General features: G+C 38.9%; 107 protein-coding genes and 1 tRNA gene (1 of these 108 running past the window's edge). 44 read left to right on the forward strand and 64 right to left on the reverse strand.

The genetic code is table 11. The features are described 5' to 3' along the window. Positions 1-2: 2 nt before the first annotated feature. The 8 genes from tuf to AACV00_RS16060 form a co-directional block, all read right to left on the reverse strand. Positions 3-1187: an elongation factor Tu gene (gene tuf, locus AACV00_RS16025; RefSeq protein WP_004249692.1), complete on the reverse strand. Its 1185-nt coding sequence runs from the start codon at positions 1185-1187 to the stop codon at positions 3-5. 67 nt (positions 1188-1254) lie between these two features. Next, positions 1255-3369, reverse strand: a complete 2115-nt coding sequence (fusA, locus tag AACV00_RS16030; protein WP_012368509.1) for an elongation factor G — start codon at positions 3367-3369, stop codon at positions 1255-1257. 79 nt (positions 3370-3448) lie between these two features. Beyond that, positions 3449-3919: a 30S ribosomal protein S7 gene (gene rpsG, locus AACV00_RS16035; RefSeq protein WP_004246897.1), complete on the reverse strand. Its 471-nt coding sequence runs from the start codon at positions 3917-3919 to the stop codon at positions 3449-3451. 99 nt (positions 3920-4018) lie between these two features. Further along, the gene (gene rpsL / locus AACV00_RS16040; RefSeq protein WP_004246896.1) at positions 4019-4393 is read right to left on the reverse strand and encodes a 30S ribosomal protein S12; all 375 of its coding nucleotides are present in this window, start codon (positions 4391-4393) and stop codon (positions 4019-4021) included. 127 nt (positions 4394-4520) lie between these two features. Then, positions 4521-4814, reverse strand: coding sequence for a sulfurtransferase complex subunit TusB (tusB, locus tag AACV00_RS16045; RefSeq protein ID WP_004246894.1), 294 nt, complete (start codon positions 4812-4814; stop codon positions 4521-4523). A gap of 30 nt (positions 4815-4844) precedes the next feature. Beyond that, positions 4845-5213 carry a sulfurtransferase complex subunit TusC gene (gene tusC, locus AACV00_RS16050; protein ID WP_004249124.1) on the reverse strand — a complete coding sequence of 123 codons (369 nt, stop codon included), beginning with the start codon at positions 5211-5213 and terminating at the stop codon, positions 4845-4847. Next, positions 5213-5605: a sulfurtransferase complex subunit TusD gene (gene tusD, locus AACV00_RS16055; RefSeq protein WP_004246892.1), complete on the reverse strand. Its 393-nt coding sequence runs from the start codon at positions 5603-5605 to the stop codon at positions 5213-5215. The genes tusC and tusD overlap by 1 nt, the downstream gene beginning before the upstream one ends. A 9-nt stretch (positions 5606-5614) precedes the next feature. Continuing rightward, a complete protein-coding gene (locus AACV00_RS16060; RefSeq protein ID WP_004246891.1) occupies positions 5615-6319 on the reverse strand; it encodes a helix-turn-helix transcriptional regulator in 705 nt (234 codons plus the stop codon). A 618-nt stretch (positions 6320-6937) separates the two neighbouring features. On the opposite strand from AACV00_RS16060, the gene AACV00_RS16065 reads away from it, so the two are divergent. Next, positions 6938-7819 carry a DMT family transporter gene (locus AACV00_RS16065; RefSeq protein WP_004246890.1) on the forward strand — a complete coding sequence of 294 codons (882 nt, stop codon included), beginning with the start codon at positions 6938-6940 and terminating at the stop codon, positions 7817-7819. A 52-nt stretch (positions 7820-7871) separates the two neighbouring features. On the opposite strand, the gene fkpA is transcribed toward AACV00_RS16065, so the two are convergent. Next, positions 7872-8621: an FKBP-type peptidyl-prolyl cis-trans isomerase gene (fkpA, locus tag AACV00_RS16070; protein WP_004246889.1), complete on the reverse strand. Its 750-nt coding sequence runs from the start codon at positions 8619-8621 to the stop codon at positions 7872-7874. A 336-nt stretch (positions 8622-8957) separates the two neighbouring features. On the opposite strand from fkpA, the gene AACV00_RS16075 reads away from it, so the two are divergent. Continuing rightward, positions 8958-9176 carry a SlyX family protein gene (locus tag AACV00_RS16075; protein WP_004246888.1) on the forward strand — a complete coding sequence of 73 codons (219 nt, stop codon included), beginning with the start codon at positions 8958-8960 and terminating at the stop codon, positions 9174-9176. A 71-nt stretch (positions 9177-9247) separates the two neighbouring features. On the opposite strand, the gene slyD is transcribed toward AACV00_RS16075, so the two are convergent. From slyD to kefG, 4 genes are all read right to left on the reverse strand, one after another. Beyond that, positions 9248-9883, reverse strand: coding sequence for a peptidylprolyl isomerase (gene slyD, locus AACV00_RS16080; RefSeq protein ID WP_004246887.1), 636 nt, complete (start codon positions 9881-9883; stop codon positions 9248-9250). An 89-nt stretch (positions 9884-9972) separates the two neighbouring features. Further along, entirely contained in the window at positions 9973-10176 is a 204-nt protein-coding gene (locus AACV00_RS16085) for a YheV family putative zinc ribbon protein (protein WP_004246886.1), read from the reverse strand. A 4-nt stretch (positions 10177-10180) separates the two neighbouring features. Then, positions 10181-12043, reverse strand: a complete 1863-nt coding sequence (gene kefB, locus AACV00_RS16090; RefSeq protein ID WP_104459607.1) for a glutathione-regulated potassium-efflux system protein KefB — start codon at positions 12041-12043, stop codon at positions 10181-10183. After that, complete coding sequence (gene kefG, locus AACV00_RS16095; protein WP_004246884.1) at positions 12033-12593, reverse strand: glutathione-regulated potassium-efflux system ancillary protein KefG; 561 nt, start codon at positions 12591-12593, stop codon at positions 12033-12035. The genes kefB and kefG overlap by 11 nt, the downstream gene beginning before the upstream one ends. 121 nt (positions 12594-12714) lie before the next feature. On the opposite strand from kefG, the gene AACV00_RS16100 reads away from it, so the two are divergent. The 3 genes from AACV00_RS16100 (at position 12715) to AACV00_RS16110 (ending at position 18847) form a co-directional block, all read left to right on the forward strand. Next, positions 12715-14646: an ABC transporter ATP-binding protein gene (locus AACV00_RS16100; protein WP_049219533.1), complete on the forward strand. Its 1932-nt coding sequence runs from the start codon at positions 12715-12717 to the stop codon at positions 14644-14646. 326 nt (positions 14647-14972) lie between these two features. Beyond that, positions 14973-16664: a methyl-accepting chemotaxis protein gene (locus tag AACV00_RS16105; RefSeq protein ID WP_004249116.1), complete on the forward strand. Its 1692-nt coding sequence runs from the start codon at positions 14973-14975 to the stop codon at positions 16662-16664. Positions 16665-17119: 455 nt separating this feature from the next. Further along, complete coding sequence (locus tag AACV00_RS16110) at positions 17120-18847, forward strand: methyl-accepting chemotaxis protein (RefSeq protein ID WP_004250079.1); 1728 nt, start codon at positions 17120-17122, stop codon at positions 18845-18847. Between the two features lie 106 nt (positions 18848-18953). On the opposite strand, the gene AACV00_RS16115 is transcribed toward AACV00_RS16110, so the two are convergent. From AACV00_RS16115 to AACV00_RS16125, 3 genes are all read right to left on the reverse strand, one after another. Beyond that, entirely contained in the window at positions 18954-20498 is a 1545-nt protein-coding gene (locus AACV00_RS16115; RefSeq protein WP_049210065.1) for a methyl-accepting chemotaxis protein, read from the reverse strand. Between the two features lie 148 nt (positions 20499-20646). Continuing rightward, a complete protein-coding gene (locus AACV00_RS16120) occupies positions 20647-21507 on the reverse strand; it encodes an SIS domain-containing protein (RefSeq protein ID WP_004246879.1) in 861 nt (286 codons plus the stop codon). Between the two features lie 712 nt (positions 21508-22219). Beyond that, the gene (locus AACV00_RS16125; RefSeq protein ID WP_004249109.1) at positions 22220-22825 is read right to left on the reverse strand and encodes a LysE family translocator; all 606 of its coding nucleotides are present in this window, start codon (positions 22823-22825) and stop codon (positions 22220-22222) included. A 99-nt stretch (positions 22826-22924) separates the two neighbouring features. On the opposite strand from AACV00_RS16125, the gene AACV00_RS16130 reads away from it, so the two are divergent. The 3 genes from AACV00_RS16130 (at position 22925) to AACV00_RS16140 (ending at position 25066) form a co-directional block, all read left to right on the forward strand. After that, positions 22925-23905, forward strand: a complete 981-nt coding sequence (locus AACV00_RS16130; protein ID WP_004246877.1) for a hydrolase — start codon at positions 22925-22927, stop codon at positions 23903-23905. Then, the gene (locus AACV00_RS16135) at positions 23902-24123 is read left to right on the forward strand and encodes a YheU family protein (protein ID WP_004246876.1); all 222 of its coding nucleotides are present in this window, start codon (positions 23902-23904) and stop codon (positions 24121-24123) included. Before AACV00_RS16130 ends, AACV00_RS16135 begins: the two co-directional genes overlap by 4 nt. Positions 24124-24196: 73 nt before the next feature. Beyond that, positions 24197-25066: a phosphoribulokinase gene (locus AACV00_RS16140; protein ID WP_004246875.1), complete on the forward strand. Its 870-nt coding sequence runs from the start codon at positions 24197-24199 to the stop codon at positions 25064-25066. An 88-nt stretch (positions 25067-25154) separates the two neighbouring features. Here AACV00_RS16140 and AACV00_RS16145 read toward each other — a convergent pair whose 3' ends face one another. Then, a complete protein-coding gene (locus AACV00_RS16145) occupies positions 25155-25562 on the reverse strand; it encodes an OsmC family protein (protein WP_004246873.1) in 408 nt (135 codons plus the stop codon). A 312-nt stretch (positions 25563-25874) separates the two neighbouring features. Here AACV00_RS16145 and crp point away from each other — a divergent pair, with 312 nt between their 5' ends. After that, the gene (gene crp / locus AACV00_RS16150) at positions 25875-26507 is read left to right on the forward strand and encodes a cAMP-activated global transcriptional regulator CRP (protein ID WP_004246872.1); all 633 of its coding nucleotides are present in this window, start codon (positions 25875-25877) and stop codon (positions 26505-26507) included. Positions 26508-26594: 87 nt separating this feature from the next. On the opposite strand, the gene AACV00_RS16155 is transcribed toward crp, so the two are convergent. The 3 genes from AACV00_RS16155 to ppiA form a co-directional block, all read right to left on the reverse strand. Next, positions 26595-27812, reverse strand: a complete 1218-nt coding sequence (locus tag AACV00_RS16155) for an aspartate aminotransferase family protein (protein WP_161680229.1) — start codon at positions 27810-27812, stop codon at positions 26595-26597. A 117-nt stretch (positions 27813-27929) separates the two neighbouring features. Then, positions 27930-28505, reverse strand: coding sequence for an aminodeoxychorismate synthase component II (locus tag AACV00_RS16160; protein ID WP_004246870.1), 576 nt, complete (start codon positions 28503-28505; stop codon positions 27930-27932). A gap of 372 nt (positions 28506-28877) precedes the next feature. Beyond that, complete coding sequence (gene ppiA / locus AACV00_RS16165) at positions 28878-29450, reverse strand: peptidylprolyl isomerase A (protein ID WP_004246869.1); 573 nt, start codon at positions 29448-29450, stop codon at positions 28878-28880. Between the two features lie 274 nt (positions 29451-29724). Between ppiA and yihA the strand changes: the two genes are divergently transcribed. Then, positions 29725-30348, forward strand: a complete 624-nt coding sequence (gene yihA, locus AACV00_RS16170; RefSeq protein ID WP_004249106.1) for a ribosome biogenesis GTP-binding protein YihA/YsxC — start codon at positions 29725-29727, stop codon at positions 30346-30348. Positions 30349-30472: 124 nt separating this feature from the next. On the opposite strand, the gene AACV00_RS17680 is transcribed toward yihA, so the two are convergent. Further along, positions 30473-30520, reverse strand: a complete 48-nt coding sequence (locus tag AACV00_RS17680; protein ID WP_438361642.1) for a hypothetical protein — start codon at positions 30518-30520, stop codon at positions 30473-30475. A 286-nt stretch (positions 30521-30806) separates the two neighbouring features. Here AACV00_RS17680 and def point away from each other — a divergent pair, with 286 nt between their 5' ends. Then, positions 30807-31325 (forward strand): peptide deformylase, encoded by a 519-nt coding sequence (gene def / locus AACV00_RS16175; RefSeq protein WP_004246867.1) that lies wholly within the window; start codon positions 30807-30809, stop codon positions 31323-31325. Between the two features lie 223 nt (positions 31326-31548). Here def and polA read toward each other — a convergent pair whose 3' ends face one another. From polA to AACV00_RS16200, 5 genes are all read right to left on the reverse strand, one after another. Then, positions 31549-34347: a DNA polymerase I gene (gene polA, locus AACV00_RS16180; protein ID WP_104459608.1), complete on the reverse strand. Its 2799-nt coding sequence runs from the start codon at positions 34345-34347 to the stop codon at positions 31549-31551. Positions 34348-34670: 323 nt separating this feature from the next. Beyond that, the gene (locus AACV00_RS16185) at positions 34671-35069 is read right to left on the reverse strand and encodes a SemiSWEET family transporter (RefSeq protein ID WP_004246864.1); all 399 of its coding nucleotides are present in this window, start codon (positions 35067-35069) and stop codon (positions 34671-34673) included. A 681-nt stretch (positions 35070-35750) separates the two neighbouring features. Then, on the reverse strand, positions 35751-36374 hold the full coding sequence (gene dsbA, locus AACV00_RS16190) for a thiol:disulfide interchange protein DsbA (RefSeq protein WP_004246863.1): 624 nt from the start codon (positions 36372-36374) through the stop codon (positions 35751-35753). A 20-nt stretch (positions 36375-36394) separates the two neighbouring features. Continuing rightward, the gene (locus AACV00_RS16195) at positions 36395-37390 is read right to left on the reverse strand and encodes a serine/threonine protein kinase (RefSeq protein WP_004246862.1); all 996 of its coding nucleotides are present in this window, start codon (positions 37388-37390) and stop codon (positions 36395-36397) included. 14 nt (positions 37391-37404) lie between these two features. Beyond that, the gene (locus AACV00_RS16200) at positions 37405-37674 is read right to left on the reverse strand and encodes a YihD family protein (RefSeq protein WP_004246861.1); all 270 of its coding nucleotides are present in this window, start codon (positions 37672-37674) and stop codon (positions 37405-37407) included. A 218-nt stretch (positions 37675-37892) separates the two neighbouring features. Between AACV00_RS16200 and mobA the strand changes: the two genes are divergently transcribed. Next, positions 37893-38477: a molybdenum cofactor guanylyltransferase MobA gene (gene mobA, locus AACV00_RS16205; protein WP_004246859.1), complete on the forward strand. Its 585-nt coding sequence runs from the start codon at positions 37893-37895 to the stop codon at positions 38475-38477. Positions 38478-38488: 11 nt separating this feature from the next. After that, the gene (gene mobB / locus AACV00_RS16210) at positions 38489-39007 is read left to right on the forward strand and encodes a molybdopterin-guanine dinucleotide biosynthesis protein MobB (protein ID WP_004246857.1); all 519 of its coding nucleotides are present in this window, start codon (positions 38489-38491) and stop codon (positions 39005-39007) included. 86 nt (positions 39008-39093) lie between these two features. Here mobB and AACV00_RS16215 read toward each other — a convergent pair whose 3' ends face one another. From AACV00_RS16215 to AACV00_RS16230, 4 genes are all read right to left on the reverse strand, one after another. Further along, on the reverse strand, positions 39094-39591 hold the full coding sequence (locus AACV00_RS16215) for a RidA family protein (protein WP_004246856.1): 498 nt from the start codon (positions 39589-39591) through the stop codon (positions 39094-39096). A gap of 40 nt (positions 39592-39631) precedes the next feature. Then, on the reverse strand, positions 39632-41053 hold the full coding sequence (locus AACV00_RS16220) for an NAD(P)/FAD-dependent oxidoreductase (protein WP_004246855.1): 1422 nt from the start codon (positions 41051-41053) through the stop codon (positions 39632-39634). Positions 41054-41466: 413 nt separating this feature from the next. Further along, positions 41467-42819, reverse strand: coding sequence for a glutathione-disulfide reductase (gene gorA / locus AACV00_RS16225; protein ID WP_104459606.1), 1353 nt, complete (start codon positions 42817-42819; stop codon positions 41467-41469). Positions 42820-42964: 145 nt separating this feature from the next. Next, a complete protein-coding gene (locus AACV00_RS16230) occupies positions 42965-43807 on the reverse strand; it encodes a 23S rRNA (adenine(2030)-N(6))-methyltransferase RlmJ (RefSeq protein WP_004246852.1) in 843 nt (280 codons plus the stop codon). A gap of 180 nt (positions 43808-43987) precedes the next feature. On the opposite strand from AACV00_RS16230, the gene AACV00_RS16235 reads away from it, so the two are divergent. The 3 genes from AACV00_RS16235 (at position 43988) to AACV00_RS16245 (ending at position 45965) form a co-directional block, all read left to right on the forward strand. Beyond that, on the forward strand, positions 43988-44380 hold the full coding sequence (locus AACV00_RS16235) for a DUF1090 domain-containing protein (RefSeq protein ID WP_004246851.1): 393 nt from the start codon (positions 43988-43990) through the stop codon (positions 44378-44380). A 276-nt stretch (positions 44381-44656) separates the two neighbouring features. After that, entirely contained in the window at positions 44657-45679 is a 1023-nt protein-coding gene (gene yhjD, locus AACV00_RS16240) for an inner membrane protein YhjD (RefSeq protein WP_004246850.1), read from the forward strand. A 79-nt stretch (positions 45680-45758) separates the two neighbouring features. Then, positions 45759-45965 carry a 2-hydroxymuconate tautomerase family protein gene (locus AACV00_RS16245; protein ID WP_060554927.1) on the forward strand — a complete coding sequence of 69 codons (207 nt, stop codon included), beginning with the start codon at positions 45759-45761 and terminating at the stop codon, positions 45963-45965. 92 nt (positions 45966-46057) lie between these two features. On the opposite strand, the gene AACV00_RS16250 is transcribed toward AACV00_RS16245, so the two are convergent. The 10 genes from AACV00_RS16250 to AACV00_RS16295 form a co-directional block, all read right to left on the reverse strand. After that, the gene (locus AACV00_RS16250) at positions 46058-47530 is read right to left on the reverse strand and encodes a M16 family metallopeptidase (RefSeq protein WP_234370081.1); all 1473 of its coding nucleotides are present in this window, start codon (positions 47528-47530) and stop codon (positions 46058-46060) included. Between the two features lie 212 nt (positions 47531-47742). Further along, the gene (locus AACV00_RS16255) at positions 47743-48453 is read right to left on the reverse strand and encodes a HAMP domain-containing protein (RefSeq protein WP_004246847.1); all 711 of its coding nucleotides are present in this window, start codon (positions 48451-48453) and stop codon (positions 47743-47745) included. A gap of 232 nt (positions 48454-48685) precedes the next feature. Beyond that, positions 48686-50380 carry a two-partner secretion domain-containing protein gene (locus AACV00_RS16260; RefSeq protein WP_104459604.1) on the reverse strand — a complete coding sequence of 565 codons (1695 nt, stop codon included), beginning with the start codon at positions 50378-50380 and terminating at the stop codon, positions 48686-48688. Between the two features lie 126 nt (positions 50381-50506). Beyond that, positions 50507-51508 carry a dipeptide ABC transporter ATP-binding subunit DppF gene (gene dppF, locus AACV00_RS16265; protein ID WP_036919249.1) on the reverse strand — a complete coding sequence of 334 codons (1002 nt, stop codon included), beginning with the start codon at positions 51506-51508 and terminating at the stop codon, positions 50507-50509. Beyond that, positions 51501-52484, reverse strand: a complete 984-nt coding sequence (gene dppD, locus AACV00_RS16270; RefSeq protein ID WP_004250066.1) for a dipeptide ABC transporter ATP-binding protein — start codon at positions 52482-52484, stop codon at positions 51501-51503. Before dppD ends, dppF begins: the two co-directional genes overlap by 8 nt. Positions 52485-52496: 12 nt before the next feature. Further along, positions 52497-53399, reverse strand: a complete 903-nt coding sequence (gene dppC / locus AACV00_RS16275; RefSeq protein ID WP_004249100.1) for a dipeptide ABC transporter permease DppC — start codon at positions 53397-53399, stop codon at positions 52497-52499. A gap of 10 nt (positions 53400-53409) precedes the next feature. Beyond that, entirely contained in the window at positions 53410-54429 is a 1020-nt protein-coding gene (dppB, locus tag AACV00_RS16280) for a dipeptide ABC transporter permease DppB (protein WP_004246841.1), read from the reverse strand. A gap of 169 nt (positions 54430-54598) precedes the next feature. Next, positions 54599-56206: a dipeptide ABC transporter periplasmic-binding protein DppA gene (dppA, locus tag AACV00_RS16285; protein WP_004249098.1), complete on the reverse strand. Its 1608-nt coding sequence runs from the start codon at positions 56204-56206 to the stop codon at positions 54599-54601. Between the two features lie 522 nt (positions 56207-56728). Continuing rightward, a complete protein-coding gene (locus AACV00_RS16290) occupies positions 56729-58411 on the reverse strand; it encodes a ShlB/FhaC/HecB family hemolysin secretion/activation protein (protein WP_104459603.1) in 1683 nt (560 codons plus the stop codon). Between the two features lie 226 nt (positions 58412-58637). Continuing rightward, positions 58638-58714, reverse strand: a tRNA-Pro gene (locus AACV00_RS16295). Positions 58715-59013: 299 nt separating this feature from the next. On the opposite strand from AACV00_RS16295, the gene AACV00_RS16300 reads away from it, so the two are divergent. Continuing rightward, positions 59014-59316, forward strand: a complete 303-nt coding sequence (locus AACV00_RS16300) for a DUF5339 family protein (protein ID WP_004250065.1) — start codon at positions 59014-59016, stop codon at positions 59314-59316. A gap of 57 nt (positions 59317-59373) precedes the next feature. Here AACV00_RS16300 and AACV00_RS16305 read toward each other — a convergent pair whose 3' ends face one another. Beyond that, positions 59374-59703, reverse strand: a complete 330-nt coding sequence (locus AACV00_RS16305) for a YceK/YidQ family lipoprotein (protein WP_004246836.1) — start codon at positions 59701-59703, stop codon at positions 59374-59376. A gap of 378 nt (positions 59704-60081) precedes the next feature. Here AACV00_RS16305 and AACV00_RS16310 point away from each other — a divergent pair, with 378 nt between their 5' ends. Further along, positions 60082-61740 (forward strand): putative transporter, encoded by a 1659-nt coding sequence (locus AACV00_RS16310; protein WP_036972160.1) that lies wholly within the window; start codon positions 60082-60084, stop codon positions 61738-61740. A 268-nt stretch (positions 61741-62008) separates the two neighbouring features. Here AACV00_RS16310 and AACV00_RS16315 read toward each other — a convergent pair whose 3' ends face one another. Next, entirely contained in the window at positions 62009-63295 is a 1287-nt protein-coding gene (locus tag AACV00_RS16315; RefSeq protein WP_369744262.1) for a valine--pyruvate transaminase, read from the reverse strand. Between the two features lie 142 nt (positions 63296-63437). Further along, on the reverse strand, positions 63438-64019 hold the full coding sequence (locus tag AACV00_RS16320; RefSeq protein WP_004246833.1) for a DNA-3-methyladenine glycosylase I: 582 nt from the start codon (positions 64017-64019) through the stop codon (positions 63438-63440). Positions 64020-64269: 250 nt separating this feature from the next. Here AACV00_RS16320 and glyQ point away from each other — a divergent pair, with 250 nt between their 5' ends. Together glyQ and glyS are read left to right on the forward strand one after the other, a co-directional pair. Beyond that, the gene (gene glyQ / locus AACV00_RS16325; protein ID WP_004246832.1) at positions 64270-65175 is read left to right on the forward strand and encodes a glycine--tRNA ligase subunit alpha; all 906 of its coding nucleotides are present in this window, start codon (positions 64270-64272) and stop codon (positions 65173-65175) included. Positions 65176-65184: 9 nt separating this feature from the next. Next, positions 65185-67257 carry a glycine--tRNA ligase subunit beta gene (glyS, locus tag AACV00_RS16330; protein ID WP_049203260.1) on the forward strand — a complete coding sequence of 691 codons (2073 nt, stop codon included), beginning with the start codon at positions 65185-65187 and terminating at the stop codon, positions 67255-67257. Positions 67258-67317: 60 nt separating this feature from the next. On the opposite strand, the gene AACV00_RS16335 is transcribed toward glyS, so the two are convergent. The 3 genes from AACV00_RS16335 to AACV00_RS16345 all read right to left on the reverse strand — a co-directional run bounded on the left by AACV00_RS16335 (position 67318) and on the right by AACV00_RS16345 (position 70132). Next, positions 67318-67752, reverse strand: coding sequence for a hypothetical protein (locus tag AACV00_RS16335; RefSeq protein WP_036972158.1), 435 nt, complete (start codon positions 67750-67752; stop codon positions 67318-67320). Beyond that, positions 67745-68629 carry an endonuclease/exonuclease/phosphatase family protein gene (locus AACV00_RS16340; protein ID WP_049196834.1) on the reverse strand — a complete coding sequence of 295 codons (885 nt, stop codon included), beginning with the start codon at positions 68627-68629 and terminating at the stop codon, positions 67745-67747. Before AACV00_RS16340 ends, AACV00_RS16335 begins: the two co-directional genes overlap by 8 nt. 216 nt (positions 68630-68845) lie before the next feature. After that, entirely contained in the window at positions 68846-70132 is a 1287-nt protein-coding gene (locus tag AACV00_RS16345; protein ID WP_049196833.1) for a DUF3748 domain-containing protein, read from the reverse strand. Between the two features lie 136 nt (positions 70133-70268). On the opposite strand from AACV00_RS16345, the gene AACV00_RS16350 reads away from it, so the two are divergent. From AACV00_RS16350 to recG, 6 genes are all read left to right on the forward strand, one after another. Further along, complete coding sequence (locus AACV00_RS16350) at positions 70269-70886, forward strand: trimeric intracellular cation channel family protein (RefSeq protein WP_004246822.1); 618 nt, start codon at positions 70269-70271, stop codon at positions 70884-70886. Positions 70887-71187: 301 nt separating this feature from the next. Beyond that, a complete protein-coding gene (gmk, locus tag AACV00_RS16355) occupies positions 71188-71811 on the forward strand; it encodes a guanylate kinase (protein WP_004246821.1) in 624 nt (207 codons plus the stop codon). Between the two features lie 54 nt (positions 71812-71865). Next, positions 71866-72141 carry a DNA-directed RNA polymerase subunit omega gene (rpoZ, locus tag AACV00_RS16360; RefSeq protein ID WP_004246820.1) on the forward strand — a complete coding sequence of 92 codons (276 nt, stop codon included), beginning with the start codon at positions 71866-71868 and terminating at the stop codon, positions 72139-72141. Positions 72142-72170: 29 nt separating this feature from the next. Further along, a complete protein-coding gene (gene spoT / locus AACV00_RS16365; RefSeq protein WP_004246819.1) occupies positions 72171-74297 on the forward strand; it encodes a bifunctional GTP diphosphokinase/guanosine-3',5'-bis pyrophosphate 3'-pyrophosphohydrolase in 2127 nt (708 codons plus the stop codon). 2 nt (positions 74298-74299) lie between these two features. Then, entirely contained in the window at positions 74300-75019 is a 720-nt protein-coding gene (trmH, locus tag AACV00_RS16370) for a tRNA (guanosine(18)-2'-O)-methyltransferase TrmH (protein WP_004246818.1), read from the forward strand. A 7-nt stretch (positions 75020-75026) separates the two neighbouring features. Continuing rightward, entirely contained in the window at positions 75027-77114 is a 2088-nt protein-coding gene (gene recG, locus AACV00_RS16375; RefSeq protein WP_104459601.1) for an ATP-dependent DNA helicase RecG, read from the forward strand. Positions 77115-77222: 108 nt separating this feature from the next. Here recG and gltS read toward each other — a convergent pair whose 3' ends face one another. After that, positions 77223-78437 carry a sodium/glutamate symporter gene (gene gltS, locus AACV00_RS16380; protein ID WP_004246816.1) on the reverse strand — a complete coding sequence of 405 codons (1215 nt, stop codon included), beginning with the start codon at positions 78435-78437 and terminating at the stop codon, positions 77223-77225. A 242-nt stretch (positions 78438-78679) separates the two neighbouring features. Between gltS and AACV00_RS16385 the strand changes: the two genes are divergently transcribed. The 3 genes from AACV00_RS16385 to AACV00_RS16395 all read left to right on the forward strand — a co-directional run bounded on the left by AACV00_RS16385 (position 78680) and on the right by AACV00_RS16395 (position 82328). Next, entirely contained in the window at positions 78680-80071 is a 1392-nt protein-coding gene (locus AACV00_RS16385) for a uracil-xanthine permease family protein (RefSeq protein WP_004246815.1), read from the forward strand. 245 nt (positions 80072-80316) lie between these two features. Further along, positions 80317-82005 carry an AsmA family protein gene (locus AACV00_RS16390; RefSeq protein WP_161680227.1) on the forward strand — a complete coding sequence of 563 codons (1689 nt, stop codon included), beginning with the start codon at positions 80317-80319 and terminating at the stop codon, positions 82003-82005. Between the two features lie 83 nt (positions 82006-82088). Further along, complete coding sequence (locus AACV00_RS16395) at positions 82089-82328, forward strand: hypothetical protein (RefSeq protein ID WP_004246813.1); 240 nt, start codon at positions 82089-82091, stop codon at positions 82326-82328. An 87-nt stretch (positions 82329-82415) separates the two neighbouring features. Here AACV00_RS16395 and rluF read toward each other — a convergent pair whose 3' ends face one another. From rluF to AACV00_RS16430, 7 genes are all read right to left on the reverse strand, one after another. Beyond that, positions 82416-83294: a 23S rRNA pseudouridine(2604) synthase RluF gene (rluF, locus tag AACV00_RS16400; protein WP_049203255.1), complete on the reverse strand. Its 879-nt coding sequence runs from the start codon at positions 83292-83294 to the stop codon at positions 82416-82418. 175 nt (positions 83295-83469) lie between these two features. Further along, positions 83470-84384: a fatty acid biosynthesis protein FabY gene (fabY, locus tag AACV00_RS16405; protein ID WP_004249085.1), complete on the reverse strand. Its 915-nt coding sequence runs from the start codon at positions 84382-84384 to the stop codon at positions 83470-83472. Between the two features lie 23 nt (positions 84385-84407). Next, positions 84408-84845 carry a D-aminoacyl-tRNA deacylase gene (gene dtd / locus AACV00_RS16410; protein ID WP_004246810.1) on the reverse strand — a complete coding sequence of 146 codons (438 nt, stop codon included), beginning with the start codon at positions 84843-84845 and terminating at the stop codon, positions 84408-84410. Between the two features lie 80 nt (positions 84846-84925). Further along, positions 84926-85543, reverse strand: coding sequence for a glucose-1-phosphatase (gene yihX / locus AACV00_RS16415; RefSeq protein ID WP_004246809.1), 618 nt, complete (start codon positions 85541-85543; stop codon positions 84926-84928). 341 nt (positions 85544-85884) lie between these two features. After that, positions 85885-86193, reverse strand: a complete 309-nt coding sequence (locus tag AACV00_RS16420) for a helix-turn-helix domain-containing protein (protein WP_004246808.1) — start codon at positions 86191-86193, stop codon at positions 85885-85887. A 328-nt stretch (positions 86194-86521) separates the two neighbouring features. Then, positions 86522-86938, reverse strand: coding sequence for a hypothetical protein (locus AACV00_RS16425; protein ID WP_004246806.1), 417 nt, complete (start codon positions 86936-86938; stop codon positions 86522-86524). Continuing rightward, positions 86916-87407, reverse strand: a complete 492-nt coding sequence (locus AACV00_RS16430) for a hypothetical protein (RefSeq protein ID WP_237584918.1) — start codon at positions 87405-87407, stop codon at positions 86916-86918. Before AACV00_RS16430 ends, AACV00_RS16425 begins: the two co-directional genes overlap by 23 nt. A gap of 496 nt (positions 87408-87903) precedes the next feature. On the opposite strand from AACV00_RS16430, the gene AACV00_RS16435 reads away from it, so the two are divergent. Next, entirely contained in the window at positions 87904-88056 is a 153-nt protein-coding gene (locus AACV00_RS16435; protein WP_165329570.1) for a hypothetical protein, read from the forward strand. Positions 88057-88385: 329 nt separating this feature from the next. Here AACV00_RS16435 and typA read toward each other — a convergent pair whose 3' ends face one another. Continuing rightward, positions 88386-90221, reverse strand: a complete 1836-nt coding sequence (gene typA, locus AACV00_RS16440; RefSeq protein WP_004246802.1) for a ribosome-dependent GTPase TypA — start codon at positions 90219-90221, stop codon at positions 88386-88388. Positions 90222-90580: 359 nt separating this feature from the next. On the opposite strand from typA, the gene glnA reads away from it, so the two are divergent. The 3 genes from glnA to glnG all read left to right on the forward strand — a co-directional run bounded on the left by glnA (position 90581) and on the right by glnG (position 94619). Next, entirely contained in the window at positions 90581-91990 is a 1410-nt protein-coding gene (gene glnA / locus AACV00_RS16445) for a glutamate--ammonia ligase (RefSeq protein ID WP_004246801.1), read from the forward strand. A gap of 150 nt (positions 91991-92140) precedes the next feature. Next, positions 92141-93187, forward strand: coding sequence for a nitrogen regulation protein NR(II) (glnL, locus tag AACV00_RS16450; RefSeq protein ID WP_004249083.1), 1047 nt, complete (start codon positions 92141-92143; stop codon positions 93185-93187). 10 nt (positions 93188-93197) lie between these two features. Then, positions 93198-94619, forward strand: coding sequence for a nitrogen regulation protein NR(I) (gene glnG / locus AACV00_RS16455; protein WP_004246799.1), 1422 nt, complete (start codon positions 93198-93200; stop codon positions 94617-94619). A gap of 29 nt (positions 94620-94648) precedes the next feature. Here the strand turns inward: glnG and hemN are convergent, their stop codons facing one another. From hemN to AACV00_RS16480, 5 genes are all read right to left on the reverse strand, one after another. After that, a complete protein-coding gene (hemN, locus tag AACV00_RS16460; protein WP_004246798.1) occupies positions 94649-96022 on the reverse strand; it encodes an oxygen-independent coproporphyrinogen III oxidase in 1374 nt (457 codons plus the stop codon). An 862-nt stretch (positions 96023-96884) separates the two neighbouring features. Further along, a complete protein-coding gene (locus tag AACV00_RS16465; RefSeq protein WP_004246797.1) occupies positions 96885-97541 on the reverse strand; it encodes a DUF799 domain-containing protein in 657 nt (218 codons plus the stop codon). Further along, a complete protein-coding gene (locus tag AACV00_RS16470; protein WP_004246796.1) occupies positions 97538-97888 on the reverse strand; it encodes a DUF4810 domain-containing protein in 351 nt (116 codons plus the stop codon). The genes AACV00_RS16465 and AACV00_RS16470 overlap by 4 nt, the downstream gene beginning before the upstream one ends. A gap of 24 nt (positions 97889-97912) precedes the next feature. Next, positions 97913-98593, reverse strand: a complete 681-nt coding sequence (locus AACV00_RS16475) for a CsgG/HfaB family protein (RefSeq protein ID WP_012368537.1) — start codon at positions 98591-98593, stop codon at positions 97913-97915. 453 nt (positions 98594-99046) lie between these two features. Then, positions 99047-101380: a Tex family protein gene (locus tag AACV00_RS16480; protein WP_161680225.1), complete on the reverse strand. Its 2334-nt coding sequence runs from the start codon at positions 101378-101380 to the stop codon at positions 99047-99049. 181 nt (positions 101381-101561) lie between these two features. On the opposite strand from AACV00_RS16480, the gene greB reads away from it, so the two are divergent. The 11 genes from greB (at position 101562) to AACV00_RS16535 (ending at position 111619) form a co-directional block, all read left to right on the forward strand. Further along, positions 101562-102041 (forward strand): transcription elongation factor GreB, encoded by a 480-nt coding sequence (gene greB, locus AACV00_RS16485; protein ID WP_004246793.1) that lies wholly within the window; start codon positions 101562-101564, stop codon positions 102039-102041. A gap of 148 nt (positions 102042-102189) precedes the next feature. After that, entirely contained in the window at positions 102190-102912 is a 723-nt protein-coding gene (ompR, locus tag AACV00_RS16490; RefSeq protein ID WP_004246792.1) for an osmolarity response regulator transcription factor OmpR, read from the forward strand. Next, positions 102912-104252, forward strand: coding sequence for a two-component system sensor histidine kinase EnvZ (gene envZ / locus AACV00_RS16495; protein ID WP_004246791.1), 1341 nt, complete (start codon positions 102912-102914; stop codon positions 104250-104252). Before ompR ends, envZ begins: the two co-directional genes overlap by 1 nt. 202 nt (positions 104253-104454) lie before the next feature. Then, the gene (gene pstS / locus AACV00_RS16500) at positions 104455-105495 is read left to right on the forward strand and encodes a phosphate ABC transporter substrate-binding protein PstS (RefSeq protein WP_004246790.1); all 1041 of its coding nucleotides are present in this window, start codon (positions 104455-104457) and stop codon (positions 105493-105495) included. Between the two features lie 75 nt (positions 105496-105570). After that, the gene (pstC, locus tag AACV00_RS16505; RefSeq protein ID WP_004246789.1) at positions 105571-106530 is read left to right on the forward strand and encodes a phosphate ABC transporter permease PstC; all 960 of its coding nucleotides are present in this window, start codon (positions 105571-105573) and stop codon (positions 106528-106530) included. Position 106531: 1 nt separating this feature from the next. After that, complete coding sequence (gene pstA / locus AACV00_RS16510; RefSeq protein ID WP_004249075.1) at positions 106532-107434, forward strand: phosphate ABC transporter permease PstA; 903 nt, start codon at positions 106532-106534, stop codon at positions 107432-107434. A 30-nt stretch (positions 107435-107464) separates the two neighbouring features. Further along, complete coding sequence (gene pstB, locus AACV00_RS16515) at positions 107465-108241, forward strand: phosphate ABC transporter ATP-binding protein PstB (protein WP_004246787.1); 777 nt, start codon at positions 107465-107467, stop codon at positions 108239-108241. Positions 108242-108255: 14 nt separating this feature from the next. Next, positions 108256-108990 (forward strand): phosphate signaling complex protein PhoU, encoded by a 735-nt coding sequence (gene phoU / locus AACV00_RS16520; protein WP_017628646.1) that lies wholly within the window; start codon positions 108256-108258, stop codon positions 108988-108990. 203 nt (positions 108991-109193) lie between these two features. Further along, positions 109194-110033: an ABC transporter substrate-binding protein gene (locus AACV00_RS16525; protein ID WP_004249074.1), complete on the forward strand. Its 840-nt coding sequence runs from the start codon at positions 109194-109196 to the stop codon at positions 110031-110033. Positions 110034-110130: 97 nt separating this feature from the next. Then, positions 110131-110868 (forward strand): amino acid ABC transporter permease, encoded by a 738-nt coding sequence (locus AACV00_RS16530; RefSeq protein WP_004246784.1) that lies wholly within the window; start codon positions 110131-110133, stop codon positions 110866-110868. Between the two features lies 1 nt (position 110869). Next, positions 110870-111619 carry an amino acid ABC transporter permease gene (locus AACV00_RS16535; RefSeq protein ID WP_004249073.1) on the forward strand — a complete coding sequence of 250 codons (750 nt, stop codon included), beginning with the start codon at positions 110870-110872 and terminating at the stop codon, positions 111617-111619. A 57-nt stretch (positions 111620-111676) separates the two neighbouring features. Here the strand turns inward: AACV00_RS16535 and AACV00_RS16540 are convergent, their stop codons facing one another. The 4 genes in view from AACV00_RS16540 to AACV00_RS16555 are tightly spaced (at most 21 nt apart) and all read right to left on the reverse strand, a layout consistent with a single transcriptional unit that may run on beyond the window. Continuing rightward, positions 111677-112687 carry a hypothetical protein gene (locus tag AACV00_RS16540; protein ID WP_104731874.1) on the reverse strand — a complete coding sequence of 337 codons (1011 nt, stop codon included), beginning with the start codon at positions 112685-112687 and terminating at the stop codon, positions 111677-111679. 21 nt (positions 112688-112708) lie between these two features. Continuing rightward, positions 112709-113647, reverse strand: coding sequence for an ACP S-malonyltransferase (locus AACV00_RS16545; RefSeq protein ID WP_004249071.1), 939 nt, complete (start codon positions 113645-113647; stop codon positions 112709-112711). A gap of 11 nt (positions 113648-113658) precedes the next feature. After that, positions 113659-114966, reverse strand: a complete 1308-nt coding sequence (locus AACV00_RS16550; protein WP_004250046.1) for a hypothetical protein — start codon at positions 114964-114966, stop codon at positions 113659-113661. Then, positions 114966-115343: the 3' portion of a hypothetical protein gene (locus tag AACV00_RS16555; RefSeq protein WP_036895759.1), read on the reverse strand. The gene runs 291 nt beyond the window's last position; the window shows 378 of its 669 coding nt (coding positions 292-669); its start codon lies off the right edge, out of view; its stop codon occupies positions 114966-114968. Before AACV00_RS16555 ends, AACV00_RS16550 begins: the two co-directional genes overlap by 1 nt.

The raw sequence follows: 115343 nt of genomic DNA on the forward strand, positions 1-115343 counted from the left end.
AATTAACCTAATACTTTAGCAACAACACCCGCACCTACTGTACGGCCACCTTCACGGATTGCGAAGCGTAAACCTTCGTCCATTGCGATTGGGTGGATCAGTTCAACGATCATGTTCACGTTGTCGCCTGGCATTACCATTTCTACGCCTTCTGGTAATTCGATAGTACCAGTTACGTCAGTTGTACGGAAGTAGAACTGTGGACGGTAGCCTTTGAAGAATGGAGTGTGACGACCACCTTCATCTTTGCTCAGAATATAAACTTCTGATTCAAATTTGTTGTGTGGGTTGATTGAACCTGGTTTCGCCAGTACTTGTCCACGTTCGATTTCTTCACGTTTTGTACCACGCAGCAGAACACCTACGTTCTCACCTGCACGACCTTCGTCAAGTAATTTACGGAACATTTCAACGCCAGTACAAGTTGTTTTTGCGGTTTCTTTGATACCAACAATCTCAACTTCATCACCTACTTTGATGATACCACGCTCTACACGACCAGTAACTACTGTACCACGGCCTGAGATTGAGAATACATCTTCGATTGGTAACAGGAATGGTTTGTCAATTGCACGCTCTGGCTCTGGGATATAAGAATCCAGTGCTTCTGCTAATTCAACAATTTTTGCTTCCCACTCTGCTTCGCCTTCCAGTGCTTTCAGCGCTGAACCACGGATTACTGGAGTGTCATCACCTGGGAAATCGTATTGAGACAGAAGTTCACGAACTTCCATTTCAACTAATTCTAACAGCTCTTCATCATCTACCATGTCACATTTGTTCAGGAATACGATGATGTAAGGAACACCAACCTGACGACCTAACAGGATGTGCTCACGAGTTTGTGGCATTGGACCATCAGTTGCTGCTACTACCAGAATAGCTCCGTCCATTTGCGCAGCACCAGTGATCATGTTTTTAACATAGTCGGCGTGACCTGGGCAGTCTACGTGTGCGTAGTGGCGAGTTGGAGTATCGTATTCTACGTGTGAAGTAGAGATGGTGATACCACGCGCTTTTTCTTCTGGCGCATTATCGATTTGGTCGAATGCACGAGCAGCACCACCGTAAGTTTTAGCTAAAACTGTAGTGATTGCAGCAGTCAGAGTTGTTTTACCATGGTCAACGTGGCCGATAGTACCAACGTTAACGTGCGGTTTTGAACGTTCAAATTTTTCTTTAGACACGACTATATTCCTTAATATCGCTCCCTCTCACAGAGGGAGCGTAAACTAAATTGAACTCGAAAGGATCTTATTTCGCTTTACGAGCTTCGATAATAGCCTGAGCGACGTTGCTAGGCGCTTCGTTGTACTTCAAGAACTCCATTGAGTATGAAGCACGACCCTGAGTTTGTGAACGCAGGTCAGTTGCATAACCGAACATTTCAGCCAGTGGTACTTGTGCACGAATGATCTTACCAGTAGGTAGATCGTCCATACCTTCAACCATACCACGACGACGGTTTAAGTCACCGATAACGTCGCCCATGTAATCTTCTGGCGTTTCAATCTCAACTTTCATGATTGGCTCTAACAGAATCGGTTTTGCTTTCATGAAACCTTCTTTAAAGGCCATAGATGCAGCAATTTTAAACGCGATCTCTGAGGAGTCAACATCATGGTAAGAACCGAAGTGCAGACGAGCTTTGATATCAACAACAGGGTAACCGGCTAAAGGACCTGATTTCAGCTGTTCTTGGATACCTTTGTCAACAGCTGGGATGAATTCTTTAGGAATTACACCACCAACGATATCGTTGACAAACACATAGTTCTCTTCACCACCTGATGGTAATGGGCTAAGGTCAATAACAACATGACCATACTGACCACGACCACCAGATTGTTTAGCGTGTTTACCTTCAACGTCAGTAATTTCTTCGCGAATTGTTTCACGGTAAGCAACTTGTGGTTTACCTACGTTCGCTTCAACTTTAAACTCACGACGCATACGGTCAACTAACACGTCTAAGTGTAGCTCACCCATACCTGCGATGATAGTCTGTCCAGACTCTTCATCACTAGATACACGGAAAGATGGATCTTCTTGAGCCAGACGGTTCAGAGCGATACCCATTTTTTCTTGGTCAGCTTTAGTCTTAGGTTCGATAGCAACAGAGATTACTGGCTCTGGGAATTCCATACGTTCTAAGATGATTGGTGCATCAATTGCACACAGTGTATCACCTGTAGTAACGTCTTTCAGACCGATAGCAGCAGCGATGTCACCTGCACGAACTTCTTTAATTTCTTCACGTTTGTTAGCATGCATCTGAACGATACGGCCAAAACGTTCTTTTTTGTCTTTAACTGGGTTCAGAACTGTGTCACCAGAGTTTACAACACCGGAATAAACACGGAAGAACGTTAAGTTACCAACAAATGGGTCAGTTGCGATTTTAAATGCCAGTGCAGAGAATGGCTCTTCATCGCTTGAATGACGTTCTGCTGGAGTATCTTTACCATCTGGTAAAATACCTTTAATTGCAGGTACATCTGTTGGTGCTGGCAGATATTCAATAACTGCATCCAGCATCGCCTGAACACCTTTGTTCTTAAATGCAGAACCACAGGTAACCAGGATAATTTCGTTATCTAGAACGCGTTTACGCAGCGCAGATTTAATTTCTGCTTCTGACAGTTCTTCACCGCCCAGATATTTGTCCATCAGATCTTCTGATGCTTCAGCTGCAGATTCGATCAGGTTGTTGTGCCACTCTTCTGCTAGATCTTGTAAATCAGCAGGAATGTCTTCGTATTCGAAGGTGACGCCTTGATCTTCTTCATTCCAGCGAATCGCTTTCATTTTGATCAGGTCAACAACACCAGTGAAATCTTCTTCAGCGCCTACTGGGATTTGCAGTGGAACTGGGTTTGCAGCTAAACGTGTTTTGATTTGTTCAACTACACGTAAGAAGTTTGCACCCATACGGTCCATTTTGTTAACGAACGCGATACGTGGTACATGATATTTGTTAGCCTGGCGCCATACTGTTTCTGACTGAGGCTGAACACCACCAACTGCACAGTAAACCATAACCGCGCCATCAAGAACACGCATAGAACGTTCTACTTCGATAGTGAAGTCAACGTGTCCCGGGGTGTCGATGATGTTTACACGGTGAGGCTCAAACTGTTTAGCCATACCAGACCAGAATGCAGTAGTTGCAGCGGATGTGATAGTGATACCACGTTCCTGCTCTTGCTCCATCCAGTCCATTGTTGCTGAACCTTCGTGAGTTTCACCAATTTTATGGTTTACACCGGTATAAAACAGAATACGTTCACTTGTAGTGGTTTTACCGGCGTCGATGTGCGCACTAATACCGATATTACGATAGCGTGCTATGGGGGTTTGACGAGCCATTTTTTCCTCTCTCGTGGGCGTTCAATTCAGGTAAAGGACAGCATAGCTGTCCTGAAAAGAGTTGCGACTACTTCGCGGATTACCAGCGGTAGTGTGCGAACGCCTTGTTTGCATCTGCCATACGGTGAACGTCTTCACGTTTCTTAACAGCAGCGCCTTTGTTTTCAGCCGCATCAGATAATTCATTTGCCAGGCGAAGAGCCATGGATTTATCACCGCGTTTACGAGCAGCTTCAACAATCCAACGCATTGCTAATGCATTACGACGAACTGGGCGTACTTCAACTGGAACTTGGTAAGTTGAACCACCAACACGGCGGGATTTAACTTCCACAGTAGGACGTACGTTATCTAATGCGATTTCGAACGCTTCCAGTTCAGTTTTGCCTGAACGCTGAGCCAGGGTCTCTAGCGCATTATAAACAATAGATTCTGCAGTAGATTTTTTACCGTCTACCATCAGAATGTTAACAAATTTGGCCAGTAGTTCTGATCCGAACTTAGGATCTGGCAGAATTTTACGTTGACCAATTACACGACGACGTGGCATGGAAATACTCCGTTTAAAATTCAGGGTTGTCCAAAACTCGATGAGTTTATTTTGACATTAATTGTGAAAAAATGTTTGGCCTTACTTAACGGAGAACCATTAAGCCTTTGGCTTCTTCACACCGTACTTAGAGCGACCTTGTTTACGGTCTTTAACACCGGAACAGTCCAGCGCGCCGCGAACAGTGTGGTAACGCACACCTGGTAAGTCTTTAACACGACCACCACGGATAAGGATTACGGAGTGCTCCTGCAAGTTGTGGCCTTCACCACCGATGTAGGAAGAAACTTCGAAACCGTTAGTCAAACGAACACGGCATACTTTACGCAGTGCTGAGTTTGGTTTTTTAGGAGTGGTAGTATATACACGAGTACATACGCCACGTTTTTGCGGGCAAGCTTCCAGAGCTGGAACGTTGCTTTTAACAACTTTCGAGCTACGAGATTTGCGCACCAGCTGATTAATAGTTGCCATTTAAAAAAAGCTCCTGGTTTTTGCTTCGTAAACACGGATTTGAACTCTGTCTTGTCGACAAGACAAAACATGAGGACGCAGAATTTTATTGCTGACGAGCTCATGTGTCAAGAATTATACAGCAATTCTACGCGCCCCAGTGAATTTGTTGGGGGTGTTTTACCGTTAAATCGACAAAATCACCATAATTGATAAGTTTAATCTGATGAGAAACCTGATCTTTTAGGCCTCGCGCGAGAACATCATCAATTAATGCATAAACAGAAATTTGCTGAGCCAGACAATAAATTAATAAAGGATTATCTTCAAGAACGGCTAGTACACCATCTTGGATTAATAAAACTTCATCATGCTTTGTCAATAAAGACAAAAATGCGTCCAAATCACTTTGGTAAATAGAGACGGAGTAAGTATACAACATAACCGTTCATCCTTCTTGACTAACTCATCATTAAAAACGTAATACCACGTCATAGTGACTCAGTTTCTGAGCAATCTCTTGAGCTGTTATAACCTTGGCGTCAAGAATAAACATTGTTTGTGACGATAAACCACGATGAGCTAGATCTTCTTGTGATATATAGACGTTTGTCACATCATACAAGGGGAGGACTTTAAATGTAGCTGCATGATGACGAGAAAGAACGCCTTCAGGCTGTTGATTTTCCAGTAATTGGAACACGCCATCAGAAAGAAAAAAAACACCTATATTTTCGGTTAAGGCGGAAGTTGCTAATAGCGCATCTAAACCTTCACGCCCAGCACTATTACCATGAGGTGCCTGAGTAAAGATAAACGCCACAGAATTCATTTTCTTCATTAAAACTGCACCACACGATCACAAGTTAACATCGCTTGAGCGAGGGCTCCTAAGCCACTTAGCTCAAACTTTGTTGCCATATTGCTGCTCAGTAACCCCTGCTCTTTAGCTTGTTGCTCATCAACAACACCACGCCGTAATGCTGCAGCAACACAAACCTGCAAAGGGATATTGTAGCGTGAAGCTAATGCTATCCAGGCTTTTGGCAAGTCAAATTCATCACTTGCGGGTGAGACCAATTGATTAGCATTGGACACACCTTCACGATAAAAAAATACTTGTGCGATGTGATGACCTTTTTCAAGTAACGCTTTAGCAAATAAATAAGCGCTAGAAGCTTGTTCCGTGCCATAATGTGGCCCAGTCACCAGCAAGCAATATGTCAGATTCATCGTATTACTCTACTCTCCATTTTTAAATTGGCGGATATAGAGATACACAGTATGTTTAGAAATATTCAGTCTATCAGCAACTTGATTTATCGCGTCTTTGATATCAAAGATCCCTTTCTCATAAAGATTTAACACCACTTGTTTATTTTTCGCATTATTAGCCACTTCACGATCGTTATTCACTTCTTCAATCGTAAATTCAAGTGTTTGTGCCACGAGATCATCGACAGAAGAAGCAAAATTCACATCAGAAGCCACTTCATGAGTTTCTTCAGGAATAAAGGTTTTAATAATCTCAGAGAATGGGACATCAAGGTTCATATTAATACATAATAAACCAATAACACGGCGCTCACGATTACGAATAGCGATCGTAATTGATTTCATCAAAGCGCCACTTTTTGCACGGGTAAAATAAGCTTTTGAAAAACTTGAATCTTCATCTGTAATATCATGCAACATTTGTAATGCTAAATCGGTAATAGGTGAACCAATCTTACGGCCTGTATGTTCCCCATTCGCAATTTTAACCGCTGAACATTTCAAATCTTCCAGAGAGTGCAATACGATTTCGCAGTGATGACCAATTAACATGGCTAAACCATCTACTGCAGCCTCATATGACTTTAAAATTTCGTGATCAGTTTGAGTAAAAGGTCGGCTATCTAATTTTTCAAACTCGTTGCTGTCACCATAGAATAACGGGCTAGACATTTGATTATATAATCCTTAAAGGCTTTAATTATGATAATGACTTGAGGTCTTATTATTTATAATGATTCATCTTCATGAATCAATTCAATATTAAAATTTAAATATAAAGTCCTGTACAATCTTGACGTTAAATCGTCAAGGGATCTACGTCAAGAGTCTTAGAATAAGAGCTTTGTCATAGGTCACAGCTTTGCTTTATTTTCTTTCTATTTTTACATTACTCACGCATTTCTCTTGAGAGAATTACCCTATTTCGGGGATCAAGAAAAAGATCAATGAAGCTAAGCACACCAGTTATATTTAAATATTATGCTATTTTAAGAAGTTGTTAACCCTATTAATATGCTAATTATCTAAAAATTTTAACAAATATCATAAAATATCGATCCGCTGGTGAAACCGACTATATCTACATTTTCTCTCGCTTATTTTATGCAAAAGTTGCTAGAGAAACAGTTTACCTTTAGCACTGTTATGCACTTCTATAATTTATCTGGCTAGAATATATTCATTACTATATGTATGTAGAGAGATTATTACTATTGATTCTCCTATCAGAATGACATAACCGTTATCTCGATATTACTGCTGTTTCTACACACTTTTACAGGTTTACTTATGTTTTTAGGTCAATATTGGGCAAAGTTTGCCCCTACTACGCTTTTTGTTCTACTTTGGAGTAGTGGTGCTATTTTTTCTCGTTGGGGTTTAGATAATGGCAGTTCATTTGCCATTTTGACTTGGCGTTTTGTTATTGCATTACTGTTTCTTACCCTACTTTGTCTCCAACGTCGCCAATTTCTTCCCCCTAAAGGAAGCCGTTTAAAAACAGCATGGGTTGGATTGCTCATTATCGGTGGTTACTCTATTTGTTACTTGTTAGCGCTCGCTAACAGTATTACACCAGGGATGCTCGCCACTATTATGGGTATTCAGCCGATCCTCACTTTATGGATCATTGAACGACACTTTACTGCGAGTCGGTTATTAGGACTATTTATTGCTTTGATAGGATTAGTATTAGTGGTTGCGCAGAGTTTATTTAATACTTCACTCTCATTAACAGGAATGATTTATGCACTCATTGCACTCCTCTGTATGAGCTTTGGCGCAATTTCCCAAAAGAAATTACAATTAGCGCCTATGGAGGCATTGCCGATACAATATGTGGTTAGTTTAACGCTATGCTTATTATTTATTCCATTTCAACCTATGCAGCAATCTTGGGATATTGGTTTTATTGTTCCCGTACTTTGGCTAGCAATTATTATTTCTGTCGTGGCACAATTACTACTCTACCGACTGTTAACTGCAGGTAATCTGGTTAATGTGACTAGCTTATTCTATTTAGTACCGGGAGTAACTGCGTTAATGGATTATATCTTCTTAGGCAATAAAATGTCTTGGCTTAGCTTAGCGGGGATGGGCGCCATTATTATTGGTCTTATTTTTGTATTTAAAAAGTCTAACTCGATGATTGTTGAAGAAAAAATAAAATAAACAAACAAAAATGCTGGAATAGTACTCCAGCATTTTTTCATTAAGCAACTGATTATTTGTCGCTTTCAACACTCAGCAATTCAACTTCAAAGACTAATGTTGAGTTAGCTGGAATGCCACTCGTTGCACGTTGACCGTAACCTAATTCAGGTGGAATAACTAACTTAATTTTTCCGCCTTCTTTAATGTATTTCATACCTTCAGTCCAACCTGGGATAACACTTTTCAGGCTAATAGTTAAAGGCTCTTTACGATCATAAGAACTATCAAATTGTTTACCGTCAATCAGCATACCTTTATAGTTCACAGTAACGCGATCGGCATCTGTTGGTGTTTTACCTTTACCTGGATTTTCAACTAAATACAGTAGGCCTGATTTAGTTTTAACAACACCTTTTTCAGCCGCAAATTCTGTACGGAATTTATCACCAGCAGCTTTATTCTCTGCAGCTTCTTTTTCCATTTTCGCCGTTGCAACCGTACGTACTTGATCTTCAAAAGCTGCCAGCGTTAATTCAATTTCTGCATCTGATAATTTAGATTTATTATTAAAGGCATCTTGAACACCGGCTAATAATTGTTTTGAATCTAAATTAATACCGATATTTTTTTGTTCTGTTAATGCAGCTTCCATATAGCGACCCATTGACGCGCCTAAAGCATATGCATTCTGCTCATCCTGAGTTTTAAACGCGCTATTTAATGTTGGTACTTTAGCTGTCTCTTCTGCCAGTGCATGAGGTGCACTAAATGCAAATGCTAAACTTGTTGCCAACAACGTCGTTTTTAATAAAGATTTCATCCCGTTCTCCAGTTTATGTTAGTGAGTCACTACGCGTTGCAAACGATCATCTTAAATCTTAGCAAATACGTTTTGCATCACTTCTTTCTGTCGTTGCGGAGTAGATCTCATCCGCGGGTAACAATTTTATATGAATTAAAAATATTTGCCGACACCCACAACCGTTAATGTTAGGATTTTCGTCAGCACAGCGTGTTACCACATTAACAAAATAGTCTTTTAACTCAAACCAGATTTATGTCTTACTGTGTATATATCAGTAAATAATATTAAATTTTACTCAGTAATTCACTATATTAGTCATTATATGACATCACATAACAAGGAGAAAAAACCATGGACATTAAGGAAATAGAAGAGTTACTTATTCAATTAGAGAGTAAAATTGCTTTCCAAGATGCCACCATCGAAGAGTTAAATCAGGTGGTCACACAACAACAAATTGAAATTAGTCGTTTTAAAGAGGCCTTAAAAATCGTCACCGAACGATTGAAGTCATCCCAATCGTCAATGCTCGCTCGCCCTGAAGATGAGACCCCACCACCTCATTATTAACTTCAAGTGAGACTGTAGGCAAGAACAAAAAAGGAGCGTTATCACGCTCCTTTTTCAATGGTTTCACAAGATTAATGTTGGCAACCACAACCGCCATGACCGTGGCCGTGACCACCTTTTCCATGACCGCCACCACAACATCCACCTTCTTCACCGTGATCGTGATCATGACCATGACCACCACCACAGCATCCGCCTTCTTCACCGTGGCCATGTCCGCCACAACACTCATGACCTTCATCTTCACCATGAACATGACCATGAGCTAATTCTTCTTCCGTGGCTTCACGGATAGCAACGATTTCTACATGAAACTTCAGGTTTTGACCCGCTAACATGTGGTTACCATCAACGATAACTTCGTCACCCTCAATACCGGTAATTTCTACTGGTACTGGGCCTTGATCTGTATCAGCTAAGAAGCGCATACCCACTTCTAACTCATCAACACCAACAAAAACATCTTTCGGTACACGTTGAACTAAGTTTTCATCGTATTGGCCATATGCGTCATCAGAAGCGACTTCAACGTCGAACTTCTCACCAACTTCACGACCCGTTAATGCATTTTCTAAACCACTGATTAAAGAACCACGGCCATGTAGATAGTCTAGCGGTGCACTCACCGGGGACTCATCAACTAAAACACCGTCTTCTGTTCTTACTTGATAAGCCAGACTAACTACCAAGTCGTTTGCTACTTTCATGACATCTCCTACATACCCGTGGGCAAAATTTTCCCGATTGTAACGAAAAATAAATCGTCTGTATCGGGTTATATCAAAAAAACCTACAATTATTGTGGTGTAAAGATCCCGATGACCTGTTCATTTTCACGCACAAGTGCACTAACCTCACCGTCTGTTTGCCTTTGCTGATGACCACATTGAGCGCATTCCACAATATCCACTTTATCTTCTCGCCACATTTTGAGTGTATCTTGGGCTTGACAGTGGGGACATACTGCGCCAGCAATAAAACGCTTACGGGTTGCAGACATGGGGTCAGTTCTCCTGTTTATCAATGGGTCTTTTTTCTCTATTTACTTGAGGGATAGCATCAGTTAACGATTCGTCCCAAATATCAGGCTGGTGGTGCTCTTGTCTCATCTCTTCATTAAACAGCTCTTCTAATTCACGACGAGCCTCTTTAACACGTGAAACATTCGAGACTTCTTCAGGTGATTCGTCCACCAACTTTCTTAATAACTGCATATCTAGACGACGAAAATGCTGTTGTGCACGATAGGCCTGATGTGGGTGCATACCAAGTTCAATTAAAGTTTTACGTCCTAGCTCTAAAGCACTCGAGAAGGTTTCTCGACTAAACTCTGTCACCCCTGCTTTTAACAGCTCATGTGCTTCAACACGTCCTCTTGCTCTGGCAATAATTTGTAATTGAGGAAAATGGCGCTGACATAAATGGACAATTTCCATTGTCGCCTCAGGCTCATTACTGGTGATCACAATGGCTTTCGCGTGTTCAGCCCCCGCAGCACGTAATAAATTCAAGTCTGTCGCATCGCCATAATAAACTTTATAACCATATTTACGCATGGTACTTAAACTACCAACGTCATGCTCTAATACGGTCACATTGACTTTATTTGCCATAAGTAGGCGCCCGACTACCTGCCCCATACGACCAAAGCCCACCAGGATCACTTCTGGATGGTTATTTTCAACAAAAGGCTCTTCGTCTATCTTTGCATCATTATAACGGCGCGATAACACGGCGTCTGTCATTTGCATCACAAGTGGCGTAGTCATCATTGAAAGCGTTACGACAGCCAAAAGCAATGCCATCTGTTCACTATTTAATACCCCCATCGCCATAGAGGTAGAAAAGACGACAAAAGCAAATTCACCGCCTTGGCTTAATACGGCTGAAAATTGTAAACGTGTCGAAAAACGTAATCTCGCTAACCAAGCGATACCATAAAGTACCAACCCTTTAATCAAGACTAAAATAACAACGCCCAGTAACACTTGTGGTAAATAACGCCACAATATACCTATATCGAGGGACATACCGACGGAGATAAAAAACAACCCTAGCAATAAGCCTTTAAAAGGTTCAATCGAGATTTCTAATTCATGACGATATTCAGAGTCAGCTAATAATACCCCTGCAATAAAAGTTCCCATCGCCATGGAAAAGCCAATCATTTCCATAAAGAGTGCTGACCCTAATACCACTAATAGCGCACCGGCGGTAAAAACTTCTCTCACACCCGATTTAACAATTAAGCGAAATAGTGGGCGCAATAAATAGCGGCCACAAATTAATAATGCAGCGAATGAGACTATTTTTAGGCCAATACGATACCAATCACTACTGGCTGTTTCGCCAGCAAGTAAAGGGATCACCGCAAGAATAGGAATAACGGCCATATCTTGAAAGAGTAAAACCGCAAAACCCAACTGCCCTCCTTCGTTATGATTCATTCCTTTTTCATTCATCAATTGTAAAGCCATCGCAGTTGATGACATGGCGATACCTAGGCCACCAATCAATGCCGCTTGCCACGAAAAAGAAGTTAAGAGTAAAAGTAGCCCTGTGATAATAGATGCAGTAAAGACAACCTGCATGGCGCCGACACCAAATATTGCTCGCCGTAACTCCCAAAGCTTAGCTGGATTTAACTCCAGCCCAATCAGGAACATTAAAAAAACAACCCCTAGTTCAGAAAAGTGTAAGATGTAATCAACATCTTTAAATAACCCTAATCCCCAAGGGCCAATCGCAATACCAGCAATTAAATAGCCTAATACCGCACCAATTTTTAAGCGTTGTGCAATGGGGACCATAATCACGGCAGCACATAAGAAAAACAGCACGGCTTTTATCATCCAATTACCTTCCATCCGCGTGTTCCCCCTCTAACGGTGCTTGTAACCATTGGCGATAAGCATCACTAATATGCCCTAGTGTTGTTTTGGACTGTTGCCTTGCGGAGTAAATAATCATCGGCGATAACCAGCGCATACCACACATTTCCGCCATTAACTCGATAGGACGCAATAATTCAGATAGTGTGTAGTGATTTTTACCATTATGTTGATAAGCATGTTCAGGCTCACCAGTAGTCACCACACAACGGAATGTTTTTCCTTTAAGTTGAGCTCGTCCAACTTTATTAGCAAAAGGACGCGTGAGCACTCTATCTTGCCACTCTTTTAATAGCGCAGGACAACTATAAGTTTGTAATGGAAACTGAAATACAATGACTTGATGTTGACACAATAGTGCTTGCTCACGGTGAATATCGATAAAAAAATCAGGGTAAGTGGCATATAAATCATGAATTGTTATATTTTCCAGATCCCTCACCGCACGCAACAACGCTTTATTGGCGATAGATTGACGCGGCTCGGGATGGACATACACCAGTAAAACATTTGATGCGTTTGACATCATTCCTCCTTACAAAACGTGTCAGAAACCTTTTTTTCCGTTACCATGCACGCATTGTGACCAACTGTTACGAACAACTTACTCTATATATTAATTTACATACTCTTAATAGACGACATTTATGATTGTTTTTTCTTCTTTGCAAATTCGCCGCGGTGTCAGGGTATTACTTGATAATGCCAGCGCAACGATTAATCCAGGACAAAAGATTGGTCTTGTGGGTAAAAATGGCTGTGGCAAAACCACACTGCTCTCTTTATTAAAAGGAGATCTACAAGCTGAAGCGGGTAATGTGACGTTTCCTAGCACTTGGTCAATGGCATGGGTAAATCAAGAGACACCCGCTTTAGACGTTCCTGCCATTGATTATGTTATTGATGGTGATAGAGAATACCGCGAATTGGAGCGTCGTCTACAACAGGCGAACGACAATAACGATGGTCATGCTATTGCCCTGATCCACGGCCAACTCGATGCTATTAATGCGTGGACTATCCAATCACGTGCAGCCACATTACTTAATGGTTTGGGATTCAGCCAACAACAACTCACTGAGCCCGTAAAATCATTTTCTGGTGGTTGGCGAATGCGCTTAAACTTAGCACAGGCACTAATTTGTCGTTCTGATCTATTACTACTTGATGAACCGACTAACCACTTAGATTTAGATGCGGTAATTTGGCTAGAAAAATGGCTAAAAAGTTATAATGGTACGTTGATTTTAATTTCCCACGACCGAGATTTTCTTGATCCGATTGTGGATAAAATCTTACATATTGAACAAGAGAAAATATTTGAATATTCAGGTAACTACTCTTCGTTTGAAATGCAACGTGCAACAAAATTGGCACAACAACAAGCACTCTTTGAAAATCAGCAAGCAAAAATTGCCCATTTACAAAGTTTTATTGACCGCTTTAAGGCGAAAGCGACTAAAGCCAAACAGGCACAAAGCCGTGTCAAAATGCTTGAACGTATGGAGCGAGTGGCACCCGCGCACTCAGATAACCCGTTCCAGTTTAGTTTTCGCCAACCAGAAAGCTTACCAAACCCGCTTCTGTCTATGGAAAAAGTCAGTGCCGGTTACGGTGATAAGATTATCCTTAATAACATCAAACTTAACTTAATTCCCGGCTCACGGATTGGTCTCTTAGGTCGTAATGGTGCAGGTAAATCTACATTAATTAAGCTGTTAGCTGGAGAATTAGCACCACTACAAGGAAAGGTTGCCCTTTCCAAAGGGATCAAATTAGGTTATTTCGCACAGCATCAGCTGGAATATTTACGTGCCGATGAATCTGCATTACAACATTTAACCCGTTTAGCGCCACAAGAGACTGAGCAAAAATTACGTGATTATCTAGGGGGGTTTGGTTTCCATGGTGATAAAGTCACTGATGCATGTGGACAATTTTCTGGTGGTGAAAAAGCACGTTTAGTTTTATCGCTACTGGTTTGGCAACGCCCAAATTTACTACTAATGGATGAACCAACCAACCACCTTGATTTAGATATGCGACAAGCATTAACACAAGCGCTAATTAGCTTTGAAGGTGCTATTGTTGTGGTATCCCATGATAGGCATTTATTACGCTCAACCACAGACGATTTATATCTCGTCCATGATGGTCAAGTAGAGCCATTCGAAGGCGATCTTGATGATTATCAGCAGTGGTTAGTTGATCAAAATCGCCAAGAGACTCAAGCTAATAAAACGCAACCCGATCAAGAAACAACAAACGCCTCGAACTTAACGGCTCAAGATAAAAAAGAGCAAAAGCGTAAAGAGGCGGAGTTTAGACAACAAACTCAACCTTTGCGCAAAAAACTCACCACATTAGAAAGTAAAATGGATAAGCTTAGCCAAGAGCTGACCGCCATCGAAACTGAGCTTTCTGATAGTCAAATTTATGAAGCGAAGAACAAGGCGACACTTACCGATTGCTTAAACCGTCAAAGTATTGCCAAATCGGCTTTAGAAGAAGTTGAGATGGCGTGGATGGAATTACAAGAAAAACTAGAAGAGATGACCAACGCTTTTGAGTCTCAATAACTATTTTTCATTAATGTCTAAAAAGGAACTATTAAAATAATATAGTTCCTTTTCATTAAAATACATTTAAAAAATTTATATAACTCATTTAACTTAATGCCTTTATTTCCTGTCACAGTAGCACGTTTTACACAAAATTATATCCTCACCTTGTACGCAATTATCCAATTTAAATAGTTATCTATCATTTATTTACCCATTATTTGTATTAAGTAAGGGAAATACTCATTTTCTAGCTAAAGTTTTTAATCTACCAGCCGAATTAATCATTCTGCTAAGTGGAGCTCCCACTGGCGAAGAAAAAGGCCAAGCTAATAGGTAGGGTTATGTTAAAACGAATTAAAATCTCTCAAGGTTTAATGTGTGTCCTGACTCTGTTTTGTATTATTCAGGTAATATCTGGAGTACAAAGCATTCACGATGCCTACCAAACTCAAAACAAATTAAAACAAATCTCATACAGTTTCGACCAGTTACGCACTATGGATAACACCTACGCGGCGTTAAATACTTTACGTACTGATATTATTGCGCAGGCGTTTAGTTATATTGCTAATCCACAGGTGGAAGATGCCAATATTACTACATTCATACAAACGATGGATGCACGTAAGGCGGAGGTGGATACGTTGATGAATGAATATGTCGAACTATCTGCACAAACTGGATTTGATCAGCAACGCATGGCAGAGATCAAACAACTTTATCAAAAAAGTCGTTATGACTTAGATCTTCTTGTGCAATATTTAAATGAACGTAATACCAATGCAATTCGTTTGATCTTAAAAAGTCCAGCCAACGATAACTTCACTAATTCATTATATGAAGCAACAGATTTCATTACTGATGACGTTGTTAATCCGTCAGTGATTGAAGCAGAAGATAACTATCACGAGATGCTATGGATAGCCTCCCTATTCATGGGCATATTCCTGATATTTACGACATTAGTGCTCTTTTGGATCCGTAAACATATTATTGTACGCATTAACCAAATGATTGAATATCAAGAGGCGATTGCTAGTGGAGATTTAATTAGTCGCATTGACCATGATATTACAGGCCGCAATGAAATAGACCAACTTATGTTGGGTTTACAACAAATGCGAGCGCGCTTAAAAGAAATGGTTAGCGCTATCCGTAACAGTAGTACAACGATTTATAGTGGTGTTCAAGAAATTGCCGCAGGTAATAACGATTTATCAAGTCGTACCGAAGAACAAGCCAGTGCTTTAGAAGAAACGGCTTCCAGTATGGAACAGCTTACCGCAACAGTCAGAAATAATACCGAAAGCGCACGTGAAGTCACTCAGTTAGTCATGAGCACAGCAGATATTGCCGTTCAAGGTGGTGAGCATAGCAATAAGATGGTGATGACCATGACAGACATTGCCGATCGTTCGCAAAAAATTGGTGAGATCACCGCAGTGATTGATGATATCGCTTTTCAAACCAATATATTAGCACTCAATGCCGCAGTAGAAGCAGCCAGAGCCGGTGAGCAAGGACGCGGTTTTTCTGTGGTAGCCAGTGAGGTGCGTAATTTGGCGCAACGTAGTGCGGAGGCGGCAAAAGAGATAAAAGAACTCATTGAATCAACTATTTTACGAGTAAAACAGGGTAATGATCTTGTTGAACAAGTCAGCTTATCTATGGGAGAGATCGTCACATCAGTTAACCATGTATCAGGCTCGATGAAAGAGATTTTAGCAGCATCAGAAGAGCAAACTCGTGGCATTGCTCAGATTAGCCTTGCAGTTAATGAAATGGATAAAGCGACACAACAAAATGCCGCGATGGTGGAACAATCTACAGCTGCTTCAGCAACACTAAGTGAACAAGCCTCAATGTTAGATATGATTGTAAATACCTTCAAGGTAGAACAAGTCGCGGTTACATCACCACGATCACCAACATTCTCGGCTAAGCCAGCTGAACCGGAAATAACAAAAACAGCAACGACATCCACAATAAAATCCCATCATCATGAAGCCGATGACAATTGGGAAAGTTTTTAAGCTAAATAACCTACAATAATATTAACCTGCGACAAAGTTTAAATAACACGTTACATCTGTATTAAAGACCTCTACCGTTAATACCTTCAATCAAATAAGATTGGAGGTATTTCTTAAAATCAATTATAAATTTTCCCATTTTATATAGGTTATAAAAGTCAGACAGCACTTTGCTTGCTGATACTTTTCTTTCTCATCAATCATTAGAAACTTTTAATTACTAATAATTCGCCTTGCTAATAAATCATTTTTTTTCCCTAGCACCTTACACCAATCATTAGAAAATTTTAGTTATTAGCGGTTAATTAAAGCGAAAAAAAGCAAAATAAGTCGTTTTCAGTCACAAAATAGATAAAAAAAGTAAAGTTTTCAATTATTAAGCCGAATAAATTTAACTGATGTATGTTTGTCGTTCCTTGCTCTTTATCCTACAAATTAATGAAATAGGTAAGGCTATGCTTAAACGAATAAAAATATCTAGTGGCTTAATGTTTATTTTGATCTTGTTTTGTGCCATTCAGTTGTTTTCTGGTGCTACAGGCATTCGTGATGCTTATTTAACTAATAAGCGAATTTCACAGTTAGCCGATGGTTTTGAACAGATAAAAACCATGGATTATGGTTATGCCGCATTAAATAAATTACGTGAAGATATGCTTAATGTAATGTTTGATGCTCATCTCACCCCAGATCTTGCTGAAAGCAAAATTACAGATTTCCTCTCCTCTTACCCTCAACGAAAAAAAGAAGTCTCTAGCATTATTACCCAATATTTTACCTCCGCTGAAAATGCCGATTTTGATCGCGAAAAAGTGGCGAAAATGAAAAAACTATTTCAGCGTGTCATTTACGATCTTGACCAGCTCGTTTCATGTTTAGAAATACGAGATTATTACGGTTTCCAATCGCTTTATGCTCACAATACGAATGAGCGGTTCACACAATCACTTTATGAGGCAACGGATCATCTTAGTGATAATGTCGTCAACCACGCGATAGAAGCCGCACAGGGTAATTACCAACGCGCGTTGATCTTCGCGTTTATTTTTATGTCGGTATTTATCTTATTTACGGTGTTTGTCATGTTGTGGATACGCCACCATATCGTGTTACGTATTAAACAAGTCATTGATTATATGTCAGATATCTCACAAGGGAATTTACTTGAAAATAGCACCATAAAAGCCAAAGGTAATAATGAGATAGACCAACTTATTAATGGAATACAGTATATGCGGTCTGAATTATCACTGATAGTCAATGCTATTCGCGGAACAAGTCATCATATTTATAATGGTGTACAAGAGCTCAGTGCTGGTAATAATGATCTATCTAGTCGTACTCAAGAGCAAGCGAGTGCTTTAGAAGAAACCGCTTCTAGTATGGAGCAACTAACCGCCACAGTAAAAAATAATACTGAAAGTGCTCGTGAAGTATCACACCTTATCAATCAAACCTCTAATATTGCCAGTAAAGGGGGGGATGTTACCCATAGAATGGTAAAAACCATGAACGATATTGCACAAAGCTCTCAAAAGATTGGCGAGATCACAACGGTTATCAACAGCATTGCTTTTCAAACCAATATATTATCACTCAATGCTGCGGTAGAAGCGGCCAGAGCAGGAGAGCAAGGACGTGGTTTTTCTGTTGTTGCCACAGAAGTAAGAGAATTGGCGCAACGTAGTGCAGAGGCGGCAAAAGAGATCAAAGAGCTTATTGATGCGTCGATTAACCGCGTCAAACAAGGTAATCAACTGGTTGAACAAGTCAGTACTTCAATGGATGAGATCCTCACATCAGTTAAACATGTTGAAAGCTCAATGACTGAGATCCTATCTGCATCAGAAGAACAAACGCGAGGCATTTCTCAAGTCTCTTTAGCCGTCACTGAAATGGATAAAGCGACACAACAAAATGCCGCAATGGTGGAGCAATCTTCTGCTGTAGCAAGTTTACTAACCGAAAAGGCGGGTGATCTTGAGCAAATTGTTGAGCAATTTAAAACAGCGGAAAGTCTATTTTCGAAGAATAGCACATTAGCAAAACCCGTTGAGAAATCAGCAAATATTGGGTTATCGCTCATAAAAGAAAATCAACAAGACTCAAGAATAAAAGAGCCAAAAAACCATAAACAATCGACATTCAAAGAAGATGAAGATGATGATTGGACAAGTTTTTAACAAGTGCTAATCTATTTATATGTATATCAACACCTCATAAAAATGAGGTGTTTTATATTATCTGTAAGATCTCTACCTATTTTCTCTCTTCTACTTTTCTTATTATTTAGTGAAATACATGAATGGCTTTTACTAAATAATTCGTTTGTTCTTTCATTTCTCCGGAAATTAACGACGCTTTAGAGACATAATCTGCATTTTCATGTGTTATTGATTCTAACTGCTCTACAGCTCGACCGAGCTCTTTTAATCCTGCACTTTGTTCTGATGATGCAAGGCTGATTTCACCAATAAGACTCGTGACATTTTTTACATGAACCACAATATTTTCCATTGTTTCCACCGTCTCATTTACTTGCTTTGAGCCAATCTTAATATTGTTACTTGATGTATTAATCAATGCTTTGATCTCTTTTGCCGCCTCTGCACTGCGTTGCGCTAAATTACGCACCTCACTGGCTACCACAGAGAAACCGCGTCCTTGCTCTCCTGCTCTGGCGGCTTCCACCGAAGCGTTTAATGCCAATATGTTGGTTTGAAATGCAATACTGTCAATGACACCAATAATATTACTGATACGCTCAGAACTTTTCGCAATATCGTCCATCGTATGCACAATAGTATCCATTGCTGTTCCGCCTTGTATTGCTGCCTTGCAAGTCATATTAGATAAATTATTAGCCTGCCCTGCCGTTTCACTATTATTACTCACCGCTGTGGTTAATTGATTCATGGTTGACGCAGTAGTCTCAACATGACTTGCAGTTTGTTCAGTCCTCGTATAGAGATCACGATTCCCCGCTGCTAATTGATCACAAGAAAAAGCAACTTGATGGATTTGATGACTGACATCGTTCACAAGCCAACGAAACATCCGCCCTAATTGGTTTACAGAACGTTGAGTCATACCAATTTCATCAATACGATCAAGATAATCAACGTTGTGTTCATCACCTGTAGCCACCCGATTAGCATGTTTATTAAGGATCATAATCGGCTTCACTACTTGAAAATAAAAAATTCGCTCATTGGCTATCAATAGTGAAAGTAAGATAGCGGTATGAATGAATAAACCCCAACCATTTAAACCAGCAAACCAAACACTTAATAATATAAAAGGAAATGGTAATAAGAGAAGTAAGCGTACACGCTGCTTTAGTGCGAGTGTTTGTTTCCATGAGCGCCAACTTTCCCAGCCCTTATAAATGAATGCCCCCTTAGAAAAAGTGTGAGAGGGATATTTACCTTGGTTAAAAGCGGCATACAGTGCTGCGGCTTGTTCTACTTCTTCTTTTTTTGCCGCCGTCCTCACTGACATAAAACTTTGAATTTTACCTTGACGAATAATAGGGGTGACATTAGCCCTTACCCAATAATGATCGCCATTTTTGCGCCTATTTTTAACTATTCCCGTCCAAACCTCCCCCTGCTTTAATGTTTTCCACATGTCTCTAAATACATCAGCAGGAATATCTGGATGTCTGACAATATTATGGGGTTGCCCCATTAACTCTTGTGCTGAAAAACCACTGACTTCAACAAAATCCTCATTAGCATAAATAATATTGCCATTAACATCGGTTGTTGACATCAGTGTTGCGTTTTCAGCTACCGGATATTCTCGCTGTGTCACCGGTTGATTGTTACGCATTAGTTACTCTCCTCGTCATTGAAATGAGATATCTCAATAAAAAAACACGTGCTAAATAACTAACGTTTCGGCTACAAAGAGAATAACTTTAGAAATAAGTGTAAATATTAACTTTTAAATATTAAAAATTTGAATCAGTTCAAATAAATTAATCATCCAGACTATTAATTAGTGCTTGAGAGCTTAATACTAAAGCCTTCGCATTTTCATCACGCTTCTTTAATAATGCCATAAAGATAAGATCGGTAATGGTGTTTTGTGCAGTGCGAGAAGAAATAGCAGCACTACGCCACTCACCTTCATCAGCAATAGTTTCTAATATATAATCGGCCATCAGACCTAGTGGTGAATGTTTTTCTCCTGTGATCGCTATAATTTTAGCACCTTGTTTTTTAGCCACAGATGCAGCGACCAGCATATCTTTTCTTTTGCCACTGTAAGAGATCACAATTTGTAAATCCCGAGGGCTTAACATCTGAGCAACAGAAATTTGTACATGGTGATCAGTTTCAATTAAAGTCGTAATACCTATTTTCTGTAATTTATAACTTAAATCTCTGGCAACTAAACCTGATCCACCAATACCTATAATTTGTACCCGAGAGGCGTCATCAATCTGTTGGATCACTTGTTCAAACTGGTGATAATTAATTTGACGTGTGGTATCCCGAATTGAATTATTTTTTTCTTGTGCTAATTTCTGCGCAATAACAACCAGGCTATCCTCTGAATCTATTTGGTTATGTAATATGCTGGAGTTTTTTTCTGAATTAGCATTTTTTCGCCCTAAATCTTCACTGATAGCCAGCTTTAAAGAAGGAAATCCTTTAAATCCTATCTTTTGACTAAATTTCACTATTGCTGATTGGCTGACTCCCATAATTTCGGCTAATTGCTGTGATGATAAAGTCACGATTTTTTCAGGGTGTTCTAAAATATAATCCGCTATTTTACGTTGATTTGTCGCCATCCCTGGTTTTATCCACGCTATCTTCGTTAATGTAGGCATAATGACATAATCCACTTAAATTATACTATTTTTATAATGATTTAATTATTAACAAATTTAATTGTATTAAATAATTAATTATTGATGGTAAAGTGAATAAAAAACATCATCTACTCAATAGAAAATGTTAATAATATTAACAATACCTTTATAATAATTCTGTTTATGATTTTATCTAAAATTTTACGTATAAGCACATCTATTTTTAAACGAATTATAAATAATGCTTAAATTTTTTTTAGTTTTTTGAAATAATTTATTCCTTAATATCACTGCAGATAAAATTCCATTAAATATCAATATATAGCATAATAAAAATTTTTTATCCCATTGATAAATAATCATAAAATTAATGTTAATAAAAATAAACAACCAATAAACACTCAACAACTATGGTCAATCAAACGGAATAAATAATTCCTTGTCACAGCTACGATTAAAATTAAAGATAAAATAATCAAGAAATACACAAAACAACACTTTAATCATACTTAATATTATTAATAGATAATCATCAACAACGGTAATAAATAATTATGTGTAATGTGTGATTAAATAACATATTTGGGTATAATAATAATCGTAGAAAATGACTCAACATAGCTAAATTAGCTAATTAAACGCAATACAACAAAACAAGAGACTAACTAAACTAAAAAAAATATTATTTACAACAATAAAAAGAAATTAAATCATTTATTTTAGTCTATATTTATTCAATCCAAATCAATGGAATACACATGGCGGTTAATATCCCCATTATAATATTAAATAAGAACCATGCTCGTCTGCTTTGTAAAAAACGACTGATAAATGTTCCACCCAAAATCCATACCATACCGGCGATAAAATTAACCAACAACATCACAACACTAATCACACCAATCGATCCCAAATAACCATCACCGGCTAAACTAAAACTTCCTACGGCGCCTAGCCCCATCATCCAAGCTTTTGGATTTAAAAATTGCAATAATCCACCTTGAAACGCCGTCACTGTTTGGGGCACTTTACTTGAAATATCTAATCGTTGATAAGAAGCGGTTGCTGTTTTCCAAGCTAACCAACAAAGATAAATGCTACCAATAATCTTTAAACCGATATGCAATGCGGGATAAATAATCAATAATGTCGCAATACCAAACGCAGAGCTAAGTAATACACATTGCATTCCGACGATAATGCCTGCCATCAACGTTAAAGAGCGTTTTAAACCAACATGAGCCCCCGAAGAGGTTAATAGTAAATTATTAGGTCCGGGCGTAATGGCTGCAATAAAAAGGAAAACGCTCAACGAAACAACTAGGCTATTTGTCATAGTGAAATGCTCAAAGATGTGACAGATGTTTTATTTTCACCGAAAATAGCAGTATGTTATTTAGCAAACAAGCATTAATTCATTTTAATAAACGGAACTATGTCTCAATATTTTGATCCAATACCTTGGGCTAAGAATCCCCATTTACAGACACTTTTGCCTCGAATAGTGCGAAGAACGCCACTATTAACGCCTTATTGGCAACGGCTTAATTTGCCTGATAATGATTTTGTCGACTTAGCATGGAGTGAAGAACCCAAAACAGCGCAACATAAGCCCCGTTTGGTTATCTTTCATGGTTTGGAAGGTAACTTTAATAGCCCTTATGTTCACGGCATGCTAGCCGCGGCGAAAGCGCGAGGATGGCTAGGTGTTGTCATGCATTTTCGAGGCTGCAGTGGCGAACCCAATCGGCAAAAACGTATTTATCATTCTGGTGAAACAGAAGATGCCCGCTATTTTCTGAATTGGTTAAAAGAGCAATTTGGCGAACAACCAACCGCAGCAGTAGGTTACTCTTTAGGAGGCAATATGCTGGCCTATTATCTTGCCGAAAGTGGTGAAAATGCGGTATTAGATGCCGCTGTTATTGTGTCAGCACCTTTGATGTTAGAACCTTGCTCAACCAAAATAGAGCGAGGATTTTCGCGCTTCTATCAATGGTATTTACTGAAAGGGTTAAAACGCAATGCGACTCGCAAATTGATCCGCTATCCCCAGTCGTTACCTATTAGTCTATTAACCATTAAATCCATTAAAAAGTTACGTCAATTTGATGATCTGATCACGGCAAAAATTCACGGTTTCAAAGACGCCCTTGATTATTATCGTCAATGTAGCGCTCTCCCTTTACTCAATCAGATCAAAAAAAATACACTTATCATTCACGCCAAAGACGATCCCTTTATGTCTACAGAAGTGATACCTGATATCACAACATTACCTAAAAATATTGAATACCAATTAACAGAATTTGGTGGGCATGTAGGTTTTGTTAGTGGAAAACTCTCTAAGCCTGTAATGTGGCTTGAAAAACGTATCCCCGACTGGCTATCGACCTATTTGGAGAAAGTAAAATGATCATCCCTTGGCAAGAACTATCAACCGAAACGCTAGATAACTTGATTGAAAGTTTCGTTTTACGAGAAGGGACTGATTATGGTATGCAAGAGAAAACGCTTGAACAGAAAGTTGCCGACGTAAAAAAACAACTCGTTTCGGGTGAGGCCGTGTTAGTGTGGTCTGAGCTTCATGAAAGCGTCAACATTATGCCAGCTGCACAGTTTCGCCCTGATTGATCTTACCTAAGTTGGCACTATCACATCACATTTAACAATAAGGTATAGCCCTTATTTTGAAAAGGAACATGATATGTCAATCAAACACCCTATTATTGCTGTTACTGGTTCAAGTGGTGCAGGTACTACTACAACCAGCCAAGCTTTTCGTAAAATATTTCAGCAACTCAACGCCCATGCAGCCTCTATTGAAGGGGATAGTTTTCACCGTTATACACGCCCTGAAATGGATATGGCCATTAGAAAAGCGAAAGAGCAAGGACGGCATATCAGCTATTTTGGCCCTGAAGCCAATGACTTTAATTTATTAAGTTCAACCCTAAGTCACTATAGCCAAACAGGGCAAGGGCAATTTCGCAAATACCTTCATTCTTATGATGAAGCAACCCCTTATAACCAATTACCTGGGACATTTACGCCTTGGGAAGCATTGCCAGAAAAAACAGATATTTTATTTTATGAGGGATTGCATGGTGGTGTCGTTACCGATCAACATAATGTCGCTCAACACGTTGACCTATTAGTCGGTGTTGTGCCTATTGTTAACCTTGAATGGATACAAAAATTAATTAGAGACACCACAGAGCGCGGGCACTCTCAAGAAGCGGTGAGAGATTCTGTGGTACGTTCGATGGATGATTATATCAGTTACATCATTCCACAGTTTTCTCGCACTCATATCAATTTCCAACGCGTTCCTACGGTGGATACCTCTAATCCCTTCTCAGCTAAAGCTATTCCAACACTGGATGAAAGTTTTATTGTTATTCGCTTTCGTGGCTTAACGGATATCGATTTCCCCTATCTATTGGCGATGTTGCATGGTTCATTTATGTCGACTATCAATACTATTGTTGTTCCAGGAGGGAAATTAGGCTTAGCGATGGAATTAATCATGGCACCACTGGTGAAGAAATTATTGAATGGTGAAAAAATTAGCTAAAATAGATATGTTATTTTTGACGAAAATAATATCCCCGTATTTTAGGGATATTATTTTATATATTAAAATTTATTTTAAAATATCAAATTTATTCAGGATCTTTAATTTCAAAAGAGTGCGTAATATTGGCCGCTTTTCCTAACATTAAAGAAACAGAGCAATATTTTTCTGCTGATAATTGTACAGCTCGCTCAACAATTTTATCTGTCAACGCTTTGCCGGAAACAATGAAATGTAAATTAATATCAGTAAATAAACGAGGTGCCTCTTCACGACGTTTTGATGTTAATTTCACTTCACAATCAGTGACTTGGTGGCGACCTTTACGTAAGATACTCACCACATCAATAGCACTACAACCACCCGCAGCAATTAATACCATTTCCATTGGACTAGGCGCTTTATCACCTGAATTACCATCCATCATAACTTGATGGCCAGAAGATGATTCGCCAACAAAAGATAAATCTTCAACCCATTTAACACGTGCTTCCATTTTATTTTTCCCCTAAATACAACTAAGACTAAAAGAGTACATTCTCATAATTCAACTAGCAATTAGCAAATAGGTTTATTATGCTGACTGCGTAAAACGAGACTTAATGCGTTAACTGTGTTAAAAACAATATCTGCTTGATGATAGTGGTTAAGATCAATGCATTATTTTCTCATTTATTATAATCTATTCCTTATTAACTTTCCGAATTCTCAGGAAGTTAATCGGTAAAGATAGGATTTTAAGCACGCTGTATCAAAAGGGTGTCAATCCGTTTTGAAAGGCTGCATTAACGTACAGAGGATAACGCGAATGGTTCTCGGCAAGCCGCAAACAGACCCGACTCTTGAATGGTTTTTGTCACACTGCCATATTCACAAATATCCATCCAAGAGCACGCTGATCCACCAAGGTGAAAAAGCGGAAACACTTTATTATATTGTTAAAGGTTCCGTGGCTGTTCTTATTAAAGATGAAGAAGGAAAAGAGATGATCCTTTCCTACCTAAACCAAGGTGACTTCATCGGTGAACTTGGATTATTTGAAGAAGATCAAGAACGTAGTGCATGGGTTAGAGCAAAAACAGCCTGTGAAGTAGCAGAAATTTCCTATAAAAAATTCCGCCAATTAATTCAGGTCAATCCTGACATTCTGATGCGCCTTTCCGCTCAAATGGCGAATAGATTACAAACCACATCAGAAAAAGTAGGTAACCTTGCTTTCCTTGATGTAACAGGTCGTATTGCACAAACTTTATTAAATTTAGCTAAACAACCTGATGCAATGACGCATCCTGATGGCATGCAAATTAAAATTACACGTCAGGAAATCGGTCAAATTGTAGGTTGTTCACGTGAAACTGTAGGCCGTATTTTAAAAATGCTGGAAGATCAAAACCTCATTTCAGCACACGGTAAAACTATCGTTGTTTACGGTACTCGTTAAGTTGCATTGAAAACAGCCCATTTAACTGATGGACAGTGATTATTTTGTATGAAGCCCCATCGCAATGATGGGGTTTTACATTTGAATTCACTCTGCTTTTACAAACTCAGCAAGCGCTTTTCGTAACGCATTCATGCCCTCTTGTAACTCTTCGAGGGTAATAATCAGCGATGGTGTAAAGCGTATTACATCAGCCCCGGCATTTAACATCATTAAGCCATGCTTAGAGGCCAGTGCAAGTAACTCTTTTGCTTTACCTGCATACAGTGGTGCTAACTGCGCGCCAATTAATAAGCCTTGTCCACGAATTTGAGAAAACACAGCATAAGTTTGGTTTATCGCCTGCAATTCATCCACTATCCAACGATGACGCTCACTGACACCTTCTAATACCGCCTGAGTGTTGATTAAATCAAAAGCAGCATTGCCTACTACACAGGCTAATGGGTTCCCCCCATAAGTCGTACCATGTGTTCCTACCCCCATTACCGCAGCGATATCCTCGGTGGTTAACATCGCACTGAGAGGAAAACCACTACCTAATGCTTTGGCACTGGTAATAATATCGGGCTGTATATCATAGTGCATATAAGCAAATAGTTTGCCGGTTCGCCCCATACCCGTTTGTACTTCATCAAGAATTAATAGCGCTTGATGCTTATCACATAGTGTACGTAAGCCATGCATAAACTCCGCTGTCGCCGGTGTCACTCCGCCCTCCCCTTGGATAGGCTCCAGTATTACGGCACAAGTATGAGAGTCAATCACGGCTTTTACAGCATCAAGAGAATTAAAAGGGACATGTATAATATCCGCAGGTTTAGGACCAAAACCATCCGCATATTTAGGTTGTCCCCCAACAGAGACTGTAAAAAATGTTCTACCATGAAAGGCGTGGTGGAAGGCAATTATCTTCGTTTTATAAGGATTATGACGGGTAATAGCGTAATGTCGTGCTAATTTAAGTGCGGCTTCATTCGCTTCTGCCCCAGAATTGGCAAAAAAGACACGCTCAGCAAAAGTATGTTGGATTAATTTCTGAGCTAAACATAATGCCGGCTCATTAGTAAACACATTACTTACATGCCAAAGCTTCTCACTTTGCTCTTGCAGTGCTTTATTCAATAGTGGATGCGCATGCCCAAGCGCTAGAACAGCAATACCACCAGCAAAATCAATATAGGATTTTCCCTGTTGATCCCAAACACGGCTACCTTGCCCTTTAACAGGAATAAAATCTGCTGGTGAATAAATTGGCAACATTACCTGATCGTAAGTTGCCCGATTAATACGTTGATTTATCATTACCCCACCTGACCGACATTTAGCTATACAATGAAAATATAATCACTAAATATGAATAAAAAATCAAATAAGGTTTGATATAAAAGTGGATAATGACGCTAAATTTTCATTATCCAATTAATATTTAAGAAAATTATTTAATAACTCATGCCCTTGTTCACTCAGAATACTTTCAGGATGAAATTGCACACCTTCAATGGGTAAAGTACGATGACGTATCCCCATAATTTCATCAACATTCCCGTCATGTTGGCTCCATGCTGTAACCTCAAAAGGGACAGGCAAGGTTGTCGCATCAATCACTAAAGAGTGATAACGGGTAACGCTTAAAGGTCGATTAAGCCCTTTAAACACCCCTTGCTGATTATGGTGTATTAATGAATTTTTGCCATGCATCACTTCACGGGCTCTGATAACGGATGCACCAAAAGCTTGCCCAATCGCCTGATGACCAAGGCAAACACCTAAAATAGGTATTTCCCCGGCAAATCGCTGTATCGCCTCAAGAGAGATCCCTGCTTCATCTGGCGTGCAAGGTCCCGGAGAGATAACAAGATGTGATGGCATCATCTTTTCGATCTCTTTAAGCCCAATCTCATCATTACGTTTAACAACAACCTCCGCCCCCAGTTCACAAAAATACTGGTAAAGGTTGTAGGTAAACGAGTCGTAATTATCAATAAGTAACAGCATATTAGCTTATCCGACTGATTTTATTATCATTATCTGTTTTAATGCTATTTTGAAACCGTTATATCCCTGACAAAATAGCTCGTTATTCAACCGACCTGGATACAACGAAGCCGATTATCATAGCACAGGTGTAAAATATAAATAGTAAGTAAGAAAAGCTGTTGATTTATTGCGCAATAACAATAATGACGGTGATTATTCATCAATTAAGAGATAAATAAAGCAAACAAGCGCGGTACTAGAAGATCATATGTCAAAAACAAAGATCAGAAATAATTTTTTTGATCGACAATATCCAGAATGTGAGAACGCATTCTGGATATCTGTTCATTGACTGACTTAGGCTAGAGAAGTGTCTAACCTAATCACCCATTATTCTTTAACCACCTCAGCGGATAAAATCGTCACGGTTTTAACGGGTACATTTTGGTAAGGACCAATATTGCGGGTTTGCACTTGTGAAATTTTATCGACAACATCCATGCCTTTCACTACTTTACCAAACACCGCATAACCAAAATCACGTTGACCGTGATCTAAAAAGGCATTATCAGCAACATTAATAAAGAATTGGCTTGTGGCACTGTCTTTATCTGATGTACGAGCCATTGCAATGGTGCCTTTTAAGTTACGTAAGCCATTATCAGCCTCATTCTTAATCGGCTCTCGTGTCTGCTTTTGTTGCAAATCTGCCGTAAATCCCCCACCTTGGATCATAAATCCGGGGATCACTCGATGAAAAGTGGTCCCGTTATAGTAACCATCTTCGACATACTGAATAAAATTTTTCGTTGTGATAGGGGCTTTTTTATTATCCAGTGACAGTTCAATATTGCCTTCAGATGTGACTAATTTAACAAAGGTCTCTCCCGTTGCAGCCATTGCAAGGCTTGTTGTTGTCAAGGTGCAAGCGGTAACGAGAGTGACAAAAAAACGTTTTAACATGCAGGGATCCTTTACTTTAATAGTCTACAACTTACTTAATATGCAGCGATTTTAATTCGCTGGGGCAAATAGTGCCAATCATTTACCTTTATTTACGCACAATAAACGCATTTACATCATAACAGGGTAAATTTTCATGTTTAATTACTGTTATAAGTCGCTAAATTACGCCAAAATAGAGGGAATAGTTAATTAATCGATTTTCGATTCTCTATGCAAAACTCATCTTAGTATGCATGAGGAAGCGCATTATTTCAGAGAGGCTTATACCATAATGACCCAATTTAATTACCAAAAAGCACATTTCATTATCAGTGCACCTGATATCCGCCATTTACCACCAGATACAGGAATTGAAATTGCCTTTGCGGGTCGTTCTAATGCGGGTAAATCCAGTGCGTTAAATGCACTAACGCAACAAAATGGATTGGCAAGAACCAGTAAAACACCCGGTCGTACTCAACTTATCAATCTGTTTCAAATTGAGGAAGGACGACGTTTAGTCGATTTACCTGGCTACGGATATGCTCAAGTCCCCGAAGAGATGAAACGCAAATGGCAACGCTCTTTAGGTGAATACCTGCAAAAAAGAGAGTGCTTAAAAGGAGTTGTTATTTTAATGGATATCCGTCATCCATTAAAAGATCTCGATATGCAGATGATTGATTGGGCGGTGGATTCAGAGCTTCCGACTCTCGTCTTGCTCACTAAAGCGGATAAATTAGCATCAGGGGCACGTAAAAAGCAGTTAATGGCGGTACAAAATGCACTGTCAGAAAAATCAGGTGATATACGTGTTGAATGTTTTTCTTCTTTGAAAAAAATAGGCATTGATAAATTACGTAATACGTTAAATGAGTGGTTTACTGATACTAACGAACCAGAGACAGAAGCTTAACTCACTATCCGCTTTATTAGGGGAAAATATGGCTTCCCCTTCCATTCTTAGCATTAATCACTCGTGCAAATTTTAGATAAAAAAATGCCCCAGTCGAAATAAAGTCGACTGGGGCAGCTAATATTCAGCTAAATCCGATTACGTGAAGTAAAAGGTCTGAAAGATAGAACATCTTACCTCTGTACCCTACAAGAGATAATGTACTCTATTTTTTTGGCTAATAAAAGCCCTTTTGTAATTTTTTTTCACATGCAAACACGATTCAGCTTGATGTTTATGTATTCAAACGCTCAATAAATGTAGTTTAATTACATATTTATGAGATCTAAATCACCTGTAAAAAGTGCTTAAAAATAAAACAAATCACACAAAATGTGCGGTTTATACAGACTAATTTTGTGATAGGCTTATCGCGAGACCGTAATAAATTTGTAAATTAGCGATAAAATGAGGTATTCATGGCTGTATTAACGCTACTGCATTTTCCTGATGAGCGACTACGCAAAGTTGCTACACCTGTGGAAAAAGTAGATGACGAAATACGCACATTAATCGATGACATGATTGAAACCATGTACGCAGAAAGAGGAATTGGCTTAGCGGCTCCTCAGGTTAATGTCTCTAAACGTATTGTCGTTATTGATGTTTCTGAAAATAGAGATCAACCCATTGCTCTTATTAACCCAGAAATTATCAGTACTGAAGATGAAATAATGGATATGATGGATGGTTGTCTTTCTATCCCAGACTCTTTTGCTCCCACACAACGCTTTCGCTACTTAAAAGTCAAAGCACTAGATAGAAATGGTGATGAAATCGAGCTAGAAGCAGCCGATCTCTTTGCTGGCTGTATTCAACATGAGCTAGATCACCTCAATGGTAAACTATTTATAGACCATTTATCGCCGTTAAAACGTCAACGTATCGAGAAAAAACAGAAAAAATTAAGCAAACTCAACAGCACCCAAGTTGCTTAATGGAATGTATTTAACTTTTGATATTGTTAATACTAATGACTTTTATAGTGTAAGCTCAGTCAAACAACTGGGCTTTTTATTTTTTATCCCCCCACACTTCCTATTGTTCCCCTTCCCTAGCTTTAAATATAGCAAAACGGGAAAACCTTATGGCTATCCCGCTTAAATTCATCAGTTAAAAAACCATTCTGATATCTATTATAAACAAAGTGTTATCTCGTCATTAATGGGCTTCATCCCAGTTATTACCGACTCCGACTTCGACCTTCAGTGGAATAGCAAGCTCCATGCTACTTTCCATGAGCTTATGGATCATCGCATTTGCTTTTTCTAAATATGACTCTCGTACCTCAAACACTAATTCATCGTGTACCTGCATAATCATATGTACATCATCAGGGCATTCATGACAGATCCAATTATCCACCGCAATCATTGCTTTTTTAATGATATCGGCTGCTGTTCCCTGCATAGGTGCGTTAATCGCTTCACGCTCTGATGCTTTACGTCGGATCGCATTTTTAGAGTTAATCTCTGGCAGATATAAACGGCGTCCATCTAACGTTTCCACATAGCCTTGCTGTGACGCTTGTTTACGGGTACGCTCCATATAATCTAATACCCCTGGATAACGTTCAAAATAGAGATCCATATATCGCTGTGCTTCTTTTCGTTCAACACCAATTTGTTGAGATAAACCAAAAGCACTCATCCCATAAATCAGACCAAAATTAATTGCTTTAGCGCTACGGCGTTGCTCCGCGGTCACTTCATCCAATGGAATACCAAACACCTCGGAAGCCGTTGCTCTATGAATATCTTTCCCTTGAGCAAAAGCATCAAGCAAACCTTTATCTTGCGATAAATGCGCCATAATACGTAATTCGATTTGAGAATAGTCGGCAGCAACTATTTTAAAACCATCACGGGCAATAAACGCTTGGCGAATACGACGCCCCTCTTCATTTCTTACTGGAATATTTTGCAGATTAGGATCACGAGAAGATAAACGTCCTGTCGCAGTCACCGCCTGATGATATGAAGTATGCACCCGCTTAGTTTTACTATTGACCATCAACGGCAATTTATCCGTATAAGTCGATTTTAATTTTGCCAATCCACGATGTTCTAAAATTAAACGAGGTAACTTATGACTATGCGCTAACGCTTCTAACACTTCTTCATTTGTTGAAGGAGCACCTTTTGGTGTTTTCTTGATAATAGGAAGATTGAGTTTTTCAAATAAAATCTCTTGTAATTGCTTAGGTGAAGAGAGATTAAATTCTTGCCCTGCTAACGCGAATGTCTCTTTTTCAATCTCAGCTAAACGTTGAGTGATTTCTTGGGATTGCATGGCAAGCACTTGTGCATCAATCAATACGCCCTTACGCTCCATGCGTGAAAGCACAGGGACTAATGGCATCTCAATATCGTGATAAACGTGTTTTAGCGGTGCAATCGCCTCTATTTGAGGATAAAGCGCTTGATGCAGTAACAAGGTAATATCAGCATCTTCCGCTGCATATAAGGTCGCTTGTTCAACCTCAATCTGATTAAAGGTAAGTTGCCCCTTACCTTTACCAGCAATCTCTTCAAATGTCGTCGTTTTATGATTTAAATGCTTTTCCGCTAAGGTATCCATATCATGGCGGCTACTCACACTATTTAAGACATAAGACTCCAACATGGTATCAAAATAAATACCGTTTAATTCGATGCCTTCATTTTCCATAATGCCGCGGTCGAATTTCAGGTTTTGCCCAATTTTTAAGATGGTTTTATCTTCTAAAATCGGTTTTAAAGCAGTTAGTACCTCATCAACAGGTAATTGCTCTGGTGCATCTAGATAATCATGACGCAATGGAATATAAGCGGCCTTGCCTGGCTCTACCGCAAATGACAGACCGATTAAACGTGCATCAATATTATTCAAGCTATCTGTTTCAGTATCAAAAGCAAAGGCGGGCGCTTTTTTCAGTACCTCAACCCAGCGCATTAAGCTTTCATGAGTCAATATAGACTCATAGTTCTCTTGAGAGATAACCGGGAAATTGTCTGCGGGCGGCTGTTCTTTTGGTGTTGCGACTTCTGCACTATAGGGGACTGGCGCTTTACGGCTACTGCGTTGAGCTAACCAACCACCATTTTGTAAGTCACTTATCCAGCGTTTAAATTCATAACGCGTAAACATTTCAAGTAACTTATCTAAATTAGGTTCATTAACCACTAAGTCATCAAAGGTTTTATCAAGCGCTACATCTGTTTTAATTGTCGCTAATTGATAAGAAAGTTTGGCAACTTTCTCATGTTCAACCATTTTAGCGCCAAGTGTTTTCGCACCTCGGAAACTCAATGTGGCTATTTTATCAAGCTGTTGATAAATATCCTCTAAGCTACCAAGTCCTTGCAATAGCCCTAATGCTGTTTTTTCACCCACCCCCGGAACACCGGGAATATTATCTGATGAGTCACCCATCAGGGCGAGAAAGTCGATAATCAACTCCGGTGGCACCCCATATTTTTCTTTAACTTCATCGGGGCCTAAAATAACATTCGTCATCGTGTTGATAAGTGTGATATTGGGCGTAACTAGCTGTGCCATATCTTTATCACCGGTACTGATTAACACATTACGACCATCACTGGCTGCTTTTAATGCCAATGTGCCAATCACATCATCAGCTTCAACGCCAGTAATAGAAAGTAACGGTAAACCCATAGCTTGAACCATTTCATGCAAAGGCTCAATCTGCTCACGCAGATCATCTGGCATTGGTGGGCGATTAGATTTATATTCCTCATACAACTCATCACGGAATGTTTTGCCTTTAGCATCAAACACAACCGCCACATGACTAGGCTTATACTGAATTATTAGGCTGCGTAGCATGTTTAACACACCATACATCGCCCCTGTGGGTTCTCCTTTGCTATTAGTTAGCGGAGGAAAAGCATGATAGGCACGATAAAGGTATGAAGAGCCATCTACAAGGATAAAGGGGTTTTCTGCTATCTGGACCATAATCTGTTCATCATTGTTCTGAGGTTCATTGATATGACTAGAATGCCACATTGCAACGCAATAGACGAATATTACCTGAGATTATTGACAAACTTCTTATCACGATAGACAGATATAATTATCGGTTAGTCACCGACAATCATTGATTCGAATAAATCAAGCAGATCAATTTATATCTTAATAAAAAGACGATAAATATTATTCGTTTTATACAAAATAATGACTAAAAATAATATAGAAACACCTCAATAATATATGATTATTTATATTCTCTATATTATTTTTAATAAAATACGGTAATAAAATGCGGTATAGTTAATTAATTAAATAATTGCAGTAAGGCAAGCAATAGTACCAAATAGAATACCGGGAGCATTAGCAATCGCAACGGGATATTCTTTACTTTTCACACCATAATAAGTCCATAATAAACAGTTTATGGCTGCAACAAAAGGCTGAAATGGGCTAGTTTTAATGCCATTAAGATTGTCCATTATTTGTGGAATATAAGAGACATACATACCACAGGCAGTGACTGTTGCTATCCAACTGACTAATGTGACAATATTAATTTCATTTAGCGTGGCGAGTTTCTGTTTAATTTTCCTCATTAATTTATTTATTGGGTTATTCGCTAATCTAATTCCACGATAAGGAACAAGGCTTGTTGAGGTAGATTCATCGAGTAAAGTAAGATTTTCAGGATCTGTTTCGTTTTGCATCACGCCTCCTACTGTTATTTATCCAATATATAAGAATGAATTTTTTATATTGGATAATAAATATAACTATTACCAGTTCTAGCATAAGTAAAAGAATATTGTCAAATAAGCAAAATGGGAGAATAAAGCAGTTAAATTAAATGATAAATAATCATTATTAACATAAAATCTACATTCTTCATTATTCTAAGAGGTTAACTATATTAACATTTCCAAATACTAAGCAATTACACTTAGCAACGGAAAATAATAAACTAAAATATAACAAGTTATTGCTTCTTTACCTAAAAAAATTAGCGCAACACAACCATAAACAAGGAACCAAAAGAGTCAGTTCGTTAATATTTATTTACAGTAATATTACAGACTATTTCCCTGACATTACATTGTTTGCGTTATTCATGAATATCCTGTGGATAACTCTGTGAGTATTTTTGTAACCCTATCTATATTAAGTGATTAAGTCTATTTTCACTTTATTAACATAATTAAAAAATCAATGACTTACGATGCATTACTAATTATATTGAATTAATTAGATATACATCAATTAATGTGGATAGTTATATTATGAAGGAAATATGAAGAATAAAAAAATGGCACTCACAAACAATGGGTGCCATTTTTATCTAACATTGGTAGCTATTTCTACTTATCTATCAATTAGCAATAACTTATCAATTATTTTTTCATCAGTAATTGATTGACGACATCAGAATAAGCTTTTGCATACTCTTCTGGTGATTTAGCACTAATGCCATCATTTTTCATTTTATATTTACCATCAATAACCATTGCCGGTACACCATTAATTTGGAAATCAGTTACCGCATTTTGTTGTTGGCTTACCAATGAGTTAACCACAAAACTATTAATTGCTGCATCATAATCTTCCGCTTTTACCCCTGCATTAATAAAGGTAGTGCGAATATCATCAACAGAGCGAATAGATTGTGTTTCTTGTATTCCTTTAAATAAGGCTGGAGAGACTTGGTCTTCAACACCTAATGCAATAGCAACCGCCCATGCACGGGTCATCTCTTTACCTAACGGCCCTAAGAAGTCAACGTGGTAACGAGCCATTTTGGTGTTTTCTGGTACATTTTTTTCAACTGTGCTATTGACCTTATACACTTCAGAAAACTGATAGCAATGAGGGCAATAAAAAGAGAAAAATTCAACCACTTGTGGAGCACCTGCAACAGGCTTAGAAAGATTTGTATACTGCTTACCTTCAGAAATATCGGCAGCTGAAACACCAAATGCTAACACCATACTTGCTAACGCCAGCCAAATTTTTTTCATTTCGTATTATCTCCTAAAAATTAATACATTGGGCTAAGTTGTAAAGGTGGCTCATTTAATTGCTCCACTTGCCCTTTAAATAAAGCGAGTTGTTTAAACCAAAAGTCTTGCTCTTGAAACCAAACAAAGGTTCTTGGAAAAGCAGGATCCTTCCAGCGCTTTAATACCCATGCGATATAATGCACCATTCTCATCGCACGTAGAGGTTCAATTAATGATAGTTCTCTCACATCAAAATCTTGATATTCATTATAAGACTCAAGCAATGTATCTAGCTGTATAAGCTGATCTTGCTTTGAGCCACTTAATAACATCCAAAAATCTTGAATTGCACTTCCCATACGAGAATCATCAAAATCAACCATAACGACTTCATCACGCCACAATATATTGCCGGGATGACAATCCCCATGTAGTCGTAATTTTTTCCATGTTGAGTCTGATAATTTAGGACTCACTTCATGAATAATTTTATCAATAGCATCAATAAATTGAGATTTTAATTGCGTTGGAACTAAATCACTTTGTTCAAATTCTAATTTTGGCGCGACCAAATAGTCCGCAACAGACAGTGTCGGCCGATATTGATAGCTCTTTTTTCTACCTATTTGGTGGATACGTCCTAATGTCCGCCCCACCTCTTCAAGCTGAAATAGATTATCAGTTTCATATGCTCTTCCCCCAATACTTGGGAATAATGCAAAATAAAACCCTTCATTAGAAAGATGAACTGTTTCGCCTTTTACCTCGATAGGCGCTGCGACAGAAACCTGTGCCTCTTTTAGCGCTAAAACAAATTCATGTTCTTCTTTTATTTGTGAATAACTCCAACGTTGAGGACGATAAAATTTCACCACATAACGTTGTTTGTGCTCATCCATAAACTGAAAAACACGATTTTCGTAGCTGTTTAATTCCGTCAGCCCTGAATCAGGATAAAACCCAATATTAATTAGCGCATCCCAAATACTATCGGGAGACAATCCTTGAAAATTAAATGAGGCAGATATGGCCATGTCCTATCCTGAAATTAATCTTTAATCACACCGCGAGCACGTAAAATAGCTGTTTTGAAATCTTCTTCATAATCTTTCTTGAGCCCAGGAATAACATCTGTGGGTGCGGTATTGCGCATTTTTAGATGATAGATCAAAATATCATCAGTTAGATCAGCAAGTTGACCTTTAAAACCTGCTTCATCCGCCAGTTTCTGTAATAATTGAACTAAGTTTAAATCAGAATGCTCTTCCCATACTGGGTGCAATAATTCCATCACTTCATTAAGACGGTGACATTTCATACAAAAAATCCTTATTATTAAAATAACAACAAAGTACCAAGTATTCTCTAAGAGAAAAAGACAACCTCTGTCAATCTGCGTAAATATTACGCTTTTTTAAAAAAATTGCTGTTGCTTTACATGTAACCAGAATAAGTTCGTGCTTTCTATTACTATATCGTCTTTACTTGATAAGTATTGTTCGCAATTTTTCGCAAACTCATTCACAAATATTGACTATGAAAAACCAGAATATCACAGGCGGTATACTCGCCGGTGGCCAAGCTACTAGAATGGGAGGCGCTGATAAAGGGCTTCAACTCTTACATGGGCTACCTTTATACCTCCATATTGCCCAAAAGTTATCACCACAGGTTGCCTCTATTCTGATTAGTGCAAACCGTAATCTGGAACGCTATCGCCAAAGCCAGTATCCTGTTATCACCGATGAAACCAGCGATTTTTCCGGTCCTTTAGCTGGAATGCTGGCATTATTAAAACAAGCTCAAACCCCTTGGGTTGTGTTTGTTCCTTGTGATGTCCCCTATTTTCCTAGCAACTTGGTTGAAACGCTCTATCGTCACAAAGGGGATGCCTTAGCCGTCTATGCCGACGATGGGCAGCGAGAGCACCCAACACTGGCACTGTTAAATCGTTGTCTTATTCCAACACTTGAGGCTTATCTCGCTCAAGGTGACCGTAAATTAATGCTATTTATGCGCCAAATCGCCGCTAAACCGGTTTTATTTGCTAATCAGGCCGCAGCCTTTATTAATTTAAACACACCTGAAGATATAGCAAACGCCAATCACATAGCAAAATAGGAGCTCATAAGATGACACAAAATCAGTTACCGCTATTAGGGATCACCGCTTGGAGTGGTACAGGTAAAACAACCTTACTAAAAAAACTTATTCCTTTGTTGCGTAACAGAAATATTCGGGTTGGTATGATAAAACATACCCATCATGATATGGATGTCGATAAACCAGGCAAAGACAGCTATGAACTTAGAAAAGCCGGAGCCGAACAAACATTAGTCGCTAGTCAACAACGTTGGGCATTAATGACCGAAACCCCTGATTTAGCTGAGCTGGATTTGTACTATCTCGCTTCTCGTTTTGATGCAAGTAAACTCGATATGATTTTAGTGGAAGGTTTCAAAACAGAGGCTATCCCTAAAATTGCACTTTACCGTCATATCAATGAGCGAAGTGTTAATGAGTTACTGGATGAACATGTGATTGCACTAGCTAGTGATAGTGATTTAGACACATCCCTCCCACTGCTAGATATTAATTCGCCAGAAGCTATTGCTGATTTTATTATTCAGTGGCTAACGGAAAAAAAATAGCCATAAAAAACGCTAAAGAAAGTTGCCCTTCTCTAGCGTTTTATAAAATTGGTTTACCTTAAAATAAGGTAAAATACAGGGTGTCTTTATTTAGCAGGACGAACTGCAATCACTTCAATTTCTACACGCCATGCTGGATTAGCCAACTTAGCCACTTGGAATGCTGAACGTGCTGGTAATTGATTGGTTTTTGAAGCGTCATAGAACTTAGAATAACCGTTCATAAAGCCTTTAAAATCCATAGTGCCGTTATTCTCTTCACCACCAACTAAGAATACTTGCATCTTAACCACGTCTTTCATATCAAGACCAAGGTTATTCAGGTTAGTTTTGATTTGTTCTAAAACATTAATAGTTTGTTCTTCGGTATTACCGTAAGAAGCTAATTCACCTTCTGGTGCATCTGCGGATTTCTTAGTAGGCACTTTACCACTTAAGAAAACCAGATTATTACCTGCGTTAATTTCAACTGCTTCTGAAATAGGCATACCGTCTAATTTATGATGCACAACATTCTCCGCTGCATTTGCACTTGCTACACCGAACACGAAAGGTAAAGCAACAAGTAGACTTTTATAGCGCATGAAAACTCCTTAATGTGTTTAATTACAGTAAAACAAGGGTTTACTTCTTAAAACGATCCAAACTAAACGGCGTTGGATCAATAACAGGTTTCTTGCCCATGACAATATCAGCGGTCACTTCGCCCGCTGCCGGGCCTTCTGTCATACCCCACACTGTTGCCGTGTTAATCACTAAGCCTGGGTATTCTTTGACCTCAGAAATGATAGGTAATTCATCAAATGTTGGACTCACAACGGCACCCCAACGTTCAACAACTTCTGATTTTTCAAATACTGGGAATTCTGTTTTCATTCTTTGGAAAACAGCATCTAAGTGTTGCGTATTTTGTGTTGCCGTGGCAACTCGGAATTGTTCGAATGGTGTTTTTTCATCTAAATTCCAAGAGGTCGGCATTTTAAATGAATTAAATAGATCTTCACCAATAGAGAATTCCAACGGTAACTCTCCGCCACCTAATAAGTGCATAAATTTAGGCCCTAGCAGGAAGCTATCTTTGACTATTGAACTCGTAAAGATACGTGGTGCAACGGCATAAGTACCATCCGCTTGTTCGCGGAAATGAATACCATTAGGTAAATGCACATTACCACGTGGTGCACCAGGAACCCCTGAGACACGTTGTTGTGATAGATATACATTGAGCGTTGGGATATCAATACCCATATTGCCCATAAATAAACGCGACCAGATACCCCCAGCGAGTACAACTTGAGACGTTTTAATCGCCCCTTTCTCACTCACCACATCAGAGATTTTACCACCCGCAGTTTCAATACCTCTTACTGCACAGTTGGTATAAATTTTCACACCGATTTGTTTGGCATAACGAGCGAGTGCTGGTGTGCCTGTTTCAGGATCAACAGAGCCTGAATCTTCTTCAAATGCAGCAACAGTCCATGGCGTTTGAGCACCTACTAAGCGATTTGATAGCTCTTCACCTTTAATGATGCGAGTATTTAATGGTGTATCAAAACCTGCCGCTTCTTTAGCTGTTTTGATCCACGCTTGAGCTTTATCTAATGCTTTTTCATCCGCCAGCGCTTCTACACGACCTTGAGTACGATAACTGGTATCTGCACCAATTTTCTCATTCATGCCACGCCATAATATTTTCCCATAATGGTGTAATGGGAAGATTTCTGGCGATGTTTGGTAACTAATAATTTGGCTGTATGCACGGCCTGATTGCTCACCGGCAATCTGACCCTTTTCTAAGATAGTGACACTCATACCACGTTCAGCAAGGTTAATAGCGGTCATGATCCCCTGAATACCGGCACCAATAATCACTACATCTGCTTCTTTAGGAAGAGCCCCTTGCGTACCTTCAACAAATGATGCTCTTGATTTAGCTTCCACAAATTTGCCGTCACGGCGAACCATTGGAACTAAAGCCGCACCACCTGCTAAAACGCCCGCAGCACCAACACCTAAAAGTAGCTTTCTCCTTGAAATGTTCATCTTTTACCTCAGTAATAGTCTTACTATTTATATTGTTATTAGATTATTTTTTAGAGGCTTTATAATATCATGTTTTATTATAATGTTAATGAATATAATAATTTGTTAATAATACTAATAAGACATAATACCATTAGAAACATTATGGTTACTTATAAAAAAAAACCTATTGATAATAAAGTGGAACAAAAGAGTCGAAATAAGTATTAACTTGAATTAAAAGGAAAAGTATGTCTTAGATAGAGGTATTGATAAGAAAGGGCATAAATATTTTATTAACATTTAACGACTGATGTTGTATTTAAAGCGACCATTTATGCAGATAAAATAAATAGACTCGATAGCACGATTAGCTAAAATAAAAAGCGAATACCACTATAGTAGTACTCGCTTTTTAATTAAATGTGAAAAAATTAACGCATTGTCACAAATTCTTCCGCCGCCGTTGGGTGGATAGCAACAGTATCATCAAAATCTTTCTTCGTGGCACCCATTTTTAATGCCACTGCAAAACCTTGCAACATTTCATCCATGCCAAAACCAATACCGTGGATTCCGACAATTTTTTCTTCAGCACCCACACAGACTAATTTCATCCGACAAGGCTGACGATGGCGTGTCACTGCACTATACATGGCAGTAAAAGAAGATTTATAGACTTTCACTTGCTCAGCGCCATATTGCTCAATAGCTTGAGGTTCCGTTAAACCCACAGTACCAATAGCTGGGTGACTAAATACCACTGTTGGAATATTGGTATAATCTAAATGTTCATTAGGTTTATTATTAAATAATCGCTCTGATAAACGACGTCCAGCGGCTACCGCAACAGGGGTTAATTCTACCGCACCTGTGTTATCACCTACGGCATAAATACCGGGCACATTGGTATTTTGGAATTTATCAACCTGAATATACCCTTTTTCATTTAGCTTAACACCCGTAGCCGCTAAATTGATATTATCTGTAGCAGGTTCACGACCAATCGCCCAAATTAAAGTATCTACCGTCTGCTCTAAGCCATTTTCAAGTTGTAACGTTAAGCTACCGTCGGCATTTTTAACCACAGCTTTAGGAACTGCATGGGTGTGTAATTTAGGCCCTTCCGCTTCCATTACTTCCACCAGCGTATCGACGATTAGTGGATCAAAACTACGTAATGGTGCATGTTTACGCACAAATAAGTGTGTTTCACTCCCTAACGCATTTAATACACCCGCTAATTCAACAGCAATATAGCCGGCACCCACAACAGCAACACGTTTTGGTAATGCGCTAAGTTCGAAGAAACCATCAGAGTTAATACCATATTCAGCCCCTGGAATGTTTGGCTGAATAGGACGGCCTCCCGTGGCGATAAGTATATTATTTGCGGTAATTTTTTCACCGTTTACTTCAATAGTATGCGCATCAACAAAACGGGCAAAGCCTTGGATAACATCAACTTTATTATTACCTAATACACGTTCATAAGATTGGTGGATACGATCAATATAAGCAGTACGGCTACTGATTAATGTATCCCAATCAAAACGGTTTACTGTAGTATCAAAACCATAATCAGGACCGTATTGATGAATTGCTTCGGCAATTTGCGCAGCATGCCACATCACTTTTTTCGGGACACAACCGACATTAACGCAAGTGCCACCTAGCGCTTTCGCTTCAATTAATGCACATTTTTGGCCATACATAGCCGCTCTATTGATTGATGCGATGCCACCACTACCGCCACCGATGGCGATATAATCGTAATGTTTGCTCATAATTGATCTAATCCATTTATCTGTAGAAAAATAGGTACCTAACAGGCTAATTCTTTCATGTAATAAAGTCTATTATGACAAATTTTATTACTTAGCAGGTTAGGTTTTCGCTTTTACAGTAATAGGTAAAACAGTAATAAATGACTTATTCTGGTACAACCCATTCAACTAATGTGTGTCCAGTACCTTCAGGAACCAAGGTTTTATGTAGCCAAGGCAAGATAGACGCCATTTGTGATGCCAATTTCCAAGGTGGGTTAATAACAATCATACCTGATGCTGTCATACCTAGTTGATCACTATCTGGTTTCACTGCCAACTCAATTTGCAGAATTTTACGAATACCGGTGGCCTCTAGCTCTTTTAGCATCCGTTTAATTTGTTGGCGATGCACAACAGGATACCAAATTGCATAGGTCCCGGTGGCGAAACGTTTATAGCCTTCCACAATGCCTTTAACAACCGCACTATAATCTTGTTTAAGTTCATAAGGTGGATCAATTAAAGCAAACCCACGACGACTGGCGGGAGGGAGTTTTGATTTTAATTGTCCAAAGCCATCTTCCCGACACACTCTCACACGTTTATCGCGGGAAAATTCCGTACGTAATAAAGGGAAATCGGTGGGATGTAATTCAGTTAGCATTAACAGATCTTGCTCACGCAATAATTTAGCAGCCAATAAAGGAGAGCCGGGATAATAACGTAACTCATCAGATGTATTTAACGAACCGACCGCCTCCAAATAAGGCAAGATAAGTTCAGGCACCTCTTCTTGTTGCCATAAGCGTGCAATGCCTTCTAAGTATTCTCCCGTGCGAGTCGCATGTGCATTGGTGAGCTGATAACGTCCAGCGCCAGCATGAGTATCCAAATAAAGAAACGGTTTTTCTTTCTCTTTTAAAGACTCAATAATCAGGGTTTGAACAATATGTTTTAATACATCGGCGTGGTTGCCAGCGTGGAAACTATGACGATAGCTCAGCATTCTTTATCTTCCGTTAGAAATGGGCATAGCAAAGTAATTAACTTACTCTGAAAAGAGTGAATAAGCTAAGTGTATCAGAAAAAGCTGAACTTCTTTATTGAAAGAAAAAGAAACATTGAGTCTTGGCAGGCAGAGGTTATGATAAATCAATATTTAACTTAAGTCAGATAAAGGAATAGAATGAAAAAATATATTTTTACTGCAATTATTCTTAGTTTAACAGCTAGTTATGCATCAGCAGAAACAGCGGTTAATGGTTGTGACATCAAAAAACAGAATATTCAACGACAAATCGACTATGCCAAAATGCATGGTAATCAATATCGAGTACAAGGCTTAGAGCGAGCACTTAATAAAGTAGAACGTTATTGCACTCCAGAAAAGGTTGTTGAAGATACCCGCCTAGAATTACGTGAAAAACAACTGGAAGTGAAAGAGCGTGAATTAGAATTAAAAGAAGCGCAACTTAAGGGAGAGCGCGATAAAATTACAAAAAGAGAAGATAAACTTGCGCAAGCAAAAGCTGAGTTGAAAGCAGCTGAAGAAGAGTTAGAGCTACTCACAAAAAAATAATGCCCCGTAAATTCCCATTATGTTAAGCCATATAATGGGAATTATTATTCATTCGAACTACCTGCTAATCATAGGTTTGCTTAGATAAAAAGCGCATAACTGTTAAAAATATCATCATACTTAAGCCAAAGCAGACAACTCTGCTACCCTAATAGATAGCTAATGATAATAAGCATTAAGTTATGTAATAGGCATAACCTTATGCTATTTTTCAATAATCATTATCATAATAGTACTCAATTCTTAAGAATGGACTGATTTAATTAAAGAGGATATATGTCAGAAGAGACACAGAAAAAGGCATCCAATAAAAACACTCAACTGACTCAGCCCATTAAGCATGGGTTAGAAAAAGGGCTTCATGGTGGAAAAAAAGCCATTGGTATTGGTATAAAATTCACTAATTTTGTTACCAACATTCCCTTTATTGCTCACCTTATTCGAGCGGCAGAGCGTTTTACTGACCGAATGGGAAACCAGTTTGGTGCGGCTATCACTTACTTCTCATTTTTATCATTAATTCCCGTATTAATGCTCTCTTTTGCTTGTGCGGGTTTTATTTTAGCTTCAAACCCTGATTTGTTGGCCAAATTAATTACTGGAGTTGCCAATAGTATTGATGATCCAACTTTAGCCTCAACCGTTCAACAAAGTATTGATACTGCGGTTCGTCAACGTACAACCGTAGGTTTAACAGGGTTAGCCATCGCCTTGTATTCTGGTGTTAACTGGGTCGGAAACTTACGCCAAGCCATTTTGGCTCAATCTCGCCCGATATGGGAACGCAACAAAGAAGATCAAGAAAAAATTTACTTTCGTTATTTTCGCGATTTTTTAGCCCTTATCGGTTTACTTGTTGCACTTGTTATCACTATTACACTAACCTCCGTTGCTGGCTCTGCACAAAAATTGATTGTGCATACATTAGGTTTAGATGGTATTGAATGGCTCACACCTGCTTGGACAACCATTGGTTTAACTATCTCTATTAGTGCCAATTATCTGTTATTTTTGTGGATATTGTGGATCTTACCTCGTCACCAACCTAAACGTATCTCATTATTAAAAGGAACGCTTATCGCCGCAATTGGCTTTGAGATCTTAAAGTCGGTGATGACATGGTTATTACCTAGATTAGCCAGTTCACCTTCTGGTGCAGCTTTTGGCTCTGTGATTGGTTTAATGGCTTTCTTCTACTTTTTTGCACGACTAACGCTCTTTTGTGCCGCTTGGATTGCAACAGATGGACCTAATATGCGCAAAGAAAAACACAAGAGTGAAACTCAATCTATCACCTAAAATTGTAACCTCACGAGATAGGGTTAATTCCCTGCATTAACTACCTATTAATAATGTAAAACGTAATAAGGAAAAATAAATGCCATACGTTAATATTAAAATTACCCGCGAAGGTGCAACAGCAGAACAAAAAGAACAATTAATTGCTGGAGCAACACAGCTTTTAGTGGATGTGTTAGGCAAAAACCCAGCGACAACTGTCGTCGTTATCGATGAAGTTGATACAGATAACTGGGGGATAGGTGGTAAAACAGTAACCGATTTACGTGCCTGTGCAAAAAAATAAGCTGGCGGTTTAACATATAAAAATAAAAAAGCTGAAAATAGCGTTAGGCTATTTCCAGCTTTTATTTATTAAGTTAATGCCGTACTACTTATCTATTTTGTCTGTTGTACATCTGCCTGCACCGAAGCTTTTTCACCAGTAGTTAACGATGTTTTACCCGTGTTTGAGCTATCCGCTATTTCTGGGTGAACTTGCTTTTCAAATTGCACACGCAATTCACCTAAGTTTACCGTTGGCGTCTCGCTACTTTGCGTTAATACAAAAGTGATATCCTCAGATAGAATTCTCGATAACTCTTGATTTAACATCTCTTTCGTTAAACCCGCTAAAAATGCTTGGCGTAAACGCTGATATTGCTCTGGTGGAATATCAATAATATTGCTTTGCTGAGACAATAAACGCTGATTAATTAAGATAGAAGTACTTGTTTTGGCATAACGCGCAAACAATTGAGTGAGTTGAATTTGCTTTTCTTGAAGTAAATCTTGATACAATTCATCACTGACACCTTGATTACGTAATTCGCCAAGCTCTTCCCCCACCCAAGTGGCAAGTGCAGGAATATTTGCCGTTGCTGTATCAACATTTAACGAGCAACTGGCTCGTTGATATTGCACTCGACAATCGATATTCACTTGCGTACTTTCTTTTTCTTTACGCTGTTCGAGACTACGACCTAAGTGCACAAAAATCACTTCACGCGCTAAATCACTTAACCAATAACGGCTCAGTGTGTCAGAATCTTTCACTGGTGACCAATCTAGATCCCAAATAAGAGAGATTTGGTCATTTTTTCGCATGGGTTCTTGCACATACAATGTTTCTGGTTTCATATCGGCAAGAACGGGCACAGGCACAGGTGTCACGCGTTTTCCTTCCAGAGAAGAAAATGCCTGATTAATACTTTCGGTTAAGATACGATTATCAACATTACCCGCAATATATAACGTCATCATATCTGGGGTATACCAACGCTGTTGATAATCTGATAACTCTTTTGTATTTACCGAATGATTAACCGGTTTACCTGGATTATGGCCTTTTAGATTTGAGCCTTCTAGACGTGAACGCCAGATAGGATCATCAATATTAGCGGGAAAAGTCACCACCGGAAGCGGTGATTGAATCGCATTTCGAACCGCATCTTCTGTATATTGTGCCGGTTTTGCTATGCCCGCCAATAATGCAAAGGCATCTTTTAATAATTCAGGCTGGTTATTAGGCAAGCTTAAGTTATAAACCGTAAAGTCATAAGAGACGATCATCGGTGGCAATGGATAATCAGGATCGAATGCATTTTTCCAAAGATTATCGCGTTTTTCTGGTGTTAATCCGGTGTTTTCTAACACATTCAGTTTTGACACCAGAGATGAAAACCCTGTTTCACTGCGCTTTTCTGATAAAGAGCCCGTATTCACTAATAAGCGAATTTGGATCCTATCATTTGGACGTTGTGGTGTTTGTAAAATTTGCCATTGGAAACCATTTGCGAGTCGCCCTTCTTGCCAAGCAGGATCAGGCTGCAGTGCTTCAGCTTGAACCTGACAAATAGCAGCGCTGAACATAACGCTTCCCAATAAAATTCGTGTCATTGCACCCTGCATGTGAACCTCTGTTTTATTAATCCTTGGTATTAAACCACTTATGAGGTTTAACAATAAATGCCGGAAGACATGTTAGATGTAAAATGTCTGTATGTTGCGTTGTCATCTTTATCACCACAGAACGCTAAAATAAAATCACTCACGTGATTAGAGTCATAGTGGTGTAAGAAGGTTCAGATATCTGACTCTTTTTGATCAGATTTTTGTTGATTATATCCTTTAATCAGCAAACCAATCTCATCATCACGATGAGATTCTGAACACGACAACATCGAAACCTGATTACTTTTATTAAGAGTCACAGCAATGTGGCGCAACGGTTTTACCATAATACGATTAATACACCAGCTAATTGCAATAGTGAGGATAAGACCCATTAATAAATAAGTCGTCAACATCAGTGCGACAGTATTACTCGCAAAACGATAAAAACGGTTAGTATCTGCCTGTAAAATAAGATGACTGGTATAGGCTTTATCGTCAGCGGAGGTAATACCTAAAGGCTGTAAAGGGATAGTCACTTCAACAGGGATGCCAAACAGCCAACGTGAAAATTGAGAAACTGATTTTTTCGGTGCAAAATCTAAGTTCATCACCTGAACATTTTCGGGTTGTGTCACAATCGCTTTACCCAGTATCCCGGTCGTTTTTAAACTAATGATCAGTTGTTTGGCATCATTTAAATCTGAACGCAATAGCGCATCAGCTAGCGGTTGTTGTATACTGACTGCCGCATTAAATAGCTGATTTTGATAATCTTCTCGGCGTTGATCAATCAAATAAACAAGCTGAATACTAATAAAAATAGCAATAGTCACCAACGTGACACCTGCAACAGCTGCCATCTGTTTGATTGTTAGTGAACGTTTGAGATGAGGTTTCATCAGTGCTATTTCCAGTAACCATGCTTGAACAACGGTGATTATACTGTATTTTTTCGATTATGTATCACAATCAATAAAGAAAAAACACACGAAAGCCTGCATCTCTACTCAGGTTAAAATCAATAAAAAGAATTATCTGGCTATAAACTCAAATAGCCAGATAATATTCATCTTTTTTAGATGATAATTTTATTACTCTTTTAATTGTTATTATTAAATATCATCATTTAAATTATTTAGTTTTATGTGGGTTAATATCGAAAATAACCTTGTTATTCTCCGTTATCTTGCTAGCGAACTTAAATAAGCTATATTCATTAATTAAAGAAGTTTTAAACTGACCTTTAATATTAATTTCATTATCAGCTATCAAATCTATATAAGTTTTGCTTAATCCATCGTCTGAAGGCCTTTCTTTAAATTTAACATCTGTTATATTTATGTTATCTCCATGTGCAAAAATTTGACCAAAACCAAGCATAGATAGTTTATTTAAATTAATATCATTAAGCTTATTTTTATCTAAGCTATTATTGTCGTTACCATCTCCTATCGGGATATTTCGATAACCTAAAAATCTGATACTGCTATTTCTCAGCGCAAATCTACCCGAGTAGTTATTATCTTGATGGGCATTAAATGAGACACCAGAATTTCTGACATAAGAAGTTGTTTTATCAATATCAACATTAATATTTCTCCCATTAAATAAAACTTCGCTATTTATAATAGCTAGTTTACCTTTAAAGTTAATATTGTCACTTTCTATATATTGAAGTGCTGATCCTATTTCTTTACCCTCAGCCTCCAACTTTCTTTTTTCTGCTTGTTTAGCTTCATCGATTTTAAGAACAGCACTCTGGATCTTGTTATATTCTGCTTGCTGTTGATCAGCAACTCTCCTAGCTTCAGTAGCTAGTTCTCTTATTTTCTTTAGTTTATTTTTATGTATAAAATGAGGATCTAACTCCATTATTTTTTCTTCTAATGCCTCTAATTCTAATGCTATTTCAGCTGATTTTTTTGCATCTATTTCAAGAAAATATAACTTCATAGATGCTAACATGAACATTAGATCTACTTCATTATATGCTCTAAATTCATTCTTTTTATTAATAATTCCGAATACTGATTTTTCATTAGCATTAATTTCTTTATTACGAATGATATTGATTTTTTTAGTGATTAGATCCCCATCAAGATTAAAAATGCCACCTTGTAGAGAGAAAAGATCTGTTTTTAATGAACTATTTTCTAAAATAGAGAGACCTTCTTGGTTATCTTTAGATAGCTCTTTTCCTTGGTCACCTTTCCAATCATAATCAACAAAACTAACCGTTTCATAGCCATTGATCACATTAAAAACTGGGATTTTATTTTTACCCAATATATTAATACGATTAGAAAAAACATTGATTGTTTGTTTTTCATTGAAATTATTAACATTTTTTAGATTAACATAACCATCTGATAAGTAAATTTTTTTTCCTGTAATACTATCTAACTTCCCTGAAATTAACATCACCTTATCTGAACCTGAAAATTGACATCCGTAGCAATCAATTCCATTTGGATTGGCGATAATCAATTCTGCATCTTGTCCTAAAACAGAGATTTTACCCTCTAATGAACTCGTTTTTTTTGAAGTCACTTCGTTAAGAATAACTTTTGCTTTTGCCTCGCTATTATCAATATTAACGCCTTCTTTTCCAACATTAAATTGTTCAAAATAGTTAACTGATAAATTCATATCGTTTGCTTTGTTGATAGAAATAGTTTCTGAACCATCTCCATTCTTGCTCACTGTTGTGTTTGCAGATTTTTCTGCATCTACAATAACGTTATTGGCTACTGCACTATTATGCATAAAAGCAAATGAAATAGAGATAACTAGAAGATTTAATGATGGCAATTTTTTATAAAACATAACGTCCCTTTTATTTAGTAAATTTAAAGAGAGACTAAATAATAAGAAACGCTAGTCATATAAAAATAAGAACAACATATAATATCATTGTTCTTATTTTATAAACCAAATTTATCAATCTATTGATTAAAACTCGCCGTGATCTTGCTCTACGGCAAAACAAGCAATCAACTGCCCATGATACTCTTTTAAAGTCGGTTGTAATTGTGTACACATTCCAAATGCGCGCCGACAACGAGCAGCAAAAGCACATCCTGGTGGTGGATTTAACGGACTAGGTAATTCACCCGTTAATTTAATTCTCTCTCGCCTTAATGTCGGTGTTAATCTTGGTGTTGCTGATAATAACGCTTGGGTGTAAGGATGTTGTGGGTTTTCAAATATCTGTGCTTTAGTGCCCTTTTCAACACAGCGCCCTAAATACATCACCACCACTTCATCTGCAATATGTTCAACAACGGAAAGATCATGGGAAATAAAAACATAAGAAAGTCCCATCTCTTGCTGGAGATCCATCATTAAATTAAGCACCTGAGCTCGCACAGAAACGTCTAGGGCAGATACAGGCTCATCAGCAACCACAATATCAGGTTCAAGCATTAAACCACGGGCGATAGCAATACGTTGGCGTTGTCCTCCTGAAAACATATGCGGATAACGACTATAGTGCTCAGCCTTTAAACCTACTTTCGCCATCATAGAAAGTACTTTTTCTTTACGATCTTGTGCACTTAACGTGGTATTAATTAATAGAGGCTCTTCTAATATTTGCCCCACTTTCTTACGTGGATTTAATGATCCATAAGGATTTTGAAAGACAATTTGGATCTTTTGGCGCCGTAATTTTTCCGCTGATTTATCTTTAACTAATAAATTTTGCCCTTGATATGAAAGCTCTCCTGAGGTTGGTACTTCAATCATCGTTAATAATCGACCTAAGGTTGACTTACCACAGCCAGACTCCCCAACCACGGCTAATGTTTTTCCTCGCTCGAGCTCAAAAGAGACGCCATCTAGTGCCTTAACGGTTTTTTCCTTCGCAAAAAGTCCACCTTTAACGCTGTAATATTTGGCAAGATTAACCGCTTTTAATAAAGGCACGGCAGTATTCGGATTAACATTAGCCATATGTTGGTCTCCCTGTATCATCCAATGGTGTATGACATTTCACTCGATGTTTACCCATCTCTTTCAATTCGGGCTCTATCTGAAAACAAGTATCCTGTGCATAGGGGCAACGAGGATTAAGTAAGCATCCCATCGGTCTATCATAACGTCCCGGAACCACGCCCGGTAATGACTCAAGCCGAGCTTTATCACTCGCAAATTCAGGTAATGCTTTTAATAAAGCTTGGGTATAAGGATGGCGAGGCGCTTTGAAAATTTCTGTTGCGAGGCCTGATTCAACAACTTGCCCTGCATACATCACAATAATGGTATCTGCAGCTTCTGCGACTAATGCCAAATCATGAGTAATTAACACTAATGCCATATTTTCTTGTTTTTGTAATTCAAGTAATAGCTCGATAATTTGCGCTTGAATGGTGACATCAAGCGCAGTGGTTGGCTCATCAGCAATCAATAATTTAGGTTGGCAAGCAATTGCCATCGCAATCATCACCCGTTGGCTCATCCCACCCGACAGTTGATGAGGATAAACATTTAAACGTGATGCGGGATCAGGAATACCCACCAGCGTTAATAGATCAATCGCCCGCTGTTTACGCGTACGATGACTTCCTCCTTGATGAACTTTGAGGGCCTCCATAATTTGATAACCGACCGTAAAACAAGGGTTAAGGCTTGTCATCGGATCTTGAAATATCATGGCAACCTCAGCACCAACCAAATCACGACGTTCAGATTCAGAAATTTGCATCAGATCACGTCCATCAAATTGCAAGGCTTGTGCTGATACTCGACCGGGAAAATCAATAAGCCCCATAATCGCTAATGAACTGACTGATTTCCCTGAGCCTGACTCGCCAACAATGCCCACTACTTGACCTTCTTCTACTTGATAACTGATCCGGTCTACCGCTTTAAACGGAGTATCTTCATCACCAAAGTGAACTGATAATTGATTTATATTTAATAACGCCATGCTCTTACTCCGTTACTGCTTTAATTTTGGATCGAGTGCATCTCGTAGACCGTCACCCATTAAGTTAAAGGCTAAAACCGTCAACAAAATAGCTAACCCCGGAAAAGTCACTACCCACCATGCACTTTGGGTAAATTGCAGTACATCAGATAACATGGTTCCCCATTCTGGTGTCGGTGGCTGTGCGCCCATTCCCAAAAAACCTAAGGCAGCCATATCTAAGATGGCATTAGAAAAACCTAAAGATGCTTGCACAATTAAAGGAGCAAGGCAGTTAGGCAAGATATTGATAAACATTTGGCGTATAGAGCCTGCTCCCGCAACACGAGACGCCACAACATAATCACGGTTAATTTCTGTTAACACTGCCGCACGCGTCAGTCGAACATAATGAGGTAGGGCAACAAAGGTTAAAGCGATTGAAGCATTAATAATCGAAGGCCCAAAAATAGCCACTAACACTAATGCTAATAAAAGACTGGGTAATGCCAGCATAATATCAACTACGCGCATAATGGCGATATCAACGATGCCACCAAAATAGCCAGCCATTAAACCTAAAATAATGCCTAAAATCAGCGAAAGTATAACGACAATGCAACCAACGAGTAATGAAAGGCGCGCACCATACATTAAGCGAGAGAGAATATCCCGCCCAACATCATCAGTACCTAAAATAAAACTCCAGCTTCCTCCTTCTTGCCATACAGGGGGCGTTAGAAGAAATTCACGAAACTGCTCATTAGGTGCATGAGGCGCTAAAACGCCTGCAAGGGCAGCTATCAACAGCATAATGACAATATAAATTAAGCCAACAACCGCCCCTTTATTTTGTTTGAAATAGTGCCAAAACTCTTGAAAGGGGGTCATTGGCACCGGTGCACTAATGACCGGTGTTACGTTATTTTCAGCCATGATGCACTCCTTATTTCTTATGACGGATACGTGGGTTAACAATGCCATATAGCACATCCACTAATAGATTCACGAAAATGATCATAGTGGCAATGAGCAATACTCCCCCTTGAACAACAGGGTAGTCTCGACGTTGTAGAGCATCAATTAACCAGCGACCTAACCCCGGCCATGAAAAAATAGTTTCTGTCAGTATCGCTCCGGCTAGCATCGTACCAACTTGTAAACCAATCACCGTCACAACAGGTAACATTGCGTTACGTAATGCATGGATCAAAATCACTCGTGCACGACTTAATCCTTTTGCTCTGGCAGTGCGAATATAATCTTCTCCCAATACTTCCAACATTGCCGAACGCGTCATGCGCACAATAACCGCTAATGGAATAGTCCCAAGCACAATGGCCGGTAAAATAATATGGTGTAGCGCATCAAGAAAATCACCTTCTTCCCCCCAAAAGAGCGTATCAATCAACATAAATCCCGTTAGTGGATAGCTATCATCTAGAAAGACACTATCCGCCAACCGGCCTGATACAGGTGTTAGATCAAGCTTCACTGAAACGAGCATAATCAGCATGATCCCCCACCAGAAGATAGGCATAGAATATCCTGCAAGTGACACACTGATTGCCGTATGATCAAAAATAGAACCTCGTTTTACTGCCGCAAGCACCCCAACGGGAATGCCCACTGAAACAGCAAAAATCATGGCACAAATACCTAGCTCTAAGGTTGCTTTAAATCGTGGCAAAAATTCATCCCAGACAGGAATACGACTTTTTAGTGAAATACCTAAATCACCGTGCATAATGCCGTTAAGGTAATTTAAATATTGTTGCCATAGTGGTTTATCTAGTCCTAATTCCGCCATTAAATAAGCGTGACGCTCTGGTGATAATCCACGCTCTCCCGCCATAATCATGACCGGATCACCCGGAATAAGATGGACAAAAATAAAGGTTAATAACGTAATTCCGATAAACGTTGGGATCACGAGCCCCAAACGCTGAAGGATAAATTGCAGCATATCCTAATTCTCTTTTTACACATCAGCTAAAAGATAGCGCTGATAAATCAGGGGAAAGCCCCTGCGCTCACAGTGTACTGAATGTATTGATTATTATTGGATAGCGGTACTTCTCTAAACGCTCAGAGAAGTACCGTGGTAAAGATAACTCAGCTCGTTAATATCACGACTATTTTAGAGAGACATTATTAAAGTGGTGTTTACCTAATGGGTCGACCACATAGTTCTCTACTTTTTTACTGATTGGTTCATATACCGTGGAGTGAGCAATAATCAGTGCTGGCGCTTGGTCATGCATCACCACTTGAGCTTGCTTATATAACTCAACACGCTTATCGTGATCTGCCGTGATCCGCGCAGGCTGGATCAGATCTTCAAACGGCTTATAACACCATTTCGAGTAGTTAGAGCCTTGCTCTTTCGCAGCGCAACTAAACAGTGTGGCAAAAAAGTTATCAGGATCACCGTTATCTCCCGTCCAGCCCATCATCACAGCTTGGTGTTCACCTGATTTAGCACGTTTCAGATATTCACCCCACTCATAACTGACGATCTTGGTTTTCACACCAATTTTTTCCCAGTCAGCTTGTACCATTTCAGCCATACGGCGAGCATTAGGGTTATATGGCCGTTGCACTGGCATCGCCCATAAATCGATAGTAAAGCCATCTGCAAGGCCGGCCTCTTTTAGCAATGCTTTGGCTTTTTCAGGGTTATATTCATAATCGACGATATCATCGTTATAACCCCACATTGTCGGTGGAATAAGATTCTTCGCTTTCTGACCTGCACCTTGATAGACAGCTTCAATAATGGCGTCTTTATTCACCGCCATACTTAATGCTTGGCGTACTTTTTGGTTATCGAGCGGTTTTTTCTCCACATTAAAAGAGATATACCCCACGTTTAATCCGGGTTGTTCAAGTAGCTGGATATCTTTATTTTGTTTCATCTTGGCGATATCAGCAGGATTTGGGTAAGGCATTGCCTGACATTCGTTCTTTTGTAATTTGGCATAACGAACTGAAGCATCTGGCGTAATAGAGAAAACTAAACGATCTATATCAGGTTTTTTCCCCCAATATTTATCATTCGCTTTATAAAGAATACGTGAGTCTTTTTGATATTGTTGCAGTTGGAAAGGTCCCGTACCAATAGGATTGAGATCCACTTTCTCAGGAGTCCCTGCTTTCATCATATTATCTGCATACTCGGCAGAAAGAATAGATGCGAAGTCCATTGCCATATCAGCCAAGAAAGGCGCTTCTGAACGGGTAAGTACAAAGCGAACCGTATTGTCATCCACTTTTTCGATCTTCTCGATCATATTATTCATATCCATCCCAGTGAAATATTCATAACTTCCACCAGAGACTTTATGATAAGGATGATTTGGGTCCATTTGACGCATAAATGTATATATCACATCATCTGCGTTAAATTCACGAGTGGGCTTAAACTCTTTGTTGCTATGCCAACTAACCCCTTTACGTAAATGGAAAGTATACACCTTACCATCATCGCTCACTTCCCAACTTTCAGCTAAGCCGGGAGTAATTTCAGTGGTGCCGAGTTTAAACTCAACTAAGCGATCATAAAGCGGTACTGAGCTTGCGTCATAAGTCGTACCTGAGGTAAATAGTTGGGGGTTAAATCCTTCCGGTGAGCCTTCTGAACAGTACACTAATGTTTTCGCTTGCACACCCGCTGAAATAGCCAAAGCGAGTAAGCCGATTGTAGCGGTTAGCAACCCTGTCTGTTTTTTGGAGCTTCTCATCATTATTCTCCGTCATTATTCTGTTGTGTTTTTTGGTTTCCTGTTTAAAAACGGAATACCTTTTTATTTTGTCATTGTTCAATTAACCAACTGTATTCGTTTCCGTCAATAAGGGGCTTTACGCCAAAATGAACAAGTTGCAAACATAAACGAAACAAATACCAAACAATTACAGGATAAAAATTGGACAAATTGATTTAATGGTAGAGAATTAAACCACACATTAAGTAAGTCTTAAGTTAAATGACTATTTAAAAAAAAACGATATTTTGTGATTGAACGCTTAAATATTAAACGAATATATTGAAATGAAACAAAGAAGTGGGTGGTTTATTCTGTTAGTAGCGAAGAATAACACCAGTATATAGAAGATAATCAGCGCAATACTCCGTTAATCCAAAGAGAGAAAAATACCTTTTTCTCTCTTTGACTACTAGTATGCTATATAAGCCAATAATCTATAGTTAATTATTAAATAATTTATAAAAACAGTAGTAAAAAATATAAAATCAACCTCCATAATCAGAAGTTAAATTGGGTATTAAAATTAAACTGCGATCCTGTCGCTTCTCGACTAGAAGGGGCTGATAACGGTATGCTCCATACTAACTGATAACTAAGTTTCTTAAAGCTACCTTCTAATCCTATTGCCGCACCAACTAAATATTTATTTTTATTATAAAAAATGTTTTTTCTATCTTCTGAAACGGAACCATAATCTATGGCGGAAAATAGCATTTGGTTATTCAAAGGTGTAAGCCAAGTAACTTTATGTCGGGAAACAAACTGATTGGCATCAGAATAACCTTTGCCGGACTCAAAACCATACACGCTATACAGACCACCAATGGTTGCTTTATCAAGTAATCCATCAATATCTGAGCGAGTCAGTTGGAATATCATTTCTGGTTGATAAAAAAATTGCTGTGAAGTGATTTTAAAAGGAATTAATGCATCAAAATTAAGATTAAAAATGGGTACACCATTAAGGGAATCTATCGGTGATAGTCTTGCGCCAGGAATAAAAACACTCTGCTTATAATGAAGTTTAGCATTAAGGTAACCCCCTCTCATAAAGCGATAATTTTGCTCAATACCCGCATTAACATAAGGACTGCGACGCTCATGGACTGATAAGCGATAGCCTGACACTTCATTGCGATAAGTGTAATATTGTATTCCACCACTTAAAGTCACCGTACGCTGTGTTGAAGGTCTAAATTGGCGCTGGATCTCAAAAGAAAGAAGCTGTTGACGCGTTTTTTGTAACTCTTTTGTCACTTCAGAGACTCTCATTTTTGAACCAATATCATAACCAAATAATGTCGCACGCCAATAATGATAAGGTACTTGCCATAAAAAGATCTGCTTCTTGATGCCTCTTGATTTTAAGGTATCGAGTTGACTTGAAAGAATAACCATTAAAGTATCATTAAGTTGCGCTAGATTACCAAAGCTTAGCCTTGTAGTACCAAATAGATCTCCGTAAATTTTCTGCTCCTTATTATCAATCGATACCGAGCCTGCCATTGTCCTTTTTCCCACTTGAGAAAGAGAAATAATTGACTCATGTTCTTTTGACGAGGGTTCTATCTGAATTTTGACATTACTATTAGGACGGGATCTGAAATTGTCAGCCCCCTGTTCAATATCTTTAACGTTTAAAATATCACCTTTTTTGACAGGCACTGCCTGTGAAATCAAATAGCGTTTATCTGTCGGGGCTTCGGAAACAATGTGTTGCACTCTCCCGACATTTAATGTGATATCCAATACCTCGTCATCGGCATAAAGATCAACTTTACCCACCTCACTGGTCACATAACCTGCATCATAAAGCAGCGCATTCAGAATATTGATATCTTGTTCTAACAATGCCTGTGACTGACAATGCCCAACTAATTCAGCTTGCCATTTTGCCACTTGGCGTTGCAGTGATGGGGAAGAAAACTCATCGAGATGATGGAGTTTTACCTGTTTGATTGAAAAACAATGCACAGAAGGTGTGATAAATTCCCTTTTATTTTGTGGTGCTAAGTTCACTAAAGAGACATTGTCATTTTGTTGTAGTAATTGATCTCTAAGTTGTGTTTCTGTCGGTAAATCTACTGGTACAGGGGGATCGATATGACTTTCATTCGCTACAGAAAAAAAAGCACAACACCATAAAATACAATAGATTAAAATAGACAACTCAATACGCATTCAATTTACACTCTTATCACCGGAAATAGGAGTGCTATGTATATGTAAAGAGAAACAAAAAAGATTTATAAAAACCGTCTTTTTACTCTGACTTACCTACACAGTTACCAATAATGCAACTATGTCGACTTATCAGATCAGAGAGTAAAAAATCATAAGCGATTATTTATAAAGAGATGCCTTAAAACGACAAAACCCCGCTTTAAAAAAGCGGGGTTTCTAAATATGGTCGGCGAGAGAGGATTCGAACCTCCGACCCACTGGTCCCAAACCAGTTGCGCTACCAGGCTGCGCTACTCGCCGAAAACGAGGTGCATCTTACTGCCAGAAAGCCAAAGCGTCAATACTTTTTTCTTATCTCCCAACTGTTCGTATGGTTTTCAACCAAAACGACTGATTTTTAACTTTTTATTAGCACTATTGCTGAAATTAACCGCATCATAAACCCTACTTTTACTTAAGTTATATGAAACAGCTATTTTTCTTTACAGTTATCAGAAAACATCATGAAAAATGACAAATTTATTCTTTATTGTTATCGTTTATTTCATGCACTTTTTATATAATTACCCTATGTCAAATCAGTTAGGTGAATTTAGAGCATGAAATCACGTTGGGGCATTAGCACATTACTTTTATTCGTCACCACATTTTCAGTCCAAGCGACTACATCACAAACTTGTCGGGTTTACTTTAAAGAAGCCGATAAATTCTTACAATATATTGCTACAAGAGATGACTTAAAACAGAACATGCCTGAAATAAAAGGTAATTTTGAACAAAATAAAAAGTTGATCAGTTCTTCCACCCTAAAAGAGCAAAAAGCAATTTGTGAAAAAGGAATGCAAGAGCTTGATAACCTTAACAAGATGTTTGGTCCAAAAGAAGCTACAGCAAAAAAATAAATATAAATAATGACTAAATAATAAATAAGTGATTATATTTAGTCTTATTTATAATAATTAGGTTTTATTTCCAGTATTAAGTGTATCATTAGTGCTACCTAATTTTTTTATCCTTTCTTTAGGTGAATTATCACTGTTGTCATCATGTTGTGTATAATAATCATAAGGAAGCAATAAAGTATCTAATAACGCACTAAAAGGAAGATCAAGAATAACTAACGGTTTCATTGCCCACCCTGTTTCATCATCAGAAAGCATATTAACGTTATTTTTTGTTCCTGAATAAAGCTCGTTATTAGGGCCAGCATGCGTCATAACACTTGAGCACCCTGTTAGTGATAGCATAAACGTCGCTAGTATTAACTTGTTAATGATTATGGATCTCATAGAGCACCTATAAAAAGCCGTTAGGGTTAAACACCTTTATTACATAGTTAAACCTGTTTTCCTTGTTAGGACAAGAAAAAGAAGATCTAAGGGGGTTATTTTTAATAACACAGGTAATTAATTTAATCTAAAAATAAACTCATTTTATATAATAATTCTGATGTTATAAATTATTATGTTTCACTGATATTAAAATTCAACCCTATTCATTTTAAATAAATATTTTAACTAAATATTTATCTTTTTTATTTTTTTGATCGTTATATATGCTGAATTTGTGCAATAAGACACAGCGTTTTTTTATCTTTTTGGCAAACTAGATGTATCGTTTTAGCTAGTAAGTTACTTGGCTATTTCACTTGGCATAGGATCTGTTTTATGAGTGATATTGCATTAACAATGGTGATGTTGTCATTAGCAGGCGCCTTAGGACTTTGGATAGGTAACGTTAAAATCTATCGGGTCAGTTTAGGAATTGGCGGAGTGCTGTTTGGAGGGATCATTGTCGGCCATTTAGCTCAACGTTATGGACTGGTGCTCAACACACAGATACTCCATTTTATTCAAGAATTCGGCCTTATCCTCTTTGTATATACCATTGGTATCCAAGTCGGCCCTGGTTTTTTCTCTTCTTTACGTGTATCTGGGCTTAAGCTCAATGCCTTTGCCATTTTGATTATTTTACTTGGTTCACTAGTAACAGCCTTTATTTATCACTTATTTAATGTGCCATTACCCATTATTCTTGGCATTTTTTCCGGTGCGGTAACGAACACGCCTTCATTAGGTGCAGGGCAACAAATCCTCACCGACCTTAATATCGATCCAGCCATAATCAGTCAAATGGGAATGGGATATGCTATGGCTTACCCCATGGGAATTTGTGGCATTCTTTTGGTCATGTGGTTTATTCGCGTGCTGTTTAAAATCAATATAGAGCGAGAAGCAAAACACTTTAACCATCAGCAAAACAGCACTAAAGAGACACTGCATACCATTAACATTGCCATTCGCAATCCCAATTTAGATGGCTTATTAATGCAAGATATCCCACTACTCAATGAAGATGCCCTTGTCTGTTCACGTTTGAAACGTGGCGACGATATTATGGTTCCGATGCCTTCCACTATTATTCAGTTAGGCGATTTACTGCATATTGTCGGCTCAAGAGAAGATCTCAATAAGGTTCGCCTTATTTTAGGCGAAGAAGTAGATGCTTCACTTTCTACCTCAACCCATCAATTACAATCTGTGCGCATTGTTGTCACGAATGACTCAGTATTGAGTAAACGATTAAAAGATCTCGATTTAAAAAGAAAATATGATGTTGTTATCACACGATTAAACCGAGCAGGAATTGAATTAATTCCTAGTAATAACAGTATGCTACAGTTTGGCGATATTTTAAATGTTGTGGGTAGACCTGGGGCCATAGAAGCAATTACGGTACTTTTGGGTAATGCACGGCAAAAATTAGAACAAGTACAGATGTTGCCTGTTTTTATTGGCATTGGTTTAGGGGTTTTATTAGGCTCTATCCCTATTTTTATTCCGGGGATCCCTGTTGCACTAAAATTAGGCCTTGCTGGCGGGCCGCTGATCGTGGCCTTGATTTTAGGCCGTATTGGTACTTTCGGGAAACTCTATTGGTTTATGCCCCCAAGCGCTAATCTTGCACTACGTGAACTCGGGATCGTCATGTTTTTAGCTGTGGTTGGCCTTAATTCCGGTGGCGAGTTTATTGATACCTTAATATATGGACAAGGGTTAAGTTGGATTGGCTATGGTATCGCGATCACACTACTCCCATTATTGATAGTCGGTATAATGGCTCGTCTCGTTTTTAAGTTAAATTACCTTACCCTATGTGGCGTACTTGCAGGCTCGATGACTGATCCTCCCGCTCTAGCATTCGCTAATTCTATTCATCAAAATAGCGGTGCAGCCGCACTTTCTTATGCCACGGTTTATCCTTTAGCTATGTTTTTACGCATCATCACGCCACAACTAATGGCACTGATTATTTGGGCTTTGTAGAGAATTTAATAGATATATTAAATGGTTGCAGTCAATTTGTTATCAAATGCTTAATTTCACTTTACAGAAGGATAATAAAGGGCTTAAAAGGGGCTTATTTAAGCCATCGATTTTATTATTATCTGTTTTAATAGCGCTCGTGCTAAGAAATTTAGATTGAGACGGATTGCTAACTTTTAGTAATCAATTTCTTTCCGTCAAACTTATGCTCAAAAGTCCTCGTTATTGTCTTTGCCCCTTCTTCTCGCTGAAGGGGCATTTTTATTACTTATTTATTCTGGCGATAAGCATGTTCTATCTCTTCCGATAGGATCTTTATTCCTTTTTCAATTAATGCAGGCTCTGGTACATAATTCATTCGCATACATTGATGTGCATGTTGCCACGACTCTTCTAAGCCTGGAAAGAAATAGTGACCAGGAACCATCAATACACCACGTTTTTTTAAACGCCGATAGAGTTCTTCACTTGAGATTGGTAAATCTTTAAACCAAAGCCACAAGAAAATAGCCCCTTCCGGTTTATGGATAAGGCAACGCTCTTTAGGTAGATAGCGACGAATAATATCAATAGTTTCAAGTACTCGTTGATGATAAAAAGATCTAATTATCTCTTGGGATAATCGCATTAAATCATCACGTTTGAGCATTTCTAATGCCATCGCAGGGCCAATACCTCCAGGGGCAAGACTAATAATGCCATTCACATTCGTGATTGCAGTAATAAGCTCTTCATTAGCGATAATAATGCCACAACGAGCCCCCGGTAATCCTAGCTTAGAGAGGCTCATACAAAGAATGGTGTTGTCATTCCAGTGGGGAGTTGCTTGGGAAAAAATAATCCCCGGAAAGGGCACGCCGTAAGCATTATCAATAATCAGTGGGATATCATGTTTTTTCGCTAAGGCATCCAGCTTTTTTACTTCATCATCAGTGATCACATTACCTGTTGGATTTGTTGGTCTAGAAACACAAATAGCACCAATATCATCACCTATCGTTAAATGTTCAAAATCTACATGATATTTAAATTGTCCATCAGGTAGCATTTCAATAGTGGGTTTATTCGCAACAAACAAATCTTCTTCTAATCCGGCATCGGCATATCCAATATATTCCGGAGCAATGGGAAAAAGAATTTTGCGCTTTTTACCCTCAGCAGATTGGCCACCGAGTAAATTAAAAAGATAAAAGAAAGCACTTTGACTGCCGTTAGTAAGCGCAATATTTTTAGCGGAAATATTCCATCCTAATTTTTCTTTTAAACAAATAGCCAAGGCGTTGAGCATCGCATCTTTACCTTGTGGCCCATCGTAATTACATACGGCATCACTTAATGAGCCATTATTCACCATCTCTTGTAATAATTGGTGAAAATAGCTGTCCATCTCAGGAATATGGGCAGGATTTCCTCCTCCTAACATCACCGCTTCTGGTGTACGTATTCCTTCATTTAAGTCTTGCATCAAGCGAGAAATACCTGAGTGGCGAGCAAATTTTTGCCCAAATCGTGATAGTTGAGTCATCTTTGCAGGATCTTCTTTGTCGTTTTTCATTAGATAAACACCATACCGTGAGCCGGACTCAGCATCAACCGTTAACAGATGTATACTTAAATATCAACACCAACCTTAAAACCAATATTGAAATATAAATTCAGTTTTAAATCCAATTAAAGATAACTAAACTAGTATTCTTCTATTTAATACTACTTTCCGGCTGAGATTGCCGGCAAAAACAACAGAGTATATGATCGTTAACCATGCCTACTGCTTGCATAAATGCATAACAGGTGGTGGTTCCAACAAATTTAAACCCTTTTTTCTTTAACGCCTTAGCCATATCATCTGAAATTTCAGTAAAAGCAGGAACCTGTGAAATAGTCTGCCACTGGTTATCAATGGGTTTTCCATCAACAAATTGCCAAATAAATTCACTGAAATCTTCACCCTGAGCTTCCATCGCTAAAAAGGCACGCGCATTATTGATAATGGCGTTAATTTTGCCACGATGACGAATAATAGACGGATCTTGTAGTAGTGTTTCCACATCTTTTTCAGTCATTAGTGCTATTTTTTCAGGACGAAAATCAAAAAAGCAACGACGAAATCCCGCTCTTTTCTTTAATACGGTATACCACGACAAACCTGCCTGTTGTCCTTCAAGGCAGATCATCTCAAAAAGTTTGTATTTATCTCGCTGTGGTTTTCCCCATTCATTATCATGGTATGCGAGATATTCAGGATCTTGAGTTACCCAATCACAACGTTGTTTATTCATTTGCTACATTCCTTGTTCTTTATAGGTGTTATTCATACAATTGATATCGCTCTTTATATACTGTATAAAAACACATGTAAATAGACTAAGAAAAAATCATTCTGGCTATTTGAGCATAGTCATAACAACGATTAAGGCACTATTTTTTTGATCAAGAGAAAATTGCCCGTATTCCTTGCTGTATATCTTTCGTCTAGAAGGTATACTGAAACCTTTCTTTTTATTCTATGTATCGCCATGCGGATATAACATGCAAAAGTTTGATACCAAAACCTTTCAGGGGCTGATCCTGACATTACAGGATTATTGGGCTCGTCAGGGCTGTACCATTGTTCAACCATTAGATATGGAAGTAGGAGCAGGTACCTCACACCCAATGACCTGTTTACGAGCATTAGGTCCAGAGCCTATTGCAGCGGCTTATGTTCAACCATCACGCCGTCCAACTGACGGACGTTACGGTGAAAACCCTAACCGTCTACAGCACTATTACCAATTCCAAGTTATCATCAAGCCATCACCGGATAACATCCAAGAGCTTTATCTTGGCTCTTTAAGAGAATTAGGATTAGATCCTACTATCCATGATATTCGTTTTGTTGAAGATAACTGGGAAAACCCAACATTAGGTGCTTGGGGATTAGGCTGGGAAGTTTGGCTCAACGGCATGGAAGTGACGCAATTTACCTATTTCCAACAAGTTGGCGGATTAGAGTGTAAACCCGTCACTGGCGAAATTACTTACGGTTTAGAGCGTCTGGCAATGTACATTCAAGGCGTTGATAGCGTTTATGACTTAGTTTGGTGTGATGGCCCATTAGGTAAAACCACCTACGGCGATATTTATCACCAAAATGAAGTGGAACAATCAACTTATAACTTTGAATATGCAGATGTTGACTTCTTATTCTCTTGTTTCGAACAATATGAAAAAGAAGCTCGTGAGTTGTTAGAGTTAGAAAAACCTCTGCCTTTACCTGCTTACGAACGTATCTTAAAAGCAGGTCACACTTTTAACTTATTGGATGCACGTAAAGCGATTTCTGTTACAGAGCGTCAACGCTATATTTTACGTATCCGTACTTTAACCAAAGCCGTCGCTGAAGCTTACTATGCTTCCCGTGAGGCGCTTGGTTTCCCTATGTGTAAAAAGTAAGAGGCTATTATGACAACTGAGACTTTCCTTGTGGAAATCGGCACAGAAGAGTTACCGCCGAAAGCGCTTCGTTCTTTAGCCGAATCTTTTGCGACCCATTTTACGGCTGAACTGGATAACGCCAATATTACTCATGGTGATGTATCTTGGTTTGCCGCTCCTCGTCGTTTAGCCATCAAAGTGGCGAATATGGCGAAATCTCAAGCAGATAGGATCGTTGAAAAACGAGGCCCTGCTATAGCGCAAGCATTTGATGCTGAAGGTAAGCCAACTAAAGCCGCAGAAGGTTGGGCTAGAGGTAACGGCATCACTGTTGATCAAGCTGAACGTTTATCAACGGATAAAGGTGAGTGGCTCTTTTATCGTGCTGAAGTTAAAGGCGAAGCCGTTAACCAACTACTGGCTGGTATGGTAAGCAATGCACTGGCAAAACTGCCTATCCCTAAATTAATGCGTTGGGGTGATAAAGAAACGCATTTTGTGCGTCCAGTGCATACTGTTACTTTATTATTGGGTGATACCCTCATTGACGGTGAAATCTTAGGTGTACAAAGCGATCGTATTATTCGTGGCCACCGTTTTATGGGTGAAGCTGAATTTACTATCGATAATGCAGACCAGTACCCTGAAATCCTTTATGAACGTGGTAAGGTCATTGCCGATTACGAAAACCGTAAATCCATCATTCTTCATGATGCACGTCTTGCGGCTGAAAAACTAGGTGGTGTCGCTGATTTAAGTGACAGCCTAGTTGAAGAAGTCACTTCATTAGTTGAATGGCCTGTGGTGTTAACGGCAAAATTTGAGGAAAAATTCCTTGAAGTTCCGGCTGAAGCATTGGTTTACACCATGAAAGGCGATCAGAAATATTTTCCTGTTTACGATAAACAAGGTGCGCTATTACCTCACTTTATTTTCGTTTCTAACATTGAATCCTCTGATCCTCAACAGATAATCAGTGGTAACGAAAAAGTGGTTCGCCCTCGTTTAGCGGATGCGGAATTCTTCTTTAAAACTGACCGAAAACAGCGTTTAGAAGATAACTTACCACGCCTTGAAACTGTTCTTTTCCAAAAAGATTTAGGCTCTCTACGCGACAAAACAGACCGTATTCAAGCTCTCGCCGGTTTTATTGCTGAGAAAATGGGTGCTGATGTCAATAAAGCAACACGTGCTGGTTTATTATCAAAATGTGACTTAATGACCAATATGGTGTTTGAATTCACCGATACCCAAGGGGTTATGGGGATGCATTATGCTCGCCATGATGGTGAAGATGAAGAAGTTGCTGTCGCATTAAAAGAGCAATATCAACCACGTTTTGCAGGTGATGCACTACCATCTAACCCAGTAGCAAGTGCTGTCGCTATAGCAGAAAAAATGGATACGCTGGCAGGTATCTTTGGTATTGGTCAACATCCTAAAGGGGATAAAGATCCTTTCGCCTTACGTCGTGCGGCCCTTGGTGTGCTACGTATTATTGTTGAACAAGATTTACCATTAGATATTGAAGAATTAACCCAAGAAGCGGCTCGCTTATATGGTGACAAACTGACGAACAAAAATGTCGTCAGTGATGTCGTAGAGTTTATGCTAGGTCGTTTCCGTGCTTGGTATCAAGAGCTGGGTTATAGTATTGATACTATTCAAGCGGTATTAGCGCGCCGCCCAACACAACCTGCTGACTTTAACGCTCGTGTAAAAGCCGTTACTTACTTCCGAACCTTAGAAGAAGCAACTGCATTAGCCGAAGCCAATAAACGTGTTTCTAATATCTTAGCAAAATCAGCAGATGTTAAGCTCAACGATAAAGTATTAGCCTCGGTGCTAAAAGCGCCTGAAGAAGTTCAGCTAGCGGCTAATCTTTCTGTGCTACAAGATAAGCTAGCCCCTCTATTTGCTGAACGTAAATACCAAGAAGCATTAGTTGAACTCGCCTCTTTACGTGATGTTGTGAATAACTTCTTTGATAAAGTGATGGTAATGGATAAAGACGAAGAAATTCGTGTCAACCGTTTAACCATGCTACATGAATTACGCGAGTTGTTCTTAAAAGTCGCTGATATTTCTGTTTTACAATAAGTTATAAAACTTAGTCATACAACAACATAAAACCGGCATTGCGAAAGCAGTGCCGGTTTTTTATTGGTGATTAATCAATTTATTATAAATAGTATGATGAGTAAGTTCGATGATCCTGATAGACTCATTATCAATAATATTAACAATAATATGTAATAAATTTTCAATATCTTCTGCGTGAAAAGATTCTATTTCCGTTTCTATCTCGATAGGAAAGCCATTTATTTTACTAAAGCTATAACCAAATAGTATAAAACCATCCTCTTTACTTAACTCTGCATTATTAATATAAACAAGGCGCTCACTATTTATAAAATGAATATTACTTTTATTATTATCTTCGAATAATACCTTAACTTTATTATTGGTGATCACTTCTAGCTTTTTGACCACTGCACTGATTTTATCTTCTATCTTACTTCGTAGATCAATAATAAAAGATGCTCTATTGAGTGAAGCTTTTATTTTTTCGAATATCTTATGTTCATCATTCATGGAAGATCCTACAAAATATGGGGTAATGATCAAATTTTTTAAAAAAGATATCATCAAGGCAGTGATTATCATCATTTAGGACGCGATAAAAATCAAGCTGTTCAAGATCTAATTTAAAACAATCTTCTTTTCCATATAAAAATGATGAAGAAAAAATCATTTGATCAAACACATACCAACGATTAATAGATGCGGAATTATAATAATATGTACCTAAATTATTAGTCTTCTTATCAGATAAGAGATACCAAAATGGGTTAAATAATAGTTTTCTTTTCTTTTTTATTAAATGATAATCTCTTGTCGCATACAATATATTAAGCATCGCATTAGAATAAGGCTCTGTATTATAATCCCCCATACAAATAAACTGAACATCATCTCCATTATTTTCAAAGAGTTTATTAATACTACTTCTTAATCCTGCAGCAGCCACTTCTCGAGTTGTATCATTAGCACTTAATATTGATGGCCAATGTGATAAAAAAAGGGTGATTATTTTTTGATGTTCGATTTCTTTAAATACAACAGCAACGCCTACCCTTACCATTCTATTATCAGGCTTGAGTTTGGTTAAAAACTTACTTGAAATAAACTCTAGTTTATTCATTTGATATATTAATGATATATCAATAATAATCCGTCCTATTTTTCCTGAGAGATCGATATAACCCATTTTTAATTGAGTCGCCAACTGCTTAAAAGCGTAGCTCTCGTTTTCAGAAACCTCACTCAACGCAATGATATCAAGTGTTTTTTTAATGATAAGTTCTTCAAGATATTTTTTCGCTAAGCCAACTTTTTCAGTCTTGACGTTCTGTTTTGATTTTGTCGGTGGAGATATTCCTATATTCCACCAGCATAAATTTAATTCCATTGTTATATTTTATATCCATTAAAATATATTTAATTTTTAATCTCTAATAACTATTATTAAAACAATAAGTTAACTTTAACATGACAATTAGCTTTATAAAAACCAATAAAATGAATCAAGACAAATAAATATTTTAATTTTTATTTAAATAATATGTATATTAATAATAATAGAAAAGGTAACATCAAAATCAGTTACCTTTCACAATAAAAAACGTTATAACCCACTTTCTACCGTAAATATTTGCCGATAACCATCAATATCACGCATAAAAGCAATATACTGATCATTAGGTGAAAATACGACTGCGTCACCACTTGGTGCTTGTGCTGTTTTATCAGTTAATCGCGTTAATTCACCTGTTTTAGCATTACATAACATCACGCTATTATCACAAATAAAGGTGAGATATTCTCCGCTATAGCTCCAAGTGAATGCAGATTGAATATCCCATTGCTGTAAAGTGACCTGTCTAATCGCTTTGGTGGCTGGCGAAACGGTATATAGCTGGACAACACCATTATCATCTTTCATCAGAAAAGCAATCGCATCTCCTTGCGGTGAACTTCTTAACCAATGACGAGGTTGATTTAAAACACCGGGATATTTTCTATGGTGGGTATTCGTCAAGCGGATTTGTTCAATCCCTTGTGCAGGAGCTGGCATCGTCGTCTCTGTTCCTGCCAGAGGTTTATCACCTTCTAGACTGAAAGCATGATCATCATCTGGCAAATCAACTAAGAAGATATCAGCGACCTTCTCACCACTTTCACTGACCGTATCACCAATAAAAGCAATAGCCCAACGCTGTTGTGAGCCATCAGCTTTGGTATAACCTTGTTTACCTATCCAACACTCTTCATAGGCTTTATTAATTTCATCACTGCCCTTTTGTGGATAAGCGACTGTTTGGCTTATTAGGGTACAGAAATATTCACCGTCATACTCACGGGGGTGCTTTTTCGCAACTTTAACGGCTTTGAGTGGCACTGCGATTGCAACATTACGTTGATCGAACTCGCGCCCTAACTCATGCATTATGTGATCATTATAAGTAAAGCTTAAACGTGTACCATCAGGGCTAAACACATGCACATGGGTTCCACCACGTAACGCGCCAGCTTGATAAGGCGATGTCAGGGAACAAGCATCAATATTAACTGCACCAAGATCTTCCTGCTCATTAACAATCACACCGCGACGGTGATGAAAATCATAATGCCATAAATCATCGGGATTTTCTGGGCCATGAATAAAAGCATAACGTACCGGTGCCACAGGGCTTATTGTGGCAACCCCAACATGAGCGCCTTGAGTGGCGGTGTAAATTATCTGTTGCTGTTTTGTTTTCGCATGAATTTTTTCTATGGTTAATCCTGTAAAAGATCCACCATTGGGACGTACATCATAAACTAACCACTGGCTATCTGGTGTCCAAACATTTATATTGGTTAACTGATGATGACGACTATCAAATGTAATCTGTTGTTCCTGAAAAGACATAGTTATCCTTATCGGGAAATAAATTTCCACATTATAAAAACTAATTGATTTTACCTGGCACTAAAAAAACTCAGTCGAGACTTTTTCGCAAGGTGATTACTCTACCCTCACTAAACAGTCAAAAAATTAAAAAATCATGTTACTTAGTGTTCTTTATATTATTGGTATTACCGCAGAAGCCATGACAGGGGCACTTGCCGCTGGTCGCCGTAAAATGGATGTTTTTGGCGTTATCATCATTGCATCAGCCACTGCTATTGGTGGTGGTTCAGTAAGAGATATTCTTCTTGGTCACTACCCTTTAGGTTGGGTCAAACACCCTGAGTATATTGTCACAGTAGCTTGTGCTGCGGTGATCACTATTTGGGTCGCCCCCATGATGAAACACCTACGACGCTTATTTCTCATTTTAGACTCCATCGGATTGATGGTTTTTTCTATTATCGGTGCCCAAATTGCACTCGATATGGAATATGGTCCTATTATTGCTGCCATTGCAGCCGTGATCACCGGCGCTTTTGGTGGCGTTTTACGTGATATGCTGTGTAATACCATTCCCCTCGTCTTCCAAAAAGAGATCTATGCGGGTGTCGCATTTGGCGCCGCTTGGCTCTACATGGGATTACTGTTTTACACGCCACTCCCTAAAGATGTCGTGATTATTATTACGCTTGTTGCCGGACTCACGGCTCGGCTACTCGCTATCCGCTATAAGCTTGGCTTACCCGTATTTAATTATGAAAATCAAGATTAGCGAAACGGAGTAATAACAACAGCAATTATTGTAGATTCTGTGGGGTATCTCAAAGTATCATCTCTTTTCTCGATGATGATAAAAGGCAATTCCTATCACTGAGACGTTATTTGTATGTTAATATTGGGCTTACTCAATTTTTCTCTTATTTCAAAACAAAAAAATAGCTGAATTAAGAAAAAAATAGCCCTGTATTAAACAAGGGCACTGTATGTGCTTCGTGGTATGTGTATACTATAGGGGGATTTGCTCCCTAGACATACATTTATATTAATTCTCCAGTCAAATTCAGAAAGTCATCATGATCCAAGGAACACTTTATATTGTTTCCGCTCCAAGCGGTGCGGGTAAATCAAGTCTTATTCAGGCTTTATTAAAAACACAGCCTTTATATGACACACAGGTTTCTGTCTCTCATACTACCCGCCCAATGAGACCAGGAGAAAACCATGGTGAGCATTACTTCTTTGTCACTGAAGAAGAATTTAAAAGTATGATAGCAAGTGGAGATTTTATCGAACACGCTTGTGTGTTTGGTAACTATTACGGTACATCGGGTAAAGTTATCAAACAGATCTTAGCCAGTGGCGTTGATGTCTTTTTAGATATCGATTGGCAAGGTGCGCAGCAGGTACGTAAAAAGATGCCTGAAGCTCGCAGTATTTTTATTCTGCCACCGTCTAAAGAAGAGCTTTACCGCCGACTTCGCGGGCGTGGGCAAGATAGTGAAGAAGTGATTGCTAAACGTATGTCACAAGCTGTGTCTGAAATGGAACATTTTAATGAGTATGACTATTTGCTCATCAATGATGATTTCAATACTGCGCTTGCTGATTTACAATCAATCATTCGCTCAGAAAAATTACGCCTTGATCGTCAAACACTACGACATGGTGATTTAATCAGCAAATTATTGGCAGACTGAGATAAGTTTCAGTATTATGCCCAGTCATTTCGTTAATGGTGGAGTAACACAAATATGGCACGCGTAACCGTTCAAGACGCTGTAGAGAAAATTGGTAACCGTTTTGACCTCGTTCTGGTCGCAGCACGTCGTGCGCGCCAGTTACAAGTTGGCGCTAAAGATCCTTTAGTACCAGAAGAAAATGATAAAATGACGGTTATCGCACTACGCGAAATCGAAGAAGGTTTGATTAACGGTAAAATTCTTGATGCTCGTGAACGTCAAGAGCAGCAAGAGCAAGAAGCCGCAGAATTACAAGCGGTTTCAGCGATTGCGGAAGGTCGTCGTTAATCGTCTCATAAAATAGGGGTAGGTCTGCCTTGTACCTGTTTGAAAGCCTGAATCAAATCGTTCAAAAATACTTGCCACCTGAGCAAGTTGAACAACTCAAAAAAGCCTTTATCGTCGCCAGAGATGCCCACGAGGGACAGACTCGTTCAAGTGGTGAGCCTTATATTACTCACCCTGTGGCGGTTGCCTGTATTCTTGCCGATATGCGATTAGATCATCAAACGCTAATGGCGGCATTGTTGCATGATGTCATTGAAGATACACCTGCGACATTTAAAGATATCGAAACTCTGTTTGGCAGTACGGTGGCAGATCTGGTTGAAGGCGTCTCAAAACTGGATAAATTAAAGTTTCGAGATAAAAAAGAGGCTCAGGCTGAAAACTTTCGCAAAATGATCATGGCGATGGTAAAAGACATTCGCGTTATTTTGATCAAATTGGCAGACCGAACTCACAATATGCGCACGCTGGGTTCACTACGCCCAGATAAACGTCGCCGTATTGCACGCGAAACGCTGGAAATTTATAGTCCTCTTGCTCACCGTTTAGGTATACACCATATTAAAACTGAGCTAGAAGAATTAGGCTTTGAGGCTCTGCATCCTAATCGCTACCGCGTGATTAAAGAAGTTGTTAAGGCAGCTCGTGGTAACCGTAAAGAGATGATTAATAAAATCCTCTCTGAAATTGAAGGGCGCCTTACAGAAGCGAGTATTCAATGCAAAGTTAACGGTCGCGAAAAACACCTTTATTCCATTTATCGTAAAATGTTGCTAAAAGAGCAACGTTTTCACTCAATTATGGATATTTATGCCTTTCGCGTCATCGTTAAAGATGTCGATACCTGCTATCGCGTGTTAGGCCAAATGCATAGCCTTTATAAACCTCGCCCTGGCCGCGTTAAAGACTATATTGCTATCCCCAAAGCTAATGGTTATCAATCCCTTCACACTTCGCTCATTGGTCCTCATGGTGTCCCTGTTGAAGTACAAATTCGTACCGAAGATATGGATCAAATGGCTGAAATGGGCGTTGCGGCCCATTGGGCTTATAAAGAGCAAGGTGAGCAGCCGGGGACAACAGCCCAAGTCAGAGCACAACGTTGGATGCAAAGTTTACTTGAATTGCAACAAAGTGCAGGTAGCTCTTTTGAATTTATCGAAAACGTGAAATCAGACCTTTTTCCTGATGAAATTTACGTTTTCACCCCAGAAGGTCGCATTGTTGAATTACCAACGGGTGCGACTCCGGTTGATTTTGCTTACGCAGTTCATACTGATATTGGTCATGCTTGTGTCGGTGCAAGGGTTGATAGACAACCTTATCCACTCTCACAGTCTTTACGTACCGGACAGACCGTTGAAATCATTACTGCGCCGGGTGCAAGACCAAATGCGGCTTGGTTAAACTTTGTCGTCAGTTCAAGAGCCCGTTCAAAGATAAGACAGTTGCTCAAAAATCTAAAACGTGAAGACTCTATTAATTTAGGTCGTCGTCTACTTAATCACGCTTTAGGCCATCATAAAGTGGCAGATATTCCGCTAGAAAATATTGAACGAGAGTTGAAGCGCATGAAGCTTCACTCAATGGACGATATTATGGCTGAGATAGGTTTAGGTAATGCGATGAGTGTTGTTGTGGCGCGTAACTTATTGATTGACAACCAACAACAAGAAGAACACACACATCTAAGCATAACCAATGACGAAACACCTAAATTACCTATTAAAGGGGCTGATGGTGTACTTATCTCATTTGCTAAATGTTGTCGCCCTATTCCTGGTGATCCTATTGTTGCGCACATTAGCCCTGGTAAAGGCTTAGTTATTCACCACGAATCTTGTCGTAATATTCGCGGTTATCAAAAAGAGCCAGAAAAATTCATGCCAGTTGAGTGGGATAAAGATATTGATGGTGATTTTATTACCGAAATCAAAGTCGATATGATAAACCATCAAGGTGCATTAGCGAATTTAACCGCAGCAATTAATGACGCTAATTCAAGCATTCAGAGCATGAATACCGAAGAGAAAGATGGACGCGTCTATTGTGCATTTATTCGACTGACAGCCAAAGATCGCATCCAATTAGCCAATATTATGCGTAAACTTCGTATCATGCCTGATGTATTACGTGTCAGCCGTAATAAAAACTAATTATGAATCCAACACGCTATGCCCGCATCTGCCAAATGATGGCGATGCGGCAACCTGATCTCACTGTTTGCCTTGAAGAAGTGCATAAATCTCATAATGTTGCTGCTGTAATACGCACTGCGGACGCGGTGGGGATCCCTAAAATCCATGCTATCTGGCCTGAAGAAAAAATGCGTATGCTGGTTTCTCCCGCAGCGGGCAGTAATAGCTGGGTAAATGTTAATACTCACCCAACCATTGCCGACGCCATCAACACTTTTCGTGCACAGGGCATGCAAGTTCTTGCGACCCATCTCTCAGATAAAGCGGTTGATTTTCGTGAGATTGATTACACACAACCAACCTGTATTATTATGGGGCAAGAAAAAACCGGTATATCACCAGAAGCTATCGCGCTGGCCGATCAAGATATCATTGTACCGATGATGGGTATGGTGCAATCTTTGAATGTTTCTGTGGCGAGTGCATTAATTTTATATGAAGCACAACGCCAACGTCAGGCGGCGGGCATGTATAATCGAACCGAAAGTGCATTAACTGCAGAAGAGCAACAAATTTTACTCTTTGAAGGTGGCTATCCAGTACTTGCTGAAGTTTCTCGTCGTAAAGGACTGCCTCGCCCTTATATTAATGATCGTGGTGAAATTGAAGCACCGGACTCATGGTGGGCAGAAATGCAAATGACACAAAAACAACTTAGGAAATTTAAACTGACGGAGTAACTTTCCCATGAAAGGAAAACTGCTTGATGCAATCCCCTTAACCACTCTTCACGGCGTAGGTGCAAGTCAGGCAGATAAACTGGCCAAAATAGGGTTAGTCACTGTGGAAGACTTATTGCTTCATCTTCCTTTACGCTATGAAGATCAAACCCATCTGTATGCCATCAGCGATCTACTTCCTGGTATTCCAGCCACTGTTTCCGGTGAAATCTTAAGAACCGAAGTAAATTTTGGTCGTCGAAAAATGATGACCTGCCAAATTTCTGATGGTTCAGGTATTTTAACCTTACGCTTCTTTAACTTCACGGCAGCCATGAAAAATAACCTTGCTCAGGGTAAGCAAGTTATCGCTTATGGTGAAATAAAACGAGGAAGTCGAGGCCCTGAAATTATTCACCCCGAATACAAAATTAAAGTGGCTGGCTCAGAAGTTAAGTTACAAGAAACGCTTACCCCTATTTATTCAACAACAGAAGGCTTACGCCAGACATCGTTGCGTAAATTAATAGAACAAGCCTTAACCTTACTTGATACTTGTGCCATTAATGAACTGCTTCCTGATCAATTTATTTATGGTTTACCGCCACTCGCTACCGCGTTACGAACCTTACATAATCCTCCCCCTGATATTGCGTTTGCTGAACTTGAAAAGGGGCAACATCCTGCACAAAAACGACTGATTATTGAAGAATTATTAGCGCATAACTTAGGTATGCTTAATGCTCGGGCAGGAGCACAATCTTATCGTGCAGAACCCTTATTAATGCCACATGGCTCAACATTACGTGAACAATTTCTTGCAACATTGCCCTTTACACCCACCACAGCACAACAGCGCGTCGTCAATGAAATAGAGCAAGATCTAGAAAAAAATTATCCTATGATGCGCCTAATTCAAGGGGATGTTGGCTCAGGTAAAACCTTAGTTGCTGCACTAAGTGCATTAAGAGCGATAGCCAATGGTAAACAAGTGGCTTTAATGGCGCCCACTGAGTTACTAGCGGAGCAACATGCCCTCACCTTTAGAAAATGGTTTGAGCCTTTTGGTATTCAAGTGGGGTGGTTGGCTGGCAAACAAAAAGGTAAAGCGCGAGAAGCACAACAAAATGCAATAGCTAATGGCGAGGTTTCCATCATTATTGGCACTCACGCCATTTTTCAAGAGCAAGTTAAGTTTCACTCTCTCGCATTAGTCATTATTGATGAACAACATCGCTTTGGGGTACATCAACGCCTTGCGTTATGGAAAAAAGGCGAAGAGCAAGGCTTTCATCCACACCAATTGGTGATGACCGCAACCCCCATTCCTCGAACACTGGCGATGACCGCTTACGCGGATATGGATACCTCCATTATCGATGAGCTACCTCCTGGTAGAACCCCAGTAACGACAGTGGCTATCCCTGACACTCGGCGAAATGACATCATTGAACGTATCAGGGTGGTTTGTAGCGAAGAAAATCGCCAAGCCTATTGGGTTTGTACGTTAATTGAAGACTCCGAAGTCCTTGAAGCACAAGCAGCACAAGTTATTTATGATGAGCTGACAATTGCCTTACCGGAAATCAAGATTGGATTGGTTCATGGTCGAATGAAGCCGGCAGAAAAGCAGGCGGTGATGGTCGACTTTAAAGAAAACAAACTACAGCTTTTGGTCGCAACGACCGTGATAGAAGTCGGGGTAGATGTACCTAATGCCAGTTTAATGATCATTGATAACCCTGAACGATTAGGTCTTGCACAATTACATCAGTTACGAGGGCGTGTTGGTCGAGGTGCTGTGGCTTCCCATTGTGTCTTATTATATAAAACGCCGTTAACTCAAACTGCTCGTTTACGTTTACAAGTGCTCAGAGACAGTAATGATGGCTTTGTTATTGCACAAAAAGATCTCGAGATAAGAGGGCCAGGTGAACTATTAGGAACTAAGCAGACGGGCAATGCACAATTTAAAGTCGCAGACTTATTACGCGATCAGGCGCTTATTCCTGAAGTACAACGTATTGCTCGTTATTTACATCAACATTATCCTAAGCATTCGCAAGCGTTAATCGAACGCTGGCTACCTGCAAAGACCCAATATAGCCAAGCTTAAACGGCACACTTTAAATAGCTTAGAGCGCACTTGAGAGCTTAATACTGTAATAAAAAACGGCACAGACTTATCTGTGCCGTTCTCATTCGAACTAGATGAACACTGTCATCACCCTGCTATAGGCGTAAAGAATGGTAGCATCAGATACAATTTGATCACTATCGCATTCACTATATCAATAAAGAATGCACCGACCATCGGAACTACTAAGAATGCAAGATGAGAAGGACCAAAACGATCTGTCACAGCTTGCATATTAGCGATAGCCGTTGGCGTAGCGCCTAAACCAAAACCACAGTGACCCGCTGCCAAAATTGCCGCATCATAATTTTTACCCATAACACGGAAAGTGACAAAAATTGCATACAATGCCATTACTGCCGCTTGAACACCGAGAATAACCAACATAGGTATTGCCAGTGATGCCAGCTCCCATAATTTTAAGCTCATCAGCGCCATCGCTAAAAATAACGATAAGCTAACGTTACCTAAAACAGAAACGGCTCTATCAAATACACGATAAAAACCGAGCATTGATAGGCTATTACTTAAAATAACGCCAATGAACAGTACACACACAAAGGTAGGTAATGAGAAAGCCGTACCTTCAAGTAACTGAGATAAGAAAGTCCCTGCCATTAAACAGATAGAAATCATCGCAATAGTTTCTAATAACACCATTGAAGTGATCATTCTCCCCGTAGCGGGTTTCTCAAAGGCTGTAGGCATTTCATGATCATCACTGCCTGCGCCAGGGGTTGGAATGTTACGAATTAAATAACGCGCAACAGGGCCACCTATTAATCCACCTAACACTAAACCAAAGGTTGCACAAGCCATAGCCACTTCAGAGGCACTCATAAAGCCGTAGCTTTCAACGAATGTTTTCCCCCAAGCGGCACCCGTTCCATGACCACCTGATAAGGTAATAGAACCGGCTAATAATCCCATAAGAGGATCAAGGCCTAGCATTTCTGCTAATGCAATACCTACTGTGTTTTGAACTAAAAGTAATCCAACGACCACAAACACAAAAATAAACAGCGCTTTTCCTCCCGCTTTTAAGCTGGCAAGGTTCGCGTTTAAACCAATTGTTGCAAAAAAAGCGAGCATCAGTGGATCTTTTAAGGAGAGATCAAAGCTAATTTCCCAGTCCATAAATGATTTTAATGCAAGTAAAAGAGCTGCAACAAGTAACCCACCTGCAACGGGTTCTGGGATCGTATACCGTTCTAAAAAAGGAACAGATTTCACTAACTTACGTCCGAGTAAAAGAACCAAAGTGGCCGCGACTAGCGTGCCATAAACATCGAGATGATACATTTATGTACCCCGTCTTATTTGTTAATTTTGTATAAAAAAACTACGACGCTAAGTTCATCCATGAACAACGCCAAAAGCAGGTATACCCCGATTAGAAAAAAAAACGACGATAAACACAAGTTAAAACATATAAAAATGTGAGCGCCTCTTATGCATTTTGATAACATCAATTTTACGCAAACGATTGCTTTTGTGGCGCAGATCATTAAAATACGCTTTTTGCCAGATAAGAAATTCACATCATGGTTACTTCAGAAAATCGTAATTTGTCACAAAGTAGTCAGATTTCGCCCCAAAAAACGAGTGAGCTTCTATTCGCTTTAGAAGAAAAGCCCCCATTACCACAAACACTATTTGCGGCTTGTCAGCATCTATTAGCCATGTTTGTCGCCGTAATAACCCCTGCTATCTTAATTTGCCAAGCATTAGGATTACCTGCACATGACACTCAACGCATTATCAGCATGTCATTATTCGCCTCAGGTATTGCATCACTGATCCAAATTCGAGCTTGGGGTCCCGTAGGTTCAGGTTTATTATCAATTCAAGGCACCAGTTTTAATTTTGTGGCTCCTCTGATTATGGGGGGATTGGCATTAAAAAATGGTGGCGCGGATATTCCAACAATGATGGCGGCTCTATTTGGCACTTTAATGGTTGCTTCACTTACCGAAGTGCTATTATCGCGTTTTTTACATTTAGCTCGCCGGATTATCACACCATTGGTATCAGGAATTGTGGTGATGATTATCGGCCTTTCTTTAATTCAAGTTGGGCTTACTTCTATTGGTGGTGGTTACGCCGCTATTGAAAGTAACACCTTTGGCTCACCTAAAAACCTTTTATTAGCGGGTTCGGTATTAGTGGTTATTATTTTACTTAACCGTCAAAGAAACCCTTATTTACGTGTCGCTTCTTTAGTGATTGCTATGGCTGTCGGTTATATTTTGGCATGGTGGCTAGATATGCTACCTACACCGCCTGAACAACAAGAAACACCGATTATCACCGTACCAGAACCTTTCTATTATGGCCTCTCATTTGATTGGCATTTACTTATCCCACTAATGCTGGTGTTTATGATCACCTCATTAGAAACCATTGGTGATATTACTGCCACCTCAGATGTTTCAGAACAACCCGTCAGTGGGCCACTTTATATGAAACGCATTAAAGGGGGCGTATTAGCAAATGGATTGAACTCTATGGTTTCTGCGTTTTTTAATACCTTTCCAAACTCCTGTTTTGGGCAAAATAACGGCGTTATTCAATTAACAGGTGTGGCAAGTCGCTATGTGGGCTATGTCGTAGCAGCCATGTTGATTATTTTAGGGTTATTTCCCTCTGTGGCAGAATTTGTACAACGAATTCCTGAACCTGTACTGGGAGGGGCAACGCTTGTTATGTTTGGTACTATCGCTGCATCTGGGGTGCGTATCGTCTCTAAAGAGGCGCTAAATCGTCGTGCTATTATGATCCTCGCCATCTCTTTGGCCGTAGGACTTGGGGTATCACAGCAACCTCAAATATTACAGTTTGCACCAGATTGGCTAAAAACATTACTGTCATCCGGTATTGCTGCAGGCGGTCTAACCGCTATTATTTTAAACCTGATTTTTCCACCCGAAAAATAATAGCTGAAACACAATCCGGCGCTATTTCACTCTTTAATCGGAATAGCGCATTTAATAAATTGATTAATAACATGATTTAATTATTACTTAAGGCAACAAAATTATTATTTACTTTTAGGCAAGAATATCGGCTAGATAAAAGAGAGTGCCATAACTACTCTTTTATTGATGAATACTTGAGCAAAAGTCAATTTTCAGGCATAACTGTATGATGTTTTGATGGAGTATAAAACAGGAGAAAGGTTATGCGCTGGCTGATAAAAAGTTTGGTATCTCTGATACTTATCGTTATTTTATTTATTATTGTGATTTATGCCTTTCTTCAAACACAATGGGGTGCGCAAAAAACCAGTGAATGGTTAACACAGTATAGTGATTATGACATTCGCTTTTCCGGTATTGAACATGATTTAACTCAACCAGAACAAATTGTTGTTTATGATCTGTCCATTAACCCCAAACAAGATAAAACCGTCGTATTAGCCCAATCAGCACAACTTAGATTTAACTGGCAATTTTTTACTATGCCGTCCCATCTGCAAAAAATTACTTTAGAGAATGGTAAAATTATTTTAGCTAATAAAATAGCTCCCCTTCCTGTTAGTGCAGATATTCTCCAGTTTAAAAATATGCAGTTAGATAGCATGCCAACATCTAGCACAACATTCACCTTTAGCGCTAACAAAATAACGGGAGGTATCACACCTTGGAAACCTACCTCGACCGATCCTATTGGTGCGGGGCATTTTCAGTTTTCCATTGCTGATGGCATGATAGGAAAAAATAGCTTTAATAATTTTATTGTTGCTGGCGAATATCAACCAAATCGTATTTTGATTGAAAAATTAGCCACCCAGTTCCTTAATGGCTCACTCTCTTTATCAGGCCAATATCAAGATAACCAATGGCAACTTAATGATGTTTACTTAACCGGACTGCGTTGGCAATCCACAAAAACCTTAGAAGAGTTACAACAATCATTAAGTCAATCTCCAGTAATGACTATCAAGCAATTGAACATTGTTGATTTTACTGCCGAAGGGAAACAGTGGGCAATAAGTGGATTGGCTGGGCAGTTTTCTCAAATTGCGTGGAATAATAGCCTATCACTGACATCCGGTGAGCTAAACACCGATGATATTGTGTATAAAAATCAACATGTCACTGATGTGATCGCTAAGTTAAATCAGCAAGATAATTTATTTAACATAGATAATTTAAGCTTACGCTATGAAAAAGGGCTAATAAAACTAGCAGGACAATGGAACAGCGAGACAAAGACTTTAAATATTGAAGATGCAACACTCTCAGGTATTTTATATACCCTACCTGAGCAATGGCTCTCCTTCTTTGCTAAACCTATTGAGCAAGATGTGAAGAGTATCAATATTAAGCAGTTATCATTAAACCAATCTATCCTCATTGATATTAATCCCCTCTTTCCTTTTCAATTTACCGGCCTAACAGGCCAACTGAAAAATTTAATCATCGCCAAAGATGGGCAATGGGGATTATGGCAAGGCACCGCGACGTTAAGTGCTGATAGTGGTACATTAAATGGCATAGAGCTTCGCCGCCCTGACCTAACATTAATGACACAACAAGATACTGCCATTATCCCACAGTTTTCTGCTTTCGTAGATAAAGGCATTGTACGTGGCTCTGCTGCATTAGAACAAAACAATAACCAAAGACTATTTTCTCTTATCGTCAATGGGCTGAATGTGCCCCTCTCTTTGCCTAATAATATGGGTTGGAAATTATCGCAACCTACCGATGAAACAGGACAATTTACCTTAAAGCTTAAAGGTAACTTAGCCGCTGACGCTGTTATACCGACCTTAAATGGTACATTAATAGGTAAAAAAGATGACCAAACGCCTATCGATGACAAGATGCAAGACGGCGAAATAATAAATAATTTATCCTTTTGATGGTTTAGCAGGCGCATAGATTGCGCCTGCTGCAAAAAGCGTTACAATGCAGACTCTTTCTATTTTCTTATTGCGGAGTTTTCATGTCTGATGACAATTTTTCCCTGCCAACAATCACTCTTGATGAATTTCAGCAAGCACCCTTAACCGCACTTGAAAATAGTAGTAGTGTCGAAGTGTGTGATAATAACCAAACTCCGTTATTTTATTGCCTATCAAAACAGGATTATGACACGCTAATGGGGCGTATTATGGATGCAGAATTAGCCGCCATTGTACTTGAACGTCGCCAAAAGAAACTCGATGAACTGGATTTAGAGTGATTGATTGCACTAAGGAATAAAGCGGGATAAGCGCTAATTTCTCCCGCTATAGGCGCTTATTTAACTCAGAATGATAAAAGAAACAAACTAACGTTTTTTCTTTTTACGCCCTGGTTGTGCAAAGCGTTTACGCGTATTATTTTCCGTCTCTTTGGTTTTTGTTTTCGGAATATGGATCCCTAACGCTTTCGCATTACTACTTATCTGTTTCTTAGGTTTATTTTGCTTCTGTTTAGGGGCTTCAGAGCTTGATGCTTCAATAGCATCAAATAGCTTTATCAGCTCATCATCCGTTAAGTCACGCCATTCCCCGACAGGTAATCCCGCCAAACTAACATTCATAATACGGATACGTTCAAGCTTGGTGACTTCATAACCAAAATATTCACACATACGACGAATTTGACGGTTTAGACCTTGTACTAAGGTGATACGAAATACCATTGCGGCTTCTTTTTTCACCTTACATTTCTTGGTTTTTTGTCCCAGAATAGGAACACCCGCCCCCATACCGCGAATAAATTCATCAGTAATGGGTTTATCAACCGTGACCAAATACTCTTTTTCATGGGAGTTACCCGCCCGTAAGATTTTATTGACCAGATCACCATGGTTAGTCAAAAAAATCAGTCCCTGAGAATCTTTATCTAAACGACCAATTGGGAAAATACGGGTGCTATGGTTAACATAATCAACAATATTATCTTTCTCACCTTCATCTGTGGTACTGACGATACCTACAGGTTTATTCAGTGCGATCAACACCAGCTCAGAATTATCTTGCGCTTCAATTAGTCGTCCATTCACTTTCACTTCATCGCCCGCCGTTACGCGATCGCCAATGCCTGCGCGCTTACCATTGATAAGAACCAGACCTTGCTCGATATAACGGTCGGCTTCACGACGTGAACAGATACCGCTTTCACTGATATATTTATTAAGACGAGTAGATAAATTGGTGTCCATGCTTCCCTCCGTAAACTGCGGAATATACCTCAATTAAGTGACGATAGAAACACTATTAGGTAGACACTAAAGCAGAGATTTCTCACTCCTCATTTCCATGATAAGAAAAAGGTAGAAAAAAAGAGAGATAAAAACAATAAATAACTTAATTTTCAATTAAATAGAGATTTATTATTTAGTACTGTTTATTTTGTGAGGGTAACACAATGTAAGTGCCGCTAAAAACCGCCCCCGTTCCTTCATCACCACAAATATCAACATCTAACTTAATACGTGCTTTGCTTCCTTTCGCTAATCGTCCTAAATCACCACTTAAATTTTCCATATCAGCAACGGCTGACGGCCGACCTGAGACTGGTTTTCGATAACGAATATGCGCATCCACCAGCACAATATCGCCTTGCAGTTTATGCTCTTGCATTAACAACCAAATCAGCCCCCAACCGGTCAGTGTTGCTAAAGAAAACTGGCTACCGGCAAAAATAGTATGGTGTGGGTTTTGATTACCGGATTCAGGGATCGTGGTATAAAAACGGGTGCCCGTATATTGCGTAATACGTAATCCCATTTTTTCACTTAGGGGGATATGCTGATGCCACTGTTTTTGCAACTCCGCGCACCAATCAGGACGATGGAGAATATCATCTAATGATTCAATACTTTTTTTCATAAAGTAATGTTTGATCGGGGTAGTTTGAGGGCCTGTGACTAAACCACAATTCTCATAACCTAATTTTTCAAAGAAACGAACGGACTCTTCTCTGGCGCTACAAACAATACGCTTTACCCCTTCTTGACGAGCTAAAGACTCTAACGCCATGGCAACTAAAGAGCCTAATCCTTTACCTTGAGCATCCTCACGTACCGCCATAAAGCGGATTGCACCTTCATTATCGGCATTTATATAGAGACGACCAATAGCAACGGGTTGCCCACTGTCATCAACCACCATCTGGTGATGCGCTAAGGTATCATAACCATCTTTTTCGGAGCCTTCGGGCTGATGTAACGGTTTACGAAGCATTTCCCAACGAAAAGTATAATAAGCTGCTAATTCTGCTTGCGTCTTAGGGGTTCGTAAATGATACATAGTAAGCTCCTATTATAATTCAACTAGACCTGCAACCAGAATGTCACTGGGCCATCATTAGTCAGGGTGACCTGCATATCGGCGGCAAATTGCCCTGTTTGGGTTTCTAAACCTTGTTGCTTACACTGCTCAACAAAATAGTGATATAAATTTTCAGCCATTTCAGGAGGCGCTCCGTTAGAAAAACCCGGTCTCATCCCTTTTTGGGTTTCAGCGGCCAGTGTAAATTGCGATACGACTAATAGGCTACCACCTGCTTGTTGTACATTCAGATTCATTTTGTCATTTTCATCACTGAAAATACGATAACCACACACTTTTTCACACAATCTTTTTGCTTTCTGTTGGTTATCGTCTTTTTCTACTCCTAATAGCACGAGTAAGCCGTGATTAATGGCACCAACAGTCACACCGGCAATATCGACTTTCGCTTGTGTCACTCTTTGGATTAACGCAATCATACTGTATTCCTGATTAACACCGAATATGTGTTTATAAAAAAAGGATAACAAATTCAATTAATTGTTATCCTATTACAACGTTATTCTGTTACTGGGAGAGTAAAATCATGATCTTTAAAGTATTCAACAACCGTATTTTTATCTACGACATGAACACCTTGAATACCTAACGCAATGGCTGCATCGACATTAGTTTGTAAATCGTCAAAGAAGACAGCATCTTGTGCTTCAACGCCTTCGGACTGTAGCACATATTTATACACTTCAGGATCTGGCTTTCTCATACCGATATCTTGGGATAAATAGAGAAAATCCGCTGAAGCGGCGATTTCAGGATAGTGCTGAGGCCAATAATCTTGATGTAATCGATTAGTATTTGACAATACCACCACACGATGACCTTGCTCTCTTAGCTTATTCATTATATCTATGACTTCTGGGCGAACAGCGATAAAAATAGCCTGCCATCCTTCCGCAAACTGTTCAAAACTCAGTCCAATACCAAGCTCAGCACAGACAGCTTCTGCAAATTCTATATCCGTAATATTGCCTCGTTCGTGTAATTTAAAGGTTTCCCCAGTCGTAAAATTATCTTTTATACTGGCTAATGGAACCCCACTGAGTTTACTCCACACGGCAAAAACACGATTGAAATCAATATCGATAATCACATTACCCATATCAAAGATATAAAGCATAAATTCTCTCCATAATAGAAAACTCGTTTTACTTTAATCATAAATTGCTTGAGTGAATAGGCTTAAACGATAAAAAATACCATATTCACACCTAATTTTTTGAAAAACATAAAACCAGAAGGGGAAGAGACGAAAAATAAGACGAGAAGCATCCTTATCTATAAAGGAATTGCCATGTGATGATAAGGTACTCTCTCCCCATTTATTTTCCTATGATTTTAAAATCATCATGCAACTGTGCCCAATGTAATACTAATTTCTCTTTATGCTCATCAAGCATTTAAAATGCCATGTAGCTGAATATTAAGGCCTTCCACTTTCTCGATTTGTTTATTCATACCTTATTCCTCTGTTTTAAACCAAAAGTCGAGATCATCCCCATCATCTTTCAAATCAATTTCGCTTTTATTCGCTATCACAGTACTTGCAATCATAGGGTTTATATTAGAATTTTTAGCCTTAATTGATAACTCTAAATCTAGTCCTTCTAATACTCTTAATAAGGTTGATAGTTTTAAATCACTTCCTGATTCTATACGTTGGTATTGTTGCTGTTTCATACCGATACGTAGATACATATCTTTTTGCTCAATACCTAATTTTTTACGTTGTTCCGCTATTAAATTAGCAATTTCATTAATAGTCTTCATAATTAACTCTAAACCATTTCAGTGATTACATTAGCATTATATACAACATTTTAGTTGTATATAAACAAAAAACAACTTATAAATTGTATACAGCAATAAAAACAACTTTCAAGTTGTATATAAGACAAGAAACAACACTTGAGTTGTAAATGGAAATCAAGGAATGAAAAATAACAAAAGCTAGCATTATAGGTATATCAGCGCATTATCCGAACTCACTTATTCATGCTAATGCACAACCATATGAAGATATTACTATTAGATATGAAAGTATATCTTGGGATCACATTTGTGCAGGAATGTCAGGTGATAGTATTAGTCAAAACATTTAAGATTTCTCAACAAAAAGTGATGTGGTTCTTGATTTTTCATCAATAGATATTTTTATATGTATATTATCTTTAACCCATCGCTCTTCTTTATAGAAATCATCATATGTAGAGGTGAATCCATTTTTAGATAGATTATCAATAAGAGCTATGTTCTTTTCAGGTTTTATATTAAAAAAAATAACATCATTGGACTCATTTGAATTTCCATCTATGGGTCTATAGATAATGATATATTCATCTGATATAAAATCTATTTTTTTGACCTCATCAAAAGTGTATAGGTAATAATAAACGAAATTTAACTTGGTATATTCTCTGTCACCAGGAAACATCAGTAAAATGATGGTCGTCATTAAAGATAAAATCAATAATATTGGAAAAATAAAAAATTTATTCAATTTTAATCCATTCACTTTCAGCTCCAATGTTTATTCCTGTTGTATCTTTTACATGAATTAAAATACTATTATTTCTAATATCTTCTATCGGTTTTACGCGATCCAAATAGCATGGTAATGAAACGAAGTAAGGTCTTGCATTATTTGGATAAATAGCTGGATCAGGAAAAATTAACGGTTTGAAAAGCTTATTTTTATATTTACCAATAGAGCCGTAATAATCCCAGCGACGATAAGCCTCTTCTTTACTTAATACTGTTAAATATGTCATTGGGTCTACGTCACTAACTGCTCTGTAAAATCCTAATAAGTTTGATATGCAATCCTCTCCACTATAACCACTATCCGTAAACCAACTAAAAGGAAAAGAATCTTGAAGAGATTCAAATTTATGAGTGGTATACATAATAATAGTAAGAGCTACTCTCTTTTTATCATTATCTGATAATCCTCTTCTAACCTTCCATCGAGTTATTTTTGACACCCCATAACTTCTTCCTCTTCCCATGTATTGAGTGTACTTCAAGGTAAAATATGGCTCTTTAGTACTATAGTCTCCTGCAGTTAGAACACTCATTAAAGTGGATGCATCTTCACCTTTTGCATGACCTTTATCTATCCATCCAATTTATTTGGTGTAGATAACTCTGCCTCCATCAATATCTGATCTTTTTGTCATTATCACACATCTTTTGTTATTACATTTTAGTTTCAGATAAGACCCATTATGTTAAACGGCCTAGTTAGTGAAAACTGCCCATTTATCTCTAATTCCCCATCAAAACAATTTTAAGCAACAAACGCATCTCATAATACAAATCTGTATTGGCAGTTTAGCACAGTTTCTGTTGGTTTTTGGGTGGTTCTGAGCATCTCTTTTTTAAACTTAAAAATGCGATTAACGTTTTTAAAAGTAGTCAATGATTTATGAGATATCGGATGAAAGCGAAAAAAGTAAAACCCGAGACTGAGATGCACAAATGAAAAAGGCTCAACCAAATGATAAAAGGAAAAATCGGTTTAGTCAGGCGCAAATAGAACTATGGAAAAAGGAGCAAGAAGACCAAGAACCACGAGATGCCTGGCTTACTGAAAGTGAAGAGGCGATAAAACGTCACATGAAAGACTTATAGCATTTAGCATAAAAACCTAATGCCTCAATGTGGTACTAATCAAAACAGAGCGAAGCGACAACATCTTCTTGTCTTTGCTTTTCTCCATGATCGGTTATTGTGCCTTAGCTCGTGCAACTAGCTAAGTTGGATACTTCTGGTTAGGTTGGGCTTCTTTCGATGGTGCAATCGAAAAATCTCTAGTCCGTTGATTGGTGCTCTTATCAGGTACGCACTGTAATCTTTCGATACCGCAAGGGTAGAGCTAGGATCACTTCACAGAAGTGACGGGGTTTTATAAACTCAGGGCGCTTAACGCGCCCTAAGAATTATATTATCAGAATAACAAATTAGTCTTTGCTACGATAAGCACGACGACGATCGTTTTCTGAGAGATGACGTTTACGTAAACGAATAGATTGTGGAGTCACTTCCACTAATTCATCATCATCAATAAACTCTAATGCTTGTTCTAATGTTTGCTTGATATGTGGCGTCAGCGTTGTCGCTTCATCCGTACCAGAAGCACGCATATTTGTCAGTTTTTTACCTGTTAAGCAGTTTACTGTTAAGTCATTAGAGCGAGTATGAATACCAATAACTTGGCCTTCATAAACTTCTGCACCATGAGTAACAAATAACTTACCACGATCTTGTAAGCTATATAGCGCGTAAGCAACGGCTTTACCCTGACCATTAGAGATCATCACACCATTATTACGACGACCGATTTCACCTGGGCGCACATCGTCATAATGACTGAATGTTGCGTACAGTAAACCAGTACCTGATGTCATCGTCATAAACTCAGTACGGAAGCCAATTAAACCACGGCTAGGGATAATGTAGTCTAAACGTACACGTCCTTTACCATCTGGTTGCATGTCGCGCATTTCACCTTTACGCTCACCCATCGCTTGCATCACATCACCTTGGTGCTGTTCTTCAATATCGATAGTGACTTGTTCGAAAGGCTCTTGTTTACGACCATCAATCTCGCGGAAGATAACTTTCGGACGAGATACGGCTAATTCGTAACCTTCACGGCGCATATTTTCAATCAGTACTGATAGGTGTAATTCACCACGACCTGATACACGGAATGCATCTGGATCTTCAGTCTCTTCAACACGCAGTGCTACGTTATGAACTAACTCTTTTTTCAGACGATCTAAAATCTGACGAGAAGTAACAAACTTACCTTCACGACCACAGAATGGTGATGTATTAACACAGAAATACATGCTAACAGTAGGCTCATCAACGGCTAATGCAGGTAATGCTTCCACAGCACCTACTTCGCAAATCGTATCAGAAATATTTAATTCGCCTAAACCTGTAATCGCAATGATGTCGCCAGCTTCTGCAACGTCAACATCGATACGCTCTAAGCCTAAATGACCTAATACTTTACCTACTTTACCGTTGCGGGTATTACCTTCGCTATCGATGATAGTCACTTGTTGATTAGGTTTTACTTTACCGCGCTTAATACGGCCAATACCAATAACACCCAGATAGTTATTATAATCTAACTGAGAAATCTGCATCTGGAAGGTACCCTCCAGATCGACTTTTGGCGGCTCTACATATTTGACGATAGCTTCATATAATGGAGTCATATCATCAGCCATGTCATTATAATCTGTTCCCGCAATACCATTTAATGCTGATGCATAGATAATTGGGAAATCCAGTTGTTCGTCAGTCGCACCTAAGTTAACAAACAGATCAAAGACCTGATCAACAACCCAATCAGGGCGTGCACCTGGACGGTCAACTTTGTTGATAACAACAATAGGTTTTAAGTTGTTAGCAAACGCTTTTTGTGTCACAAAGCGAGTTTGTGGCATTGGGCCATCCATCGCGTCAACCAGCAATAGAACGCTGTCTACCATAGACATAACGCGTTCTACCTCACCACCGAAGTCGGCGTGTCCTGGGGTATCTACGATATTAATACGATAGTCATTCCATTTAATCGCTGTATTTTTCGCAAGAATAGTAATTCCGCGCTCTCTTTCGAGATCATTAGAGTCCATCACGCGCTCAGCAACGGTTTCACGTTCACCGAACGTGCCAGATTGCTGTAGTAATTTATCGACAATAGTAGTTTTACCATGGTCAACGTGGGCGATGATGGCGATATTACGCAAGTTTTCGATCACAAAATTTGCCTCAGGCATTGTAGAAATAAGCGTGTTATTGTACACGCTTTAGACGAGAGACTAAACAAGATCACAATAATGATTGCTTAACAATATGCAATTAATTGAATTGTGATCCTTTTCACGCCTCAGAAATAAGTCGTCTTGAACCGATTGCACCAAAATTGTGCAACTATTCAGACTTAATTTGCACCAAATTTGTGCAATAATTAAAAAATCACGGGGGATATTCTACACTAAACTTCATCAATACAGTATATATCCCTTTTTAGATAAGTTGGCATGCTTTTCGCAATAGAGTTTAGGTGAGCAAAAAATTCACCGAAAAATGTGTAAGGCCACTGCACTTAATAAAACCATTCGCCAGGAGAGTTACTATGTCCCTTGAACATGTGTTATCCATGATTGAAGAACATAAAGTTAGATATATTGACTTACGTTTCACTGATACCCGCGGTAAAGAACAACATATTACTATTCCGGCGCATCAAGTTAACGATGATTTCTTTGAAGAAGGAAAAATGTTCGACGGCTCCTCTATTGGTGGTTGGAAAGGCATTAATGAATCAGATATGGTGCTAATGCCTGATGCTACAACAGCGATGCTTGACCCATTTTTCCAAGATCCAACATTAATTATTCGTTGTGATGTTTTAGAGCCAGGCACTATGCAAGGTTACGATCGTGACCCGCGCTCTATCTCAAAACGTGCAGAAGACTACTTAAAATCAAGTGGTATCGCTGACACCGTCCTATTTGGCCCTGAACCTGAATTCTTCCTTTTTGATGATATTCGTTTTAAAAATGATATCTCTGGTGCTTCTTATGCCATCAATGATATTGAAGCAGCATGGAATACCAATACACAATATGAAGAAGGTAACAAAGGTCATCGCCCAATGGTAAAAGGAGGTTACTTCCCTCTCCCTCCGGTTGATTCCTCACAAGATATTCGCTCGACCATGTGTAATATCATGGAAGAGATGGGCTTAGTGGTTGAAGCACACCACCACGAAGTCGCAACTGCAGGTCAAAATGAAGTGGCAACCCGCTTTAATACCATGACCAAAAAAGCAGATGAAACTCAAATTTATAAATACGTAGTACAAAACGTCGCTAACGTATTTGGTAAAACCGCGACCTTTATGCCAAAACCTTTAGTGGGTGATAATGGCTCAGGTATGCACTGCCACATGTCACTGTCTAAAAATGGTGTCAATTTATTTGCTGGTGATAAATATGGCGGATTATCTGAAATGGCGCTGTATTACATCGGTGGTATTATCAAACATGCTCGTGCATTAAACGCATTTACTAACCCAACCACTAACTCATATAAACGCTTAGTGCCGGGATTTGAAGCCCCTGTTATGCTGGCTTATTCTGCCCGTAACCGCTCAGCATCCATTCGTATTCCGGTAGTCGCTAGCATGAAAGCACGCCGTATCGAAGTGCGTTTCCCAGATCCTTTAGCTAACCCTTACCTTGCATTTGCAGCTCAATTAATGGCAGGTCTTGATGGTATTATCAATAAAATTCACCCAGGTGATGCCATGGATAAAAACCTCTATGACTTACCCCCAGAAGAAGCTAAAGAGATCCCAACAGTGGCAGGTTCATTAGAAGAGGCGCTCAATGCCCTTGATAATGACCGTGAATTCTTAACCCGTGGCGGTGTATTCACTGATGATGCTTTAGACGCTTATCTTGAGCTATTACGTACTGATGTGCAGCGTGTTCGTATGGCACCACACCCACTTGAATTTGAAATGTATTACAGTGCGTAACGCACAATAGTTAAAGTACTTACTTTGCTTATGATTTTTTTGTTGCCGTGAAGCTATTTTGCCCATCTTCGGATGGGCTCTTTTCTCTCTAATGAGGCATCTGTTAAAAAAGGTAAGATGCACTAAAATGGTGCAATGGGAGTATTCAATATGGAAACGGCGGATTTACCTGATAACACACTTATTTTGGATTCATTAATCCACTCAGTATTGGTTATCAACCAAGAGTTTATTATTTGCTATGCAAACCATGCTGCATTGCAATTACTGGCTCAAAGTCGTCGTAAATTATTTGAAACCCCTTTTAGCGCACTGTTTAGTTATTCCTCTTTTGATGAACAGTTAATGCGTGAAACATTAGCAAATGGGCAAAGCTTCACTGATAACGAAGTGATTTTGGTTATTAATAACCAATCACACACTATGTCGCTCAGTGCCCAGCCTATTTCCGAGCAACACATTTTGTTGGAGCTGGCGCCTATGGATAGTCAACGCCGGTTAAGCCAAGAGCAGATACAACAAGCACAACAAATGGCGGCTAGGGAATTGGTTAGGGGACTGGCACATGAAATTAAAAATCCACTCGGTGGATTACGAGGGGCGGCTCAATTATTAGCAAAATCATTACCTGATCCTGCGCTGACTGAGTATACCCAAGTCATTATTGAACAAGCCGATCGCCTAAGAGCGCTTGTGGATAGGTTACTCGGCCCACAACATCCCGGCACCAAAACCTTTCAGAGTATTCATCATGTTGTAGAGCGTGTTGCACAACTTATCACATTAGAATGCCCTGAAAATGTCACCTTACTCAAAGATTACGATCCTAGTCTACCTGAGCTTTCACACTATCCGGATCAGATTGAGCAGGTCTTGTTAAATATCACCCGCAATGCATTACAGGCAGTGGAGAAAACTGGGGGAACTATTATTTTGCGAACCCGAACAGCGTTCCAAGTCACACTGCAGGGTGAACGTCATCGACTGGTGGCTCGCATTGATGTGATTGATACTGGTGCGGGTATTCCTCCTCATCTACAAGACACGCTTTTTTACCCGATGGTCAGTGGCAGAGAAGGCGGAAATGGCCTTGGTTTATCCATTGCACGTAGCTTAGTCGACCAACACGCCGGTAAAATTGAGTTTACCAGTTGGCCGGGAAATACCGAGTTTTCTATTTACTTGCCAATAAAATAGGAGATAACCAATGCAAAAAGGAAATATATGGGTTGTCGATGATGATAGCTCTATTCGCTGGGTGCTTGAGCGAGCTATTACACGAGAAGGCCTTACATGTAAAACCTTCGAACACGCTAATGACGTCCTCAGTGCACTCAATAGTGAACTTCCCGATGTATTATTATCAGATATTCGTATGCCTGATATTGATGGTTTATCTCTATTAAAAAGCGTTAAAGAGCAACACCCTACGTTGCCGGTTATTATCATGACAGCGCATTCTGATCTTGATGCCGCGGTAAATGCTTATCAGCAAGGGGCATTTGATTATCTCCCCAAGCCTTTTGATATTGATGATACACTTGCACTCATTCATCGTGCTATTACGCACTATCGAGAGCAAAAACAACCTAATACAACAGAAACTAACCTTCAATCTGTCTCTGACATGATTGGCGAAGCCCCTGCGATGCAAGAGGTTTATCGCATTATTGGTCGCCTTTCTCGCTCATCAATTAGTGTGCTTATCAATGGCGAGTCGGGTACTGGTAAAGAATTAGTTGCACATGCTCTTCATCGCCATAGTCCGAGAGCACAAGCCCCTTTTATTGCACTCAATATGGCGGCTATTCCCAAAGACTTAATTGAATCAGAACTTTTTGGTCATGAAAAAGGGGCATTTACTGGTGCATCTCAAGTACGCCAAGGTCGTTTTGAACAAGCAAATGGCGGTTCCCTCTTTCTTGATGAAATTGGCGATATGCCACTGGATATTCAAACCCGCTTATTACGCGTCTTGGCTGAAGGTCAATTTTATCGTGTTGGCGGTTATGCCCCTGTAAAAGTCGATGTACGTATTATTGCCGCGACTCATCAAGACTTAGAAAAACGTGTAATGGAAGGTGATTTTCGTGAAGATCTCTACCATCGACTCAATGTAATACGTATTCAATTGCCCCCACTGCGTGATAGAACAGAAGATATTCCAAGCTTAGCGCGTTATTTTCTCCAAAAAACCGCTCGAGAGCTTGGTGTTGAAACCAAAGTGCTCCACCAGCAAAGTTTACATTGCATGATGGAATACCACTGGTCAGGTAACGTCAGACAATTAGAAAACGTATGTCGTTGGTTAACGGTTATGACCGCTAGCCAAGAGATTATGCCGCAAGATTTACCTCAAGAGATCCGCCAATCAGATGAGAAGAGCAAATCGATACCTCGAGTCTCCTCTCAACATTGGTCACAACATCTTTCATTATGGGCGGATGAGGTATTCAGTGAAGGCAAAGAAAATATTCTTAATGATGCTCTACCACAATTTGAGCGCACCTTACTACTCAGTGCGCTTTCCTATACAAAAGGCCATAAACAAGATGCTGCACGTTTATTAGGGTGGGGAAGAAATACGCTGACACGTAAATTAAAAGAGTTAGGTATAGAGGAGTTTTAAGTCACTCCCCTCCCTTTTATTTTTGCCCACTAAATCACTCGAGAGAATTGGCGTTGGCGCATTTGATTACGTAAATAAGTATCAAAACACATACAAATATTACGGATCAATAAACGTCCTCTTGGAGTGACCTGAATTTTTTCTGCGCTGATCTCCACCAATCCATCTTCTGCCATTGGTGCAAGCAATGCTAAGTCTTCTTTAAAATAATCTTGGAAATCAAGCTGATATAGATTTTCAATCTCAGTAAAGTTAAGATGGAAATTACAAATCAAGGTCTTAATAACATCGCGACGAATACAATCATCATGAGTTAGAGAGAGTCCACGCCACAACGCATGCCCTTCGCTATTTACGCGAGCATAATACTCTTTTAGCACTTTTTCGTTCTGCGCATAGTGATCACCCAGCATACTGATAGCTGAAACGCCCATTCCCAATAAGTCACACTCTTCATGAGTGGTATATCCTTGGAAATTACGATGTAGAATACCTTGGCGCTGTGCAACCGCTAATTCATCATCAGGCTTAGCAAAGTGATCCATACCAATAAACTGATAACCATTTGTGGTGAGTGTGGTGATAGTCTCTTGCAAGATCTCTAACTTTTCTTCTGCAAGTGGTAAATCTTCATCTTTAATTTTGCGTTGTGCGGCAAATAAATTAGGTAAATGGGCATAATTGAACACACTTAAGCGATCAGGGGACAATTCAATCACTTTTTTTAACGTAAAAGCAAAACTTTCTTTAGTCTGTTTAGGTAGCCCATAGATCAAATCAATACTGGTAGAATGAAAGCCCACTTCACGCGCTCTTGCTACTAATGAAAAGATAAATGCTTCATCTTGTTCACGATTAACTTTTTGTTGCACCTCTTTATTAAAATCTTGCACCCCCATACTTAGGCGGTTAAATCCCTCATTGTGTAAATGATCAATAACATCTAACTCAATCTCACGGGGATCAATTTCAATAGAGAGCTCAGCATTTTCCACAAAATGAAAATGTTGTCTTAATAAGGCGACTAAGCGACTAATTTGCTGTTTATCAAGAAAAGTGGGAGTACCGCCCCCCCAATGCATTTGGGTCACTTTTCTATTTTTAAAATAGCGAGCGCGATTAATAATTTCTTTTTCTAAAACATCAAGATATTCATCAGCTTTATGTTTATGGCGCGTGATAATTTTATTACAACCGCAGAAATAACATAACTTATGGCAGAAAGGAATGTGAATATACAGTGACAGAGGTCGTTCGGGATAACGCTTTGTTGCTTGTTCGAAATCCGCATCACTATATTGCTGATTAAATTCCAATGCCGTTGGGTATGATGTGTAGCGCGGACCTGAATAGTTATACTTATGGATCAGGTCAAGATCCCAAATAATTGTTTGTTCTGACATGCTTCTACCTTCCAAAAGTGAACCGCCGATGTGCCATACCAGCCAACAGACATTATGACCACCAGAAATAATAGTGTAACCAATAAATGCTTAACTGAACACGAGAGAAAAAAAGATCCTGTTTTTGATCTTTTCACTCTATCTGTAAATAATCACTCAAGTAAAAAATATGATATAGATCACATTAAACGGAAATAGTATTACTGTTAAAATTTATTTATGAATAAATTAAGTTTATTCAATATGTTAGTAGCGCATTTTAATGACACATCTTTTTTCGATTATTTTTATAACACATTAAAAAAAATATATTACTCAAAATACACTTTAAAATAAATAAATATATCGTTTTATTAATTTTATTATATTTTTATTCTCTCATAATTCGATAGTTATAATTATAATGATAATTAGCCCTTTACCTAATTTATAATATTACATACTCTATATTTAAACATTGATTAATATCCAATTAAGTCGTGTTTTGATTTAAATTTGAGGCTCAGTAAAAGAATAAAGGTCGCTATATTACAAGGAAAGATAGCACTCCCCATTACCTTTTCGCATTCATTCTGATATTTCTCTTATTTAATCGTCTCTTTATATATTCCGAATTAAGGATTATGCGCCACGGAAGGAAATGGACAATCAACCAAGGATGGTTAGTTCTCTGCGATATATCATTTCCCCCCCTTAATGTTTCACTCTCAAATCAGTAGTCGCACGCTGTTTATATAAAATGCAGATAAAATCGCCCAATATAAATAAGAATAATTATTATTTATAATAGATAAATAAAAACGCGGCTTATATTTACAATATAAACCGCGTCTTTTAAAAGAGTAATCACTATAACAAACTGTTATTGTCCCTCTTTTTCATAGTGGGGAGAGCGAGGACCATATAAGATCCCATTGGCATGTCCAGCAGAGAGTAAACGCACACTTGCTACTCCTGCAATTTCGTGACTTTTATCTGCAATAGTATCAACAATTTGAGTCACTACTGCAGAAACTAACATGCCCACCAAACCATTCGATGCTGTATCCCCTTCTGCACTCGATGCACTGGCATGTCCACTCCACAGTAAGGCACCATTACGTAAATCAACCAATTTAGCACTGGCACTGACACGCGTCTCACTGGCGATCACTTGATAAGAAGTACCATATTGGGTGACATCCAAATAGAGCACAGAATCCGCACCAAAAATCTCACGTAACTTACTAGGACTCACCGCTTGGATATCGCTTCCCGTTGACAAACCATTTTGTTTAAAGGTCTCTTCAACAACGGCGACAGGAAAAACATAATAGCCAGCTTCCGCCAAAGGATAAGTCACTTGAGATAAAAAGCTATGGGCAGCTTCTACTTCTGGAGTCTGATTTTTAGGTAACAGCACTAAAATGCTTTTTGGTTTACTTGCTTTAAAGGCGGTATAGTCTGTTTTGACTGGCTCTGCACATCCTGATAACACAAAAGCAAATGCCACAAAAACTAACGTTAAAATGCGATTCATTTTTGTGCTCCCTTATTTTTCATCAGAAAATCCATAAACTTTGCTGATTCAGGATAAAGAGTTTTCTCCTGATCAAACTCACTCATGGCTAAGTCTAATGCGCCAGTGGTCACATATAACATGCCCAAATGTGCATGTAACCCCGGTGGAACGCCTAATGATTTTGCTCGGGCAACCTCGATGCTTTTTTTCAATGCATCGATTTGCGCATGAGGATCACTTTCACTTTGTTGATAATATTGATATACCACCGTTTGATAACTATCCCAGTTATAAAGAGGCTTTGGCGCTTGGCACCCAACCAATAACAACGAGGCAAATAGCAACCCCAGCAATGATTTTGACATTTTTATATCCTTATAAAATTGGGGTTACTGCTCAGGCTGCCAAGCATGGCTTTCAATCCCTGCAACTAAATTATTCACCGCTTCACGAATGGCTAAATCAAGCACTTTACCATTAAGTGTTGAGTCATAACTTGCTGTGCCACCAAAACCAACAATCTCACGATTAGAAAGCTCATATTCCCCCGCACCTTGCGTAGAGAACACCACTTCAGAGGTATTCACATTCACAACATTTAAGTTCACTTTGGCATAAGCAACTTGGGTTTTTCCACGTCCTAAGATACCAAATAGTTGGCGATCACCTACTTCTTTGCGACCAAACTCTGTCACATCACCAGTAATAACGTAAGTTGCGCCTTTTAATTGCTGACTTTGGCCTTTAATCTTCGCTTCTTGTGTTAACTCCGTTAAGTTAGCGCGATCTAAAACATTAAAACGGCCTGTTTGTTGTAAATGTGTAATTAAAATCGTTTTAGATTGATTACCCAATCTATCCACACCATCAGAAAAAATACCATTCATGTAATTAGAACGGTTATCAAACTTACCAATAGCAATGGCACTCTTAGGTCCTGAGTAAGTCGTATTATAGGTAGCCACTTTAGCAACCTCTAAAGAGCGAGAAGATTCTGAGGCACAACCTGCTAGTAATGAAGCAGAAAGTAAAACTACCCCTAATGATAATTTATTAAATGTCATTTTCATCATCCAATATCGGTGAAATAAACCTATCGTCATTGATTTTTGTTGTGCAAATCCTATGACGAACAATAAAATAAGATAAATTTTAATTTACGTTTCTATTTTACCCGCCATTAAACCATAACAGTAGTAAGGTTAATAATGGGATCAACTTATTTTTAATATAAAATTAATCACCCATAGGGAAAATAGAAAAATGTTGATAAAAGAAACAACAAATGAATATAAAGATAAAATACGTTATATTCTATCTATTATATTAGCAATATACCTTAAGTTAGATAAAAGCAGACTCAGACAAAAGACTAAAAGTATATTTTATATTAACAAAATAATTTAATTGCTGATTACTTTTGGCTTTTTATTCACCAAACCATAGATTGAGTGAATAGTTATGAAACGTGAAGTAATAAAATTTATTACTTCACGTTGATATTGATGGCTACCTGTAAGATATTAGCGTTTTTTACCAAATGCTGCGGCCAATGCATCGCTCATCGCACTATTACCTGCATTGTTACCCGTATTTGATTGGCGGTTTCTGGTCGGTTTTTGCCCGCGACTATGTTTAGAAGCATTATCCTTAGTCACTGACTGGCGTTTATGATCACTATCAGCAGCCACTTCATCTAAACGCATGGTTAACGCAATACGTTTACGCGGTAAATCGACTTCAAGGACTTTTACTTTCACAATATCGCCGGTTTTTACCACAGTATGGGGATCTTCAACAAATTTATCCGACAGTGATGAAATATGCACTAATCCATCTTGGTGTACCCCAATATCTACAAAGGCACCAAAATTAGTCACATTAGTTACAGTACCTTCCAATATCATACCACTGACTAAATCATTCATTGTTTCAACACCTTCGGCAAAGGTGGCTGTTTTAAACTCAGGACGAGGATCACGCCCCGGTTTAGCAAGCTCCTTTAAGATGTCATTAATGGTAGGTAAACCGAACTGCTCGGTGACAAATTCTCTGGCATTGATTTGTGAAAGTAATGCACTATTGCCCATGACTTGATCAATTTTTTGATGTATTGATTGCAAGATATTTTCAACAATAGGATAGGCTTCAGGGTGAACCGTTGAGGCATCAAGTGGATTTTTACCATCACGAATACGTAAAAATCCCGCACACTGCTCAAACGCTTTAGGCCCTAAGCGCGCCACTTTGAGTAACTGTTTTCTATCCACAAAACGGCCATTTTCATCACGCCAAGCAATAATATTTTGAGCAATAGATTGGCTAAGCCCCGCCACTCGCGTCAATAGCGGTACAGAAGCTGTATTTAAATCAACACCGACACCATTTACACAGTCTTCAACAACAGTGTCTAATTTTTTTGCCAATAATATTTGGCTCACATCATGCTGATATTGACCCACCCCGATAGATTTAGGGTCAATTTTTACCAATTCCGCCAATGGATCTTGTAAGCGACGAGCGATAGAAACAGCGCCACGAAGAGAAACATCCAGATCCGGAAATTCTTTCGCTGCCAGCTCTGATGCCGAATAAACCGATGCCCCGGCTTCGCTCACGATCACTTTTTGTGCTTTAACTTCTGGGTAGCGTTTTACTGTATCAGCAAAAAAGCGCTCTGTTTCACGTGATGCAGTACCGTTACCAATCGCCACCAACTCTACATTATGCTTAATACATAATGCCGCTACACTAGCAGCGGCTTTATCCGCTTGTCCGGTATGAGGATAAATAGTATCTGTCGCAATCAGCTTACCGGTACTATCCACCACCGCGACTTTAACCCCAGTACGTAAACCAGGATCTAGCCCCATCGTAGCTCGCATACCTGCAGGTGCGGCCATTAAGAGATCTTTTAGGTTACGTGCAAACACATTAATGGCTTCATCTTCCGCTTTCTCACGTAACTGACCCATTAACTCAGTTTCAAGATGCATTAACACTTTTATACGCCAAGTCCAACTGACAACGGCTTTACGCCAACTATCCGCGGGTTGATTATTAAGACGTAAGCCTAAATGCTCCGTAATCAACTGTTCGCCATAGCTCTCTTTGGGGGCTTCTTCGAATTGTGGATCAGGATTAAGTGATAACTGCAAAATACCTTCATTACGACCACGAAACATCGCTAATGCACGGTGAGAAGGTACATGAGCAATCGGCTCATGAGTATCAAAATAATCGCTAAATTTAGCGCCTTCTGCTTCTTTTCCGTCAACAACTTTGCTAACAAGATGCGCATTTTTCCATAAATATTGGCGAACTTTAGCTAATAATCCAGCATCTTCTGCAAAGCGTTCCATTAAGATATAGCGAGCCCCATCTAAGGCTGCTTTACTATCATCTATTCCTTTTTCAGGGTTGATATATGCATTTGCTGCGTCTTCAGGAGTATGTTGTGGTTCATTCCATAACAAATCAGCTAATGGCTCTAAGCCATTTTCAATTGCAATTTGCCCACGAGTACGACGTTTCGGTTTATAAGGAAGGTAGAGATCTTCAAGTTCTGTTTTACTTTGCGTCTCATTAATCGAAGAGCGTAATTCTTCTGTGAGTTTCCCCTGCTCTTCAATTGATTTTAAAATAGTTTGGCGACGATCATTGAGTTCCCGTAAGTAACTCAGGCGGGTTTCCAATTGACGAAGCTGAGTATCATCTAACCCACCAGTTACCTCTTTTCGGTAACGGGCCACAAAAGGCACCGTATTCCCTTCATCCAGTAACGTAATGGCCGAAAGTACTTGCTGGGGCTTTACTGATAGCTCTTGTGCAATAATTCGGCTTAATGATTCATTCATAATATATTTACCTACCGAGAGGAGTGGTTAAAAAAGATGGCTATTATACACGCGCAATAAGAAAAAAATTCCGCTTATTATAGGCCAAGCATGACATTTATGAGGAAAATAACAGATTATTCTGTGATTCGCGCTATAGTATCTGTATGAAATTCAATGTTGATGATCGTATTTATTGGTAATGGCAAAAAGTAACTATATTACTCGTGATGGCTGGCATGCCTTGGATAAAGAGCTAAAATATCTTTGGAAAGAAGAGCGTCCTCGCGTCACTCAATCGGTCTCTGAAGCAGCGGCTCAAGGTGACCGTTCGGAAAATGCTGAATATATCTATGGTAAAAAAAGATTACGTGAAATAGACCGACGGGTTCGTTTTTTATCCAAACGTCTTGATGAATTAAAAATTGTTGACCCAGATCCTCGTCAAGAAGGAAAAGTGTATTTTGGCGCTTGGGTAACCCTTGAAGACGATGATGAGAACATTAAGACATTTAGACTAGTCGGCCCTGATGAATTTGACCCAGCAAAACAGTGGATTTCTATTGATTCCCCTGTCGCGAGAGCGCTGATCGGTAAAAAAGTGGATGATGAAGTTAGCGTGCAAACGCCAGGTGGCATCGTTAATTACTGCGTATTATCTATCAAATATTATTCGGAATAAGATAAATAAATAGTGTGATATTCTAAGATACAAAGTCAGAACAAGTTTTGCCTATAAATCATTAATATTTATTCTTTGTTTTTGGTTTAATATTCTTATCAATGATAGAATTCGCTAATAAAAGCATTTGCACTTCGGGAGCTTAAAGATGCAAGACAGTTATAAAGTGCTGATTGTGGATGATGATTTACGTCTACGTTCACTATTAGAGCGCTATTTGACAGAGCAGGGTTTTCAAATCCGCACCGCGGCAAACTCCGATCAAATGGATCGTTTACTTACTCGCGAATCTATCCATCTTATTGTCCTCGACTTAATGCTTCCTGGCGAAGATGGCTTATCTATTTGTCGTCGCTTGAGAAGCCAAAACAATCCTATCCCTATTATTATGGTGACTGCCAAAGGGGAAGAAGTTGACAGAATTGTCGGACTTGAAATTGGTGCTGATGATTATATCTCAAAACCATTTAACCCAAGAGAGCTATTAGCCCGTATTCGTGCGGTGCTTCGTCGCCAAGCCAACGAACTACCGGGAGCACCTTCACAAGACAATGCGATTGTCTCATTTGGTAAATTTAAGCTTAACCTCGGTACGCGGGAAATGTTCCACGAAGATCAACATATGCCTTTGACCAGTGGTGAATTTGCCGTATTAAAAGTCCTTGTTTCACATCCCCGAGAGCCATTATCACGTGATAAATTAATGAGTCTGGCGCGAGGTCGTGAATATAGTGCGATGGAGCGTTCTATTGATGTGCAAATTTCTCGTTTACGTCGCATGATTGAAGAAGATCCCACCCATCCTCGCTATATTCAAACGGTTTGGGGACTGGGTTATGTCTTTGTACCTGATGGAACGAGCGTATCATAATGAGAAGGCTGAGGCTTTCACCCCACAATAAGCTCACTCGCTCTCTATTTCTGGTTATCTTATTACTTTTTTTTAGCTTGATAGCCAGTTATGTTGTTGTACAGCATCTTATTGTCGGGCCAAGCCTCCAGCAATTTAATAAAGTATTAGCGTATGAAATTCGTACGCTAGTACCGGAAGAACTGATCTTAGTCGATGGCACCCCACTTAAAATTTCTCCCGCTCTACGTAATAAAATTTACAACGAGTTAGGTATCTCATTTTTTGATAAAGACGCCGCTTTAAAAGCCGGTTTAGAGTGGGCAAGAGAAGATTTAGAACTTAGCCAGCAGATGACGGATTATCTCAATAGTGATACGACGATTTGGCTAGAAAACACCCTAGAGTACCCTATTTTATGGATTAATACCCAACTCTCACCCACGCTATGGATACGCGTACCACTTACCGAATTAGGGCAAAATTTCTTATTACCCGTTTATCGGCAAGCCATTATTTTTATCATCATCGTAGTGGCATTTTTCTGGTTATATAACCGTTTTCAAAATCGTCCATTGCATGAAGTTGAATATGCAGCACGACGCATTGGTAAAGGGGTGATCCCTCCGCCAATACCTGAATCTGGCACTGCTGAAATGCGTTCAATTATTCGAGCATTTAATCAAATGTCATCAGATATTCGCTCATTAGATAATGATAGAACACTGGTGATGGCAGGGGTAAGCCATGATTTACGCACTCCGTTAACGCGTATTCGTCTTGCTACAGAAATGATGAGTCCTGAAGATAGTTATCTTGCTGATTCTATCAATAAAGATATTGAAGATTGCGATGCCATTATCGGTCAATTTTTAGACTATATGCGCACAGGCAAAGAGATGTCTTTAGAATTATGTGATATGAATGGTCTATTGCGTGAAGTGATCTGCGCTGAATCTAACTCAGGCAAAGTCAGCGAAGAGCATTTATACCCTTATCCTATCAATATCACAGCAAACCCAATTGCCGTCAAACGGGCGCTTACCAATATGATTGTTAATGCCACACGCTACGGACATGGTTGGATAAGCATCACAAGTAATCAAAATGAAGAATATGCTTGGTTTCAAGTTGAAGACGATGGTCCAGGCATTGCCAAAGAAGATAGACAACGTTTATTCCAACCCTTTGTTCAAGGGGAACAAGCACGAAGTTCAACCGGTGCGGGTTTAGGTCTATCTATTATTCGTCGGATCATGGATGCCCATGGTGGCTTTGTCGAACTCGGCGATAGCACGAAAGGCGGGTTACTGATCCGTGCCAACTTTCCGTTAAAAGTGCAAGAAGACGAAGATGATTAATATCCTCACTTTTTAACGTTAACGCCCTTCTTATTTTTTCTCACCTATTTTTATGCATTATTTTCACTCTTTTTCTGCTTTGTCATAAAACTGTCACAATTAAGACATTTAATTGTCATCTAACTGACCTATTGTCTGTGCGTACCGTAACCGAAGTTGATAGATGTCGAAAAGTTATTCTACCTATCCCACAGGAGGGATTATGAAACTGATGCGTACCACCCTGACCAGTGTCATTGCCGCTGCACTTTCAATGACGGCTCTTTCTGCACAGGCAACGACCTCACTGACTGGTGCTGGCGCAACGTTCCCTGCTCCAGTTTATGCAAAATGGGCAGATAGCTATCAAAAAGAAACTGGCAACAAAGTTAACTACCAAGGCATAGGCTCTTCTGGTGGTGTAAAACAGATCATTGCTAATACTGTCGATTTTGGTGCTTCTGATGCACCATTAGCTGATGAAAAACTCAAGGCTGACGGTTTATTCCAATTTCCAACTGTCATCGGTGGTGTGGTGATGGCAGTCAATATCTCAGGTATTAAATCCGGTGAGCTTGTCTTAGACGGTGAGACTATCGGGAATATCTACTTAGGCAAGATCCAAAAATGGAATGATCCTGCTATAGCTAAACTAAATCCAAAACTCAATCTACCTGACCAAAACATTGCTGTTGTTCGTCGTGCTGATGGTTCAGGCACATCATTCGTTTTTACTAGCTACTTATCTAAAGTAAATAGCGCATGGAAAGATGAAGTAGGCGCAGGCTCTACCGTTAAATGGCCTACAGGCTTAGGTGGTAAGGGAAATGATGGCATCGCAGCCTTTGTTCAACGTCTACCAGGCTCAATTGGTTATGTTGAATACGCTTACGCAAAACAAAACAATCTTGCATATACTCAATTAGTCACTGCGGATGGCGAAGTTATTCCTCCTACTGCCGATAGTTTTAGCGCAGCAGCGAGAAAAATTGATTGGAGTAAGAGCTTTGCACAAGACCTAACGAATCAAAAAGGCGAAAATGCCTGGCCAATTACTTCTACTACCTTCATTTTAGTGCATCAAACGCAAAAAGATGCGGCTAAAGGAAAAGAAGTACTGAATTTCTTTAACTGGGCATATGAAAAAGGCAATGATGAAGCGAAAAATCTTGATTACGCCGTATTGCCAAAAGAAGTGGTAGAACAAATTCGTGCCGCTTGGAAAACAAGCATCAAAGACAGTAATGGTAAACCAATTTACTAACCAAAGGGTTACCATTAAAAAATAGATTAACGTTCACCCCCTGCAACACAGGGGGTAATAAATTAAAGAGGCTTTATGGCCGAGCATACAACGGTAATAAAGGCCCCGAGTAAACGAGGGGACGTTATTTTTAGCGCACTAGTTCGACTAGCTGCGTTAATTACACTTTTGCTTTTAGCAGGTATCATTGTTTCACTGATTTTCGCCTCATGGCCAAGTATTCAACAATTTGGTCTGTCATTCTTGTGGACGAAAGAGTGGGATCCACCCGCACAGGAATTCGGTGCTTTAGTACCAATTTACGGTACTGTCGTTACCTCAATTATTGCCCTGATCATTGCGGTTCCGGTGAGTTTTGGTATTGCACTCTTTTTAACAGAACTGGCACCCAATTGGCTAAAGCGCCCATTGGGTATCGCGATTGAGTTATTAGCCGCTATTCCAAGTATCGTTTATGGTATGTGGGGACTCTTTATCTTTGCCCCGCTCTTTGCCACATACTTCCAAGAGCCTGTTGGCAACGTGCTCTCATCAGTCCCTATTGTCGGTGAGTTATTCTCTGGCCCTGCGTTTGGTATCGGTATATTAGCAGCAGGGGTTATCCTCGCAATTATGATCATCCCTTATATCGCGTCTGTAATGCGTGATGTATTTGAACAGACCCCAGTGATGATGAAAGAATCCGCTTACGGTATCGGCTGTACCACATGGGAAGTGATTTGGAATATCGTTTTACCTTATACCCGAAACGGTGTGATAGGTGGTGTGATGCTTGGATTAGGTCGTGCGCTCGGGGAAACTATGGCTGTGACCTTTATTATTGGTAACACCTACCAGTTAGACTCTGCATCACTCTTTATGCCGGGCAATAGTATTACCTCTGCATTAGCCAACGAATTTGCCGAAGCAGAAACAGGTCTTCATACCGCTGCATTAATGGAATTAGGTCTGATTTTATTTGTCATTACCTTTATCGTCCTTGCGATTTCTAAGTTTATGACACTACGTTTATCTAAGAATGAAGGAGCACGTTAAGATGGCTAAAACATCCTCTTCTTCATTACAAGTTCAAACAGAAAAAGAACTGCATATACGCCATAAACGCCAACTTTGGCGTCGTCAAAAAAACCGTATCGCACTGTTTTTATCTGTCTCTACCATGGCATTTGGTCTGTTCTGGTTAATGTGGATCTTGTTTTCTACAGTAACCAAAGGCTTTGATGGCATGTCTTGGGCCTTATTCACAGAAATGACACCGCCCCCTAACACCGATGGTGGCGGATTAGCTAACGCCATTGTGGGTAGTGGTCTACTTATTTTATGGGCGACGGTCATTGGTACTCCTTTGGGGATCTTAGCGGGTATCTACCTTGCTGAGTATGGGCGTCGTTCATGGTTAGCGGAAGTCATACGCTTTATCAACGATATTTTATTATCAGCCCCATCGATTGTTGTTGGACTGTTTGTGTATACCATTGTGGTGGCACAAATGCAGCACTTCTCTGGTTGGGCGGGTATTGTGGCATTAGCGTTATTACAAATACCTATTGTTATTCGCACCACGGAAAATATGTTGAAGTTAGTCCCTGATAGCTTACGGGAAGCGGCTTATGCATTAGGGACGCCCAAGTGGAAGATGATCGCTAAAATCACGTTAAAAGCCTCCGTATCGGGTATTATCACGGGCGTATTATTAGCGATTGCGCGTATTGCGGGTGAAACAGCACCACTGCTATTTACTTCACTATCTAACCAATTCTGGAGCACAGATCTAAACGAACCGATAGCCAACTTACCTGTGACTATCTTTAAATTCGCCATGAGCCCTTTCTCACAATGGCAAGAGCTTGCTTGGGCTGGCGTATTACTGATCACCCTCTGTGTTCTATTTATCAATATTATCGCGCGCGTGCTGTTTGCTAAAAATAAGCATGGCTAACGCAGAAAGTTAAGCAAGAGAGAACGTTGAATGACTATGGCTAATGATAACGCTGGAAACAAAATCCAAGTTCGTGACTTGAACTTCTACTATGGTAAGTTCCATGCGCTGAAAAATATCTCATTAGATATTGCCAAAAATAAAGTAACGGCATTTATCGGCCCTTCTGGCTGTGGTAAATCCACTTTACTGCGTACTTTTAATAAAATGTATGAGCTTTATGGCGAACAGCGTGCTGAAGGTGAAATCTTGTTAGATGGCAACAATATTCTGACAGATAAACAAGATATTGCGCTATTACGCGCAAAAGTAGGCATGGTATTCCAAAAACCTACACCATTTCCAATGTCGATTTATGACAATATCGCTTTTGGTGTACGCTTATTTGAAAAACTGTCTCGTGCTGAAATGGACGAACGCGTTCAGTGGGCGCTGACCAAAGCCGCATTATGGAATGAAACCAAAGATAAATTACATCAAAGTGGCTATAGTCTTTCTGGGGGACAGCAGCAACGTTTATGTATCGCACGCGGTATTGCTATCCGTCCTGAAGTATTATTACTGGATGAGCCATGCTCTGCACTCGATCCTATCTCTACAGGTCGTATTGAAGAGCTTATCAGTGAACTAAAATCCGAATATACCGTGGTGATCGTCACCCACAATATGCAGCAAGCTGCACGTTGTTCTGATTACACTGCATTTATGTATTTGGGTGAATTAATCGAGTTCAGTGATACGGATACATTATTTACTCGTCCAGCGAAGAAGCAAACTGAAGATTACATCACTGGGCGTTATGGCTGATAACGAGGCAAATCATGGATAATTTAAACCACAATAAACATATTTCTGGTCAATTTAACGCTGAGTTAGAGCATATCCGTACAGAACTGATGGTCATGGGTGGCTTAGTTGAAGAGCAATTAAAAAAAGCCATTACCGCAATGCATAACCAAGACCAAGCATTGGCCAATGAAGTGATTGAAGGTGATCAAAAAGTCAATATGATGGAGGTTGCCATTGATGATGCCTGTATGCGTATCATTGCCAAACGTCAGCCCACTGCCAGTGATTTACGCCTTATTATGGCGATTTCTAAAACTATTGCCGAATTAGAGCGTATTGGTGATGTGGCAGAAAAAATCTGTAAAACGGCCCTTGAGAAATTTTCACATCAACATCAACCACTGCTAGTAAGTTTAGAGTCCTTAGGCCAACATGCGATACAAATGCTCCATGATGTTCTTGATGCTTTCGCTCGTATGGACTTAGAAGAAGCTATTCGAATCTATCGTGAAGATGCAAAAATTGATAACGAATATGAAGGTATTGTTCGTCAATTAATGACTTATATGATGGAAGATCCTCGCACTATCCCGAGCGTACTGACGGCATTATTCTGTGCTCGTTCTATCGAACGTATTGGCGATCGTTGCCAGAATATCTGTGAGTTTATCTTCTACTACGTCAAGGGTCATGACTTCCGTCATTTAGGGGGTGACCAAGTAGAAAGAATGCTGACAAAAAATGATGATAGTCATTCTGCTAATTAAATAATTTATTCACTCTCTTTACGCTCTGAAACAGAGGCATTATTTGCCTCTGTTTTTTTATTTATGTTTATAAAGGTGCTATCTCTCCTTAACTTATTCTATAAAAGCATATCCATATCATTTTTTATTATTTTATGAACTTAGAACAACTTGATAGCGTGATAGGCAACATAACAATGAGAATACTTTTTTTGGGGTGAATAATGAAATTACGTGTTTTGGCAACGGCATTAATTGCTGGCTCAGTGCTTTTTTCTGGTCTGGCAAAAGCCGATAAATTAGACGATATAAAACAGGCAGGTGTGGTACGCATTGCTATTTTTGATAGTAACCCACCGTTTGGTTTTATCGATCCACAAACCAAAAAATTGGCAGGTTATGATGCAGATATTGCGAATGAAATTGCCAAAGATCTCGGGGTTAAATTGGAATTACGTCCAACTAACCCAGCTAACCGTATCCCACTACTTAGCGCTAAAAAAGTCGATTTAATTGCCGCCAACTTCACCATTACCGAAGAGCGAGCAAAACAAGTCGATTTCTCTGTACCTTATTTTGCTACTGGACAGAAATTTATCGCGCGCAAAGGCGTATTAACCAGCCCTGAGCAAATTGCGTCATTACGCATTGGGGCTGACAAAGGCACCGTACAGGAAATTACCTTACGTGAACGCTATCCTGAAACTAAAGTCATCTCCTATGACGATACCCCTCTTGCGTTTGCCGCATTACGCAATGGCAATGTACAAGCGATAACCCAAGATGATGCTAAATTAGTAGGGTTATTAGCTAATTTACCTGAAAAAATCAAAGCTGATTTTGAAATATCACCCTTTAGTATTACACGAGAATATCAAGCCGTTGCCGCAGCTAAAGGTGAACAGCGTTTAATTAACGAGATTAATAACACGCTATTAAGATTAGAGAAAGAAGGCAAAGCAGACGAAATTTATAATCGTTGGTTTGGCCCAGATACTAAGTCCGCTCAACCTCGTGGTGACTTTAAGTTTGCCCCACTTTCTGAGCAAGCGCCTCAATCCTAATGGTAGAGCAAATAACGATTTAATTCATCGCGATGATTTATTGATAAAACACCAACCCCGCTACTGCGGGGTTTGGCGTCTGCAATAGGTAATAATTATGTTTGCGCAGTTTCTTTCTCACTATCTTCTTGAGCCTCACTACTTAAGTTGGCTGTGGCAAGGTTTTTTAATCACCTTGCTTATCTCTTTCTGGACTATCATTATTGCCACATTACTAGGTTTTCTTCTCAGTGCTGCCTATGATAGCCATATCGCGCCATTACGTTGGTGTGCGGCCATTTATACTTCACTCTTTCGTAATACCCCATTATTGGTTCAGCTCTTCTTTTGGTATTTTGCTTCTGGTGAACTATTGCCACAAACGGCCATGATATGGCTTAACACCCCACATGAACTTTCTTTATTTGGCTTAACGCTCTCTTGGCCCTCTTTTGAATTTTTAGCCGGTATTATTGGGCTTACCTTTTACTCTGTACCTTTTATTGCCCAAGAGCTAAGAGCAGGAATACAGGGAGTCAGACAAGGCCAAAAATATGCAGCTTTAGCGTTAGGATTAACCCACTGGCAATCCATGCGTTATGTCATTTTACCGCAAGCTTTTCGTATCGCCCTTCCGCCATTGTTGGGTCAATATATGAATATTATCAAAAACTCCTCTCTCACTATGGCCATAGGTGTCGCAGAACTTTCTTATGCTTCAAGGCAAGTTGAAACTGAATCATTACGTACTTTTGAAGCGTTCGGCGTCGCCACCATACTGTATATCGCTGCCATTGCATTAATGGAAGCTTGGGGGCAATGGCATCAGCAACGAAAATTAGCGCAAGGATATTGATATGGACTTTACTGTTATTGCTGATAATTGGCAGTATCTACTTTTTGGCGCGTATCCTGATGGGCCATTAGAAGGTGCGGCTTTAACCATATTTATTAGTGTGATCGCCGGTATTGTATCTATTATATTAGGGACGCTTGGGGGGATCGCTCTCGCCATGCTTAAAGGGGTATGGGTTAACTTATTTGCCGCTTTTTTAGGTTTTTTCCGTGCTATTCCGGTCATTATGTTGATTTTTTGGCTCTATTTTCTATTACCCGTGGTATTAGGAATGGAAATTCCTGAGATAACCACCGTGATCTGTGCTCTAGCACTTATTACCTCCTCTTATATCGCTCATGGTGTTAAAGCCGGTATTCTCGCTATTGGCAAAGGGCAATGGCAAGCAGGTTTATCATTAGGATTTAATCGCTGGCAGACGCTTTGGTATATCGTGTTACCACAAGCATTACGTATGATGGTGCCCTCTTTTATCAATCAATGGATAGCCTTAATTAAAGATACTTCCCTCGCTTATGTTGTAGGTGTCGGTGAACTCTCATTCTTAGCAACCCAAGTTAATAATCGCAGCATGGTGTACCCGATGGAAGTTTTTTTATTTGTTGCCTTTATTTACTTTGTGCTCTGTTTTTCATTAGAGTTAATTGCCAACCGAGTGGGGAAATTATTTACCACCCAAAAAGAAAAACGCTCTTTTTGGCAATATGTTATTCCTAATAAAAAACCTTCACTGAGTGAAAAAATTATTTAACTTATTCATCCCCTAATAATATTGATTAGGGGATTAAATAATAACCATCACAATGTCTTACTCCTTAAAATTTTTTAGTGCTTTTAAACGTAAGATCATATCAAATGCTAATATAAATTCCTGATAGAGTTTATTTCTCCGCTCAATAAAATAGAGATAAATAACTAAAGATAAACTCACCGAATAAATTAAAAAGAAATTCTCTTTTATATTCAGCAAATAGAATAATAAACAGAGTAACAATGTACCTAAAGGGATCAAAATCAGAAACCATAATACACGGCAAAATAGGCCTCTTTTTTTTACCTCAGCAAAATCTTCTTCAAAGCTATAACAGATAATCATCCCCATTAGGTAATTAATTTTACTCGCCTTCGATAAAAAAAGCATAACAAACAGAACACTATATAAAAGAATGATTAATGCAACAATAAACTCAATATTAAGATAACCTTGCTCTAACGAGAAAGTAGCACTGTTCTGGAGCGGAAAAACAATAGGAAAATTAACAAGTAAACTTAAAAAAACCTCATTAACAATAATATAGGATATGTTAAATTTTTTCTTCTCACGGCTATATAAAGAAAAGTTATTCAAATAATGAATTGAACAACTGACATAAAACTTGATCAAAAAATACATAAAAAACCATATCATTAATGGTGACAAGAAAAAACCAAGAAAAATAATAATATATATTTGGCTATCAAAAACAATCTCGATTAAATAAGAGGTAACAAGAAATATTATTATAACCCCAATTATATAGCTTAACGAAAAAACAGTAAAATAACGTGATATTATCGTCCTTTTTGTCTCGCTTTTATTATTATTTTTTAAATAAAACTTTTCAGAAAAGAGACAGTATCGCCAATATATTCGCTCATTCATCATTGCACTGAGTAAAATGACAATAAAAATAGCAAAGTTACCCATAAATAATAACCAAAAACTTAACTCATTATAATTATTAATAAAGCATAAACTTAATACTATCGAGGCGATATAAATAGGTGTTAGCATAGTATAATGATGCGCTTGCATATAATAATGATAATTAGGCAACATAATTGCTCCTATATAAGATAATTAAATATAATCATTAACATGCAATATATTTTTATCTTTTAGCGTATATGAATTTTTCGCTAAATAATACAATGACTTGCTATCACCAAGTTCAATAAAATTGTGATAGCCTAAATGACACCATAGCGCCATAGTTGCTGTCCATCTTACGGTTTCTGTGAGTTGATTAACTAAATTCTGTTTAATTGTCTCAATATCGCTAACAATCTCAGCAGAAACATTCATCACTAGGGGTTTATCTGGGATTGAAAAAGGGATTGTCTGTAAAAAGTGAGCAAGTAAATTTTTCCCTTCGCTCATCAATTCAGTGTGCCAAGCACCATTAACGGCTAATTTATTCGTTTCTATTTTCATATTAGCTAATTGATTAACAACCTTACGTACACTTGCATACTCCCCCCCAATAACTTGGTGAAGTTCACTGTTATCACAGCAAATATTCACCTTTGTTGCGAGATCTTGCTGGTCAATCAATGTTGATAACGTCTGATAAGAGCAATTTTTAACAACATACATTACCCCTTTGTTATTCTTAGCGAGCTGTTGCATGATAGATGCGCGATAACTAATTAACTTAAAGACAGATTCAAGTTCCAGTACGTTCGCCGCAAATAACGCTGAATATTCTCCAGCGCTGTGCCCTGAATAACCCGCCTCATTCACACAACAATGCTCACGCAGTAAATAAAGAGAAGCAATATTGATAGTTGTTAACGCCACTTGCTGATAACAGGTTTGTACCAATTTATTCATGGGCCCTTTTAAACAAACAGTCCTTACATCGAACCCTGCTATTTCACTCGCACAATTCCATACTTCTTTTATTGATGGAACGTCACGATATACCCTATTTCCCATACCTAAATAAGGCCTACCCTGACCTGGAAAAAATAAAATGCTCTCTTGATTTTGGTGATACTTTTTCTCTCTCAATGGCATAGACCATACTCCTAAATAGTAATATTATTTTTTTGATATTTTTGTAAATAGTGGCTAACTTTAAAAATAGAGATACACGAAGCGATTGTTGCGGAAAAAAATAATAATAGAGGGATTTTAAACATAGCATCATATTGCCATAGCCAAGGGAGCATTAATGAATAGCTATTATTATCAGATAAAGAAATATTGATTTGTTTCAAATTAATCAACCAAGATAATAGCTGATGAATTAATAATATCGTTATAGAAATTGTTATAGTCATAAAAATAGCCAATAAAATAAATAATCGAGAAAAACTACCTCGCCAAATACCTAATCGATTAAATTCGAACAGATCACCAATAGCTTTTTTGATAGTGATGATAATGATTTTATTCACTAAAAAATAATAATAAATAGCAATAATGCTATACAATAATAGCATTGACCACTTAAAGAATGTCACAATAGAAATAATATAACTTTGTCTCTCAATAACAGGGATCACTTGCAAATTTAAAGATTTTTCTTTATTAATCCTTGTTATTTTAGCTATTACGCTATCAATATCATGCACATTTTTTAATAGAATATTTATTTTTGAGACACTTTTACTTTTTTTTATATATTGTAGTGTTTCTAATGGAATTTTGATCATGGCATAAGGATAACTATTTATTTGTGTGTTAAAAATACCACGTACATAAGTTGGTAATACCATTTTTTCATTATTATGAATAAATACAACATTAACTAAATCCCCATAGTTTATATTTATAGCATCAGCAATAAACTTATCTATCGTGATTTCTGTTCTTCTGACATGAGACAATTCACTCCCTGAAACAGTTAGATCGTATGCTCCTATGGTTAATAATGACTTAGGCTCGATAGCTAGGCCAGAAAACAATACTGTTTTTTTATTGATAACATTTTCTATCATGCCTGAAAAAATAATTTGTGGTGAAATTACCTGAATTTTTTCTAATAACTGCTTATCATAAGTTAATAAATGGATGATTTCTTCAGCATTGGTTATTTCCAAATAATCTTTCTTATCAGTAATATCCTGTTTATTATCTTTTTTATAAATTTCGATATGCCCTAAATTGGAATATGCTACTTGCTCTTTGAGCAGTAGCGTGAGGTGATGATAAAAACCCTCCAAAATCGAGATGGCGACACAGAGTAAAACGATAAAACATAAATTTCGATAAAAATGGCTAAGGGTTATATAAAGTAACCCTAATGTGTATTTGATATAAAACCAAGATAATGAACTAGAAAGTAATACTATCAAAATAAATATTGAGATGAATATAATAATATTTTCCATTAATCACTCTCTAATGTTATTGGTTGAATAACCGCGGTCTTTTCAATAGATAACCAAGGAGGAACGCTAGTGAAACTATATCGAGCAATTTTTTTACTCGCTTCATTTTCTTGAAGTAATTGAGCCATGATCTTTTTTGCTTGTGTCACTTGCTCACAACTAAATAATGCACGCGCATACATATAGTTAATCATGGGTATAAGTTCACTATTGATATTAATATTCTCAAGTAATTGCTGACTGTCTTTTTTAGCCACCACACAGCGCCCTAAATAACGAGGTGTAAAAGCATCCATTCTTAATCTTAGATAGATCAACCGCCAATTAGTTGGATTTTTTTCAACAACTTCATCAAGATAAAAAAAGGCCTTTTTTAT

This window comes from Proteus sp. G3927 (assembly GCF_963894685.1).
Taxonomy (GTDB): Bacteria; Pseudomonadota; Gammaproteobacteria; order Enterobacterales; family Enterobacteriaceae; genus Proteus; species Proteus mirabilis.

Coding starts and splice junctions, on each gene's coding strand:
- envZ (WP_004246791.1), top strand. CDS start 102,912: ATGAGAAGGCTGAGGCTTTCACCCCACAATAAGCTCACTCGCTCTCTA.
- AACV00_RS16475 (WP_012368537.1), bottom strand. CDS start 98,593: ATGAAAATGACATTTAATAAATTATCATTAGGGGTAGTTTTACTTTCT.
- AACV00_RS16085 (WP_004246886.1), bottom strand. CDS start 10,176: ATGTCTGCAACCCGTAAGCGTTTTATTGCTGGCGCAGTATGTCCCCAC.
- tusC (WP_004249124.1), bottom strand. CDS start 5,213: ATGAAGAAAATGAATTCTGTGGCGTTTATCTTTACTCAGGCACCTCAT.
- AACV00_RS16310 (WP_036972160.1), top strand. CDS start 60,082: ATGAGTGATATTGCATTAACAATGGTGATGTTGTCATTAGCAGGCGCC.
- pstB (WP_004246787.1), top strand. CDS start 107,465: ATGACTATGGCTAATGATAACGCTGGAAACAAAATCCAAGTTCGTGAC.
- AACV00_RS16535 (WP_004249073.1), top strand. CDS start 110,870: ATGGACTTTACTGTTATTGCTGATAATTGGCAGTATCTACTTTTTGGC.
- polA (WP_104459608.1), bottom strand. CDS start 34,347: ATGGTCCAGATAGCAGAAAACCCCTTTATCCTTGTAGATGGCTCTTCA.
- AACV00_RS16315 (WP_369744262.1), bottom strand. CDS start 63,295: ATGAAAAACGACAAAGAAGATCCTGCAAAGATGACTCAACTATCACGA.
- tusB (WP_004246894.1), bottom strand. CDS start 4,814: ATGTTGTATACTTACTCCGTCTCTATTTACCAAAGTGATTTGGACGCA.
- AACV00_RS16540 (WP_104731874.1), bottom strand. CDS start 112,687: ATGTTGCCTAATTATCATTATTATATGCAAGCGCATCATTATACTATG.
- AACV00_RS16160 (WP_004246870.1), bottom strand. CDS start 28,505: ATGCTGTTACTTATTGATAATTACGACTCGTTTACCTACAACCTTTAC.
- rpsL (WP_004246896.1), bottom strand. CDS start 4,393: ATGGCAACTATTAATCAGCTGGTGCGCAAATCTCGTAGCTCGAAAGTT.
- AACV00_RS16395 (WP_004246813.1), top strand. CDS start 82,089: ATGTCTGATGACAATTTTTCCCTGCCAACAATCACTCTTGATGAATTT.
- fkpA (WP_004246889.1), bottom strand. CDS start 8,621: ATGAAATCTTTATTAAAAACGACGTTGTTGGCAACAAGTTTAGCATTT.
- AACV00_RS16320 (WP_004246833.1), bottom strand. CDS start 64,019: ATGAATAAACAACGTTGTGATTGGGTAACTCAAGATCCTGAATATCTC.
- ompR (WP_004246792.1), top strand. CDS start 102,190: ATGCAAGACAGTTATAAAGTGCTGATTGTGGATGATGATTTACGTCTA.
- pstS (WP_004246790.1), top strand. CDS start 104,455: ATGAAACTGATGCGTACCACCCTGACCAGTGTCATTGCCGCTGCACTT.
- rluF (WP_049203255.1), bottom strand. CDS start 83,294: ATGGACACCAATTTATCTACTCGTCTTAATAAATATATCAGTGAAAGC.
- AACV00_RS16480 (WP_161680225.1), bottom strand. CDS start 101,380: ATGAATGAATCATTAAGCCGAATTATTGCACAAGAGCTATCAGTAAAG.
- AACV00_RS16290 (WP_104459603.1), bottom strand. CDS start 58,411: ATGCGTATTGAGTTGTCTATTTTAATCTATTGTATTTTATGGTGTTGT.
- AACV00_RS16115 (WP_049210065.1), bottom strand. CDS start 20,498: ATGCGTAACAATCAACCGGTGACACAGCGAGAATATCCGGTAGCTGAA.
- gltS (WP_004246816.1), bottom strand. CDS start 78,437: ATGTATCATCTCGATGTTTATGGCACGCTAGTCGCGGCCACTTTGGTT.
- glnA (WP_004246801.1), top strand. CDS start 90,581: ATGTCCCTTGAACATGTGTTATCCATGATTGAAGAACATAAAGTTAGA.
- dppA (WP_004249098.1), bottom strand. CDS start 56,206: ATGAGAAGCTCCAAAAAACAGACAGGGTTGCTAACCGCTACAATCGGC.
- dppB (WP_004246841.1), bottom strand. CDS start 54,429: ATGCTGCAATTTATCCTTCAGCGTTTGGGGCTCGTGATCCCAACGTTT.
- greB (WP_004246793.1), top strand. CDS start 101,562: ATGGCAAAAAGTAACTATATTACTCGTGATGGCTGGCATGCCTTGGAT.
- AACV00_RS16260 (WP_104459604.1), bottom strand. CDS start 50,380: ATGTTTTATAAAAAATTGCCATCATTAAATCTTCTAGTTATCTCTATT.
- recG (WP_104459601.1), top strand. CDS start 75,027: ATGAAAGGAAAACTGCTTGATGCAATCCCCTTAACCACTCTTCACGGC.
- AACV00_RS16200 (WP_004246861.1), bottom strand. CDS start 37,674: ATGAAATGTCACCGTCTTAATGAAGTGATGGAATTATTGCACCCAGTA.
- trmH (WP_004246818.1), top strand. CDS start 74,300: ATGAATCCAACACGCTATGCCCGCATCTGCCAAATGATGGCGATGCGG.
- fabY (WP_004249085.1), bottom strand. CDS start 84,384: ATGTATCATTTACGAACCCCTAAGACGCAAGCAGAATTAGCAGCTTAT.
- mobA (WP_004246859.1), top strand. CDS start 37,893: ATGAAAAACCAGAATATCACAGGCGGTATACTCGCCGGTGGCCAAGCT.
- AACV00_RS16065 (WP_004246890.1), top strand. CDS start 6,938: ATGTTTTTAGGTCAATATTGGGCAAAGTTTGCCCCTACTACGCTTTTT.
- pstA (WP_004249075.1), top strand. CDS start 106,532: ATGGCTAAAACATCCTCTTCTTCATTACAAGTTCAAACAGAAAAAGAA.
- AACV00_RS16100 (WP_049219533.1), top strand. CDS start 12,715: ATGATTGTTTTTTCTTCTTTGCAAATTCGCCGCGGTGTCAGGGTATTA.
- AACV00_RS16145 (WP_004246873.1), bottom strand. CDS start 25,562: ATGGAAGCACGTGTTAAATGGGTTGAAGATTTATCTTTTGTTGGCGAA.
- AACV00_RS16195 (WP_004246862.1), bottom strand. CDS start 37,390: ATGGCCATATCTGCCTCATTTAATTTTCAAGGATTGTCTCCCGATAGT.
- AACV00_RS16545 (WP_004249071.1), bottom strand. CDS start 113,647: ATGCCATTGAGAGAGAAAAAGTATCACCAAAATCAAGAGAGCATTTTA.
- AACV00_RS16075 (WP_004246888.1), top strand. CDS start 8,958: ATGGACATTAAGGAAATAGAAGAGTTACTTATTCAATTAGAGAGTAAA.
- AACV00_RS16420 (WP_004246808.1), bottom strand. CDS start 86,193: ATGAAGACTATTAATGAAATTGCTAATTTAATAGCGGAACAACGTAAA.
- yihX (WP_004246809.1), bottom strand. CDS start 85,543: ATGCTTTATATCTTTGATATGGGTAATGTGATTATCGATATTGATTTC.
- AACV00_RS16390 (WP_161680227.1), top strand. CDS start 80,317: ATGCGCTGGCTGATAAAAAGTTTGGTATCTCTGATACTTATCGTTATT.
- AACV00_RS16255 (WP_004246847.1), bottom strand. CDS start 48,453: ATGAAACCTCATCTCAAACGTTCACTAACAATCAAACAGATGGCAGCT.
- AACV00_RS16185 (WP_004246864.1), bottom strand. CDS start 35,069: ATGCAAAACGAAACAGATCCTGAAAATCTTACTTTACTCGATGAATCT.
- AACV00_RS16530 (WP_004246784.1), top strand. CDS start 110,131: ATGTTTGCGCAGTTTCTTTCTCACTATCTTCTTGAGCCTCACTACTTA.
- kefB (WP_104459607.1), bottom strand. CDS start 12,043: ATGGAAGGTAATTGGATGATAAAAGCCGTGCTGTTTTTCTTATGTGCT.
- AACV00_RS16120 (WP_004246879.1), bottom strand. CDS start 21,507: ATGCCTACATTAACGAAGATAGCGTGGATAAAACCAGGGATGGCGACA.
- rpoZ (WP_004246820.1), top strand. CDS start 71,866: ATGGCACGCGTAACCGTTCAAGACGCTGTAGAGAAAATTGGTAACCGT.
- AACV00_RS16125 (WP_004249109.1), bottom strand. CDS start 22,825: ATGACAAATAGCCTAGTTGTTTCGTTGAGCGTTTTCCTTTTTATTGCA.
- AACV00_RS16155 (WP_161680229.1), bottom strand. CDS start 27,812: ATGATAAATCAACGTATTAATCGGGCAACTTACGATCAGGTAATGTTG.
- phoU (WP_017628646.1), top strand. CDS start 108,256: ATGGATAATTTAAACCACAATAAACATATTTCTGGTCAATTTAACGCT.
- AACV00_RS16435 (WP_165329570.1), top strand. CDS start 87,904: ATGAAAAAGGCTCAACCAAATGATAAAAGGAAAAATCGGTTTAGTCAG.
- crp (WP_004246872.1), top strand. CDS start 25,875: ATGGTTCTCGGCAAGCCGCAAACAGACCCGACTCTTGAATGGTTTTTG.
- yhjD (WP_004246850.1), top strand. CDS start 44,657: ATGTCAGAAGAGACACAGAAAAAGGCATCCAATAAAAACACTCAACTG.
- typA (WP_004246802.1), bottom strand. CDS start 90,221: ATGCCTGAGGCAAATTTTGTGATCGAAAACTTGCGTAATATCGCCATC.
- AACV00_RS16235 (WP_004246851.1), top strand. CDS start 43,988: ATGAAAAAATATATTTTTACTGCAATTATTCTTAGTTTAACAGCTAGT.
- tusD (WP_004246892.1), bottom strand. CDS start 5,605: ATGAATCTGACATATTGCTTGCTGGTGACTGGGCCACATTATGGCACG.
- AACV00_RS16345 (WP_049196833.1), bottom strand. CDS start 70,132: ATGTCTTTTCAGGAACAACAGATTACATTTGATAGTCGTCATCATCAG.
- glnL (WP_004249083.1), top strand. CDS start 92,141: ATGGAAACGGCGGATTTACCTGATAACACACTTATTTTGGATTCATTA.
- yihA (WP_004249106.1), top strand. CDS start 29,725: ATGACCCAATTTAATTACCAAAAAGCACATTTCATTATCAGTGCACCT.
- AACV00_RS16110 (WP_004250079.1), top strand. CDS start 17,120: ATGCTTAAACGAATAAAAATATCTAGTGGCTTAATGTTTATTTTGATC.
- AACV00_RS16340 (WP_049196834.1), bottom strand. CDS start 68,629: ATGGAATTAAATTTATGCTGGTGGAATATAGGAATATCTCCACCGACA.
- AACV00_RS16350 (WP_004246822.1), top strand. CDS start 70,269: ATGTTACTTAGTGTTCTTTATATTATTGGTATTACCGCAGAAGCCATG.
- glyS (WP_049203260.1), top strand. CDS start 65,185: ATGACAACTGAGACTTTCCTTGTGGAAATCGGCACAGAAGAGTTACCG.
- AACV00_RS16245 (WP_060554927.1), top strand. CDS start 45,759: ATGCCATACGTTAATATTAAAATTACCCGCGAAGGTGCAACAGCAGAA.
- AACV00_RS16220 (WP_004246855.1), bottom strand. CDS start 41,053: ATGAACATTTCAAGGAGAAAGCTACTTTTAGGTGTTGGTGCTGCGGGC.
- mobB (WP_004246857.1), top strand. CDS start 38,489: ATGACACAAAATCAGTTACCGCTATTAGGGATCACCGCTTGGAGTGGT.
- AACV00_RS16230 (WP_004246852.1), bottom strand. CDS start 43,807: ATGCTGAGCTATCGTCATAGTTTCCACGCTGGCAACCACGCCGATGTA.
- AACV00_RS16130 (WP_004246877.1), top strand. CDS start 22,925: ATGTCTCAATATTTTGATCCAATACCTTGGGCTAAGAATCCCCATTTA.
- AACV00_RS16105 (WP_004249116.1), top strand. CDS start 14,973: ATGTTAAAACGAATTAAAATCTCTCAAGGTTTAATGTGTGTCCTGACT.
- slyD (WP_004246887.1), bottom strand. CDS start 9,883: ATGAAAGTAGCAAACGACTTGGTAGTTAGTCTGGCTTATCAAGTAAGA.
- AACV00_RS16140 (WP_004246875.1), top strand. CDS start 24,197: ATGTCAATCAAACACCCTATTATTGCTGTTACTGGTTCAAGTGGTGCA.
- AACV00_RS16060 (WP_004246891.1), bottom strand. CDS start 6,319: ATGTCTAGCCCGTTATTCTATGGTGACAGCAACGAGTTTGAAAAATTA.
- dppF (WP_036919249.1), bottom strand. CDS start 51,508: ATGGCTAATGTTAATCCGAATACTGCCGTGCCTTTATTAAAAGCGGTT.
- hemN (WP_004246798.1), bottom strand. CDS start 96,022: ATGTCAGAACAAACAATTATTTGGGATCTTGACCTGATCCATAAGTAT.
- ppiA (WP_004246869.1), bottom strand. CDS start 29,450: ATGTTAAAACGTTTTTTTGTCACTCTCGTTACCGCTTGCACCTTGACA.
- glyQ (WP_004246832.1), top strand. CDS start 64,270: ATGCAAAAGTTTGATACCAAAACCTTTCAGGGGCTGATCCTGACATTA.
- AACV00_RS16465 (WP_004246797.1), bottom strand. CDS start 97,541: ATGAATCGCATTTTAACGTTAGTTTTTGTGGCATTTGCTTTTGTGTTA.
- rpsG (WP_004246897.1), bottom strand. CDS start 3,919: ATGCCACGTCGTCGTGTAATTGGTCAACGTAAAATTCTGCCAGATCCT.
- kefG (WP_004246884.1), bottom strand. CDS start 12,593: ATGTCAAACGCATCAAATGTTTTACTGGTGTATGTCCATCCCGAGCCG.
- AACV00_RS16305 (WP_004246836.1), bottom strand. CDS start 59,703: ATGAGATCCATAATCATTAACAAGTTAATACTAGCGACGTTTATGCTA.
- AACV00_RS16525 (WP_004249074.1), top strand. CDS start 109,194: ATGAAATTACGTGTTTTGGCAACGGCATTAATTGCTGGCTCAGTGCTT.
- AACV00_RS16385 (WP_004246815.1), top strand. CDS start 78,680: ATGGTTACTTCAGAAAATCGTAATTTGTCACAAAGTAGTCAGATTTCG.
- AACV00_RS16215 (WP_004246856.1), bottom strand. CDS start 39,591: ATGCGCTATAAAAGTCTACTTGTTGCTTTACCTTTCGTGTTCGGTGTA.
- AACV00_RS16335 (WP_036972158.1), bottom strand. CDS start 67,752: ATGAATGATGAACATAAGATATTCGAAAAAATAAAAGCTTCACTCAAT.
- dppC (WP_004249100.1), bottom strand. CDS start 53,399: ATGGCTGAAAATAACGTAACACCGGTCATTAGTGCACCGGTGCCAATG.
- AACV00_RS16300 (WP_004250065.1), top strand. CDS start 59,014: ATGAAATCACGTTGGGGCATTAGCACATTACTTTTATTCGTCACCACA.
- dsbA (WP_004246863.1), bottom strand. CDS start 36,374: ATGAAAAAAATTTGGCTGGCGTTAGCAAGTATGGTGTTAGCATTTGGT.
- AACV00_RS16550 (WP_004250046.1), bottom strand. CDS start 114,966: ATGGAAAATATTATTATATTCATCTCAATATTTATTTTGATAGTATTA.
- def (WP_004246867.1), top strand. CDS start 30,807: ATGGCTGTATTAACGCTACTGCATTTTCCTGATGAGCGACTACGCAAA.
- pstC (WP_004246789.1), top strand. CDS start 105,571: ATGGCCGAGCATACAACGGTAATAAAGGCCCCGAGTAAACGAGGGGAC.
- fusA (WP_012368509.1), bottom strand. CDS start 3,369: ATGGCTCGTCAAACCCCCATAGCACGCTATCGTAATATCGGTATTAGT.
- gmk (WP_004246821.1), top strand. CDS start 71,188: ATGATCCAAGGAACACTTTATATTGTTTCCGCTCCAAGCGGTGCGGGT.
- AACV00_RS16470 (WP_004246796.1), bottom strand. CDS start 97,888: ATGTCAAAATCATTGCTGGGGTTGCTATTTGCCTCGTTGTTATTGGTT.
- gorA (WP_104459606.1), bottom strand. CDS start 42,819: ATGAGCAAACATTACGATTATATCGCCATCGGTGGCGGTAGTGGTGGC.
- AACV00_RS16250 (WP_234370081.1), bottom strand. CDS start 47,530: ATGTTCAGCGCTGCTATTTGTCAGGTTCAAGCTGAAGCACTGCAGCCT.
- AACV00_RS16135 (WP_004246876.1), top strand. CDS start 23,902: ATGATCATCCCTTGGCAAGAACTATCAACCGAAACGCTAGATAACTTG.
- dppD (WP_004250066.1), bottom strand. CDS start 52,484: ATGGCGTTATTAAATATAAATCAATTATCAGTTCACTTTGGTGATGAA.
- dtd (WP_004246810.1), bottom strand. CDS start 84,845: ATGATTGCGTTAATCCAAAGAGTGACACAAGCGAAAGTCGATATTGCC.
- glnG (WP_004246799.1), top strand. CDS start 93,198: ATGCAAAAAGGAAATATATGGGTTGTCGATGATGATAGCTCTATTCGC.